At 69.1% G+C, this 113,163-nt stretch carries 107 protein-coding genes and 2 tRNA genes (2 of these 109 cut by a window edge); 33 read left to right on the forward strand and 76 right to left on the reverse strand.

Annotation, left to right across the window (positions count from 1 at the left end; genetic code table 11):
• From DY023_RS14085 to DY023_RS14095, 3 genes are all read right to left on the reverse strand, one after another.
• Positions 1-38, reverse strand: the 5' end (the start) of a protein-coding gene (locus DY023_RS14085) for a tetratricopeptide repeat protein (protein WP_116243107.1). 451 nt of this gene lie to the left of the window's left edge; 38 of the gene's 489 nt are visible here — the first part of the coding sequence; the start codon lies at positions 36-38; its stop codon lies beyond the left edge, outside the window.
• Between the two features lie 66 nt (positions 39-104).
• Entirely contained in the window at positions 105-1,634 is a 1,530-nt protein-coding gene (tig, locus tag DY023_RS14090; protein WP_116242967.1) for a trigger factor, read from the reverse strand.
• 60 nt (positions 1,635-1,694) lie between these two features.
• Positions 1,695-1,771, reverse strand: a tRNA-Pro gene (locus DY023_RS14095).
• Positions 1,772-1,857: 86 nt separating this feature from the next.
• Between DY023_RS14095 and DY023_RS14100 the strand changes: the two genes are divergently transcribed.
• Positions 1,858-1,931 (forward strand) — tRNA-Gly (locus DY023_RS14100).
• A 60-nt stretch (positions 1,932-1,991) separates the two neighbouring features.
• Entirely contained in the window at positions 1,992-3,176 is a 1,185-nt protein-coding gene (locus DY023_RS14105; protein ID WP_116242968.1) for a hypothetical protein, read from the forward strand.
• A 51-nt stretch (positions 3,177-3,227) separates the two neighbouring features.
• On the opposite strand, the gene DY023_RS14110 is transcribed toward DY023_RS14105, so the two are convergent.
• The 10 genes from DY023_RS14110 to uvrA all read right to left on the reverse strand — a co-directional run bounded on the left by DY023_RS14110 (position 3,228) and on the right by uvrA (position 14,740).
• Complete coding sequence (locus DY023_RS14110; protein WP_116242969.1) at positions 3,228-3,581, reverse strand: RNA polymerase-binding protein RbpA; 354 nt, start codon at positions 3,579-3,581, stop codon at positions 3,228-3,230.
• Positions 3,581-3,829: a preprotein translocase subunit SecG gene (gene secG, locus DY023_RS14115; protein ID WP_116242970.1), complete on the reverse strand. Its 249-nt coding sequence runs from the start codon at positions 3,827-3,829 to the stop codon at positions 3,581-3,583. Before secG ends, DY023_RS14110 begins: the two co-directional genes overlap by 1 nt.
• 82 nt (positions 3,830-3,911) lie before the next feature.
• The gene (gene tpiA, locus DY023_RS14120) at positions 3,912-4,703 is read right to left on the reverse strand and encodes a triose-phosphate isomerase (protein WP_116242971.1); all 792 of its coding nucleotides are present in this window, start codon (positions 4,701-4,703) and stop codon (positions 3,912-3,914) included.
• Complete coding sequence (locus tag DY023_RS14125; protein WP_116242972.1) at positions 4,694-5,920, reverse strand: phosphoglycerate kinase; 1,227 nt, start codon at positions 5,918-5,920, stop codon at positions 4,694-4,696. Before DY023_RS14125 ends, tpiA begins: the two co-directional genes overlap by 10 nt.
• A gap of 10 nt (positions 5,921-5,930) precedes the next feature.
• Complete coding sequence (gene gap / locus DY023_RS14130; RefSeq protein ID WP_116242973.1) at positions 5,931-6,941, reverse strand: type I glyceraldehyde-3-phosphate dehydrogenase; 1,011 nt, start codon at positions 6,939-6,941, stop codon at positions 5,931-5,933.
• Positions 6,942-7,042: 101 nt separating this feature from the next.
• Positions 7,043-7,669 (reverse strand): superoxide dismutase, encoded by a 627-nt coding sequence (locus tag DY023_RS14135; RefSeq protein WP_116242974.1) that lies wholly within the window; start codon positions 7,667-7,669, stop codon positions 7,043-7,045.
• A 198-nt stretch (positions 7,670-7,867) separates the two neighbouring features.
• Positions 7,868-8,860: a DNA-binding protein WhiA gene (whiA, locus tag DY023_RS14140; RefSeq protein ID WP_116242975.1), complete on the reverse strand. Its 993-nt coding sequence runs from the start codon at positions 8,858-8,860 to the stop codon at positions 7,868-7,870.
• Positions 8,861-8,944: 84 nt separating this feature from the next.
• Positions 8,945-9,850 (reverse strand): RNase adapter RapZ, encoded by a 906-nt coding sequence (rapZ, locus tag DY023_RS14145; RefSeq protein ID WP_116242976.1) that lies wholly within the window; start codon positions 9,848-9,850, stop codon positions 8,945-8,947.
• Between the two features lie 25 nt (positions 9,851-9,875).
• A complete protein-coding gene (gene uvrC / locus DY023_RS14150; RefSeq protein WP_116242977.1) occupies positions 9,876-11,816 on the reverse strand; it encodes an excinuclease ABC subunit UvrC in 1,941 nt (646 codons plus the stop codon).
• A complete protein-coding gene (gene uvrA, locus DY023_RS14155) occupies positions 11,816-14,740 on the reverse strand; it encodes an excinuclease ABC subunit UvrA (protein ID WP_116242978.1) in 2,925 nt (974 codons plus the stop codon). The genes uvrC and uvrA overlap by 1 nt, the downstream gene beginning before the upstream one ends.
• Positions 14,741-14,932: 192 nt before the next feature.
• Here uvrA and DY023_RS14160 point away from each other — a divergent pair, with 192 nt between their 5' ends.
• Genes DY023_RS14160 through DY023_RS14170 form a run of 3 tightly spaced genes read left to right on the forward strand, consistent with a single transcriptional unit; the run spans position 14,933 to position 19,997 of the window.
• Positions 14,933-16,339 (forward strand): MFS transporter, encoded by a 1,407-nt coding sequence (locus DY023_RS14160; protein ID WP_116242979.1) that lies wholly within the window; start codon positions 14,933-14,935, stop codon positions 16,337-16,339.
• Positions 16,336-18,408, forward strand: a complete 2,073-nt coding sequence (locus DY023_RS14165; protein ID WP_281271943.1) for a molybdopterin oxidoreductase family protein — start codon at positions 16,336-16,338, stop codon at positions 18,406-18,408. Before DY023_RS14160 ends, DY023_RS14165 begins: the two co-directional genes overlap by 4 nt.
• On the forward strand, positions 18,405-19,997 hold the full coding sequence (locus tag DY023_RS14170) for an FAD-dependent oxidoreductase (RefSeq protein ID WP_116242981.1): 1,593 nt from the start codon (positions 18,405-18,407) through the stop codon (positions 19,995-19,997). Before DY023_RS14165 ends, DY023_RS14170 begins: the two co-directional genes overlap by 4 nt.
• Here the strand turns inward: DY023_RS14170 and DY023_RS14175 are convergent.
• From DY023_RS14175 to DY023_RS14200, 6 genes are read right to left on the reverse strand one after another with little or no spacing between them, the layout of a single operon-like run.
• Positions 19,994-20,563, reverse strand: coding sequence for a hypothetical protein (locus tag DY023_RS14175; RefSeq protein ID WP_116242982.1), 570 nt, complete (start codon positions 20,561-20,563; stop codon positions 19,994-19,996). The genes DY023_RS14170 and DY023_RS14175 overlap by 4 nt on opposite strands.
• Positions 20,560-21,900: a DUF58 domain-containing protein gene (locus DY023_RS14180; RefSeq protein WP_116242983.1), complete on the reverse strand. Its 1,341-nt coding sequence runs from the start codon at positions 21,898-21,900 to the stop codon at positions 20,560-20,562. The genes DY023_RS14175 and DY023_RS14180 overlap by 4 nt, the downstream gene beginning before the upstream one ends.
• Before the next feature lie 10 nt (positions 21,901-21,910).
• Entirely contained in the window at positions 21,911-22,900 is a 990-nt protein-coding gene (locus DY023_RS14185) for an AAA family ATPase (protein ID WP_116242984.1), read from the reverse strand.
• Complete coding sequence (locus DY023_RS14190) at positions 22,901-23,386, reverse strand: hypothetical protein (RefSeq protein WP_245958717.1); 486 nt, start codon at positions 23,384-23,386, stop codon at positions 22,901-22,903.
• A complete protein-coding gene (locus DY023_RS14195; RefSeq protein ID WP_147303309.1) occupies positions 23,383-24,117 on the reverse strand; it encodes a DUF4129 domain-containing protein in 735 nt (244 codons plus the stop codon). Before DY023_RS14195 ends, DY023_RS14190 begins: the two co-directional genes overlap by 4 nt.
• A 50-nt stretch (positions 24,118-24,167) precedes the next feature.
• Positions 24,168-24,611 (reverse strand): MarR family winged helix-turn-helix transcriptional regulator, encoded by a 444-nt coding sequence (locus DY023_RS14200; protein WP_116242987.1) that lies wholly within the window; start codon positions 24,609-24,611, stop codon positions 24,168-24,170.
• A 46-nt stretch (positions 24,612-24,657) separates the two neighbouring features.
• Here DY023_RS14200 and DY023_RS14205 point away from each other — a divergent pair, with 46 nt between their 5' ends.
• Complete coding sequence (locus DY023_RS14205) at positions 24,658-24,900, forward strand: hypothetical protein (protein WP_116242988.1); 243 nt, start codon at positions 24,658-24,660, stop codon at positions 24,898-24,900.
• A gap of 17 nt (positions 24,901-24,917) precedes the next feature.
• Here DY023_RS14205 and DY023_RS14210 read toward each other — a convergent pair whose 3' ends face one another.
• The 5 genes from DY023_RS14210 to rpsA form a co-directional block, all read right to left on the reverse strand.
• A complete protein-coding gene (locus tag DY023_RS14210; protein ID WP_245958718.1) occupies positions 24,918-25,244 on the reverse strand; it encodes a TfoX/Sxy family protein in 327 nt (108 codons plus the stop codon).
• A complete protein-coding gene (uvrB, locus tag DY023_RS14215; protein WP_116242989.1) occupies positions 25,244-27,322 on the reverse strand; it encodes an excinuclease ABC subunit UvrB in 2,079 nt (692 codons plus the stop codon). The genes DY023_RS14210 and uvrB overlap by 1 nt, the downstream gene beginning before the upstream one ends.
• 64 nt (positions 27,323-27,386) lie before the next feature.
• Positions 27,387-28,055: a hypothetical protein gene (locus DY023_RS14220; protein ID WP_116242990.1), complete on the reverse strand. Its 669-nt coding sequence runs from the start codon at positions 28,053-28,055 to the stop codon at positions 27,387-27,389.
• 504 nt (positions 28,056-28,559) lie between these two features.
• On the reverse strand, positions 28,560-29,162 hold the full coding sequence (coaE, locus tag DY023_RS14225) for a dephospho-CoA kinase (RefSeq protein WP_116242991.1): 603 nt from the start codon (positions 29,160-29,162) through the stop codon (positions 28,560-28,562).
• A 201-nt stretch (positions 29,163-29,363) separates the two neighbouring features.
• A complete protein-coding gene (rpsA, locus tag DY023_RS14230) occupies positions 29,364-30,818 on the reverse strand; it encodes a 30S ribosomal protein S1 (protein WP_116242992.1) in 1,455 nt (484 codons plus the stop codon).
• Positions 30,819-31,018: 200 nt separating this feature from the next.
• On the opposite strand from rpsA, the gene DY023_RS14235 reads away from it, so the two are divergent.
• Positions 31,019-31,945, forward strand: coding sequence for a 5'-3' exonuclease (locus tag DY023_RS14235; protein WP_116242993.1), 927 nt, complete (start codon positions 31,019-31,021; stop codon positions 31,943-31,945).
• A 1-nt stretch (position 31,946) separates the two neighbouring features.
• Here DY023_RS14235 and DY023_RS14240 read toward each other — a convergent pair whose 3' ends face one another.
• Together DY023_RS14240 and trpD are read right to left on the reverse strand one after the other, a co-directional pair.
• Positions 31,947-32,933, reverse strand: coding sequence for a PHP domain-containing protein (locus tag DY023_RS14240; RefSeq protein WP_116242994.1), 987 nt, complete (start codon positions 32,931-32,933; stop codon positions 31,947-31,949).
• A 12-nt stretch (positions 32,934-32,945) separates the two neighbouring features.
• Positions 32,946-34,010: an anthranilate phosphoribosyltransferase gene (gene trpD, locus DY023_RS14245; protein ID WP_116242995.1), complete on the reverse strand. Its 1,065-nt coding sequence runs from the start codon at positions 34,008-34,010 to the stop codon at positions 32,946-32,948.
• 204 nt (positions 34,011-34,214) lie between these two features.
• Here trpD and ctaE point away from each other — a divergent pair, with 204 nt between their 5' ends.
• The 6 genes from ctaE to DY023_RS14275 all read left to right on the forward strand — a co-directional run bounded on the left by ctaE (position 34,215) and on the right by DY023_RS14275 (position 40,496).
• The gene (ctaE, locus tag DY023_RS14250) at positions 34,215-34,868 is read left to right on the forward strand and encodes an aa3-type cytochrome oxidase subunit III (protein WP_181905857.1); all 654 of its coding nucleotides are present in this window, start codon (positions 34,215-34,217) and stop codon (positions 34,866-34,868) included.
• Between the two features lie 20 nt (positions 34,869-34,888).
• Entirely contained in the window at positions 34,889-35,692 is an 804-nt protein-coding gene (qcrC, locus tag DY023_RS14255; RefSeq protein ID WP_116242996.1) for a cytochrome bc1 complex diheme cytochrome c subunit, read from the forward strand.
• 36 nt (positions 35,693-35,728) lie between these two features.
• Complete coding sequence (gene qcrA / locus DY023_RS14260; protein WP_116242997.1) at positions 35,729-36,805, forward strand: cytochrome bc1 complex Rieske iron-sulfur subunit; 1,077 nt, start codon at positions 35,729-35,731, stop codon at positions 36,803-36,805.
• Positions 36,802-38,625: a cytochrome bc1 complex cytochrome b subunit gene (qcrB, locus tag DY023_RS14265; RefSeq protein ID WP_116242998.1), complete on the forward strand. Its 1,824-nt coding sequence runs from the start codon at positions 36,802-36,804 to the stop codon at positions 38,623-38,625. The genes qcrA and qcrB overlap by 4 nt, the downstream gene beginning before the upstream one ends.
• A 224-nt stretch (positions 38,626-38,849) precedes the next feature.
• Entirely contained in the window at positions 38,850-40,070 is a 1,221-nt protein-coding gene (thrS, locus tag DY023_RS14270; RefSeq protein ID WP_116242999.1) for a threonine--tRNA ligase, read from the forward strand.
• 9 nt (positions 40,071-40,079) lie between these two features.
• Positions 40,080-40,496 (forward strand): rhodanese-like domain-containing protein, encoded by a 417-nt coding sequence (locus DY023_RS14275; protein WP_116243000.1) that lies wholly within the window; start codon positions 40,080-40,082, stop codon positions 40,494-40,496.
• A gap of 70 nt (positions 40,497-40,566) precedes the next feature.
• Here DY023_RS14275 and DY023_RS14280 read toward each other — a convergent pair whose 3' ends face one another.
• From DY023_RS14280 to DY023_RS14300, 5 genes are all read right to left on the reverse strand, one after another.
• The gene (locus tag DY023_RS14280; RefSeq protein ID WP_116243001.1) at positions 40,567-40,983 is read right to left on the reverse strand and encodes a cytochrome c oxidase subunit 4; all 417 of its coding nucleotides are present in this window, start codon (positions 40,981-40,983) and stop codon (positions 40,567-40,569) included.
• Between the two features lie 3 nt (positions 40,984-40,986).
• Positions 40,987-42,714: an aa3-type cytochrome oxidase subunit I gene (ctaD, locus tag DY023_RS14285; RefSeq protein WP_116243002.1), complete on the reverse strand. Its 1,728-nt coding sequence runs from the start codon at positions 42,712-42,714 to the stop codon at positions 40,987-40,989.
• A 3-nt stretch (positions 42,715-42,717) separates the two neighbouring features.
• Positions 42,718-43,617 (reverse strand): aa3-type cytochrome oxidase subunit II, encoded by a 900-nt coding sequence (gene ctaC / locus DY023_RS14290; protein WP_116243003.1) that lies wholly within the window; start codon positions 43,615-43,617, stop codon positions 42,718-42,720.
• Positions 43,618-43,706: 89 nt separating this feature from the next.
• Positions 43,707-44,069, reverse strand: coding sequence for an iron-sulfur cluster insertion protein ErpA (gene erpA / locus DY023_RS14295; protein ID WP_116243004.1), 363 nt, complete (start codon positions 44,067-44,069; stop codon positions 43,707-43,709).
• Between the two features lie 81 nt (positions 44,070-44,150).
• Positions 44,151-45,563 carry a dipeptidase gene (locus DY023_RS14300; protein ID WP_116243005.1) on the reverse strand — a complete coding sequence of 471 codons (1,413 nt, stop codon included), beginning with the start codon at positions 45,561-45,563 and terminating at the stop codon, positions 44,151-44,153.
• A 36-nt stretch (positions 45,564-45,599) separates the two neighbouring features.
• On the opposite strand from DY023_RS14300, the gene DY023_RS14305 reads away from it, so the two are divergent.
• Entirely contained in the window at positions 45,600-46,175 is a 576-nt protein-coding gene (locus DY023_RS14305; RefSeq protein WP_116243006.1) for a DUF3043 domain-containing protein, read from the forward strand.
• Positions 46,176-46,211: 36 nt separating this feature from the next.
• On the opposite strand, the gene DY023_RS14310 is transcribed toward DY023_RS14305, so the two are convergent.
• The 8 genes from DY023_RS14310 to DY023_RS14345 form a co-directional block, all read right to left on the reverse strand.
• Positions 46,212-47,240, reverse strand: a complete 1,029-nt coding sequence (locus DY023_RS14310; protein WP_116243007.1) for a quinone-dependent dihydroorotate dehydrogenase — start codon at positions 47,238-47,240, stop codon at positions 46,212-46,214.
• Between the two features lie 10 nt (positions 47,241-47,250).
• Complete coding sequence (gene nrdR, locus DY023_RS14315; RefSeq protein WP_116243008.1) at positions 47,251-47,721, reverse strand: transcriptional regulator NrdR; 471 nt, start codon at positions 47,719-47,721, stop codon at positions 47,251-47,253.
• A gap of 23 nt (positions 47,722-47,744) precedes the next feature.
• A complete protein-coding gene (gene hisD / locus DY023_RS14320; protein ID WP_181905864.1) occupies positions 47,745-49,058 on the reverse strand; it encodes a histidinol dehydrogenase in 1,314 nt (437 codons plus the stop codon).
• Positions 49,059-49,060: 2 nt separating this feature from the next.
• A complete protein-coding gene (locus DY023_RS14325) occupies positions 49,061-50,017 on the reverse strand; it encodes a hypothetical protein (RefSeq protein ID WP_116243010.1) in 957 nt (318 codons plus the stop codon).
• 115 nt (positions 50,018-50,132) lie between these two features.
• Positions 50,133-53,648: a DNA polymerase III subunit alpha gene (gene dnaE, locus DY023_RS14330; protein ID WP_116243011.1), complete on the reverse strand. Its 3,516-nt coding sequence runs from the start codon at positions 53,646-53,648 to the stop codon at positions 50,133-50,135.
• Between the two features lie 43 nt (positions 53,649-53,691).
• Entirely contained in the window at positions 53,692-54,411 is a 720-nt protein-coding gene (locus tag DY023_RS14335) for a hypothetical protein (RefSeq protein WP_116243012.1), read from the reverse strand.
• The gene (locus DY023_RS14340) at positions 54,408-54,965 is read right to left on the reverse strand and encodes a DUF6114 domain-containing protein (protein WP_245958719.1); all 558 of its coding nucleotides are present in this window, start codon (positions 54,963-54,965) and stop codon (positions 54,408-54,410) included. Before DY023_RS14340 ends, DY023_RS14335 begins: the two co-directional genes overlap by 4 nt.
• 14 nt (positions 54,966-54,979) lie before the next feature.
• Positions 54,980-55,576, reverse strand: a complete 597-nt coding sequence (locus DY023_RS14345; RefSeq protein ID WP_116243110.1) for a DUF6230 family protein — start codon at positions 55,574-55,576, stop codon at positions 54,980-54,982.
• Positions 55,577-55,684: 108 nt separating this feature from the next.
• Between DY023_RS14345 and DY023_RS14350 the strand changes: the two genes are divergently transcribed.
• Positions 55,685-56,284: a TetR/AcrR family transcriptional regulator gene (locus DY023_RS14350; protein ID WP_116243013.1), complete on the forward strand. Its 600-nt coding sequence runs from the start codon at positions 55,685-55,687 to the stop codon at positions 56,282-56,284.
• A gap of 3 nt (positions 56,285-56,287) precedes the next feature.
• On the opposite strand, the gene DY023_RS14355 is transcribed toward DY023_RS14350, so the two are convergent.
• From DY023_RS14355 to DY023_RS14445, 19 genes are all read right to left on the reverse strand, one after another.
• The gene (locus DY023_RS14355; protein WP_116243014.1) at positions 56,288-56,860 is read right to left on the reverse strand and encodes a GNAT family N-acetyltransferase; all 573 of its coding nucleotides are present in this window, start codon (positions 56,858-56,860) and stop codon (positions 56,288-56,290) included.
• An 86-nt stretch (positions 56,861-56,946) separates the two neighbouring features.
• Complete coding sequence (locus DY023_RS14360; RefSeq protein WP_116243015.1) at positions 56,947-57,873, reverse strand: RluA family pseudouridine synthase; 927 nt, start codon at positions 57,871-57,873, stop codon at positions 56,947-56,949.
• A 2-nt stretch (positions 57,874-57,875) separates the two neighbouring features.
• Positions 57,876-58,484, reverse strand: coding sequence for a signal peptidase II (gene lspA / locus DY023_RS14365; RefSeq protein WP_181905858.1), 609 nt, complete (start codon positions 58,482-58,484; stop codon positions 57,876-57,878).
• Between the two features lie 4 nt (positions 58,485-58,488).
• On the reverse strand, positions 58,489-59,061 hold the full coding sequence (locus tag DY023_RS14370; RefSeq protein ID WP_116243016.1) for a DivIVA domain-containing protein: 573 nt from the start codon (positions 59,059-59,061) through the stop codon (positions 58,489-58,491).
• A 131-nt stretch (positions 59,062-59,192) separates the two neighbouring features.
• Positions 59,193-59,492 carry a YggT family protein gene (locus DY023_RS14375; RefSeq protein ID WP_116243017.1) on the reverse strand — a complete coding sequence of 100 codons (300 nt, stop codon included), beginning with the start codon at positions 59,490-59,492 and terminating at the stop codon, positions 59,193-59,195.
• Positions 59,493-59,504: 12 nt separating this feature from the next.
• Positions 59,505-59,972 carry a cell division protein SepF gene (locus DY023_RS14380; protein ID WP_116243018.1) on the reverse strand — a complete coding sequence of 156 codons (468 nt, stop codon included), beginning with the start codon at positions 59,970-59,972 and terminating at the stop codon, positions 59,505-59,507.
• Between the two features lie 137 nt (positions 59,973-60,109).
• Positions 60,110-61,240, reverse strand: coding sequence for a cell division protein FtsZ (gene ftsZ / locus DY023_RS14385; RefSeq protein ID WP_116243019.1), 1,131 nt, complete (start codon positions 61,238-61,240; stop codon positions 60,110-60,112).
• A gap of 185 nt (positions 61,241-61,425) precedes the next feature.
• Complete coding sequence (locus tag DY023_RS14390) at positions 61,426-62,346, reverse strand: cell division protein FtsQ/DivIB (RefSeq protein WP_116243020.1); 921 nt, start codon at positions 62,344-62,346, stop codon at positions 61,426-61,428.
• Position 62,347: 1 nt separating this feature from the next.
• Entirely contained in the window at positions 62,348-63,748 is a 1,401-nt protein-coding gene (gene murC / locus DY023_RS14395) for a UDP-N-acetylmuramate--L-alanine ligase (protein ID WP_116243021.1), read from the reverse strand.
• Between the two features lie 57 nt (positions 63,749-63,805).
• Positions 63,806-64,891: a UDP-N-acetylglucosamine--N-acetylmuramyl-(pentapeptide) pyrophosphoryl-undecaprenol N-acetylglucosamine transferase gene (locus DY023_RS14400; RefSeq protein ID WP_116243022.1), complete on the reverse strand. Its 1,086-nt coding sequence runs from the start codon at positions 64,889-64,891 to the stop codon at positions 63,806-63,808.
• 100 nt (positions 64,892-64,991) lie between these two features.
• Positions 64,992-66,248 (reverse strand): FtsW/RodA/SpoVE family cell cycle protein, encoded by a 1,257-nt coding sequence (locus DY023_RS14405; RefSeq protein WP_116243023.1) that lies wholly within the window; start codon positions 66,246-66,248, stop codon positions 64,992-64,994.
• Positions 66,217-67,749 (reverse strand): UDP-N-acetylmuramoyl-L-alanine--D-glutamate ligase, encoded by a 1,533-nt coding sequence (gene murD / locus DY023_RS14410; protein WP_116243024.1) that lies wholly within the window; start codon positions 67,747-67,749, stop codon positions 66,217-66,219. The genes DY023_RS14405 and murD overlap by 32 nt, the downstream gene beginning before the upstream one ends.
• Complete coding sequence (mraY, locus tag DY023_RS14415; RefSeq protein ID WP_116243025.1) at positions 67,746-68,846, reverse strand: phospho-N-acetylmuramoyl-pentapeptide-transferase; 1,101 nt, start codon at positions 68,844-68,846, stop codon at positions 67,746-67,748. Before mraY ends, murD begins: the two co-directional genes overlap by 4 nt.
• Entirely contained in the window at positions 68,843-70,255 is a 1,413-nt protein-coding gene (locus tag DY023_RS14420) for a UDP-N-acetylmuramoyl-tripeptide--D-alanyl-D-alanine ligase (protein WP_116243026.1), read from the reverse strand. Before DY023_RS14420 ends, mraY begins: the two co-directional genes overlap by 4 nt.
• A 34-nt stretch (positions 70,256-70,289) precedes the next feature.
• Positions 70,290-72,074, reverse strand: coding sequence for a peptidoglycan D,D-transpeptidase FtsI family protein (locus tag DY023_RS14425; RefSeq protein ID WP_116243027.1), 1,785 nt, complete (start codon positions 72,072-72,074; stop codon positions 70,290-70,292).
• A 25-nt stretch (positions 72,075-72,099) separates the two neighbouring features.
• On the reverse strand, positions 72,100-72,684 hold the full coding sequence (gene ftsL / locus DY023_RS14430) for a cell division protein FtsL (protein WP_116243028.1): 585 nt from the start codon (positions 72,682-72,684) through the stop codon (positions 72,100-72,102).
• Positions 72,681-73,619, reverse strand: a complete 939-nt coding sequence (gene rsmH / locus DY023_RS14435; RefSeq protein ID WP_116243029.1) for a 16S rRNA (cytosine(1402)-N(4))-methyltransferase RsmH — start codon at positions 73,617-73,619, stop codon at positions 72,681-72,683. The genes ftsL and rsmH overlap by 4 nt, the downstream gene beginning before the upstream one ends.
• 110 nt (positions 73,620-73,729) lie before the next feature.
• The gene (gene mraZ, locus DY023_RS14440) at positions 73,730-74,161 is read right to left on the reverse strand and encodes a division/cell wall cluster transcriptional repressor MraZ (protein WP_116243030.1); all 432 of its coding nucleotides are present in this window, start codon (positions 74,159-74,161) and stop codon (positions 73,730-73,732) included.
• A 201-nt stretch (positions 74,162-74,362) separates the two neighbouring features.
• Positions 74,363-74,746, reverse strand: a complete 384-nt coding sequence (locus DY023_RS14445; protein ID WP_116243031.1) for a DUF3040 domain-containing protein — start codon at positions 74,744-74,746, stop codon at positions 74,363-74,365.
• 116 nt (positions 74,747-74,862) lie between these two features.
• On the opposite strand from DY023_RS14445, the gene DY023_RS14450 reads away from it, so the two are divergent.
• Positions 74,863-75,951, forward strand: coding sequence for a polyprenyl synthetase family protein (locus DY023_RS14450; protein WP_116243032.1), 1,089 nt, complete (start codon positions 74,863-74,865; stop codon positions 75,949-75,951).
• 30 nt (positions 75,952-75,981) lie between these two features.
• Here the strand turns inward: DY023_RS14450 and DY023_RS14455 are convergent, their stop codons facing one another.
• The gene (locus tag DY023_RS14455) at positions 75,982-76,326 is read right to left on the reverse strand and encodes an Rv2175c family DNA-binding protein (RefSeq protein WP_116243112.1); all 345 of its coding nucleotides are present in this window, start codon (positions 76,324-76,326) and stop codon (positions 75,982-75,984) included.
• A gap of 147 nt (positions 76,327-76,473) precedes the next feature.
• On the opposite strand from DY023_RS14455, the gene DY023_RS14460 reads away from it, so the two are divergent.
• A complete protein-coding gene (locus DY023_RS14460; protein ID WP_245958728.1) occupies positions 76,474-77,844 on the forward strand; it encodes a LysM peptidoglycan-binding domain-containing protein in 1,371 nt (456 codons plus the stop codon).
• 63 nt (positions 77,845-77,907) lie between these two features.
• Complete coding sequence (gene pknB / locus DY023_RS14465; RefSeq protein ID WP_245958720.1) at positions 77,908-79,845, forward strand: Stk1 family PASTA domain-containing Ser/Thr kinase; 1,938 nt, start codon at positions 77,908-77,910, stop codon at positions 79,843-79,845.
• Between the two features lie 65 nt (positions 79,846-79,910).
• Here pknB and DY023_RS14470 read toward each other — a convergent pair whose 3' ends face one another.
• Both DY023_RS14470 and DY023_RS14475 read right to left on the reverse strand, forming a co-directional pair.
• Positions 79,911-81,278, reverse strand: a complete 1,368-nt coding sequence (locus DY023_RS14470) for a class II 3-deoxy-7-phosphoheptulonate synthase (protein ID WP_116243034.1) — start codon at positions 81,276-81,278, stop codon at positions 79,911-79,913.
• Between the two features lie 53 nt (positions 81,279-81,331).
• A complete protein-coding gene (locus tag DY023_RS14475; RefSeq protein ID WP_116243035.1) occupies positions 81,332-82,021 on the reverse strand; it encodes a lysophospholipid acyltransferase family protein in 690 nt (229 codons plus the stop codon).
• 137 nt (positions 82,022-82,158) lie between these two features.
• Between DY023_RS14475 and DY023_RS14480 the strand changes: the two genes are divergently transcribed.
• A complete protein-coding gene (locus DY023_RS14480; RefSeq protein WP_116243036.1) occupies positions 82,159-83,988 on the forward strand; it encodes an AMP-dependent synthetase/ligase in 1,830 nt (609 codons plus the stop codon).
• 57 nt (positions 83,989-84,045) lie between these two features.
• Here the strand turns inward: DY023_RS14480 and DY023_RS14485 are convergent, their stop codons facing one another.
• The 3 genes from DY023_RS14485 to DY023_RS14495 are packed head-to-tail and all read right to left on the reverse strand — an operon-like array spanning position 84,046 to position 90,348.
• Positions 84,046-84,537, reverse strand: coding sequence for a peptide deformylase (locus tag DY023_RS14485; protein WP_116243037.1), 492 nt, complete (start codon positions 84,535-84,537; stop codon positions 84,046-84,048).
• On the reverse strand, positions 84,534-86,897 hold the full coding sequence (locus tag DY023_RS14490; RefSeq protein WP_245958721.1) for a nucleotide-binding protein: 2,364 nt from the start codon (positions 86,895-86,897) through the stop codon (positions 84,534-84,536). The genes DY023_RS14485 and DY023_RS14490 overlap by 4 nt, the downstream gene beginning before the upstream one ends.
• 43 nt (positions 86,898-86,940) lie before the next feature.
• Positions 86,941-90,348, reverse strand: a complete 3,408-nt coding sequence (locus DY023_RS14495; RefSeq protein WP_116243038.1) for a pyruvate carboxylase — start codon at positions 90,346-90,348, stop codon at positions 86,941-86,943.
• Positions 90,349-90,492: 144 nt separating this feature from the next.
• Here DY023_RS14495 and DY023_RS14500 point away from each other — a divergent pair, with 144 nt between their 5' ends.
• Positions 90,493-91,305 (forward strand): ParA family protein, encoded by an 813-nt coding sequence (locus tag DY023_RS14500; RefSeq protein WP_116243039.1) that lies wholly within the window; start codon positions 90,493-90,495, stop codon positions 91,303-91,305.
• 69 nt (positions 91,306-91,374) lie between these two features.
• On the opposite strand, the gene DY023_RS14505 is transcribed toward DY023_RS14500, so the two are convergent.
• The 3 genes from DY023_RS14505 to DY023_RS14515 all read right to left on the reverse strand — a co-directional run bounded on the left by DY023_RS14505 (position 91,375) and on the right by DY023_RS14515 (position 93,203).
• Positions 91,375-91,920: a MerR family transcriptional regulator gene (locus DY023_RS14505; protein WP_116243114.1), complete on the reverse strand. Its 546-nt coding sequence runs from the start codon at positions 91,918-91,920 to the stop codon at positions 91,375-91,377.
• Between the two features lie 120 nt (positions 91,921-92,040).
• A complete protein-coding gene (gene ftsR / locus DY023_RS14510) occupies positions 92,041-92,721 on the reverse strand; it encodes a transcriptional regulator FtsR (RefSeq protein ID WP_116243040.1) in 681 nt (226 codons plus the stop codon).
• Positions 92,721-93,203, reverse strand: coding sequence for an FHA domain-containing protein (locus DY023_RS14515; RefSeq protein ID WP_116243041.1), 483 nt, complete (start codon positions 93,201-93,203; stop codon positions 92,721-92,723). The genes ftsR and DY023_RS14515 overlap by 1 nt, the downstream gene beginning before the upstream one ends.
• An 86-nt stretch (positions 93,204-93,289) precedes the next feature.
• On the opposite strand from DY023_RS14515, the gene DY023_RS14520 reads away from it, so the two are divergent.
• A complete protein-coding gene (locus tag DY023_RS14520; protein ID WP_116243042.1) occupies positions 93,290-93,958 on the forward strand; it encodes a copper resistance CopC family protein in 669 nt (222 codons plus the stop codon).
• A 9-nt stretch (positions 93,959-93,967) separates the two neighbouring features.
• On the forward strand, positions 93,968-95,365 hold the full coding sequence (gene lpdA, locus DY023_RS14525; protein WP_116243043.1) for a dihydrolipoyl dehydrogenase: 1,398 nt from the start codon (positions 93,968-93,970) through the stop codon (positions 95,363-95,365).
• 60 nt (positions 95,366-95,425) lie between these two features.
• On the opposite strand, the gene DY023_RS14530 is transcribed toward lpdA, so the two are convergent.
• From DY023_RS14530 to DY023_RS14545, 4 genes are read right to left on the reverse strand one after another with little or no spacing between them, the layout of a single operon-like run.
• Entirely contained in the window at positions 95,426-96,046 is a 621-nt protein-coding gene (locus DY023_RS14530; RefSeq protein WP_116243044.1) for a CYTH domain-containing protein, read from the reverse strand.
• Positions 96,039-96,254 carry a response regulator gene (locus DY023_RS14535; protein WP_116243045.1) on the reverse strand — a complete coding sequence of 72 codons (216 nt, stop codon included), beginning with the start codon at positions 96,252-96,254 and terminating at the stop codon, positions 96,039-96,041. The genes DY023_RS14530 and DY023_RS14535 overlap by 8 nt, the downstream gene beginning before the upstream one ends.
• A gap of 25 nt (positions 96,255-96,279) precedes the next feature.
• The gene (locus tag DY023_RS14540; RefSeq protein WP_116243046.1) at positions 96,280-96,750 is read right to left on the reverse strand and encodes a prepilin peptidase; all 471 of its coding nucleotides are present in this window, start codon (positions 96,748-96,750) and stop codon (positions 96,280-96,282) included.
• Between the two features lie 54 nt (positions 96,751-96,804).
• Complete coding sequence (locus DY023_RS14545; protein WP_116243047.1) at positions 96,805-97,095, reverse strand: DUF1905 domain-containing protein; 291 nt, start codon at positions 97,093-97,095, stop codon at positions 96,805-96,807.
• Between the two features lie 102 nt (positions 97,096-97,197).
• Here DY023_RS14545 and DY023_RS14550 point away from each other — a divergent pair, with 102 nt between their 5' ends.
• From DY023_RS14550 to DY023_RS14560, 3 genes are read left to right on the forward strand one after another with little or no spacing between them, the layout of a single operon-like run.
• A complete protein-coding gene (locus tag DY023_RS14550) occupies positions 97,198-97,917 on the forward strand; it encodes a hypothetical protein (protein ID WP_116243048.1) in 720 nt (239 codons plus the stop codon).
• 14 nt (positions 97,918-97,931) lie between these two features.
• The gene (locus DY023_RS14555; protein ID WP_245958729.1) at positions 97,932-99,464 is read left to right on the forward strand and encodes a DNA polymerase Y family protein; all 1,533 of its coding nucleotides are present in this window, start codon (positions 97,932-97,934) and stop codon (positions 99,462-99,464) included.
• Positions 99,464-102,850: an error-prone DNA polymerase gene (locus DY023_RS14560; RefSeq protein WP_116243049.1), complete on the forward strand. Its 3,387-nt coding sequence runs from the start codon at positions 99,464-99,466 to the stop codon at positions 102,848-102,850. Before DY023_RS14555 ends, DY023_RS14560 begins: the two co-directional genes overlap by 1 nt.
• Positions 102,851-102,869: 19 nt before the next feature.
• Here DY023_RS14560 and DY023_RS14565 read toward each other — a convergent pair whose 3' ends face one another.
• A complete protein-coding gene (locus DY023_RS14565; protein WP_116243050.1) occupies positions 102,870-103,265 on the reverse strand; it encodes a RidA family protein in 396 nt (131 codons plus the stop codon).
• A 132-nt stretch (positions 103,266-103,397) separates the two neighbouring features.
• On the opposite strand from DY023_RS14565, the gene DY023_RS14570 reads away from it, so the two are divergent.
• A complete protein-coding gene (locus DY023_RS14570) occupies positions 103,398-104,384 on the forward strand; it encodes a helix-turn-helix transcriptional regulator (protein WP_116243051.1) in 987 nt (328 codons plus the stop codon).
• 9 nt (positions 104,385-104,393) lie between these two features.
• Here the strand turns inward: DY023_RS14570 and DY023_RS14575 are convergent, their stop codons facing one another.
• Positions 104,394-105,296, reverse strand: coding sequence for an ABC transporter ATP-binding protein (locus DY023_RS14575; protein ID WP_116243052.1), 903 nt, complete (start codon positions 105,294-105,296; stop codon positions 104,394-104,396).
• Positions 105,293-105,988 carry a FadR/GntR family transcriptional regulator gene (locus DY023_RS14580; protein WP_116243053.1) on the reverse strand — a complete coding sequence of 232 codons (696 nt, stop codon included), beginning with the start codon at positions 105,986-105,988 and terminating at the stop codon, positions 105,293-105,295. Before DY023_RS14580 ends, DY023_RS14575 begins: the two co-directional genes overlap by 4 nt.
• Positions 105,989-106,154: 166 nt before the next feature.
• Between DY023_RS14580 and DY023_RS14585 the strand changes: the two genes are divergently transcribed.
• A complete protein-coding gene (locus DY023_RS14585; RefSeq protein WP_116243054.1) occupies positions 106,155-107,573 on the forward strand; it encodes a 2-isopropylmalate synthase in 1,419 nt (472 codons plus the stop codon).
• 9 nt (positions 107,574-107,582) lie between these two features.
• Here DY023_RS14585 and DY023_RS14590 read toward each other — a convergent pair whose 3' ends face one another.
• The gene (locus DY023_RS14590) at positions 107,583-108,839 is read right to left on the reverse strand and encodes an ankyrin repeat domain-containing protein (protein ID WP_245958722.1); all 1,257 of its coding nucleotides are present in this window, start codon (positions 108,837-108,839) and stop codon (positions 107,583-107,585) included.
• A gap of 99 nt (positions 108,840-108,938) precedes the next feature.
• Entirely contained in the window at positions 108,939-109,097 is a 159-nt protein-coding gene (locus tag DY023_RS18075) for a hypothetical protein (protein WP_181905860.1), read from the reverse strand.
• A gap of 124 nt (positions 109,098-109,221) precedes the next feature.
• On the opposite strand from DY023_RS18075, the gene DY023_RS14595 reads away from it, so the two are divergent.
• The 6 genes from DY023_RS14595 to DY023_RS14620 form a co-directional block, all read left to right on the forward strand.
• The gene (locus DY023_RS14595) at positions 109,222-110,874 is read left to right on the forward strand and encodes a SulP family inorganic anion transporter (RefSeq protein WP_116243056.1); all 1,653 of its coding nucleotides are present in this window, start codon (positions 109,222-109,224) and stop codon (positions 110,872-110,874) included.
• Between the two features lie 11 nt (positions 110,875-110,885).
• On the forward strand, positions 110,886-111,557 hold the full coding sequence (locus DY023_RS14600) for a GAP family protein (RefSeq protein WP_116243057.1): 672 nt from the start codon (positions 110,886-110,888) through the stop codon (positions 111,555-111,557).
• Between the two features lie 42 nt (positions 111,558-111,599).
• Positions 111,600-111,974 carry an SHOCT domain-containing protein gene (locus tag DY023_RS14605; protein ID WP_116243058.1) on the forward strand — a complete coding sequence of 125 codons (375 nt, stop codon included), beginning with the start codon at positions 111,600-111,602 and terminating at the stop codon, positions 111,972-111,974.
• Positions 111,975-112,052: 78 nt separating this feature from the next.
• A complete protein-coding gene (locus tag DY023_RS14610) occupies positions 112,053-112,409 on the forward strand; it encodes a hypothetical protein (RefSeq protein ID WP_116243059.1) in 357 nt (118 codons plus the stop codon).
• A 33-nt stretch (positions 112,410-112,442) separates the two neighbouring features.
• A complete protein-coding gene (locus DY023_RS14615) occupies positions 112,443-112,877 on the forward strand; it encodes a DUF6325 family protein (protein WP_116243060.1) in 435 nt (144 codons plus the stop codon).
• A 1-nt stretch (position 112,878) separates the two neighbouring features.
• Positions 112,879-113,163 carry the 5' portion of an SHOCT domain-containing protein gene (locus DY023_RS14620; protein WP_116243061.1) on the forward strand. Its footprint extends 87 nt past the window's final position, so 285 of the gene's 372 nt are visible here — the first part of the coding sequence; it begins with the start codon at positions 112,879-112,881; its stop codon lies beyond the right edge, outside the window.

Raw genomic sequence — 113,163 nt, forward strand, 5'->3', positions numbered from 1 at the left:
GCGTCCACGCGGTCCTGCCAGTCGTCCCGCTCATCCATGTCGTCCTCCGGATACGCGAGAGGCGGATGCCGCAGCATCCGCCTCTCGTCACGATCTGTGTGAGATCACTCGGCCTTCTCGGCCTCGTCCTTCTTCTCCGCGGCCTTCTTGGCAGCGCGGGTCTTCGGGGCGGGCTTCTCGTCAGCCTCGGCGTCGTCGGCCTTCTTCGCTGCGGCCTTCTTCGCCGGCGCCTTCTTGGCGGGGGCCTCGGCGTCGTCCGACTTCTCGGCGGCCTTCTTGGCAGCGGGCTTCTTGGCAGGAGCCTTCTTGGCCGGCTTCTCCTCGACGGGCGCCTCCTCAGCGGCATCCTCGTCGGAGTCGTCGCCGATGACCGGGGTCAGGTCCACGGCCTTGCCGTTGCTGTCCACGACCGAGACCTTGCCGAGTGCGATCGCCAGGGCCTTGTTGCGGGCGACCTCGCCGACCAGTGCGGGCAGCTGGTTGCCGGCCTGCAGAGCCTCGACGAACTCCTGCGGAGCCATGCCGTACTGCGCGGCGGACTGGATGAGGTACTGGCTGAGCTCCTCCTGCGAGACCTGCACGTCCGAGCCCTCGGCGATGGTGTCCAGCAGCACCTGCGTGCGGAACTGCTTCTCGCTGGCCTCGGCGACCTCGGCACGGTGCTCGTCGTCCTCGAGACGACCCTCGGACTCGAGGTGGTTGTGCACCTCGTCCTCGATGAGCTGAGCCGGGACCGGGATCTCGATCTGCTCGAGCAGGGTCTCGATGAGCTGGTCGCGAGCGGCGGAGCCCTGCGTGAACAGGCCCTGCTCGGAGACGCGCTCGACGAGGCTGGCGCGCAGCTCGGCGATGGTGTCGAACTCGCTGGCCATCTGCGCGAAGTCGTCGTCGGCCTCGGGCAGCTCGCGCTCCTTCACGGCCTTGACGCTCACGGAGACCTCGGCCTCTTCGCCGGCGCGGTCGCCGCCGACGAGCTTCGAGCGGAACGTGGTGTCCTCACCGGCGGTGAGCGAGTCGATCGCCTCGTCGATGCCCTCGAGCAGCTCGCCGGAGCCGATCTCGTAGGACACGCCGTCGGCGCGGTCGATCTCGGTGCCGTCGATCGTCGCAACCAGGTCGAGGTCGACGAAGTCGCCCTTGGCGGCCGGGCGGTCGACGGGGATCAGCGTGCCGAAGCGGCTGCGCAGACGGTCGAGCTCGGCGTCGACGGCGGCGTCGTCGGTCTCGACGGCGTCGACGGTCACGGTGATGCCGGACAGGTCGGGCAGCTCGATCTCGGGGCGCACGTCGACCTCGACGTCGACGAGCAGGTCGCCGGAGAAGTCCTTCTCGTTCGGCCACTGGGTGATGTCTGCCGAGGGACGGCCGACGATGCGGACGGAGTGCTCGGCGGCGGCCTCACGGAAGAAGCGGTCGAGGGCCTCGTTCACGGCGTGCTCGATGACCGCGCCGCGGCCGATGCGCTGGTCGATGATCGGCGCGGGGACCTTGCCCTTGCGGAAGCCGGGGATCTGCACGTCCTGAGCGATGTGCTCGTACGCGTGCTCGATGCTGGGCTTGAGGTCCTCGGGGGTGACCGTGATCGTGAGCTTGACCCGGGTCGGGGACAGCTTCTCGACGGTGCTGTTGGCCATGCTGGTTCGTTCTCCTTGTGATTTCCGCGCCGAGGCGCGGCCGTGAGGTATCGGGGGCCGTGGTCGGGGCGACAGGATTTGAACCTGCGACCTCCCGCTCCCAAAGCGGGCGCTCTACCAAGCTGAGCTACGCCCCGGTAACACCCGCACACGCGGGAACGGCCTCAACGAGTCTAACGGACAGGAGCACTCGATCCGTCCGCTATGCTTGTGGAGCCGGTCCGGGGATGTAGCTCAATGGTAGAGCCTCAGTCTTCCAAACTGATTACGCGGGTTCGATTCCCGTCATCCCCTCCAGAACGCAAAGGCCCCCGCAATATGCGGGGGCCTTTCGCATATGCATGGGATGATCTCGCCATGGACGAGTTCGCGCCGGAGCGCCTGGCAACGGATGCCGCAGAGCCGCCGACCGTTCGGGAACCCGATTCCCCGCGTCGGCACACCTGGCTGTGGGTCACCGGCGCGATCGTGTTCGCCGGGCTGGTGATCACCGGTGTGCAGCTGTGGGCGAATCTGTCCTATGACGACGCCGAGGAGGCCTTCCTGCACTCGCGCACCGCCGCCCAGCCGGCGACGGCCACGCTCGTCGCGACGATGGAGCACGCCGACAAGGCCACCACGGCCGCGAAGGCCGTGGACGGTGTGACGGCCCCCGAGCTGCTCAGCGACGAGGACCGCGCGGCCCTCGCAGCCGGCGCCGCAGAGCTGGCCGAGGAGAACGCGGATGCGGGGAGGATCGGTCTCGATCTGCCGGCTGCGCCGCGCGAGAAGCCCGTGATGCCCTGGGACCTGTTCCTCCGGGCATCCGACCTGCAGGAGCGGACCTCGGCCCTCGAGGACCGCACCGAGACGCAGGACGCGACGGCTCGTTCGCTGAGCCGGAGCATCCGCGGCGTCGATGAACTGGGCGGACGCATTCTCGACAGCGCCCACGCAGCCGTACCGGCGATCGAGAAGGCATCCGTCGACGCCCGGTTCGCGCCGATCATCGAGCTGCGCAAAGCCGCTGACGAGGTGGGCTCCGCACGTCCGGACATGGATTCGAGCACCTCCGCCGGCCTGCTCCGGCTCGACAAAGCCGTCGCCGCGGTGCGAGCATCCGCTGAGTCCGAGCTGGCCGCGAAGGCCGGCCCGCTCTTCGAGGCCAGGCGCAAGGCCGAGGCGTACGCGCGTTCGATCTCCGGCGGTGTGCTGCTCGAGTTCGTCTGGACCGACAGGCTGCTGGGTCAGGGCTCCGGAGAATCCGGCGCAGGCACGGCGACCTGGGACGGCAACGACGGCGGAACCTCCCACATCACCCTCACGAACTCCATCGCGAGGTACTGGCCCGCCGAATGGACCAGGGCGCTCGTCACGCATGAGATCGGACACGCCATCTCGGCCAAGTGCTACGACAAGTTCGACTGGGAGGACCAGGACGCGAACGAGCAGTGGGCGACCGCCTGGGCGATGAGCTGGGGCTTCTCCGCCTACGACTCCGGCGCGAACATCTACGGCACGCCGTCGAAGACGATGCAGGACGCCGCGAAGACCTGCCGCTGAACGCGCAGAACCCCGGGACCTCGGGTCCCGGGGTTCTGCGCTGAGCGGTTGTTACTGGCCGCGGCGCTCCCGCAACTGGGTGAGCGCGTCGTCGAGAAGCTGCTCGGCCTCTTCGTCGGTGCGGCGCTCCTTCACGTAGGCGAGGTGCGTCTTGTACGGCTCGGCCTTCGCCAGCTCCGGCGGGTTCTGCTTGTCGCGCCCGGCCGGGAGCCCGGTGTGCGGGTGATCGATGATGTCCGGGATCTCCTCCTCGGGCAGACCAGCCGCGAAGTACCGCACGGTCTCGTTGCCGAGCCCGTCCCAGTACGAGACCGCGATGCGGTCGGCGTGGTAGCCGTGGTCCTGCTCCCCCATCGGGCCGGATCCGACCCGCGTCCCGCGGATCGCGTTGCCGCCGGTGGCCATCAGACCACCCCGACCTTCGTGATCAGGCCCAGCGCCACGATGGAGATGAACCACACCAGGGCGAGGATGATCGTGAAGCGGTTGAGGTTGCGCTCCGCGAGCCCGGACGAGCCGACGGCCGCGGTCATGCCGCCTCCGAACATGTCGGACAGGCCGCCACCGCGGCCCTTGTGGAGAAGGATGAGAAGAGTCAGCAGAACACTGCTGATGCCCAGCAGCACTTGCAGCACGAACTCGAGAACCTGCACGGGTAGAAGCCTTTCACCGGGGCCGAACGGCCCGCATGACTGTCGATTATACGGGGTCGCCCATTTCGGCCCGCCCCGACGCTCAGACGCCGACGTGCTTCTCGAAGCGGATGATCGCCGCGAACTCGTCCACGACGAGGCTCGCGCCGCCCACCAGGGCGCCGTCGACGTCGGGCTCGCGCATGAAGCTGGCGATGTTGCCCGACTTCACGCTGCCGCCGTAGAGCACGCGCGTGCGCGCCGCGGCATCCTCATCGAGAACACGGGCGATCACCTGGCGCAGCGCCTGGCAGACCTCCTGCGCCTGCGCCGGCGTGGCCGCCTGGCCTGAGCCGATCGCCCAGACGGGCTCGTAGGCCACGACGATGTCGGCGGACGCCGGAACACCGGCCAGGGCCGCCTCGAGCTGCCCCGCGGGCACGGCACTGGCGCCGTGCTTCTCCAGGTCTTCCGCGGTCTCACCCACGCAGATCACCGGCACCAGGCCATGCTTCAGCGCCGCGCGCACCTTGGCGTTGACGATCTCGTCCGACTCCGCGTGGTACTCGCGGCGCTCGGAGTGCCCGATGATCACGTAGCCGACACCGAGCTTCGCCAGGAACGCACCGGACACCTCGCCGGTGTACGCACCCGAGTCGTGCGCCGACACGTCCTGCGCGCCGAGCCCGAAGGCGATCTTGTCGGCGTCGATCAGCGTCTGCACACTGCGGATGTCGGTGAACGGCGGGAACACCGCCACCTCGACGGAGCCGTTCTCGTGCCCCGCATCCTTCAGCGTCCAGTGCAGCTTCTGCACCGTGGCGACCGCCTGCAGGTGGTCGAGATTCATCTTCCAGTTCCCCGCGATCAGCGGGGTCCTCTTCGTCACAGCCATCCGAGTACCTCCAAGCCGGGGAGCTTCTTGCCCTCGAGGAACTCGAGGCTGGCGCCTCCGCCCGTCGAGATGTGTCCGAACTGGTCGTCCGCGAACCCGAGCTGGCGCACGGCTGCGGCCGAGTCACCGCCGCCGACCACGCCGAGACCGTCGATCTCGGTGAGGGCCTGTGCGACGGCCTTGGTGCCCGCTGCGAACGCGGGGAACTCGAACACGCCCATAGGGCCGTTCCAGAACACCGTCTTCGAGTCGCGGATGGCCGCGGCGAATGCCGCGGCGGTGTCGGGACCGATGTCGAGGCCGATGCCGGATGCACCGAACGAGCTCTGCTCGATCGCGTCGGCCGCGACGACCTCGTGCGCCGCGTCGGCCGCGAAGCCGGATGCCACGACGACGTCGGTGGGGAGCACGAGCTCCACCCCGCGCTCCTTCGCCTCGGTGATGTAGCCGCGCACGGTGTCGAGCTGATCTTTCTCGAGCAGGCTGGAGGCCACGGCGTGGCCCTCGGCAGCGAGGAAGGTGAACAGCATTCCACCGCCCACGAGCAGACGATCGACGCGCGGCAGCAGGTGCGAGATGACGCCGAGCTTGTCACTGACCTTCGAGCCGCCGAGCACGACCGTGTACGGACGCTCGGGCTTCTCGGTGAGGCGGTCCAGTACGTCCAGTTCCGTCGCGATCAGCAGGCCGGCCGCGGACGGCAGCTGCTGGGCGAGTTCGTAGACGCTGGCCTGCTTGCGGTGCACGACGCCGAACCCGTCGGACACCATGGCATCGCCGAGAGCTGCGAGGCGGGCGGCGAAGGCGGCGCGCTCGGCGTCGTCCTTCGAGGTCTCGCCCGGGTTGAACCGCAGGTTCTCCAGCACCACGACGCCGCCGTCCTCGAGCGACGCGACGGCCTGCTGGGCCGACTCGTCCACTGTGTCGCGGGCGAAGGCGACCGGCTTGCCGAGCAGCTCGGAGAGGCGCTGCGCCACCGGGGCGAGGCTGTACTTCGGGTCGGGCGCGCCGTCGGGGCGGCCCAGGTGCGAGCAGACGACGACGCGGGCGCCGGCGTTGATCAGTGCGTTGAGGGTCGGCAGGGAGGCCCGAACACGGCCATCGTCCGTGATGACCCCGTCCCGCAGGGGGACGTTGAGGTCACAACGGACGATGACGCGCTTGCCTTCCAGCGAACCTACGGTGTCCCGGAGGGAGTCGAGGGTGCGCAGAGTCATGGAAGAGAGTTTAGAGACGCTCGGCCACGTACTCGGTCAGGTCGACGAGACGGTTGGAGTAGCCCCACTCGTTGTCGTACCAGCTCGAGACCTTGACGAGGTTGCCGTCGACGTTGGTCAGGCCGGCGTCGAAGATCGAGGAGTGCGGGTCGAGCTGGATGTCGCTCGAGACGATCGGGTCCTCGTTGTACTTCAGGATGCCCTCGAGGCGTCCGTCAGCGGCGGCCGCGCGGTACGCGGCGTTGATCTCCTCGATGGTGAGGTCGTCGCGGGTGGTCACCAGCGTGAGGTCCACGATCGAGCCGGTGGGCACCGGAACGCGGTACGACGAGCCGCTGAGCTTGCCGTTCAGCTCGGGCAGCACCAGGCCGATGGCCTTCGCCGCACCGGTCGAAGCCGGGACGATGTTGATCGCCGCAGCACGGGCACGGTGCAGGTCGCCGTGCGGGCCGTCCTGCAGGTTCTGGTCGGCGGTGTAGGCGTGCGCGGTCATCATGAATCCGCGCTCGATGCCGAACGTGTCGTTGAACACCTTGGCCAGCGGCGCGAGGCAGTTGGTGGTGCACGACGCGTTGGAGATGATGTTGTGGTTCGCCGGGTCGTAGGTGTCCTCGTTCACGCCCACGACGAACGTGCCGTCCGCGCCGGTGGCGGGAGCGGAGATGATGACCTTCTTGGCGCCGCCCGCGATGTGCTTGGCGGCGTCCTCGGCCTTGGTGAAGCGACCGGTCGACTCGATGACGATGTCGACGCCCAGCTCACCCCAGGGGAGGTTGGCGGGGTCACGCTCTTCGAAGACCTTGATGTCCTTGCCGCCGACAGTGATCACGTCACCCTCGTAGGAGACATCGACACCGAGGCGTCCGCCGACCGAGTCGTACTTCAGCAGGTGCGCGAGGGCCTTGTTGTCGGTGAGGTCGTTGACAGCGACGATCTCCAGGTCAGCGTTCTGCGCGAGTGCCGCGCGGAGGAAATTACGCCCGATACGACCGAAGCCGTTGATACCGATCTTGACAGACACGAAAGTCTCCTGGTTCTTACTCTAGGAATTGCGTGATTCTTGCGGATTGCACGGACAACGGCGTCCTGATGGGCTGTAGCGCCCATCAGGACGCCCATCTTTTACGACAGTACCAGCAGACCCGCAGTGTTCTCGCGCGCCGTTACGAACCGCTGTGACACGTTCTCCCAGTTCGCGATGTTCCAGGCCGCCTTGACGTAGTCGGCCTTGACGTTGAGGTAGTCCAGGTAGAAGGCGTGCTCCCACATGTCCAGCTGGAACAGCGGGATCGTGCCCTGGGCGGTGTTGCCCTGCTGGTCGAACAGCTGCTGGATGATCAGTCGCTTGCCGATCGGGTCCCAGCTCAGCACGGCCCAGCCGGAGCCCTGGATGCCCATGGCCGCGGCGGTGAAGTGCGCCTGGAACTTCTCGAAGGAGCCGAAGAACTCCTCGATGGCGGCCTTGAGCTCGCCCTCGGGCTGGCCGCCGCCGTTCGGCGACAGGTTGGTCCAGAAGATCGAGTGGTTGACGTGACCGCCGAGGTGGAACGCCAGGTCCTTCTCGAGACGGTTGACGTTGGCGAAGTTGCCGGTCTCCCGGGCCTCGGCCAGCTGCTCCAGCGCAGCGTTCGCGCCCGCGACGTACGCCGCGTGGTGCTTGTCGTGGTGCAGCTCCATGATCTTGGCGCTGATGTGCGGCTCGAGCGCCGCGTAGTCGTAGGGAAGGTCGGGGAGCGTGTAAGTCGCCATGTCGAATTCATCCAATCCGCGCCGCGCCGCGGCGCTTGTCGTTCCCCTGCGCCGCCGTGTGCGGGGCAGAGCGGACGAGTCTCATCCTACTGACGACAACGCGCCTGCGGACGGGATGCTTCCGCAGATGACCGCCGGAAACGCAGACGTGGGCGCCTCCTGTGCGGAAGCGCCCACGATGCGGAAAAAATGCCGGTGTCAGCCGTCGAGCCCGGCCGGTACGGCGGCCTCGGTGCCCGGGATGCCCTCCTGCTGCGCGCGCTTGTCGGCCATCGCGAGCAGACGGCGGATGCGGCCGGCGACGGCATCCTTGGTCAACGGAGGCTCGGCGTGGTGGCCGAGCTCGTCGAGGCTGGCCTCACGGTGCTCCAGACGCAGGCGTCCCGCGAGACGGAGGTGGTCGGGAACCTCGTCGCCGAGGATCTCGAGCGCGCGCTCGACGCGCGCGCAGGCGGCGACCGCGGCCTGCGCCGAACGACGCAGGTTCGCGTCGTCGAAGTTCACCAGCCGGTTCACACCGGCGCGCACCTCGCGACGCTGACGCATCTCCTCCCACGCGGCGGCGGTGCGCTGCGCACCCATCACGGCGAGGATGCCGCGGATCGCTTCCCCCTCGCGGACGACGACGCGCGGCATGCCGCGCACCTCGCGGGCCTTGGACGCGATACCGAGTCGGTGCGCGGCGCCCACGAGGGCCATCGCGGCCTCGGACGACGGGCAGGCGACCTCGAGCACGGCCGAACGGCCGGGCTCACTCAGCGATCCCGCAGCCAGGAATGCGCCGCGCCAGATGCCGGCGAGCTCCTCACGGGAGCCGGTGGTCAGGCGGTTCGGCAGTCCGCGCACCGGACGACGACGGGGGTCGAGCAGACCGGTCTGGCGGGCGAGGGTCTCACCGGCGGCGATCACGCGCACGGCCCAGCGCGGGCTCTCCGCCGCGCCACCGGTCTGTGCCGTGCTGGACTTCACCTGCGCGATCTCAGGCCGCACACCGTAGATCTCCGCGAGATCACGGGCGACTCGACGCGCCAGCGTCTCGGCGTCCACCTCGGCTTCGACCGCGACGCGCCCCGCGATGGAGTGCAGTCCGCCGGCGAACCGGAGGATGGTGGTCACCTCCGCGACACGCACCGAAGGGGGTGCGTTCCGAATGCTGACCAGTTCCGCCTTGACGTCGGTGGTTAGTGCCACGGGACTCCTCTTGCTCCGCGCGCCGGATCGCGGCGCAAGGGACAAGCTTACAAGGAAGAGCCTGCCCTCGACGATTCAGAGAGCCTACTCCCGGCCGAGGTCGCGGTGGCGGATGTTGACCGCGACTCCCGGGATCTGGCCGAGCCTGCGGCCCAGTTCCTCGGCCATCGCGACCGAGCGGTGCTTGCCTCCGGTGCATCCGATCGCGACCGTGGAGTGGCTCTTGTTCTCGCGCTGGTATCCCTCGAGCACCGGCACCAGCGCGGCGGCGTAGGCGTCCAGGAACTCCTGGGCGCCGTCGCGCGAGAGCACGTAATCGCGCACCTGGTCGTCCTGGCCGGTGAGGCCGCGCAGCTCGTCGTTCCAGAACGGGTTCGGCAGGAAGCGCATGTCGGCCACGAGGTCCACGTCGGTGGGCAGACCGTACTTGAACCCGAAGCTCAGCAGGGTCAGCCTGTGGCGCGCGGCCCCCTCCTCGGAGAACATCTCGGTCACCTGCGTGGCCAGCTGGTGGATGTTCAGGCTCGAGGTGTCGATCACCAGGTCCGCGGCCTCGCGGACCATCGCCAGACGCGACCGCTCCGTGCGGATGCCGTCCAGCAGAGTCCCGTCGCCCTGCAGCGGATGCGGTCGCCGCACGGACTCGAAGCGGCGCACCAGCACGTCATCCGAGGCGTCCAGGAACAGCACCTTCACGCCGGAGCCACGGGAGCGCAGCGCACGCGCGACACCCGGGAAGTCGTCGAACAGGTTGCGTCCGCGGACGTCGACGACGGCGGCGACCTTTGGCAGGTTCGCGCCACCCATGCCGGTGAGGTCGAGCAGCGGACGCAGGATCTGCGGGGGCAGGTTGTCGACCACGTACCAGCCGAGGTCCTCCAGGGCGTTCGCCGCCGTGGTTCGGCCGGCCCCTGACATCCCGGTGACGATGAGGAACTCACCCTGCTCCTCGACAGTGGTCGCTTCGTCCGCCGTCTCCGCCGCAGTCATGTGGTCCCTTCCCCTCGCATCCAGCTTAGGGCTTTTCCACGGCGCCCTTCGAGAGCCTCGCCTGGATGGTGCGCGCGAGCGACGGACCGATGCCGGGGACCTCCTGGATCTGCTCCGCGTCGGCGGCTCGCAGCTTGGCGACCGACCCGAAGTGCTTCAGCAGCGCCTTGATCCTCGCGTCACCGAGTCCCGGCACCTCGGACAGCACCGTGGTGATGTCGCGCCGGCGCCTGCGGCGCTGATGCGTGATCGCGAACCGGTGCGCCTCGTCGCGCAGCCGCTGCACGAGATACAGCGCCTCGCTGGTGCGGGGCAGGATGACCGGGAAGTCATCGCCCGGCAGCCAGATCTCCTCGAGGCGCTTGGCGATGCCGCACAGCGCGATGCCGGTCACGCCGCTGTCGTGCAGCGCCCGCGCGGCCGCGGCGACCTGCGGCTGCCCGCCGTCCACGATCAGCAGCTGCGGCCGGTAGGCGAAGCGGGGGCGCTTGGATCCGTTCCCTGCGCCCGTCGAAGGATCGCCCACCTCAGCGGTCGGATCCGGCGTTTCGTCTCGCTCCGCTCGCTCAACGACCGGCGAACCCTCACTGTCGATGTGCGCGAGGCGGCGCATGAGCACCTGGTACATCGAGTCGGTGTCGTCCGTGGTCTCGGTGATGTTGAACGAGCGGTACTGATCCTTGCGCGGGAGCCCGTCCTCGAAGACCACCATCGAGGCCACGACGTTCGTACCGCTCAGGTGCGAGATGTCGAAGCACTCGATGCGCAGCGGCGCCTCGGCCATGCCGAGCGCCTCCTGCAGGTCGGTGAGCGCCTGTGTGCGCGCGACGTAGTCGCTCGTGCGCTTGGTCTTGTGCCGGATCAGCGCCTGCGTCGCGTTCAGCGTCGCGGTGCGCATGAGCTCGGCCCGCTGCCCGCGTTGCGCGACGGCGATCTCGACCTTTCTGCCGCGCTTCTCGCGGAGCCACTGCTCGAGCTCGGCGGCGTCATCGGGCAGAGACGGCACCAGGATGCGGCGCGGGATGTCGCCGGACTCTCCGTAGGCGCGCTGCAGCACCTGGTCGACCAGCTCGGGCCCCGCGATGTCGATCTCCTTGTCGATGGCCGTGGCGCGCACGCCGCGCACGCGGCCGCCCCGGATCACGAAGTGCTGCACGGCCGCGGACAGCTCGTCCTCCGCGATGCCGAACAGGTCGGCGTCCTCGTCGGCGGCGAGCACCAGCGCGCTCTTGCCGAGGACGGCATCGATGGAGGCGAGCTTGTCGCGATACTTCGCCGCCGCCTCGTAGTCCATGGCGGCGGACGCCTCCCGCATCCGCTTGGTTAGCTCACGCGTGAAGCGCTCGTCGCCCCCCTCCATGAACGCGATGAAGTCGTCGACCATCGCGCGATGCTCCTCGATGGTGCAGGTCATCGAGCACGGTCCGCCGCAGCGACCGATCTGACCCGGGAAGCACGGCCGGCCGGTCTGCATCGCCTTGCGGTAGCTGGCGTCGCTGCAGGTGCGGATCGGGAAGGCCCTGACCATCAGTTCGATGGTGTCGTGCACCGCCCAGACCTTCGGGTACGGTCCGAAGTACTTCGCGCCCGGGATCCGGCGATTGCGTGTGACGATCACGCGCGGTGCCTCGTCGGCGAGCGTGATCGCCATGAACGGGTAAGACTTGTCATCCTTGTAGCGCACGTTGAACGGCGGATCGAACTCCTTGATCCACATGTACTCCAGCTGGAGCGAGTCGACGTCGGTCGCGACGACTGTCCACTCCACGGATGCCGCGGTCGTGACCATCCGGCGGGTGCGCTCGTGCAGCGTCCGCAGCGGCGCGAAGTAGTTCGACAGCCGCTGACGCAGGTTCTTCGCCTTGCCGACGTAGAGCACCCGGCCGTCGGAGTCGCGGAACCGGTACACCCCGGGATCGGTCGGAATCTCCCCTGTGCGCGGCTTGTACGGGAGGACGTCCGCCATCAGCCGGCCTTGCGCTCCCTGACGAGCTGGGTCACTGAGCCTGTCGAAGTGCCGAGGACCTCGGCGAGGAACTGCCCGGTGTGGCTGCCCTCGACGCGCGCGATCTGCTCCGGCGTGCCGGTCGCGATGATCTCGCCGCCACCGGCGCCGCCCTCCGGTCCGAGGTCGATCACCCAGTCGGCGGACTTGATCACGTCGAGGTTGTGCTCGATGACGATCACGGTGTTGCCCTTGTCGACCAGGCCGTTCAGCACCTCGAGGAGCTTGCGCACGTCTTCGAAGTGCAGACCCGTGGTCGGCTCGTCGAGCACGTAGATGCTGCGGCCGTTCGAGCGGCGCTGCAACTCCGTCGCGAGCTTGACGCGCTGCGCCTCTCCGCCGGAGAGCGTCGTCGCCGACTGGCCGAGCCGCACGTACCCCAGCCCCACGTCGACCAGCGTCTTCATGTACCGATAGATGGCAGGGATCGCCTCGAAGAAGACGGCGGCCTCCTCGATCGGCATCTCGAGCACCTCGGCGATGTTCTTGCCCTTGTAGTGCACGGCGAGCGTGTCGCGGTTGTACCGCTTGCCGTGGCACACCTCGCAGTCCACGTACACGTCGGGCAGGAAGTTCATCTCGATCTTGATCGTGCCGTCTCCGGAGCACGCGTCGCAGCGCCCGCCCTTGACGTTGAAGCTGAACCGGCCGGGAAGGTAGCCGCGCACCTTCGCCTCCGGTGTCTCGCTGAACAGCGTGCGGATGCGGTCGAAGACGCCGGTGTAGGTCGCCGGGTTCGACCGCGGCGTGCGGCCGATCGGCGCCTGATCGACGTGCACGACCTTGTCGAGGTTGTCGAGTCCGGTGACCCTGGTGTGCTTGCCCGGCACGGTCCTGGCGCCGTTCAGCTTCGAGGCGAGCACCTGGTACAGGATGTCGTTGACCAGCGAGGACTTTCCCGATCCGCTGACGCCGGTGACCGCGGTGAGAACGCCGAGAGGGAAGTCGGCCGAGACGTTCTTCAGGTTGTTCTCGCGCGCGCCGACAACGCCGAGCATCCGCTTGCGATCGATGCGGCGGCGCTTCGCCGGCGTGGTGATCTCGCGACGACCGGAGAGGTAGTCACCGGTGATCGAGGATTCGTCAGCCAGCAGCGAGGTGTAGGGGCCGGAGTGCACGACCTCTCCCCCGCCGACGCCGGCGCCGGGGCCGATGTCGACGACCCAGTCAGCGGCCTGGATGGTCTCCTCGTCGTGCTCCACCACGATCAGGGTGTTGCCCAGGTCGCGCAGCGTCTCGAGCGTCTCGATCAGACGGCGGTTGTCGCGCTGGTGCAGACCGATCGACGGCTCGTCGAGCACGTACAGCACGCCGGTCAGTCCCGAGCCGATCTGGGTCGCCAGACGGATGCGCTGCGCCTCACCGCCGGACAGCGAGCCGGCCGAGCGGCTGAGGTTGAGGTAGGCCAGGCCGACCTGCAGCAGGAAGTCGAGTCGCAGCCGGATCTCACGCAGCACCTGCGCGGCGATCTTGGCCTCGCGGTCGGACAGCACCAGGTGCTCCATGAACTCGCGGGCGTCGGCGAGGCTGAGGTGCGAGACCTCCGAGATGGAGTGGCCGTGCACCAGCACCGACAGCACCTCGGGGCGCAGCCGGTCGCCCTTGCAGACCGGACACGGCACCTCGCGGAGGTACTCGGCCCAGCGCTGGCGCTGTGTGTCGGACTCGGCCTGCATGTACTGCCGCTCGATGTAGGGCACGACGCCCTCGAATCCGGACGTGTACCGCATCTCGCGGCCGTACCGGTTCTTCCACTTGACCGTGACCTTGTAGTTGTCGCCGCGCAGCACGGCCTCGCGCACATCGGAGTGCAACTCGCGCCAGGGCGTGTCGAGCGAGAAGTCCAGGTCGTTCGACAGCCCTTCGAGCAGCCGCTCGTAGTACTGGAACAGCCCCTTGCCCTGCGTGGTCCACGGGATGATGACGCCCTCGCGGATCGACAGCTCCTCGTCGCCGAGCATGAGGTCGACGTCGACCGACATCCGGGTGCCGAGACCCGAGCAGGCCGGGCACGCACCGAACGGCGCGTTGAACGAGAACGTGCGCGGCTCGATCTCGGTGAGGGTGATCGGGTGGCCGTTCGGGCACGCGAGCTTCTCGGAGAACGACTGCCAGGCGGCATCCCCCTGCTCGTCGACGAAGTTGACCTGCATGACGCCACCGGCGAGGCCGAGCGCCGTCTCGACCGAATCGGTCACGCGGCCGAGGATGTCGTCGGATGCCACCAGGCGGTCGACGACCACGGCGATGTCGTGCTTGTAGCTCTTCTTCAGGGTGGGCGGCTCGGCCAGCTGGATGAGCTCGCCGTCGACGATCGCGCGCGAGTAGCCCTTCGCGCCCAGCTCGCGGAACAGGTCGACGAACTCGCCCTTCTTCTGCGAGACGACCGGCGCGACGATCTGGTAGCGGGTGCGCTCCGGCAGCTCCATGAGCTGATCGGCGATCTGCTGCACGGTCTGCCGCTGGATGCGCTCCCCGCACTCGGGGCAGTGCGGCACGCCGATGCGCGCCCAGAGCAGGCGCATGTAGTCGTAGATCTCGGTGATCGTGCCGACCGTCGAGCGGGGGTTGCGGTTGGTCGACTTCTGGTCGATCGACACCGCGGGGCTGAGCCCCTCGATGAAGTCGACGTCCGGCCGGTCGACCTGGCCGAGGAACTGCCGCGCATAGGCGCTCAGCGACTCGACGTAGCGGCGCTGCCCCTCCGCGAAGATCGTGTCGAACGCGAGGCTGGACTTGCCGGAGCCGGACAGGCCGGTGAAGACCACCAGCGAATCGCGAGGGATCTCGATGTCGACATCCTTGAGATTGTGCACGCGGGCACCGCGGACACTGAGCACTCCTGAGCTGGTTCTGGCTGAGCTGGCGACGGGAACAATGGGCACCAGACAAGTCTAGGAGTGGCCACCGACATCGGGCTCGGAGAGCACTCAGGCGCGGCATCCGTGGGTCCTCACAACCGGACGCGACTCGTGTGAGTCCGGCGTTACACCGCCGACACCGAACGGCGACGGCACCGAAACAGCACCCCCGTAGCCTCCTGGTCATCAGGCCGGCATCCGAGCATCGGAGACACCATGACCGCGATCGACTCCGCACCAGCCCCGCGCACGGGCCCCGTCCTCGCCCCCGGCGCCCTGACCGTCAGGGCAGGCCGCTGGATCGACGGCTGGGATGCCGAGGACCGCGATCAATGGGAGCACGAGGGACGACGCATCGCGGCGCGCAACCTGCGCTGGTCGATCTTCGCCGAGTTCCTCGGGTTCGTGGTGTGGCAGCTCTGGTCGATCGTCGTGATCTCGCTGCCGGCGGCAGGTTTCAGCTTCGGTGTGACGCAGACGTTCTGGTTGATCTCGATGCCGAGTCTCGTCGGCGCCACCCTGCGCTTCCCCTACACGTTCATGGTCCCCCGATTCGGCGGGCGGAACTGGACGATCATCTCGGCCGCACTGCTGCTGCTCCCGGTGACGGGTCTCGCGCTGTGCGTCAGCAACCCGGACACGCCGTTCCCGGTGATGCTCGGCGTCGCCGCCCTCGCCGGACTCGGCGGCGGCAACTTCGCCTCCTCAATGTCGAACATCACCTCGTTCTATCCGCAGCGCGAGAAGGGCTGGGCGCTGGGAGTGAACGCGGCCGGCGGCAACCTGGGCGCAGCCGTGGCGCAGTTCGTCGTGCCGATCGTCATCACGGTGGGAGCGGCGACGACCCTGAACCTCCCCGCCGCCGGCTGGATCTGGGTGCCGCTCATCATCGTCGCCGTCGTGGGCGCCGCGCTGCGCATGGACAATCTGTCCAGCGCCCGCGCCGACTTCGCCGCCTCCGTCGCCGCGTTCAGAGAGCCGCACCTGTGGATCCTCGCGTTCCTCTATCTCGGCACCTTCGGCTCCTTCATCGGGTTCGCGGGCGTGTTCCCGAAGCTCCTCGCCGACCAGTTCCCGGAGTACTCCCAGCTGCACGTCGGCACCGCCTCACTGTCGCTCGCGTTCCTCGGCGCTCTGTGCGGATCTCTCGCACGGCCCTACGGCGGCAGGCTCGCCGACCGCTTCGGCGGCTCATCGATCACCCTGGTCGCGTTCGGCGCCATGGCCGCGCTCACCACCGTCGTCATCCTCACGCTGCCGACGATCGGGTTCTGGGGATTCCTGGGGCTGTTCCTGCTGCTCTTCACGGCGAGCGGAATCGGCAACGGGGCGACCTACCGGATGATCCCGACGGTGTTCGCCTGGCGTGCGGGAGCGGAGGACGCCCACCTTACCGCGGGCGACGTCGGATCTCAGCGCAAGGCGGCCGCCGCCCTCGGCATCATCTCGGCGATCGGCGCCTACGGCGGATTCGTCATTCCGCAGGCGCTCGGCTGGTCGAAGGCAGGCACGGGCGGCTACTCGACCGGACTGAGCTGGTTCGTCGGCGCCTACCTGATCATGATCACCGTGACGGCCGTGGTCTACGTGCGGGCCGGCCGGCGCGCGGGGACGCGGCTGTGACGTCCGCGTCGGTCGCCTCGACGCACTGCCCGTACTGCGCTCTGCAGTGTGCGATGACACTGACGCCGCATGAGGCCGGTGCCTCGGTCGCGCCCCGCGACTTCCCGACCAATCGCGGCGGACTGTGCAAGAAGGGCTGGACCTCGGCCGAACTGCTCCGGCATCCGGACCGTGTGACCGCGCCCCTGCGGCGGACGGATGCCGGTTTCGAGGAGGTCTCCTGGGATGACGCGCTCGACGACATCGCAGCGCGACTCGTGGCGTTGCGCGAGGAGCGCGGCGCCGACTGCATCGGCGTGTTCGGCGGCGGCGGGCTCACGAACGAGAAGGCGTATCAGCTCGGCAAGTTCGCCCGGATCGCGCTGGGCACCAGCCGGATCGACTACAACGGCCGGTTCTGCATGTCCAGCGCTGCGGCGGCGGGCAACCGCGCCTTCGGCATCGATCGCGGGCTGCCGTTCCCGGTCACCGATCTCGACGGCGCGGAGACGATCCTGCTCCTCGGGTCGAACGTCGCCGCGACGATGCCGCCTCTGCTCGGCCACCTCACCGGGGCGCGCGCGGCCGGCGGCCTGATCGTCGTCGACCCGCGGCGCTCCGAGACCGCCAGGCTGCTCGAGGACGGCGGCGGGATCCACGTGCAGCCGGCCCCGGGCACCGACCTGCTGGTGCTGCTCGGCCTGACCCACATCGTGCTCGCCGAGGGCCTCGCGGATCTCCCCTACCTGCGAAGGCGCACCACCGGCCTCGAGGAACTGCAGCGCAGTGTCGCCGCATGGTGGCCGGAGCGGGTGCAGTCGCTGACGGGAGTGCCGGCGGCGCAGCTGCGCACGATCGCCCGTCGTCTCGCCGAGCACCGGCGCACCTTCATCATCACCGGTCGCGGTGTCGAGCAGCACGCCGACGGCACCGACACCGCGACCGCCGCGATCAACCTCGCCCTCGTGCTCGGCCTGCCGGGACGGCCCGGCGCGGGGTACGGCACGCTGACCGGCCAGGGCAACGGCCAGGGCGGTCGGGAGCACGGGCAGAAGTGCGACCAGCTCCCCGGGTACCGCCGGATCTCGGATCCCGCTGCGCGGAAGCACGTCGCGGCGGTGTGGGGCGTCGAGGAGAGGACTCTTCCCGGCCCCGGCGTCCCGGCGATGGAACTGCTCGGAATGCTCGGCGACGAGGTCGCCGCCCTCCTGGTGCACGGTTCGAACGTCGTGGTCTCCGCACCGGACGCGGCAACCGTCACACGGGATCTGGCGAGACTCGACCTGCTGGTCGTGTGCGACTTCTTCCTCTCCGAGACCGCGAAGCTGGCGCACTACGTGCTGCCCGTGACGCAATGGGCCGAGGAGGAGGGCACGATGACCTCGCTCGAGGGCCGCGTGATCCGGCGGCGGAAGTCGATCGATGCACCGGGCGAGACGCGGAGCGAGCTGTGGATCCTCCAGCAGCTGGCCCGTCGTCTGCGGGCTCCGGGCAGCTGGCCGACCGATGCCGCGGAGGTCTTCGACGAACTCGCCAGAGCCTCTGCGGGAGGTCCCGCCGACTACTCCGGCCTCAGCCATGCGCTCCTCGACAGCGGCGAGGCGGCGTACTGGCCGTATCCCGCCGGCACCACTGGCACGGCGCGCCTCTTCGCAGAGTCGTTCGCCCACCCCGACGGTCGGGCGCGCATCGTGGCGGTCTCCCCCGGCGCCGCGACCCCGAACCCGGGTATGACCCTCATCACCGGGCGCCTGCTCGAGCACTACCAGTCCGGGGCGCAGACCCGCCGGGTCGACGAGCTGGTCCAGGCACGTCCGCGGGCGACGGTCCAGCTGCACCCGGCGGCCGCCGCCGATCTCGGGATCGCCGCCGACGACATGGTCGAGATCTCCCACGACGGCGGTACCGTCCGCGTGCGGGCGGAGATCACCTCGGGCATCCGGCACGACACGGTCTTCCTCCCGTTCCACTTCCCCGGCGACGACCGCGCGAATCTGCTCACCAGAGCGGTCGTCGACCCGGTCTCGGCGATGCCCGAGTTCAAGAGGACCCCGGTCACAGTGGCACGGGCGGAGGGGGACGTCTCATGAGGATCGTCGTGATCGGGTTCGGGCCCGTCGGCGCGCGCTTCGTGGAGGGGATGCTTCCCGCGGTGCGCGCGGGAGCCGTCACGCTGACCGTCCTCGGTGCAGAGCAGGATGACGCGTACAACCGCGTCCTGATCGCGGAACTCGCCGTCGGCAGGGCGACGCGGGAGCGGCTCGACCTGCCAGGAGCCGCGGCGGCGGCCGCAGCCGGGGCATCCGTCCGTCTCGGCGAGGCGGCCGTCTCGATCGACAGGAGCCGGCGCGTCGTGCACACCAGCGGAGGCGATCGCATCGCCTACGACCGGCTCGTGCTCGCCACCGGCGCACGCGCCAACGTACCCACGCTGTTCGGCATGGAGAAGGCGCGCCGGCACCGTCTGTCCAGAGCGCTGCATCCGGAGCTGCTCGATCGCGGTGAGCACGACCTCCCCCGCGGGGTCACCGCGCTGCGCGACCTCGCGGATGCGGAGCAGGTCGCCGCCGCTGTTCGCGCCGGACTGCGGATCGTCGTGCTGGGCGCAGGCGTGCTCGGGCTGGAGGTCGCGCTCGCCGCCAGGGAACAGGGCGCGGAGGTCGTCGTCGTGCACACCGGCGGCGTACCGATGAGTCGCAACCTCGACGACGACGGCGGCCGCATGCTCGCCCGCGCGGCACGGGGCGCCGGCGTGCAGATGCTGGCGCATGCCGTCGCCGAGAGCATCGTCACCCGCACGGACGACAGCGGCGGCATCCGCTTCGACGCCCTGCTCTGCGCAGACGGCACACTCGTGCGCGGCGATCTTCTGCTGCTGTCCGTCGGCGCATCCGCCCGCGTGGAGCTCGCCGCCGCGTCCGACCTCGCCGTGGCCACCGGCATCCTCGTCGACGAGCGGCTCGCCTCATGGACGGATCCGTCGATCTTCGCGATCGGTGACTGCGCGCAGGTGGCAGCGCGCGACTCGGCCAGGGCCGACGGGCACGTCGCGGGAGCCCCATCGGGACTCATCGGCCCCGGATGGCGCCAGGCGGACGCTCTCTCGGCGTGGCTCTGCGGCGCGGGCGACGAGATGCATCCGCTTGCTGATCGTCCCGCGGTCGTGGCGCTCAAAGCCGAGGGCGTGGACGTCATCTCCGGCGGCGCCGTGGACGCCGATCCCTGGGACGACGACCCGCATGCGGATGCCTGCGCGCACCGGCGGCAGGTGAGTCAGTGGCTGGATCCGGCCCGAGGCTGCTACGTCAAGATGGTCACCCGCGCCGGGGTGCTGGAGGGGTTCGTGGCGGTCGGCATGCCCAGAGCGGGCGCGGAGCTCGCCCTGCTCTTCGAGCGGGGCGGAGAGCTGCCCGCCGATCGCGGCGCGCTGCTGCGGCTCGACGGCGTCGACTCCGGCGAGGCGCTCGGCACCGATCCGTTCGCTCCGGATGCGACGGTGTGCTGGTGCAACGGCGTCACGGTGCAGCGCATCAGCGATGCCCTCGCCGACGGCGCCGACACGGTGGAGTGCGTCGGCTCGACGACCAGGGCGGGCACCGGCTGCGGCGGATGCCGCGGGAGGATCGCCGAGCTCATCGCGCGTGACGTCCCGCTCACCGGCGGAGCGCGCGTCGGCTAGGTCGTATCACCGGATCGGTTCCCCGCGCCCGGTCCAGGAGCGGCATCCGCCATACGCAGCCCACGCAGGGCGAACACGATGCCGGCCAGCAGCAGTACGGCGCCCAGCGGCGCCAGCCACGCGATCGCGACGCCCGTCGATCCGCCGACCAGCAGCGCTCCCCCGAAGGCGATCGGCTGCGCGATCAGCTCGATGACGGCGAACCTGCGGGCGCTCGGCAGCAGTGCACGCAGCGCGAGCTGAGACCGCAGCGGCACGGTGAGGCCGATCCCCGCGAGCACGTGGATCGCGTGCACCAGGAGCACGGCGAGCGCCGTCCGGGCCGGGGAGGGATCGGTCAGCAGCATCCCGACCGGCAGGCAGCCTGCAGCGACCCAGGCGACCATGGAGCGCGGCGCGATCACACTGGCCAGTGCTGCCACGATCGCGATCCAGCGCCACAGCGGCACCGGGATCAGGGCGAATGCGCCCGCCGTCACGATCGCCACGAGGACGATGCGCACGACGACGCCGGGGACGGATGCGGGCGCGCGGAAGGTGTGCGCTCTGCGCAGGATGCCTGTCATCGCCGCACCGCCGGCTTCCGTGCGTGCCGCCCGCGGAGCAGCATCCGCAGCACGGCGTCCGCGTCGCCGTCCCGCCACGCGAGCACCTCGACGCCGGTTCTGCGCAGTTCGAGGAGGATGTCGCTGCGCTCGGCGAGCAGGGTCCTGGTCGCGAGTCGCTGCTCACTGCTCAGGCGCGTGTCGTCCGGCTGCGGAAGGACGTCGACGGCGACGACGGCGTGTCCGGATGCCCGCCACCGGGTCGCGAGCTCGGCGGCTGCGCCGTCGAAGAAGGTCGAGAGCACGAAGACGATCGATCCCTGAGCGATCGGCGGGGTGCGCCGGAACCGCGAGCCGTCGCCGCTGACGCCGGTCGCGGAGATCACGTCCCGCAGCCGCGCCAGATATCGTGCGCCGGCGCCGCTGCGCAGCGTGCGCCCGCCGGGTGCCAGCTCGTGGAACGCCACCCGATCGCCCGTCTCGATCGCCGCGGTCGCGAGCGACAGCGCCGCCTCGCGAGCGAGGTCGAGCGAGGTGGTGCCGCTCTGCTCGAGATCGCCCGATCCCCACGTCGCGACGACCTCGCCGAGGTCGTCGGCCGTGTCGACGGCGATCACCACCGAACTGTCGCTGAGCGTGTTCACCCGCCGCACGTACAGTTCGCCCGGCGTCCGGGCCAGGCGCGCCGTCGCGCGCCAGTCCACACGGCGCAGTTCGTCGCCGGGCGCGAACGGATGGATGTCCCGGAAGTCGCCGCCCTGCCCCGGTCTTGCTCCCTCGTGGCTGCCGTGCAGCCCGGTCAACCGCGGGGCGACAGGAAGCTCTCGAAGCCGTCGCAGCGCCGGCACGGCGCTCCAGCGCAGAGACGCCCTCGGTGTGGCGTCGGACGCCCACGCGCCGTCCAGCGCGACACCCCTCGCCGTGACGGCGAGCAGTTCGATCGGGCCGGAGTGCCGCAGTCTGCTGCGCGAGCGCAGGGCCTTCTCCCCCGGCGCCACATCCGCCATGCCGGTGCGATGTCCGGCCTGATCGACGGCGAGCTGCACCCAGTCGGCGTCCGCAGCCTCGATGTCGACGTTCCCTGTGACGACGCCCTCTCCCGTGCCCGGCGCAGCACTCAGCTCGACCTCGAGCGAGCCGCCTTCCGGGCGGTGCCGCAGCGCCCAGACGAAGCACAGTGCGAGCGGGATGCCGACGGCGACGAGGTCGGGGCGGGACAGCGCGAGCCCGGTCGCTGCGAGCACCACCGCTCCGGCGAGGGCGACCGCGACGACGGGGGTCCGATGCCAGGTCAGCGCGCCCGAGGTCCTCGCACCGGCGTTCGGCGTCGAGGTCGCGGCGGACCGGAACCCGCTCATGCGACCCTCGTCATCGTGCGTACGCCGAGTTCGGAGCTCCGGCGATGGTCGGCGGAACAGGGGTCTGTGCCACGACGGCCGACACGATCGACGCGGGGTCGATCCCCTGCGCCCATGCCTGCGGTGTGAGCGTCAACCGGTGCGCGAGCACGGGCTCTGCGATGCGCTTGATGTCGTCCGGACGCACATAGCCGCGCCCGTCGAGGGCGGCCAGTGCCCGGCCGACCAGTACCAGCGCCTGCGAACCGCGGGGCGACGCCCCCACGGCGACGTTGTTCGCCGTCCGTGTGGCGCGCACGAGATCCACGCAGTACCGCGCGACATCCGGATCCACGTGGATGCGCTCGACGGCCGCCTGCAGGCTGCGCAGCCCCGTCGCGTCGATGACCGTGTCGACGGCGGCGTCGGGCGTCTGCCGGCGGACGCGATCCAGAATGATCTGCGTCTCTCCTTCGGAGATCGGGTATCCGACGGAGAGACGCACCATGAAGCGGTCCAGCTGCGCCTCGGGCAGCGCGTACGTGCCCTCGTACTCGATCGGGTTCGACGTGGCGATGACATGGAAGGGAGCGGGCAGCGGGAACCTGTTGCCCTCGACGGTGACCTGGCCCTCCGCCATCGCCTCGAGCATCGCGGACTGCGTCTTGGGCGTAGTCCGGTTGATCTCGTCGGCGAGCAGCAGTCCCGTGAAGATCGGACCGGGACGGAACTGGAACTCGCCCGTCGCCGGCGCATAGACGTACGAGCCGGTGACGTCACCGGGGAGCATGTCGGGCGTGCACTGCAGACGGCGGAAGTCGAGGCCGAGCGCGGTGGCGATGCTGCGCGCCGCGAGGGTCTTGCCCAGGCCGGGGACGTCTTCGAACAGCACATGGCCGCCCGCCAGGATCGCGGCAAGCGCGACGGTCAGCGGGCCGTCCATCCCGACCACCGCCCCGCGGACGCTGTCCAGCACCCGGCGGCCGATGCCCTCGATCTCGGTGATCTCGTCGATGTCCATCTATCTCTCCTGCCCTGCCATGCGGTTGTCGTCCTGCGGGATGCGCTCGATGGCGGCGAGGACACGTTCGAGGTCACGGCGCCGCACCTCACGGCCGCCGAGGACTTCGCGGATGTCCGGTCCGATCAGCGCGTCTATGTGCGCGTGCTGTGCCGGATCGTCGAGGTCCAGCCCCTGATGCGCGAGGCGGCGTCGCAGCATCCGCTCGACGCGCGCGACGATGACGTGCCCCACGACGCCGGTGCGCGGGTTGATCGACCATGCCAGCCGTGACACGTCGGATCCCCGCAGCAGCACCGTCGGCGGCTCCGGCGGCCAGGCTCCGCCCTCTTCGATGAACGACTGACGCGTCGCCAGAAGGATGACGCCCAGGATGAGCAGCCAGGCGATCGCGAACTCCACGGGGACGCCGAGGCCGGTCATGACCAGCACGAGGGCACCGGCGACCAGCAGGCCGATCACGCCGAGGACGATCCGGCCCTTCATCGCCACTCCTCCTCGAGACGTTCGAGCAATGCGCGCGCGGTGCGCCGGTCGCCGTCATCGGCGACATGGCCGCCGAATCGCACGCGCTCGTAGAGGTCCACGAGGGCGATGACGTCCTTCTCGGTGGCGGCACGACGGGCGATGATCCGCAGTGTGAACTCTCGCGGCGTCTCGCTCTCCCCGCGAGTGACGCCGGAGTCCGCCGCCGTCTGTTCCAGTCCGACCCAGGCGGCGATGATCGCATCACCCGGGTAACGGGACTCGCCGATGACGCGGATCGCGGCTGCGATGCCGCGCCGGATCACCTGGGCATCCGCTTGCGCAGGCTCGGCCGCCCCGGCCACACGAGCGTCGAGTTCCGCCCCGTCGCGGCTTCGGAGCGGACGCTCGCCCCAGATCTCCTTGAGTCGGCGCAGCAGCACGATGACGAGCAGGATGATCAGCGACAGGACGCCGAGGCACACGATCACGGCCAGGACCGCAGCGATGATCGTCGCGAGCAGGTCGTCGCGCTGCGGCACCGGCAGTGGCGCGGGCGTGCCACTCGACATCGGTTCGGTGGGTTCAGGGAGCGGACGGGAGTCGCTCTGATCGATCGGGCGGAAGACCGGAAGGCCCTGCAGGGCGGCGACCAGCATGATGACGACGAAGATCCCCGCGACTGCGATCCCGGCCACGAGCGTTCGGGATGCCCCGGTCCGCCCTTCGGGGAGACGGGGACCACGGCGCATGATCCCACCCTAGGGGCGGAGTGGACGCGCCGCCGACCGCCTGTGGAGAATCAGAACTCCTCGGGGCGACGGCCCGCGAAGGGCGCGAGCCCGTCGCGCAGCGCCGCGACCTGCCCGCCGTCCATCCCGACCCTGGCCATCACCTGACGGGGCACGTCGAGCGCGCGCTCCCGCAGCTGCGCACCGGCATCTGTGAGCGCGATGTCGAGCCGGCGCTCGTCCTCGGCGCTGCGCTCGCGGCGCACCAGTCCGTCCTTCTCGAGCCTCTTGACCAGCGGCGAGGCCGTGGCCGGATCCAGCGCCAGGTCGGCGGCGAGATCGTGCAGCGAGCGCGGCGAGCGCTCCCAGAGGGCGAGCATGGCCAGGTACTGGGGATGTGTGAGACCGAGCGGTTCGAGGATCGGCCGGTACACGGCGACCACGTTACGTGCCGCGGTGACGAGGGCGAAGCACAGCTGGTTCTCGAGACGCAGCAGATCGTCGGACTCTGTCATGAGATCGACTCTACCCATGACACTAATAGTTAGTACACTAAGGTTTATGCCGAAGCACTCAGACCGCGTCCCGCTCCGCACCCGGATCCGCGAGGCCGGCGGCCTCTACGCGTGGTTCAACAGCAGGCTGATCCGCCTCGCGGGGCCCGCATCTGTCGGACCGTACGAGGCGACTCCGCCGCCCAGCGCCGCACAGCGCGCCGAGCGCGGCTGTCCGCTCTGTGGCGCACCGATGAATCAGCATGAGATCGATCGCAGCGGGCCGAAGCCGCTGATGCACTGCCCCTGAGCAGGTGCCGCGGGGCTTCAGGCAGCAGGCAGGTCCTCGCGGGCGATGTCCAGCCAGGCGACCAGCTCGTCGTCGCTTCGGAGTGCTTCCGGCGACACGTCGAGCCAGTTCGCACTCATCCCGCTCCCGCCCATCCGCGCGCGTGAGACGCCGGGTCGCAGAAGCAGTTCCGCTCCGTGCTCGGCGTCCACGCGCAGCAGAAGGACGCCGCCCTTGCGGGCTCCGACGAGGATCTTCCCGTCCTGCAGGAACACCCTGCTGCCGAACATCCGACGCTCCTCGATGCCGTCGGCGGCGAGCAGCGCGCGGATGCGATCGGCGAGCTCATCGCCTGCGACATCCATCAGGCGTGCCCGGCCCGTTCCATCGCGCGCAGCTCCTTCTTGAGATCCTGGACCTCGTCGCGCAGCCGCGCGGCAAGCTCGAACTTGAGCTCTTCGGCGGCGGCGAGCATCTGCCCGGAGAGGTCTTCGATCGTGGCCTCGAGCTGCTCGGCGCCTTCGGCGGCGATGCCCTCGCGACGCAGGTTCGGCGTCGGCGCCTTGCCCTTTCCGCTCTTGCCGGCCTTGCCGCGGCCGCCCTTCATGGCGGCGGTGTCCGCTGCCTCGCGGGCGAGCACCTCGGTGATGTCGGCGATGCGCTTGCGCAGCGGCTGCGGGTCGATGCCGTTGGCCTTGTTGTAGGCGACCTGCTTCTCGCGACGCCGCTCGGTCTCCTCGATGGCGTTGCGCATCGAATCGGTCATGTTGTCGGCGTACATGTGCACCTCGCCGGACACGTTTCGCGCGGCGCGGCCGATCGTCTGGATGAGCGACGTGCCCGAGCGCAGGAAGCCCTCCTTGTCGGCGTCGAGGATGGCGACGAGCGAGACTTCCGGCAGGTCGAGACCCTCCCGCAACAGGTTGATGCCGACCAGCACGTCGTACACGCCGGCGCGCAGCTCGGTGAGCAGTTCGACGCGGCGCAGCGTGTCGACGTCGGAGTGCAGGTAGCGCACCTTGACGCCGTGCTCGCCGAGGAAGTCCGTGAGTTCCTCCGCCATCTTCTTGGTCAGGGTCGTGACGAGAACACGCTCGTCGCGCTCGACCCGGATGCGGATCTCCTCGAGCAGGTCGTCGATCTGCCCCTTCGACGGCTTGACCACGATCTCGGGGTCGACGAGGCCGGTCGGGCGGATGATCTGCTCCACGACCCCGTCGGCGATGCCCATCTCGTACTTGCCGGGCGTGGCAGACAGGTACACGGTCTGCCCGATGCGGTTCTTGAACTCGTCGAAGCGCAGCGGCCGGTTGTCCATGGCGCTCGGCAGCCGGAAGCCGTGCTCGACGAGAGTGCGCTTGCGCGAGGCATCCCCCTCGTACATGGCGCCGATCTGCGGGACGGTGACGTGCGACTCGTCGATGACGAGCAGGAAGTCGTCGGGGAAGAAGTCGAGCAGGGTGTGCGGCGGCTCGCCGGCCTCGCGGCCGTCGAGGTGCCGGGAGTAGTTCTCGATGCCGCTGCAGAAGCCGAGCTGCTGCAGCATCTCGAGGTCGAAGGTGGTACGCATGCGCAGGCGCTGCGCCTCGAGCAGCTTGCCTTGGCGCTCGAGCTCGGCGAGGCGCTCGGCGAGCTCCGCCTCGATGGTGCCGATGGCGCGCTGCACCACATCCATTCCCGCGACGTAGTGGGATGCCGGGAAGATCGGCACCGCGTCGAGCTTGGCGACCACCTCTCCGGTCAGCGGATGCAGCGAGTAGAGGGCCTCGATCTCGTCGCCGAACAGCTCGATGCGGATCGCGTGCTCCTCGTAGACCGGGATGATCTCGATCGTGTCGCCGCGCACGCGGAAGTTGCCGCGCGAGAAGTCGACGTCGTTGCGGTTGTACTGCATCGAGATGAACTGCCTGATGAGGGCGTCGCGGTCGTAGCGCTCGCCCACCTGCAGCGCGACCATCGCACGCAGGTACTCCTCGGGCGCGCCCAGGCCGTAGATGCAGGACACCGTGGAGACCACCACCACGTCGCGCCGGCTGAGCAGCGAGTTCGTCGTGGAGTGCCGCAGCCTCTCGACCTCCGCGTTGATCGAGGAGTCCTTCTCGATGAAGGTGTCGGTCTGCGGGACGTACGCCTCGGGCTGGTAGTAGTCGTAGTAGCTGACGAAGTACTCGATCGCGTTGTTCGGCATGAGCTCGCGGAACTCGTTGGCCAGCTGCGCGGCGAGCGTCTTGTTGTGCGCCATCACCAGCGTCGGGCGCTGCACCTGCTCGATGAGCCAGGCGGTCGTCGCCGACTTGCCGGTACCGGTCGCACCGAGCAGCACGACGTCGGTCTCGCCGGCGTTGATGCGTGCGGCGAGCTCGGCGATCGCCTGCGGCTGATCACCGGCCGGCGCGTACTCGCTGACGACCTCGAACGGGCGGACCGAGCGCGTGGGTTGCATACGTCAAGACTACGAGGGGCCGCCGACACTGGCGTCGGCGGCCCTGAAGAGCGGATGCTGCCGCTCAGGCCTCGGCGTCAGCGGGCTGACCGTTCGGGCAGGTGCCGTCCGTGTTCTTCGTCGGGACGTCGTGCGGTCCGCGCGGCGTCTGCCCCCAGAGCGGCGAACACGGCGTGACATCGATGATGTCGTTCACGACGTAGTCACCCGCGCGAGCACTCGCCGTGATGACGAGCGAGTCCTGCTCGATCGTGGCCAGCTCCACGGTGCCGCCGACGCTCACCGAGTTGAAGTACAGATTGAAGCCGGTGAAGCCGGTGCTGCACGCCGTCCCGTTAAGATCCGTGTGTGTGAGAGTGATCGATTTCTTCTGAACGTCCGTGATCTTGTAGTGGCTGGTGGTGGAAGCGCCGATGAACGTGAAGGCCTCGTTCGCTCCGGTGTATGTGATCGTCACGGTCTTCTCGAAGGGCTGGTTGTTCCACAGCGCCTCGTCGTAGATGGGCTTGCCGTCGGCACCGCGTGCGCAAAAGACGAACGGACTCGATGCGTTGATCGAGGTCTGCGTGATCGCAAGGGACGATTCACGCCAGGTGCCGAGCACAGGCTCGGTCGTCGGATCGGTGCTCGTCGCGCGGGCCGGTGCCGCCGTCGCCACGGCGATCACGGGAACCGACCAGGCGGCTCCCTTCAGGACGGTACGGCGCGAAAGGGCAGACTTCTGCTCCGGCATTGTGTCTCCTGCGTTTCGAGTGAGGCGCAGGACCGGGCGATCCCGCGCAGCTGGCGCAGGGCACGCCGAATAACGACCGGTGGTTGCCGATCGCGAAGATCCCCAGATCACTTCCCCAAGGTCCCCAAGACGCGCGCTCCCCAGAGCATGGGCGTCTCCCCTCCCTCGACGCTAACAAGGCGGGAGGGAATTATGCAAATCGTCCGAACTAATCCGTTTCAGCACGCGGATGCAGCAGAGCGGGCCGCCACCCGAAGGTGACGGCCCGCTCTGGATCGCGCACAGACGCGAGTCGGAGTGCGTCAGCTCGTCAACACTGCCCCGGCACTGTGCGAGGCCCAACAGGCGCCTCCTCGAAAGTCGGCGAGCACGGCGTCATATCGATGAGCGGCGAGGCTTCGTATGGCTGGTCGTTGTCGACAGCTGTTCCCGTGATCGTCATCGAACCGTCGGGGCAGAGCCAGCCCTCAAATCTAGCAAACAGCCCTAGCGCCGACTGAGTCCTCACCCCACGAGGGCGACCCGCTCCCAGGCCAGATCGACCTGCTGCTTCGTCTGCTCCAGGGTGCCGGAGGTGTCGATCACGATGTCCGCGATCGCCCGGCGCGCAGCATCCGACACCTGCGACGCGATGCGCGCACGCGCGGCCTCCTCGGTCAGGCCGCGCAGTTCGACCAGCCGTCGCACCCGCAGCTCGGCGGGAGCATCGGCGACGATGATGAAGTCCCACGGGTCGTCCACACGTGCCTCGACCAGCAGCGGCACGTCGTAGACGACGACCGCGTCGGGATCGGCCGCGAACGCGGCCGCGAAGCGGCGCGCCGACTCCGCCTTCACGGCGGGATGCACGATGCCGTTCAGCCGCGCGAGCGCAGCGTCATCGCCGAACACCCGCGTTCCGAGGGCCGCCCTGTCGAGCGAGCCGTCCGTCAGCAGCATCCCGTCGCCGAACTCCGCCGCGATCGCGGCCAGCACCGGAGAGCCGGCCGTCTGCACGTCGCGCACGATCTGATCGGCGTCGACCACGACGGCGCCGTGCTCAGCGAGGCGTGCGGCAATGGTCGACTTGCCCGAGGCGATGCCTCCGGTCAATGCGATGAGCGGCATGGATCCATCCTGTCATGCGTCCTTCGTCTCGTCGCTGGCGCTCCTCGCTCAGGATCCGCTCGGTGCCGGAGAGGCGCGAAAAAGCGGAACGGGCCGCCACCCGAAGGTGACGACCCGTTCCGACAGATCAGACCCGAAACGCGGAACGGGCCGCCACACTCCCTTGCGAGAGGTGACGACCCGTTCCGTTGCGATCAGTGATCAGCTGTTGCCGCCGGAGAGCTTCTCGCGCAGAGCGGCGAGAGCCTCGTCGTCGGCGAGCGTGCCGGCGCCGGCCGACTCGCTCGAGAAGGTCGAACCACCGAAGTCGTCGCCTGCTGCGGCCTCGGCCTCTGCGGCCTTGAGGACCTGGGCCTTGTGCGCCTCCCAGCGAGCCTGGGCAGCGGCGTACTCCTGCTCCCATGCCTCGCGCTGGGCGTCGAAGCCTTCCTTCCACGCACCGGTCTCGGCGTCGAAGCCCTCGGGGTACTTGTACTCGCCGTTCTCGTCGTACTCGGCGAGCATGCCGTACAGCGCCGGGTCGAACTCGGTGCCGTAGGGGTCGACCGACTCGTTGGCCTGCTTCAGCGACAGCGAGATGCGACGACGCTCGAGGTCGATGTCGATGACCTTGACGAAGACCTCTTCGCCCACCGAGACGACCTGCTCGGCCAGCTCGACGTGCTTGCTGGAGAGCTCCGAGATGTGCACGAGGCCCTCGATGCCGTCGGCGACGCGAACGAACGCACCGAACGGAACCAGCTTCGTGACCTTGCCCGGGGTGACCTGGCCGATGGCGTGGGTACGCGCGAAGACCTGCCACGGGTCCTCCTGGGTCGCCTTCAGCGACAGCGAGACGCGCTCGCGGTCCAGGTCGACCTCGAGGATCTCGACGGTGACCTCCTGGCCGACCTCGACGACCTCGGAGGCGTGCTCGATGTGCTTCCACGACAGCTCGGAGACGTGCACGAGGCCGTCCACACCGCCGAGGTCGACGAACGCACCGAAGTTGACGATCGACGACACGACACCCTTGCGGACCTGACCCTTGTGCAGGTTGTTGAGGAACGTGGTGCGCGACTCGGACTGCGTCTGCTCGAGCAGAGCGCGGCGCGAGAGCACGACGTTGTTGCGGTTCTTGTCCAGCTCGAGGATCTTGGCCTCGAGCTCCTGACCCAGGTACGGGGTCAGGTCGCGGACGCGACGCAGCTCGATGAGCGACGCCGGCAGGAAGCCACGCAGGCCGATGTCGACGATGAGGCCGCCCTTGACGACCTCGATGACGGTGCCGGTGACGACGCCGTCGTTCTCCTTGATCTTCTCGACGTCGCCCCAGGCGCGCTCGTACTGCGCACGCTTCTTGGAGAGGATCAGACGGCCTTCCTTGTCCTCCTTCTGGAGAACGAGGGCCTCGACCTTGTCGCCGACGGAGACGACCTCGTTGGGGTCGACGTCGTGCTTGATGGAGAGCTCGCGGGAGGGGATGACGCCCTCGGTCTTGTAGCCGACGTCGAGCAGAACCTCATCGCGGTCGATCTTGACGATCGTGCCCTCGATGATGTCGCCGTCGTTGAAGAACTTCAGAGTCTTCTCGACCGCGGCCAGGAAGTCCTCGGCAGATCCGATGTCGTTGATCGCGACCTGCTTGGTGGCCGGGGCGGTCGTTGCGCTAGTCATGTAGTGGGTTGTCCTTGTTGATGGATGATCGGGCCTCGCAGCACGGCCGTGCACGGCCTGGATTCCGCCGCGAGGCGAATGGAAGGTGATTTCTGCCACGCAGGCACACGAACGCGTGCCACGAGTGACGCTTCAGGCTACCAGATCTCCCGGGCGGTCTCCATCCGAAATCCGCACCCCTCTTATGGGATGCTGATCCGATGACCGACCGCCTCATGCTGCTCGACACCGCTTCGCTGTACTTCCGGGCGTTCTACGGCGTGCCCGACACCGCCAAGGCCCCGGACGGCCGGTCGGTCAACGCCGCGCGCGGACTGCTCGACATGATCGCGAAGCTGGTGTCCACGTACCATCCGACGCAGCTCGTCGCCTGCTGGGACGACGACTGGCGCCCGCAGTGGCGCGTCGATCTCATCCCCAGCTACAAGACGCATCGCGTGGTCGAGGTCGTCACCGGCGGCCCCGACGTCGAAGAGGTCCCCGATCCGCTCGAGCAGCAGATCCCCGTGATCCGTGAGACGCTCGCCGCGCTCGGCATCCCGATCGTCGGTGCGGCCGAGCATGAGGCGGATGACGTCATCGGCACGCTCGCCACACGCACCGACGTGCCGGTCGACATCGTCACCGGCGACCGGGATCTCTTCCAGCTCATCGACGACTCGGCAGGAGTGCGCATCATCTACACGGCACGGGGCATGAGCAACCTCGAGATCCTCACCGACGAGTCCGTGGTCGCCAAGTACGGGGTGCTCCCCTCGCAGTACGCGGACTTCGCGACGATGCGCGGAGACGCCTCGGACGGTCTCCCCGGAGTGAAGGGTGTCGGCGAGAAGACCGCCGCGACCCTGCTGCAGAAGCACGGCGACCTGGCAGGCATCCGCGCCGCTGCGGATGCCGGTGAAGGCATGAGCGCGTCGGTCGCCGCGAAGGTCCGCGACGCCTCGGGCTACCTCGACGTGGCCCCCACGGTCGTCGAGGTCGCCAAGACCCTCGATCTCGAGGTGCCCGCGGCTCGGCTCCATCCGCTCGATCCTGCCGAGCAGGATGCCGCGAACGATCTCGCCGAACGCTGGAACCTCGGCTCGTCGATGACGCGCGCACTGGCGGCGCTCGCCGGCACCGCCTGACTCAGGACGCCCAGGCGCGCAGCCGATCCAGACCCCAGGTCGTGACGATCCGGGATGCGGGTACGCCGGCGCGTTCGGCGCGCTCCGCGCCGTGATCGAGCAGCGACAGCTGGCCCGGCGCATGCGCATCGGAGTCGATGGTGAACAGGCATCCTTCCTCCAGCGCGATCGCGATCAGCTCGTCGGGCGGATCCTGCCGCTCCGGACGCGAGTTGATCTCGACGGCGACGCCGTGCTCGGCGCACGCCGCGAACACGGCTCGTGCGTCGAAGTCCGACGGAGGACGCGTGCCGCGCTCCCCCTGCACCAGCCGGCCGGTGCAGTGCCCCAGCACGTTCACGTGCGGATTCGAGACCGCGGCGATCATCCGCCTGGTCATCGGCGCGGCATCCATGCGCAGACCGGAATGCACGGACGCGACAACGACGTCGAGCTCCTCCAGCAGCGCCGGCTCCTGGTCGAGGGTGCCGTCGTCGAGGATGTCGACCTCGATGCCGGCGAGCACCGTGAGCCCTGAGCCGGACTGCGCCCGCACCAGCGGGATCTGCTCCCTCAGCCGCTCCGCGGACAGCCCGCGTGCCACGCGGAGCCGCGGGGAATGATCGGTGATCGCGTAATACTCGTGCCCCAGCGCTCTGGCGGCTTCGACCATGGACTCGATCGGCGTGGTGCCGTCGGACCAGTCGGTATGCGAGTGCAGGTCTCCCCGCAGCAGCGCCCGCAGCGCGGAACGGCGCTCGGGCTCGACCACGCCGCGCAGCTCGACCAGGTAGTCCGGCACCTGTCCGGCATCCGCCTGCCGGATGACGGCGAACGTCGATTCGCCGATCCCCTTCACCGCCCGCAGCCGCGACGGATCGCGGCGCACGTCCTCAGGAAGGTCCTGCAGTGTCGCCGCCGCCTGGCGGAACGCCTTCGCGCGATACCGCGAGGCCCGCTCCCGCTCGAGCAGGGCGGCTATCTCGAGCAGGGCGGCGACGGCATCCACAGCTGCATCCGATCAGGAGCCGGCGAGCTCGCGTGTCGCGCGAACCCATTCGTCGAGCTTGGCCGCGGCGCTGCCGTCGTCGATCGCGGCCTCGGCGCGGGCGTAGGCGGAGCGCAGTCGCTCGAGGATCGGCACCTGCGTGAGGCTCGCGTCACGCGAGAGCTCGAACGCGACGATGCCGGCGGCTGCGTTCAGCAGCACGATGTCGCGCACTGCGCCCTTCTCACCGTCCAGCGTCCGGCGCAGCACACCGGCGTTGTGCTCGGGCGAGCCGCCGATCAGATCCGACAGGTCGGCGAGCGGGATGCCGAGGTCACGCGGGTCGAGGTCGTGCTCGTGGATGTCTCCGCGGGCGACCTCCCAGATGCGGCTGTGGCCGGTGGTGGTGAGCTCGTCCAGCCCGTCATCACCGCGGAACACCAGCGCGGTGGCACCGCGGGTGCGGAAGACGCCGGTGATCAGCGGGACGCGATCGAGCTGCGCGACGCCGACGGCGTTCGCCTCGGCTCGGGCGGGGTTGCAGAGCGGGCCGAGCATGTTGAAGACGGTGGGCACGCCGAGCTGGGCGCGTGTCGGGCCGGCGTTCTTGAATCCGGGGTGGAAGGCGCCGGCCCACGCGAACGTGATGCCCGTGCGGTCGAGCACGGCCGCCACGTGGTCCGGGGACAGCGTCAGGTCGAGGCCGAGCGAGGCCAGCACGTCGGAGGAGCCGGATGCGGAGCTCGCCGCCTTGTTGCCGTGCTTGACGACCGGCACGCCGAGCGCCCCGATGATGATCGCCGCCGTCGTGGAGACGTTCACCGTGCCGATCCTGTCGCCGCCGGTCCCGACGATGTCGAGCACGTCGGAGGAGACCGGCAGCGGCACGGCGGCCTCGAGGATGGCATCACGGAATCCGACCACCTCATCGATGGTCTCGCCCTTGGCTCGCAGCGCGATCAGGAAACCGGCCAGCTGGGCCTCGGAGACCTTGCCCTGCATCACCTGACGCATCGCCCACGTGGACTCCCAGACGCTGAGATCGCGCCGTTCCAGCAGCGCGGTGAGCAGGTCGGACCAGGTGAGGGAGTCAGCCATAGGAAGGATCTTATAGAGCGGGCTCCCGCAGCACGGTCGAGATGACGGATGATGCCTGATCGATGCATCCTCGGCAGTCGCCCCGCGATTGCGCGGATTCCGGGCTGATTCGCAGGTGGTTCTTAGGTTCCCCTAAGTGCGATTCCGGCAAAACGGGCGACGCTGGTGCAAGAATCGGCGGCGCGTATCGGCCATAATGGAACCGTGACCACCTCAGCGACGTATGCCCCGGCGGCAAGAACCATCAAGCGGCCAAACCCGGTCGCTGTCGGCACCATCGTGTGGCTCGGCAGTGAAGTCATGTTCTTCGCGGGACTCTTCGCGATCTACTTCACGCTCCGCAGCACCTCCCCCGAGCTGTGGGGTGAGCGCACCGAGCTGCTGAACGTGCCCTACGCGTTCGTCAACACCCTGATCCTGGTGTTCTCGTCGTTCACCTGCCAGATGGGCGTGTTCGCGGCAGAGGACCTGCAGCCGTACAAGATCGGCAAGGGCCAGCTCAACGCGGCCGGCCGCCGCCGTCTGTTCGGCTGGGGCATGGTCGAGTGGTTCTGGGTCACCTTCATCCTCGGCGCGATCTTCGTCTCGGGTCAGGTCTGGGAGTACGCCCAGCTCACGATGGAGGGCATGCCGATCTCGGCCGACTCCTACGCCTCGGCCTTCTACCTCACCACCGGTTTCCACGCCCTGCACGTCACCGGCGGCCTCATCGCGTTCCTGCTCGTCATCGGACGTGCGTACGCGGTCAAGAACTTCGGGCACAAGGAGGCGACCTCCTCGATCGTCGTGTCGTACTACTGGCACTTCGTCGACGTCGTCTGGATCGTGCTGTTCATCGTCATCTACTTCCTGAAGTGAGAGCGGAGCGAATCCCCGACATGGTACGAGAGAAGAAGCGCCGCTCAGGCGGCCGTCGCAGCCCGTTCGCAGCGATCGCGCTGATCGGCGCCGGTCTCCTGATCACCGGTGGCGTCTACGCCGGTGCGACCGCTGCCATGGCAGCGACCGACACCAAGACGCAGGCCACCGCCGAGCTCACGGTCGACGACGGTCAGAAGCTGTTCCAGGCCAACTGCGCCACCTGCCACGGCATGAACCTCGAGGGCACCGGCGACGGTCCGACGCTGATCGGCGTCGGCGAGTTGGCCGTCGAGTTCCAGATGGCGACCGGTCGCATGCCGCTGCAGATGCAGGGCCCGCAGGCACCGCAGAAGCACCCGCAGTTCACAGACGAGCAGATCCGCGCGATCGCCGCCTACGTGCAGTCCGTCGCCCCCGGACCGACCTTCCCGAAGGACGAGGTCCTCGACGGCAAGGGAGACGTGGCGCACGGTGCCGAGCTCTTCCGCATCAACTGCGCGATGTGCCACAACGTCGCTGCGGCCGGTGGTGCGCTCACCGAGGGCAAGTACGCCCCCGCGCTGACCTCCACGAGCGCGCTGCACATGTACGCGGCCATGGTCACCGGCCCGCAGAACATGCCGGTCTTCGGCGACATGAACCTCTCTGACGAGGACAAGCGCGACATCATCTCGGCTCTGCTGTTCCAGCAGGACGCCGTGCAGATCGGCGGCTTCACGCTCGGATCGCTCGGCCCCGTGTCCGAGGGCCTGTTCATCTGGATCTTCGGAATCGGCGCCCTCGTCGCGCTGACCGTGTGGATCACGGCGAAGTCCAACTGACGCATTTCTTCTGAAGAGGAACGTACGAGGAGCACCATGGCACACGACGACGACACGCAGGCTCTCGACAGGGCCTACCAGCCCTCGCCGGGGCTGGGCGTCGCAGTCAGCGATCCCGCGCAGAACCCCGGGCTTCCGCATCACCGCGAGCGGATGACGGACAAGGACCCCAAGGCCGAGAAGGCTGCGGTCCGCACGGTCTACACCCTCTTCTACCTCTCGCTCGCGGGCAGCATCTGGGCGGTCGCCGCCTACATGCTGTTCCCGATCGAGAGCGGCGCGCTGATCGACATCAGGTACAACAACCTGTTCATCGGTCTCGGCATCGCGCTGGCCCTGCTCGCCATCGGTCTCGGCGCCATCCACTGGTCCAAGGCGCTGATGAGCGACAAGGAGTTCATCGAGTACCGCCACCCCACCCGTGGCCGCGACTCGACCCGCGCCGCCTCGCTGAAGGCGTTCGCGGACGCGAACGAGGAGTCCGGTTTCGGCCGCCGCGTGATGATCCGCAACTCGATGATCGCCGCCGTGGTGGCGTCGATCGTCCCGGGTGTCACGCTGTTCCGCGGCCTTGCGCCCTTCAGCACCGAGGAGGACCCCGAGGCGGGTGACCCGGTGGCGCTGCTGAAGCAGACGATGTGGGACAAGGGCGTCAAGCTGGTCCGCGACCCGGACGGCACCCCGATCCGCGCAGCGGATGTCACTCTCGGCTCCGCCGTGCACGTCATCCCCGAGGGGCTGAACGAACTGGGCCACGAGGGCGGACTGCTCGAGGAGAAGGCCAAGGCGATCGTGCTGCTGATGCGTCTGCGTCCCGAGCAGCTCATCGAGTCGGACGACCGCAAGGACTGGTCCTATGACGGCATCGTCGCCTACTCCAAGGTGTGCACGCACGTCGGCTGCCCCGTGGCGCTGTACGAGCAGCAGACCCACCACCTGCTCTGCCCGTGCCACCAGTCGCAGTTCGACGTGACCGAGCACGCCAAGGTCATCTTCGGACCCGCTGCCCGGCCGCTGCCGCAGCTGCCGATCATGGTCGACGACGAGGGCTACCTCGTCGCGCAGAGTGATTTCCACGAACCCGTCGGTCCGAGCTTCTGGGAGCGCCATTGAGCACCTCAACCGTCACCGAAAAGCCTTCGACAGAGAAGGCCGAGAAGCCCCTCGGCGGCCGCTTCCTCAACGCCAGCGCGAACTACATCGATGAGCGCACCAGCCTCTCGGGCTTCGTCAAGGAGCTCGGTCGCAAGATCTTCCCCGACCACTGGTCGTTCATGCTGGGTGAGATCGCGCTCTGGAGCTTCGTCGTCGTGTTCCTCTCGGGCACGTTCCTGACGTTCTTCTTCCAGGCCTCGATGGTTCCCACGCACTACACCGGCGCCTACGCGCCGATGCGCGGTATCGAGATGTCGGCGGCTCTCGAGTCCACCCTGCGCATCTCGTTCGACCTGCGCGGTGGTCTGCTGGTCCGGCAGATCCACCACTGGGCGGCACTGGTGTTCGTGGCCGGCATCGGCGTGCACATGCTCCGCGTGTTCTTCACCGGCGCGTTCCGCAAGCCGCGCGAGCTCAACTGGGTGATCGGCTTCGTGCTGTTCGTCCTGGCGATGGCCGAGGGTTTCACCGGCTACTCGCTTCCCGACGACCTGCTCTCGGGCAACGGTCTCCGCATCATCGACGGCATGGTCAAGGGACTCCCCCTGATCGGCACGTGGACCTCGTTCCTGCTGTTCGGTGGCGAGTTCCCCGGCGACCAGATCGTCGGCCGCCTGTACACGCTGCACATCCTGCTGCTGCCGCTGCTGGTGATCGGCCTGATCGTCGTGCACCTGATGCTGATGGTCATCAACAAGCACACCCAGTTCGCCGGCCCCGCCCGCACCAACGACAACGTCGTGGGTTACCCGATGATGCCGGTCTACATGTCGAAGATGGGCGGCTTCCTGTTCATCGTCTTCGGCACGATCGTGCTGATCGGCGCGCTCTTCCAGATCAACCCGATCTGGAACTACGGCCCGTACGACCCGTCGCCCGTGTCCGCGGGTACCCAGCCGGACTGGTACATCGGCTTCGCCGACGGCGCACTGCGTCTGGCACCGTCCAACCTCGACGTGGTCTTCCTCGGCCACACCTGGTCGTTCGGCATCCTGATCCCGGTCGCCGTGCTCGGTCTGTTCATCGTGCTCGTCGCGATCTACCCCTTCATCGAGGCGTGGATCACCGGTGACAAGCGCGAGCACCACATCGCAGAGCGCCCGCGCAATGCGGCCACCCGCACCGCCATCGGCGTCGCCGGCGTGATCTTCTACGCCGTGCTGTGGGCCGCGGCTTCCTCCGACCTCATCGCGACGCACTTCATGCTCACGATGGAGGGTGTCATCCACACCCTTCAGGCGCTGCTCTTCCTCGGCCCGATCATCGGATACTTCGTCACGAAGCGCATCTGCATCGCGCTGCAGAAGAAGGACCGCGAGATCGTGCTGCACGGTTACGAGTCGGGTCGCATCGTCCGCCTCCCCGGCGGCGAGTTCATCGAGGTGCACGAGCCGGTCGACGTGTACGACCGCTGGAAGCTCATCGACTACGAGACCTACGAGCCGCTTGTGGTCCGCCCGAACGCCAAGGGCCGCATCCCGTGGACGCAGAACCTGCGTTCCGCGATGTCGCGCTGGTTCTTCGAGGACCGCCTGCAGCCCCTCACGCAGGCCGAGATCGACGCGGCCGACGCGCATCAGCACCACGCGCTCGCTGAGATGGACGCCACCGAGGCGGCCGAGATCGCGGGAGCGCACGAGCGCGCCGGCATCACCGACGAGAGCCAGATCGCTCCCGCCACGGATGCCCCGATCGGTGAGACCCCGAACACGCCGAGCTCGGTCATCGCGACCGACCCGGTCAAGAAGCCCCGCAAGAAGGCAGAGGACGGCGAGTAAGACCGCCACTCCCCTGCGGCGAAGGAGGGCCCCGTCTTCGGACGGGGCCCTCCTTCGCTGCCGCGTGCTATCTTCTTCTCATGCGAATGCCTCAGGTCACCACGACGCCGGACACTCTCCGGCGCTGCCTGTAGCGGATCACGCACACACCAGAGCTCGGGGAACACCCCGGGCTCTCGTCGTCTTCCGGTGTCTCCTCGACTCGACCTCGAAGGAGAAGAATCATGGAGAACGAAGACCACCGCTCACTCGGCCGACGCCTGCGCCTGTTCGACACCGTCCCGGTAATCGGCGCCGGGCTGCCGATCTGGCTGCCGGACGGCGCCGTCATCCGCGGTGAACTGGAGAGACTGGCCGCGGAGATCGCCGAGCGCACCGGCTGCGTGCGCATCCACACCCCTGTGCTCGCGAAGCGGGCCCTTTTCGAGCAGAGCGGGCACTGGGACAAGTTCGCGGCCGACATGTTCCCCGTCATGAAGGTCGGCGACGACGAACTGGTGCTGCGCCCCGCGAACTGCCCCAGTCACGTGCAGGTGTACGCCGCCGAGGCCCGCAGCTGGCGCGACCTGCCGGTGCGCCTCGTCGAGTCCGCGTCCATGTTCCGCAGCGAGCTCTCCGGCGTGCTCGGCGGGCTCAGCCGGGTCCGCCAGATCAACCTGGACGATGCCCACGTGTTCTGCACCGCGGACCAGGTGGTCGACGAGGTGGTACAGGCCCTCGACGCGATCGCCGATGCCTACGAGGTGCTGGGCGTGAAGGTCGACCATTACCGGCTTTCGGGCCGGGGCGCGGACAGCGCCGGAACCGACCACGACTGGGATGCCTCGGAGGCGGATCTCCGCGCGGCACTCCGCCTCCGCGGCCTCGCCTACATCCATGTGGCGGGTGAGGGCGCGTTCTACGGCCCGAAGATCGACGTCCAGGTGCGCGACGCCGCAGGGCGCGAAGAGACCTTGTCCACCGTGCAGGTCGATCGAGTGCTCCCCCAGCGTTTCGGCCTCTCGTACGTGGGCCCGGACGGCGCGAAGCACCGACCCGTCATGATCCACCGAGGACTGCTCAGCTCGATGGAGCGCCTCGTCGCGCTGCTCATCGAGCAGCACCAGGGACGCTTTCCGACCTGGCTCTCCCCCGTGCAGGTGGCTCTGGCACCCGTGGATCCGCGGCGGCATGCCGATGCTGCGGAGCAGGCGCATGCGCGGCTGGCAGCGGCGGGCATCCGCGCCCGGGTCCTCGACCGGGGCAGCCTCGGATCCCGGATCGCACGCGCGCATGCTCTTCCGGCGCCGTTCGTCGCCGTGCTCGGCGATCGCGAAGCGGCCTCAGGCGACCTGACCGTGAACGGCCGGAGCGTCGAGCTCGATCAGTTCATCGCGGAGATCCGCGCTGAGATCGACAGCCGTGCCGCTTGCAACATCGGCGGCGACGACCACGACACCGCGTAGCCTGAGCGTATGGATCGCACCGACTACTTCACCGCCAAGCTCACTTTCGAGACCGATGCCAGCGACGTGTACGCAGCGCAGAAGGCCGGCGCGACCGCCGTGATCGTCGATGTGCGCTCCGATGAGGCCTGGGCGCAGGGACGGGTCGCGGGGGCCGTGCACATGCACTACAGCGAGATCGCGGAGCGCGCGCCCAAGGAGATCCCGGCCGGAAGTGCCGTGGTCGTGTACTGCTGGAGTCCCGGATGCAACGCGGGCGCGAAGGGCGCACTCGAGTTCGCCAAGCTCGGATACGAAGTGCGCGAGATGATCGGCGGATTCGAGTACTGGGTGCGCGAGGGCTACCCGGTGGAGAACGCCGACGGCGTGCACCGACGTCCGATCGACCCGAACACCGGCGTCCCCCGCATCCGCACGCACGCCTGAGCGCGCGGCCTCAGCCATCGGACACAGAGAAAGCCCCCGGCCGGAGCCGGGGGCTTTCTCTGTGGAATCGTCAGCGGGCGAAGTGCCCGCGGTAGTACTCGTAGACCCATCCGACGATGGCGACGACGAAGATCGCAAGGCCGATCGGGAGCAGGAACTGGCCGACCGCCATGCCGATCAGGAAGATCGCGGCGGAGCCGGCGAGCACCAGCGGCCACCAGGACCACGGGCTGAACTCGCCGAGCTCGGGGTCACCGTCATCGATGTCCGCCGTGAGGATGTCCTCGGGCAGTTCACCGCCCTGCGCCTTGTAGGTGCGGTGCAGGTAGAGCGCGATCATCGCGCCCATGAAGGCGACGAAGAGCAGTGCGACGGCCCCGACCCACTCGACGTGGTTCTCGGAGATGAGGTTCCATCCCACGTACACACCGGTCGTGATCAGGAAGAAGACGGTGAGGACCCACCACAGGACGACGTTGGAGCGCATGGGTTACTTCGCCTCTCCTGCCGCGGCGGCAACCGGGTGCTCCGCAGCCTCGGGGTGGTTCAGGTCGAACGCGGGACGCTCGCTGCGGATGCGCGGGATCGACGTGAAGTTGTGACGGGGCGGCGGGCAGCTGGTCGCCCACTCGAGCGATGCGCCGTAGCCCCACGGGTCGTTGACGGTCACCTTCGGCGCCTTGCGAGCCGTGATCCACACGTTCAGGAAGAACGGCAGCATCGAGGCACCGAGGATGATCGCACCGATGGTCGAGACCTGGTTCTGCCACTCCCAGTTGTCGTACGCCGAGTAGTCGGCGTAACGACGCGGCATGCCGTCGACGCCCAGCCAGTGCTGCACGAGGAAGGTCATGTGGAAGCCGATGAACAGCATCCAGAAGTGGATGTAGCCGAGGCGCTCGTTGAGCATGCGTCCCGTCCACTTCGGCCACCAGAAGTAGAAGCCGGCGAACATCGCGAAGACGACGGTGCCGAACACCACGTAGTGGAAGTGCGCCACGACGAAGTAGGAGTCGCTGAGGTGGAAGTCCAGCGGCGGGGCGGCCAGGATGACGCCGGTCAGACCACCGAACACGAACGACACCAGGAAGCCCAGCGCGAACACCATCGGCGTCTCGAACGTGATAGATCCTCGCCACATCGTGCCGATCCAGTTGAAGATCTTCACACCCGTCGGGACGGCGATGAGCATGGTCATCAGCGCGAAGAACGGCAGCAGGACTCCACCGGTGACGTACATGTGGTGCGCCCACACCGCCACCGACAGCGCGGCGATCGAGATGGTCGCGTACACCAGCGTCTTGTATCCGAAGATCGGCTTGCGGCTGAACACCGGGAAGATCTCGGAGACGATGCCGAAGAACGGCAGCGCGATGATGTAGACCTCGGGGTGACCGAAGAACCAGAACAGGTGCTGCCACAGCAGGACACCGCCGTTGGCCGGGTCGTAGATGTGCGCGCCGAGGATGCGGTCCGCGGCCGCGGCGAACATGGCCGCGGCGAGCACCGGGAACGCCATCAGGATCAGCAGGCTGGTGATGAGCGTGTTCCACGAGAAGATCGGCATGCGCCACATCGTCATGCCAGGAGCGCGCATGGTGATGACGGTGGTGATGAAGTTCACCGCGCCGAGGATGGTGCCGAAACCGGACATACCGAGGCCGACCATCCAGAGGTTTCCTCCGGCACCCGGCGAGAACGATGCGCTCGCCAGCGGCTGATAGGCGAACCAGCCGAACGAGGCGGCACCCTGCGGGGTGAGGAAGCCGGCGACGGCGATGATCGAGCCGAACAGGAACAGCCAGAACGCGAAGGCGTTCAGACGCGGGAACGCGACGTCGGGAGCACCGATCTGCAGCGGCAGGATCGCGTTTGCGAAGCCCGCGAACAGCGGCGTCGCGAACATGAGCAGCATGATCGTGCCGTGCATCGTGAACAGCTGGTTGTACTGCTCCTTGGTCGGCACGATCTGCATGCCGGGAGCGAACAGCTCTGCGCGGATGACCAGGGCCATCACACCGCCGAGCAGGAAGAACAGCACCGATGCGATGAGGTACATGTACCCGATCGTCTTGTGGTCGGTGGAGGTCAGCCACTTGACGACGATGTTGCCCTTCTGCTCCACGCGGGAGGAGGACAGCAGCGCGGCCTGGCGCGCCGGGATCGTCGTGGGGCGGCCCCGCGGCGTCTCGGTCTGTGGTTCTGCGGTCGTCGTCATGGCTTACTCCTCTTCCTTCGCGCCCGAGTTCGATCCGGTACCCGGAAGGTTGGACAGACGATCGTAGGCATCGGTGATGTCACCGGTGTTGCCCTTGTCGCGCAGCGTGTCGAGGTACTCCTCGTAGTCCGCCTGGGACACGACCTTGACGTTGAACAGCATCATCGAGTGGTACTCGCCGCACAGCTCGGCGCACTTTCCGTCGTACTCGCCGATACGGGTCGGGATGAAGGACCAGGAGTTGTCCTTCCCGATGTACATGTCCTTCTTGTAGAGGAAGTCGATGATCCAGAACGAGTGGATGACGTCGCGCGACTGGAGGTCGATCTTGACCTTCTGATCGACGGGCAGCACGAGCGTGGGCAGCGCGTCGCGATCGATGTCGCCCGCCTCGTCGGGCTGCGCCTGCACGCCCATCGTCCACACGGCGTCGGAGTTGTCCTTCTCTTCACCGTCGTACTGGAAGTCCCACGCCCACTGCTTGGCGATCGCGGTGACCTCGACGTCGGGATCGGTCCACTGGGTCTCGATCTCGGTCTGATCACGCGCGGTGAAGAAGAACATGCCCATGATGAAGATGAGCGGGATCACCGTGTAGAGGATCTCGATCGGCATGTTGTAGCGGAGCTGCACGGGGAGGCCGGTCTGGCCCTTGCGCCGGCGGTAGACCGCCAGCGCCCAGCCCATCAGACCCCAGGTGATGATGCCGACGGCAAGCAGCACGATCCAGGAGTTGACCCACAGCGAGGAAACCCGCTCGGTCTGGTTCGTGGCGGCGGTGCCGCCCTCTACGAAGCCCGGAAGGAAGCCATTGCGCTCGGAGACGGAGCATCCCGCCAAGACAATGGCTGTCACGATTCCCAGTGGGATCGCGACCCAACGAAGGCGGCGTTTCGAAGGCACGGTGCACCTTTCAGATCACGGACAGGGGCAACCCAAGTCTAGGGCAACCTCACACCTGATTCATGCCAACCACGCAGGTTGGCGGCGGGTCAGTGGAAGCTGTCGCCGCAGGCGCAGGACCCCTGAGCGTTCGGGTTGTCGATCGTGAACCCCTGCTCCGAGATGGTGTCCTTGAAGTCGATCGAGGCACCGTCGAGGTACGGGATGCTCATGTTGTCGACGATGACCTCGACGCCGTCGAAGTCGACCGTCTCGTCGCCGTCGAGGTATCGCTCGTCGAAGTAGAGCTGGTAGATCAGGCCGGAGCATCCGCCGGGCTGGACGGCCACGCGCAGACGCAGGTCGTCACGGCCCTCCTGCTCGAGCAGGCTCTTCACCTTCTGTGCGGCGGCGTCGGTCAGGCCGACGCCGTGCGCGCGGGTGCTCGTCTCGGTCAGCGTGGTGTCGCTCATGTCACTCCTTGAGTACTCGTGCGGCGCGGGCGCCGCCCCGTTCGCAGTCTACCGCCGCGTGGCTCGGGGCGGCCTGCTCCCTCAGCTCTGCGCCGCGCGGTTCATCCGTGCGAGCAGGAGCGCCTCTGCGCGCACCGCATTGCGGAAGGTCTCCAGGTGCAGGGACTCGTTCGGGCTGTGCGCGCGCGAGTGCGGGTCCTCGACACCCGTGACCAGGATCTGCGCACCGGGGAACTCGCGCACGAGATCGGCGATGAACGGGATGGATCCGCCGACGCCGAGGTCGATCGGCGCCACGCCGTAGCCGTCCGCCATCGCCCCGCGGGTGAGCTCGACAGCCCATCCGGTCGTGTCCACGAGGAATCCGTCGCCGAGGTCCACGTCGCTGAAGGTCAGCTCCGCGCCGAACGGCGCATGCGCCCGCAGGTGCGCTTCCAGGGCCGCGTAGGCGTCCGCCGCCCGCTGGCCGGGGGCGACGCGCGAACTGATCACGACGCTCACCTCCGGCAGCAGCGTGTTGGATGCCGCTTCGACGCTGGTCGCGTCGATGCCCGTGACCGTCACGGAGGGCTTGTTCCAGATGCGGCTCAGAATCTCGTCGCGCCCGATCGGCGACACACCGGGGAGCAGGCCGGTCTCGTCGCGCAGCGTGTCCTCGCCGTAGGCCGGCGTCTCTGCATCCCTGGCCCCCAGCCCCTCGACGGCCACTGCGCCGTCGGCATCCCACAGGGTGGCCAGCAGCGTGACCGCCGCCATCATCGCGTCGGGAACCGCCCCGCCGAACATGCCCGAATGCGAGGCGTGCTCCAGCGTGCGGATCTTCAGCGTGAACCGCGCGTTCCCGCGCAGCGAGACGGTCAGTCCCGGCGTGCTCTGATCCCAGTTGCCCGAGTCGGCGACGACGATCGCGTCGGCGCGCAGCGCGTCGGCGTTGTCGGAGAGGAACTGCGCGAAGGATCGGGAGCCGTACTCCTCCTCTCCCTCGATGAACAGCGAGACGCCGAGGTCGAAATCGTCGCCGAGGACCTCGGACACCGCGCGCAGCGAAGCGATGTGCGACATGATGCCCGCCTTGTCGTCTGCGGCGCCGCGCCCGTAGAGGCGGCCGTCACGGACGGTCGGCTCGAACGGCGGCGTCTCCCAGAGTGCTTCGTCGCCGTGCGGCTGCACGTCGTGGTGGGCGTAGAGCAGGATCGTCGGGCGTCCGTTGCGAGCCTTCCTGGTCGCCAGGACGGCGGGCTGTCCCATCTCGTCGGTCCCGGGGATCGCGGCGCGCAGCACGCGCACCTCGTCGAAGACGCCGGTGCCCCTGGCCAGGTCGGCCACCGCGTCGGCGCTGCGCTCCAGCTGCGTCTGGTCGAATGCGGGCCAGGCGATGCCGGGGATGCGCACGAGCGCACCGAGGTCGGAGAGGGCAGCGGGGATGCCGGTCGCGACCGCTTCCAGGACGGATGCGTCCTGCTCGGCGGACGACGGGGAGGAGATGGTGGTCATGCGAGTAATCTTAAGGAACGATCCCCGATCCACGACATGAGGACTGCTGTGCCCGCTTCCACTCCCCCCGCCAGCGACGACGCCCCCGAGACGCCCGCCGTCGGCAAGGGCCGCGCCACCCCGAAGCGCTCCGAGCAGGAGGCCGCGCGCCGTCGCCCCCTCGTGGCTGACACCAAGGAGGCCCGCGCCGCGGCGAAGGCCGACCTGCAGGCGCGTCGCAACCGCGCCCGCATCGGCATGGAGAACGGCGAGGAGAAGTATCTGCCGCCGCGCGACAAGGGCCCGCAGCGCCGCTGGGTGCGCGACTACGTCGACGCCGGCTGGCATCTCAGCGAGTGGGTGATGGCGATGATGATCGTCGTCATCATCGCGGCACTGATGCCGATCACGACGATCGCGTACGGCGCCATGATCGCGCTCTGGATCTTCATGCTGCTCGCCGTGCTCGACATGGTCCTGCTCGCGTGGCGCGTGAAGCGCAAGGCCGCGGCGAAGTTCGGCAAGGAGCGCCTGGAGCGCGGTCTGGGCTGGTACGCCGCGATGCGCTCCCTGCAGATGCGCTTCATGCGCCTGCCCAAGGCTCAGGTCAAGCGCGGCCAGTACCCCGACTGACCCTTCGACAGGCTCAGGGACCCAGGATTCTGCTGATCAGCGAGCTGCGCTGCGCAGTCCGCGGTTGATCTGGCGCGCCCAGAACGGTCCGCGGTACAGGAATGCCGTGTAGCCCTGCACCAGCGTGGCCCCGGCATCCAGGCGCTTCTGCACGTCTTCCGCAGTCTCCACTCCCCCGACGGCGATCACGCAGAAGTCGGCGGGTACGGCTGCGCGCACGACGGCGAGCACGTCCAGCGAGCGCTGCTTCAGCGGCGCTCCGGAGAGCCCGCCCGCCCCCGCAGCCTCGACGACGGCCGGATCGGTGACCAGGCCCTCACGACCGATCGTGGTGTTGTGCGCGATGATGCCGGCGAGCCCTTCGGACACCGCCATCGCGGCGATCGCGGCAATCTCCTCATCCGGCAGGTCGGGGGCGATCTTCACGAGCAGCGGGGTCTCGCCCGCGGCATCCTTCACCGCGCGCAGCAGCGGTGCGAGCGTCTCGACGGCCTGCAGTCCGCGCAGGCCGGGAGTGTTCGGCGAGGAGACGTTCACGGCCAGGTAATCGGCCAGCGGCGCCAGTCGAGTCGCGGATGCCACGTAGTCGGCCGTCGCGTTCTCGACGTCGACGACCCGGCTCTTGCCGATGTTCACGCCGATCACCGTCTTCGGGGCGCGGCGGCGCAGCCTGCGGAGGCGCTTCGCCGCGGCATCCGCTCCTTCGTTGTTGAAGCCCATCCGGTTGATGACCGCGCGATCGGCGACGAGCCGGAACAGCCGGGGCTTCGGGTTGCCGTCCTGCGGGATCGCGGTGACGGTGCCGACCTCGACGTGACCGAACCCGAGCGCGGCGAGGCCGCGCACACCGACGGCGTTCTTGTCGAATCCGGCGGCCACGCCGAAGGGCGAGGGGAACGACAGGCCCAGCGCCTGCACGCGCTGCTCGGGCCGAGGCCTGGTCAGCCCGCCGGCGACCCACGAGAACGGAGGCACGCCGGCCACCCGGATCACGGCCATACCGGCGTGGTGCGCGAACTCCGGATCGAAGCGCGAGAGGACGAGGCGGAAGAGCAGCGGATACATCCCTGCCAGATTACCGGTCGGCGGCACCGGCCTTCGCACGGTCGGCGCGCAACTCGCCGATGGCGGTCTCGAAGTCCTCGAGCGAGTCGAAGGCCTGGTAGACGCTGGCGAAGCGCAGGAATGCCACTTCGTCGAGCTCGCGCAGCGGTCCGAGGATGGCCAGCCCGATCTCGTTGGTGTCCAGCTGCGAGACGCCTGTCTGCCGGACCGCCTCCTCCACGCGCTGAGCGAGGACTGCGAGATCCGCCTCCGTCACCGGACGCCCCTGGCAGGCCTTGCGCACGCCGGAGATGACCTTGTCACGGCTGAACGGCTCGACGACGCCGGACCGCTTGATCACCGCGAGGCTCGCCGTCTCGGTCGTCGTGAAGCGCCCGCCGCACTCGGGACACTGGCGTCTGCGGCGGATCGACAGTCCGTCGTCGCTGGTGCGCGAATCGATCACGCGGGAGTCCGGATGCCGGCAGAAGGGGCAGTGCATGATGCTCCAGAGTACTCGCCGGATCAGCTCACGGCGGTGAAGCGCGCCTCAACGGCCTCGCCGTGAGCCGGCAGCCCCTCGATCTCGGCGAGTGCGACGACACCCTCGCGCACCAGGGCGAGGGCCTCCCGATCGTAGGAGATCACCTGCTGCGGGCGGAGGAAGGTGTACGCCCCGAGACCCGGCGCGTAGCGGGCCTGCCCGCCGGTCGGCAGCACGTGGTTGCTGCCCGCCATGTAGTCGCCAAGACTCACGGGCGTCTGGTCACCGAGGAACACCGCCCCCGCGCTCGTGAAGTCGCCCGCAGCCTCGTCGGCATCGGCCAGGTGCAGTTCGAGGTGCTCCGGAGCGTAGGCGTTGCTGAAGGCGACGGCCATGGCGCGGTCGTCGACCAGGACGATCGCCGACTGCGGGCCGCTCAGCGAGACCTGGACGCGTGCGCTGTGCCTGGTGCGTGCGGTCAGGGTGCTGACCTGCTCCGCCACACGCTCGGCGAGCTCGGGCGAGTCCGTCACGAGCACGGCCGAGGCCTGCTCGTCGTGCTCGGCCTGGCTGATGAGATCCGCCGCGACGAGCACCGGGTCGGCATCGGCATCCGCAACGATCAGGATCTCGGTGGCCCCCGCTTCGGAGTCGGTGCCGACGATTCCGGCGACGGCGCGCTTGGCCGATGCGACGTAGTTGTTCCCGGGTCCTGCGACCACGTCCACCGGATCGAGACCGAGGCTGTCCACGCCCCAGGCGAGGGCGCCGATCGCGCCGGCACCGCCCATCGCGTACACCTCGTCGATGCCCAGCAGGGCCGCGGCCGCGAGGATGGTCGGATCGATCCGCCCGGCGTGGGCGCTCTGCGCCGGCGATGCGAGCGCGATGCTCCTGACGCCTGCGACCTGGGCCGGGACGACGTTCATCACGACGCTGGATGCCAGTGCCGCCTTGCCCCCGGGGATGTACACGCCCACTCGGTCGACCGGCTGCCAGCGCTGCACGATGCGCGCGCCGGGGCCGATCTCGGTGGTGCGCGAGTCCGGCACCTGCGCCGCGGATCCGCGGCGCACCCTGTCGATGGCGGCCTCGAGCGCCGCGCGGACGCGAGGATCGACCGACGCGAGCGCCTCGGCGAGGTGCTCCGCGGGAACGCGGATCTCGTGCCCGCTCACGCCGTCGAACCGCTCCGCCTGTTCGCGGAGCGACTCCTCGCCGCGACGGTGCACGTCGTCGACGATGCGCGCGGCGGTGTCCAGCGCCTCGGCGCGGGCCTGCACGGCCCGCGGGACGGCGGCGAGCATTGCCGCGGCGGAGAGTTCCTGTCCGCGGAGGTCGATGGTGCGCACCAGGGTCAGCCCTTCGTGATGTTCGTGATGTCGTGCAGGTAGCCGATGCGGCCGTCGTCATGGCGGATGACGTAGGCACCGCCGCGATCGTCGATCACGAGCGCCCAGGCGTGCGGTCCGATGGTGAAGAGCTCCCGGCCGTGCTCGTCGAGCACCTCGCGCGCATCCGGTGTGAGGATCCAGAACGGCTGCCCGGATTCCGCCGGCTGTGCTTCGCCGGTGCGGTGGGTCTCGTCGTCCGCTTCCTCGGCGCCGGCGAGGTCGTCGTCCTCCTCGCCCGCGGTGAGCAGTTCCGTCACGGCATCCGGCCCGGTCGCGAACAGGAAGTCCTCCTCCTGCGCTTCGGCCTCTTCCGCTGCTTCCGGTGCCTCCGCCTCGCGGGCGGGAGCCTCGATCGCGAGGAGCTCGCGGTCGGCGCGCACCGGCACGATCACCGGACGGACCGGGTTCGCGTTGCGATGCGCCAGGGTCTCGAGCCGGCCCTGGAAATCGTCACGGAGTCCGGGTACGAGCGGCGCGAGCACGGTCAGCACGACGAGCGCGAGAGCGACGACGGTCTCGACGATCGGTGCCCAGCCGACCAGGAACGCACCGGCCGAGGCCGATGCGGAACCGAGGTCCCAGAGCAGCTGCACCCAGAGCACGGCCGAGACCGAGAAGGCCACCGACGCGAACTGGTCCACGCCCAGCGAGCCGATCCGCCGGATGCCCTCCGGCGAGAACCGCCGCAGCACGATGAGGAAGACGGCCGCCGTCGGCACCGCGACCGGCAGGATCCAGTGCAGTCCGCTCTGCCACAGCGAGCCGGCGCCGAGGCCGCCGACCGGGAAGAACGAGACGACGAATCCGATGAGCCAGCAGGCCACGATCAGAAGCTCGCGCAATGTCATCCCGAGGGTGCCGGGCTGGGGTTCGACCTGCTCTTCGTACAGCACGCCATCGTCGGGGGCCGCGGTGCTCATCGATGTGTTCCTTTCGTCGCAGCGCGCGTCTGGGGAGTTCGCAGCGCCGGGTACGCGACCCGATCCTACCGGCGGAGACCGTCCGTCCGCCGCCGATGACGGCGTACGGCGGTGTTCAGCCCAGGCAGGACGGGCCCAGCAGCGATTTCAGATCGCCGAACAGGTCGGCGGAGACGGAGACCGGCATGGGCACCTCGAACACCTTCGCGGAGCCGCCGCGATGCACCTTCAGCACGACCTCGGTCTCACCGGAATGCCGTCGGAGCACCTCCGCCAGTTCGATCATCACGCGCTCGGTCGCACGCTGCTCCGCCACGACCAGTGACAGGGGCCCGGCGGCGTCGAAGGAACCGACGTCGGGCGCGAACGCCGACTGCGCGTGCAGGTTGAGTCCGTCGTCGCGGCGCGAAACCCGTCCGCGCACGGCCAGGATCGCATCCTGCTGCAGCACGTGCTGGAACTCGGTGTACGTCTTGCCCATGAACATGACGGTCACCTCGCCGTTGAAGTCCTCGACGGTGATCATGCCGTAGGGATTTCCGCTGGCCTTCGCGACCCGGTGCTGCACGCTGGTGACGAGCCCGGCGACGGTGACCTGGTCGCCGTCCTGCAGGTCCTCGGAGGCGAGCAGGTCGTGGATCGAGATCGAGGCGTGCTTGGCCAGCGGCACCTCGAGTCCGGCGAGCGGGTGGTCGGAGACGTAGAGGCCGAGCATCTCCCGTTCGAAGGCGAGCTTGTCCTTCTTGGTCCACTCGGGCTTCTCCGGCACCTGGACGGGCGGGACCTCATCGGCCTCCCAGAGGCTGTCGAAGTCGAATCCGACCTCGCCGTTCACCTCCCTGCGCTTCGTGCTCACGGCGGCTTCGACGGAGTCCTCATGGATCTCCAGCAGCGCCCGGCGGGTGTTGCCCATCGTGTCGAACGCGCCGGCCTTGATCAGGGACTCGACCGTGCGCTTGTTCGCGACGTGCAGCGGCACCTTGTTCAGGAAGTCGTGGAACGAGGTGAACTTCTCCTCCTTGCGCGCTTCGATGATGCCGTCGACGACGTTGCTGCCGACGTTGCGGACAGCGCCGAGGCCGAATCGGATGTCCTCCCCGACGGCCGCGAAGAAGTTGATCGACTCCGAGACGTCGGGCGGGAGCACCTTGATGCCCATGCGGCGGCACTCGTTGAGGTACAGCGCCATCTTGTCCTTCGAGTCGCCGACGCTGGTCAGCAGCGCCGCCATGTACTCGGCCGGATAGTGCGCCTTCAGGTAGGCGGTCCAGTATGAGACCAGTCCGTACGCCGCCGAGTGGGCTTTGTTGAACGCGTAGTCCGAGAAGGGCAGCAGGATGTCCCACAGGGCCTGGACGGCGCCCTCGCCGTAACCGCGCTCCTTCATACCGCCCGAGAAGCCCTCGTACTGCTTGTCCAGCTCGGACTTCTTCTTCTTGCCCATCGCGCGCCGCAGGATGTCTGCCTGTCCGAGGCTGAAGCCCGCCACCTTCTGAGCGATCGCCATGACCTGTTCCTGATAGATGATCAGGCCGTAGGACTCTTCGAGGATGTCGGCGAGGGGTTCGGCGAGCTCGGCGTGGATCGGCGTGATCTCCTGCTGCCCGTTCTTCCGCAGCGCGTAGTTCGTGTGCGAGTTCGCGCCCATGGGGCCCGGCCGGTACAGCGCGATGAGTGCGGAGATGTCACCGAAGTTGTCGGGCTTCATCAGGCGCATGAGCGAACGCAGCGGCGGGCTGTCGAGCTGGAACACACCCAGCGTGTCGCCGCGGGCCAGGAGGTCGTACACGGCGCGGTCGTCGAGCTGGAGGTGCTCGAGGTCGAGCTCCTCCCCGCGGTTCAGGCGGATGTTGTCGAGGGCGTCCGAGATGATCGTGAGGTTGCGCAGCCCCAGGAAGTCCATCTTGATGAGGCCGAGAGACTCGCACGACGGGTAGTCGAACTGCGTGACGATCTGACCGTCCTGCTCGCGCTTCATGATGGGGATGATGTCGAGCAGCGGGTGCGACGACATGATCACGCCCGCGGCGTGCACGCCCCACTGCCGCTTCAGTCCCTCCAGGCCGAGGGCGCGCTCGAACACCGTCTTGGCCTCGGGGTCCGTATCGATCAGGGCACGGAACTCGCTGGCCTCCTTGTAGCGGGGGTGCCCGCTGTCGAACATGCCGCTGAGCGGCATGTCCTTGCCCATCACCGCGGGCGGCATCGCCTTGGTGAGCCGGTCGCCCATGCTGAAGGGGAAGCCCAGCACGCGTCCCGCGTCTTTCAGCGCCTGCTTGGACTTGATCGTGCCGTAGGTCACGATCTGCGCGACGCGCTCGGAGCCGTACTTCTCGGTGACGTAGTCGATCACCTCGCCACGACGGCGATCGTCGAAGTCGACGTCGAAGTCGGGCATCGAGACGCGGTCCGGGTTGAGGAATCGCTCGAAGATGAGGCCGTGCTCGAGCGGATCGAGGTCGGTGATCTTCATGGCGTACGCCACCATCGAACCGGCACCGGAACCGCGGCCCGGTCCGACGCGGATGCCGTTGTTCTTCGCCCAGTTGATGAAGTCGGCGACCACGAGGAAGTAACCGGGGAAGCCCATCTGCAGGATGACGCCGAGCTCGTACTCCGCCTGCTTGCGCACCTTGTCGGGGATGCCGCCGGGGTAGCGGTAGTGCAGGCCGGCCTCGACCTCCTTGACCAGCCAGCTGTCCTCGGTCTCGCCGTCTGGCACCGGGAACTTCGGCATGTAGTTCGCGGCGGTGTCGAACTCGACCTGGCAGCGTTCGGCGATCAGCAGCGTGTTGTCGCACGCCTCGGGGTGGTCGCGGAACAGCTGCCGCATCTCGGCCGCGGTCTTGATGTAGTAGCCGTCACCGTCGAACTTGAACCGGTTCGGGTCGTCCATGGTCGACCCCGACTGCACGCACAGCAGGGCCTCGTGCGCATCCGCCTCGTGCTGGTGCGTGTAGTGCGAGTCGTTCGTGGCCACCAGCGGGATGCTCAGGTCCTTGGCCAGGCGCAGCAGGTCGGTCATGACCCGCCGCTCGATGGACAGGCCGTGATCCATGATCTCGGCGAAGTAGTTCTCCTTGCCGAAGATGTCCTGGAACTCCGCCGCCGCCGCGCGAGCCGCGTCGTACTGCCCCAGACGCAGGCGGGTCTGCACCTCGCCGGAGGGGCACCCGGTGGTGGCGATCAGACCCTTGCCGTAGGTCTGCAGCAGTTCGCGGTCCATTCGGGGCTTGAAGTAGTAGCCCTCGATGCTGGAGAGGGAGCTGAGCCGGAACAGGTTGTGCATGCCCTGCGTGTTCTGACTCCACATGGTCATGTGGGTGTACGCACCAGCACCGGAGACGTCGTCGCTCTTCTGGTCCGCCGAGCCCCACGCCACTCGCGTCTTGTCGCTGCGGTGCGTGCCGGGGGTGACATACGCCTCGAGGCCGATGATCGGCTTGACCCCTGCGGCGTTGGCCGCGTTGTAGAACTCGAACGCCGCGAAAGTGTTCCCGTGGTCGGTCACCGCGATGGCCGGCATGCCGTACTCGGCCGCCGCCTGGGTCATCGCGCCGATCTTCGCCGCACCGTCCAGCATCGAGTACTCGCTGTGGACATGGAGGTGCACGAAGGAGTCGGATGCCATGCTTCGAGTCTACGAGGCTGCCCCGACACCGCCTGGCCCGGGCTCACTTCTTCGAGACCATCCTCTGGTCGGTGTTGCTGTAGCTGATCGAATCGGCGATCGTGCCCACGAGGCCCATCTTCACGTGCAGCAGGCCCGGTTCGACATCGTCCAGCGACGGTGGCGTGTCCAGCCCGAAGGTGAACAGCGTCTTGCCGTCCTTACCGGTCGCGGTCAGGGACCCGAGGTACACCGTGACGTCGCCCTTCAGCGACATGGTGTCAGCGTCGGTGACCAGGCCGTCGTGATCCGGCGGGCGAACCGACAGGGAGAAGCCGGTGATGGTGATCGTGTCGGCACTGATCTTCAGCACCCGCACGTCCTTGCCGCTCGTGGTGGGAACGGTCACGATGCCGATCGACTTCAGGCCGCTGAACGACAGGCTCTTCGATCCCATCTGCGCGGGCGTGTCCGTGAACACCGGCGCATCGGCGTCCGGCTCGGCGACGACCGGCGTAGGAGTGGGGGCCGGAGCTGGGAGCTTCGCCCCCGGCACCGTCGGAGTGCTCTGGGAGGGATCCTCGGGGCTTCCGGATGCCGGAGCGGTCGGCGACGGCGTCGGAAGCGGGTCCGCCTGCTTCGGGCAGAGCCACGGGAACACATCGCAGAATCCGGTGTGCCGCACCGTCGCGGCAGGTGCAGGGGCAGCGCCGACGGTGAGCGGCATCACCAGCGCGCACACCGCGAGTGCAGCGGCCGCGAATCTCGTCCGGCGAGCCGTCACGAGGCGACCTCTACGCCGTCGGGAACAGCATCGGCCTCGGCGACCGCGGCATGCTTCCGTGGCATCCAGGCCACCACCAGGACACCCCCGACCGAGGCCAGGATCATGCCGATCAGGAACCCGCCGAGGTTCACGCCGATCAGCGAGTACAGCGCGACGACGAGCGCGAGCACCCCGTAGAACACGTGGTGCACAGGCATCGTGATCGCCAGCACACCGAGCAGCAGCAGGGCGATCGGGATGATCGTGGCCTGCAGCCCCTCGATGCCGAGCTGTACATGCAGATGGCCGATGTCGAGCTGGCCGGAGAAGAACATCTCGACGCCGCCGACAGCGACCAGCACGCCGCCGACGAACGGCCGACGCTTCGCCCACGCGCGGAAGCGCTGCCAGGCGCCGCGCGCGCCCGTCACTGCGCGATCCGGCTCCGGGACCTCCTCCTCGGAGCCGGCGAGCAGGGACTCGAGTTCCGCGGCGGTCGCGTCGGCGCGCGCTGAGGCGCGGCGCTCGCGGCGCGACGACATGGTCCGGTCCAGATCCTCGCTGTCAGACATCGGATGCGCTCCGCTCAGAAGCATCCCTTTGATCCGTCCGTCAGCTCCAGGCTCATGCCGGTGAGCGTGAACACCGAGGCCTGCGTGCTCCATGCGGTCTGCTGCAGACCCTTGATGGAGACGGTGTCGGCGTCCTGGGCGAAGTCGCCCGCGGTGCCCTTCTCCTCCGTGCCCACAGTCGACGCGTCCACGCCGATGCGGATGTTCCCGAACGACGCATCGCCCTTCAGCCCGGTCATGCCGATCTGCAGGTCGGAGGCGGATGCCGGGGCGTCGCCACCGCCGGCCTTGATCAGCACACCGACCTTGCCGAGCGGGGTCTCGGTGACCACCGACTGGCAGAGATCGGCCAGGGTCGCGCTCTTGATGTTCGCGATCGCGACGGTGTGCTGGCCACCCTCGGAGTCGGTCGCGACGCCGGCGTACTGCGAGAACCCGGTGCCCTCCAGCTGACTCGCGCTGATCTGGAACTGGCTGCCCGACACGGCGAACGAGACCGGGACCTGCCCCTGGGCCACTCCCCCCATGAGGACGGCGGCGGCGATCCCGACGGGGACCGCGGCCAGGGCGATGCGCCCGCCGTGCGTGGTGGTCAGCTTCGAGAACTTCATGGTGGGCTTCTTCATCGATCCTCCTGGGGTGAGCATCCTCGTTGACGCGACTTCGAGCATAACTCTCATTGACTCATAGTCAATAACGTCCGCCGATAGGATTTCGGCATGTCCGTCGAGCGCCGCATCCGTCTCACTCCGGATGAGCGCCGCGCTCAGCTCGTCGCCGCCGGCGTGAACTTCCTGAGCGACCATCCGCTGGACGAGCTGACCATCGACGAGCTCGCCGAACGCGCCGGCGTCTCGCGCGCGCTGATCTTCCACTACTTCGAGACCCGCCAGGGCATGCACCGCGCCGTCGTCACGACCGCACGCGACGCACTGCTCACCGCCACCGCTCCCCGACCCGAGCTGCCGGCGCGCGAGCGCGTGCACGACACCTTGGAGCGCATCGCGACGTTCGTGCGGGAGCACCGCGGCACGTTCTTCTCACTGGTCCGAGGCGTGGCCAGTGGAGACCCCGCCGTGCGGGCGGTCGTGGACGAATCCCGCGAGAAGAACGCCGCGCACCTGCTGGAGGCGCTCCTCGAGGTCGGCGAACCCGATTCGCGCGCCCTGCGGATCACGCTGCGGGCGTGGGTGTCCTTCGCGGAGGAGATCTTCGTCACCCTCGCCGTCGACGACGACGCGGACCGCGACGCCGTGGTCGCGTTCCTGGAGCGCTCGCTCGAGGCAGCCGTCGCCGCAGCACGCGGCGCGGAGCTCTGAGGGTCAGCCCAGTTCGAGCCGCATCAGCACACGAGGAAACCCGTCGAGCACGGATCCGGTGTCCGCTGCTTTGGTGAACCCGGCACTCTCGAACAGTGACCTCGTACCGACGTAGGCCATCGTCTGGTTCACTTTCGCACCGGCGTTGTCGACGGGGTACCCCTCGATGACCGGCGCCCCGCGCTCCCGCGCGTAGGCGACCGCACCGTCGACAAGCGCGTGCATGACGCCCTGCTTGCGGAAGCCCGGCCGCACCCGGAAGCACCACAGCGACCACACGTCGAGGTCGTCCACGTGCGGGATGAGCCGGTTCCGCGCGAAGCTCGTGTCGCGTCTCGGATGCAGCGCCGCCCACCCGACCGGAACGCCGTCTCCATAGGCGATGACCCCTGGCGGCGGATCCTGATGGCACAGCTCGCGCACCTTCTCGGAGCGCTGCGGTTCACGCAGCTTCCGCGCCTCGGTGCTGCCCAGGCGGTAGTTCAGGCAGAAGCACACGTTCGACGTCGGTTTCTGCGGTCCGATGACCGCCGCGACGTCGTCGAATTCGATCGCGGGACGCACCTCGATGTCCATGCGGCCAGTGTGCCAGCGGCATCCGACATCAGGGGCCCTGCACCGCGGGTCCTGAGCGAGGAGCGCAGCGACGAGACGAAGGGCGCTCAGTATCCGGATGAGCGGAGGACGTCCAGAGCGTGCTGGAAGTCCGCGGGGTACGCAGACTCGAACTCGACCCACTCCCCCGTCGCGGGATGCGTGAACGCCAGCTGATGCGCGTGCAGCCACTGCCGGGTCAGGCCGAGCCGCTCGGCCATCTTCGGGTCGGCGCCGTAGAGCGGGTCGCCGACGCATGGATGCCGGTGCGCGGCCATGTGCACGCGGATCTGATGCGTGCGACCGGTCTCGAGGTGGATCTCCAGCAGAGAGGCGCCGGGGAAGGCCTCCAGCGTCTCGTAGTGCGTCACCGAAGGCTTGCCGTCGGGCACGACGGCGAACTTCCACTGGTGGTGCGGGTGACGCCCGATCGGCGCGTCGATGGTTCCGACCAGCGGGTCGGGGTGCCCCTGCACCACGGCGTGGTAGATCTTCTCGACCGTGCGCTCCTTGAAGGCCCGCTTGAGAGCGGTGTACGCGGTCTCGGTCTTCGCGACCACCATCAGGCCGCTGGTGCCCACGTCCAGGCGGTGCACCACGCCCTGGCGCTCGGCGGCGCCGCTCGTGGCGACGCGGAACCCGGCCGCGGCGAGGGCACCGACCACGGTCGGGCCCTCCCAGCCCAGCGACGGGTGCGCAGCGACACCCGTGGGCTTGTCGACCACGACGATGTCGTCGTCGTCGTACACGATGCCCAGTTCGGGGACGGCGATCGGCACGATGCGCGGCTCCTCCTTGGGCTGCCAGCTGACTTCGAGCCAGCCGCCGCCGCGCAGGCGGTCGGACTTGCCGAGGGACACGCCGTCGAGGGAGACGCCGCCGGCCTCGGCCACCTCAGCCGCGAACGTGCGTGAGAAGCCCAGCATCTTCGCCAGAGCGGCGTCGACACGAGCGCCGTCGAGGCCGTCCGGGACCGGCAGGGTACGCGACTCCACGCTCAGCTCTCCGACGACGGGGATGCCTCGGGCGCAGCGCCCTCGGTCGCGCCCTTCTCGGCGTCGCGGTTCTCCGCAGCGGCCTTCTCCGCGGCCTCGTGGTCCCGTTCGCGCGTGCCGTCGAACCGCAGCCCGAACAGCACGAGCAGCGCGACGGAGATCATGCCCGTGACGATGAAGATGTCGGCCACGTTGAAGATCGCCGGCATCATCCAGGGCATCGAGATCATGTCGACGACCTCGCCGACGGGGAACCCTGGGTCACGGAACACGCGATCGGTCAGGTTGCCGAGCACGCCGCCCAGCAGGCATCCGAGGACGACGGCCCAGAGCCGAGAGCGCAGACCGAAGGCCTTCCACACGATCACGACAGCCACGATCGCCAGGGCGGTCGTGAAGATCCACGTGGCGCCGCTGCCAATCGAGAACGCCGCTCCGGGGTTGCGCACATAGAACAGCTGCAGGAAATCACCGAGGACCGGCACCGCCTTGCCATAGGGCAGGTACGTGATGGTGAGGTGCTTCACAAACTGATCGGCGGCCAGCACGACCGCCGCGAGTACCGCGACGATCGCACCGGCCGCCGACCGACGAAGAGGGCGACGGGTCAACGACTTACAGTCCGATGGCCGAGACCGGAGTCGAATCCGTCGACGCGGCACGCTGGTCGAGGTCGCGGAGCTGACCTTCGATCAGGCTGCGCAGCTTGGAGCGGTAGTCGCGCTCGAACTCGCGGAGCTCGGTGATGCGTCCCTCGAGCGTGTTGCGCTCGCGCTCGAGACGCGCGGACTGCTCACGCTGCTTCGCCTCTGCGTCGCGGCGGATGCGCTCGACCTCGTTCTGAGCGTCGGCGATGAGCTGCTGGCGCTTGGCCTCGCCCTCGGCGACGTGCTCGTCGTGCAGGCGCTGGGCCAGCTCGATGATGCCGGCGGTCGCGGTCGCGGAGCCGGTGACCTCGTGCGAGATCGGAGCTGCGGCGGCGGGAGCCGACGCCACCGGGGCAGCTGCCTTCTCACCGGATTCGTAAGCCGCCAGCTTGGCCTTCAGCTCGGCGTTCTCCTCGAGCGCCTTGCGCCACTCGATGACGATCTCGTCGAGGAAGTCATCGACCTCGTCCGGGTCGAATCCGTCCTTGAACCGAACGTGCTGGAACTCCTTGTGGACGACGTCATCCGGGGTCAGTGCCATGGGTGGCTCCTCTTTCGATGAGTGCGATGCGCCAGATGTCGAGCACTGGCGATGAATATCGGTGGCGGTACCCGGGGGCGCGCCTGGGTGCCAGCATAGTCCCCCCGCCTGTGACCTGTGACGGCGGTCTCTCAGGGGAAGATCGCGCGTACGACGGACATCAGGATGAGCACGCACAGCATGGTGAGCGCGAATCCGAAGTCGAGCGAGAGCGAGCCGACGCGCAGCGGAGGGATCCACTTCCGGAACATCCGGATCGGCGGATCGGTGACCGTGTAGACCACTTCCGCCATCACCAGACCGGCGCCCTTCGGGCGCCACTCACGATTGAACAGCGGAATGTAGTCGAGGATCAGCCGCGCGAACAGCACCAGCAGGTACAGCAGCAGCAGCAGGTTGAGGATGCTGCCGATGAGGCCCAAGATGTTCAAGGCCGGGCGCGGTCAGGACTGATCGAACCCGGCGGAGTCCGCCTGGGCGATGCCGCCGTGCCCGGAGACCGCGATGTTCTCGGGCGACAGCAGGAACACCTTGCTGGTGACCCGCTCGATGCGTCCGTACAGTCCGAGCGACAGTCCGCTCGCGAAGTCGATGAGTCGACGCGCGTCGGCGTCACTCATCTGCGAGAGGTTGATGATCACCGGGATGCCGTCGCGGAAGTTCTCCGCGATCAGCTGGGCGTCACGGTACTGCTTCGGGTGCACGGTGAGGATCTCGTTCACGGCGCCTCCTGCCGGCTGACGGACGGCCGTGGGCCGACGCAGAGGGGTGACCGGGGCCGGTGCCTGCTCCTCGCGCTCGCGCTGCGGACGCGCTGCGGGCGTCGACTGCTGCGGCGCCTCGTCCTCGTAGACCTCTTCCTCATCGGCGAGGCCGAGATACACCATGGTCTTCTTCAGCGGGTTTCCCATCGTGTCCTCCGGTTGGTCGTCTGGGCCTGGTTCGAGGTTAACCCCGGTCGGGGTGCGGATCGGTGATTCACCCGCCGATCCTCCGGGTGTGTCGCGCGGCCGTTCCATCGTGACGGCGCCGGCCGCGCGACGGGTCGTCACTTCAGGAACTCGGGAATGTCGATGTCACTGTCGTCGTCGACGGCGGGCTCGAAGCTCATCGCCGGGACGACGACCTTCTTCTCCTCCGCGGGCGCGACGACCTCGGGCTTGTCGACCTGAACCTCGGGCAGCTGCGCCGCCGGGCGCTCGATGACCATCGGCTCGAGGCGCGCAGTGGGCTCGCCACCGTCGAAGCCGGCGGCGATCACCGTGACGCGCACCTCGTCGCCGAGGGTGTCGTCGATGACGGTTCCGAAGATGATGTTCGCCTCGGGGTGCGCGGCCTCCTTGACGAGGTCGGCAGCATCGTGGATCTCGAAGATGCCGAGGTTCGATCCACCCTGGATCGACAGCAGCACGCCGTGAGCACCCTCGATGGACGCCTCCAGCAGCGGCGACTCGACGGCGAGCTCCGCGGCCTTGATGGCGCGGTCGGCGCCGCGCGCCGAACCGATTCCCATCAGCGCCGATCCCGCGCCCTGCATCACCGACTTGACGTCGGCGAAGTCGAGGTTGATGAGACCCGGGGTGGTGATCAGGTCGGTGATGCCCTGCACACCGGCGAGGAGCACCTGGTCGGCCGTGGCGAAGGCCTCGATCATGGAGATGCCGCGGTCGCTGATCTCCAGGAGGCGGTCGTTCGGCACCACGATGAGGGTGTCGACCTCCTCCTTCAGCTTCGCGACGCCGGCCTCGGCCTGGCTCTGGCGGCGACGGCCTTCGAAGGAGAACGGCTTGGTGACGACGCCGATGGTCAGGGCGCCGATCGACTTGGCGATCCGCGCGACGACAGGGGCGCCTCCGGTTCCGGTCCCGCCGCCCTCACCCGCGGTGACGAAGACCATGTCGGCGCCGGTCAGCGCCTGCTCGATCTCCTCCGCGTGGTCCTCTGCGGCGCGACGACCCACCTCGGGGTCGGCGCCGGCGCCGAGACCACGGGTGAGCTCGCGACCGACGTCGAGCTTGACGTCGGCGTCGCTCATCAGCAGCGCCTGCGCGTCGGTGTTCACGGCGATGAACTCGACGCCGCGAAGGCCGAGTTCGATCATGCGGTTGACGGCGTTGACACCGCCACCGCCGACGCCGACGACCTTGATCACGGCGAGGTAGTTCTGGTTCTGGCTCATGGCCGGCCTCCGTTGTTTCGAGCCTGAAGAATGTGAACCTTAAACCTCAAGTAGAGGTGTAAAGTATTTCCCGGTATTGCGTTCTCACGACTGAACGTAAGCGGCGACGGGCGCTGCGCCCTCAAGCGACACGGCGTTTCGCCGCGATCGACGGCGCAGAACGTCCGCTGCCGCGTGGGCAGCGCTCAGCCGACCACCGGGACGGTGGGCGAGGAAACGTCGAAAGTCCTGGACTTCGGGTTGTTGACCATCAGCTTCGACAGGATCACGGACTTCGCGGCGGAATCCTCGGAGCTCCCCCACAGCACCGTCCTGCCGTCGCCGAGGACCAGGGTCACACTGTCGGGTGTCGACGCGCGGACGTCTGTGAGCGCCGATCGCACCTCAGCGGGGAGCGAGCGGACCACGAGTCCGGCGCTCTCGAATGCCGGGGTGCCCGCACCGCCGGTGATGCTGAGCAGCGGCTGCCCCTCGGGCCGGGCGTCCGTCGTGGCGAGGGCGACGCCCGCCGCATCCACGAGCGTGTATCCGGCGCCCGAACGCAGCACGCCGATCGGAGTGCGCTCGACGATCCGCACAGTCAGCCCGTGCGGCGGACGCACCTCGAGCGCGTAGGTCTCGATCAGCGGGAACGCCATCAGAGCGGACTTCACCGCGCTGTCGTCGACGAGGGCGATCGGCGTCCCGATCTGCCCGGACAGCGCCTGCTCGACCTGCTGCGCATCGAGCGACTTCGCCCCGACCACGGAGATGTCCTCGACGGCGAACAGCGGGCTGTACGCCGCGGCCGCCGTGCCGAGCACGACCAGCAGCACGGCACCGATCGAGGTGAGCCAGACGAATCGCCGGCGGCGGGAGCGCGATGTGAAGCGCCGGATCTCCGCGCGCAGCGCCTTTCGCCGCGCCCGCGCCGCCCGCCAGACATCCGCGCCGCTGACCTCTGCCACCGGATCCACCACCGGACCGATCGGGTCGATCGGCGCCGTCTCGTCATCGGGCACCGCGGATGCCTCGCCGCGCAGCGGCACCGGATCCCGGGCGGACTCGGTGCGAACCGACTGACGCGCCTGTTCCTCCGAAGCCGGGATCGGTGCCGGGCGTCGCATGTCAGGCCTCCGGGGTCCGCCGGAGGGACTCGAGCACCTGCGGGATGATCTGGTACACGTTGCCGCAGCCGAGCGTCACCACGACATCGCCGTCGCGGGCGAAACCGGCGGTGTAGTCCGCCGCATCCTGCCAGTCGGCGACGTAGTGCACGTGAGCCGGATCGGCGAACGCCCCCGAGACGAGCTCGCCGGTCACACCGGGCACCGGATCCTCGCGTGCGCCGTAGACGTCGAGCATCACCGTGTGGTCTGCGAACTGCTCGAGCACCTCGGCGAACTCGCGGTACATGTGCTGGGTGCGCGAGTACGTGTGCGGCTGCTGGATGGCGATCAGCCGGCCGCCGCCGGTGAGCGTGCGCATCGCCTGCAGAGCGGCGCGCACCTCCGTCGGGTGGTGCGAGTAGTCGTCGTAGACGCGCACACCGCGCTCACTGCCGTGCAGCTCGAGCCGGCGGACGGTGCCGGCGAATCCCTCCACGGCCCGCACCGCGTCGGCGAGGACGTACCCGAGGGTCAGCAGCACCGCGACCGCACCCGCGGCGTTGATCGCGTTGTGCGCACCGGGAACAGTCAGCTGCATCCGCGCGCGGTCCGCGCCGTGCACGATCGTGGCGGCGACAGGGCCGTCCGTGGCGACCTCCGCGACGCGCACGTCGGCGTCCTCCGCCTCACCGAACGTGATCACGTTCGGGTGGGTGAGACCGGCGTGCACGCGGAGCGCACCGGCGTCGTCGCTGGAGATCACGACCGCCTCCAACGCCTCGTTCGCGAAGCGCACGAAGGCGTCGTAGAACGCGTCCTCGTCGCCGAAGAAGTCCAGGTGATCGGGGTCGACGTTCGTGATCAGCGCGATCGCGGTGTCGTAGAGCAGGAACGTGCCGTCGGACTCGTCCGCCTCGATCACGAACAGGTCGTCCGCGCCGGAGGAGCTGGAGAGCCCGAGCTGCTCGATCACGCCGCCGTTGACGAAGTTCGGGTCGGCGCCCAGCGCCTGCAGCGCGGTGACGATCATGCCGGTCGAGCTGGTCTTGCCGTGCGCACCCGCCACCGAGACCAGACGGCGCGAACCGATCAGCCAGTGCAGCGCCTGCGAGCGGTGGATGACGTGCAGTCCGCGCTCCTTCGCCAACACGAACTCCGGGTTCTCCGGCCAGATGGCGCCGGTGTGCACCACCGTGTCAGCGTCGCCGAGATGGGCGGCGTCATGGCCGACGTGCACGGTCGCGCCGGCGGCGGCGAGAGCACGCAGGTTGGCACTGTCGGCGCGGTCCGAGCCGGACACGCGGATGCCGGCGTCGAGGAACATGCGGGCCAGCCCGCTCATACCGGAACCGCCGATGCCGATGAAGTGCGCGGATTCGATGGTCTCGGGAATCGGGAGGGAGAGGTCGGGTCTGATCATGTCCTGCTCAGTCTACTTTTGCGGTCGCGCCGACGGGCTCAGCGACCCACGTGATGGTCAGCGCCCCGCGCGGTCATCGCCGAGCGCGCGGTCGATCATCGCCACGACGTTCTCGGTCCCGCTCCGCGTGCCCACCTTCTCGGCGGCGACCGTCATCGCCGCGATCCGGTCCGGGTCTCGCAGCAGCGGGATCACCCGATCGCGCACGGTGTCGGCGCTGAACGTCGCGTCGTCCAGCAACAGCGCGGCCCCGGCTTCGACGGCGGATGCCGCATTGAGGCGCTGCTCGCCGTTGCCCACGGCGTAGGGCACGTACACGGCGGGAATGCCGAGTGCGGAGATCTCACTGACGGTCGCAGACCCCGCCCGCGAGACGATCACGTCGGCGAGGGCGAAGGCGAGATCCATCCGGTCGAGGTAGCGACGCATGGCGTAGCCGGGCATGCCGGGATCGACCCATTCGCCGCGCTCCCCCGTCGCATGCAGAAGCTGCCAGTCCGCAGCGAGGACATCGGCCCAAGAGCCCGCGAGCGCCTCGTTCAGGCGCTGCGCGCCGAGCGATCCCCCGAACACGAGCAGCACCGGCTTCGCGGGGTCGAGGCCGAACAGCTCCGCGGCCTCGTCACGCGCCGCAGCACGGTCGAGTTCCACGACCTCACGGCGCAGCGGCATCCCGACGACCTCGCCGTGCTTGAGCGGCGTGCCGTCGAACACCACGCCGACGCCGGCTGCCCGGCGGGCCCCGAGCACGTTCGCGAGCCCGGGCTTGGCGTTCGCCTCGTGCACGACGAACGGTATCCCCTCACGGCGGGCGGCGACGTAGGCCGGGGCGGAGGCATACCCGCCGAAGCCGACGACCACGTCGACGCCGTGCTCGCGGATGTGCGCGCGCACCTGCGCGATCGCCCTGCGGAAGCGTCCGGGGAAGGCGGCGGCCTGCTTGTTCGGACGGCGAGGGAACGGCACCTTGTCGACGATCAGCAGCTCGTAGCCCCGCTCGGGGACCAGCCGGGACTCCAGACCCTCCTTGGTGCCGAGCACCAGGACCGTCGCGTCGTCGCGCTCACGGAGCAGATCGGCGACGGCGAGCAGCGGATTGACATGGCCGGCGGTGCCCCCGCCGGCGAGAAGGTACGTGGTCACCCCGTGATCTTACGGGAAGCGCCGGGGTGCGACCCGGTGGGGCGGCGGGCACGAGAGCGCGCACGGACCGGCCGCCGCACGCGCACGAACGAGTGCCCGGCTAGCTCTGCCCTGCTCGCGCGGGGGCGCGCCGTGCAGCGCGCTGTGAGGTCTTCGGCTGCGCCTCCGGCACGGGTGCGGATGCCGGGATGGTGCGCGCGAACGCCAGCAGTACACCGCAGGCGAGCAGCACCGACAGCAGCGCGGTGCCGCCCTGGGACATGAACGGCAGAGGGACGCCCATCACCGGGAAGATGCGGATCACCACGCCGATGTTGAACAGGGCCTGTCCGACGATCCACAGCGTGATGCCTCCTGCGGCGACGCGGATGAACGGATCGTTCGTCTTCCGGATGATGTGGAACGCCCCGACCGCGAAGGCGGTGAACAGGCCCAGCACGAGCACGCAGCCGATCAGGCCGAGCTCCTCGCCCACGATCGCGAAGATGTAGTCGTTCGCCGCAGCCGGCAGCCAGCCGTACTTCTCCTGCGAGTTGCCGAGACCGACGCCGAAGACGCCGCCCGATGCCATGCCCCACATGCCGTGGGTGGCCTGGTAGCACGCGTTGGAGATGTCGCAGTCCTCGGGGTTGAACGCGGCCAGGATGCGGTTCATCCGGTTCTTGCTGGTCAGCGCGTAGCCGAGGACCGCGACGATGCCGAGCAGCAGCGGAAGGATGAACAGCCTCAGCCGGACTCCGGAGAAGAACAGGCAGCCCAGCACGATCAGCACCATGACCATGGCAGTACCGAGGTCGTTGCCCGCGACGACGGTCCCGATCGCCAGAGCGGAGACCGGGACCACGGGGATGAACACCTGGTGCCAGGTGTTCAGGCGCGTCTGCTTGCGCAGCAGCACGAAGGCGACCCAGATCGCGAGTGCGAGCTTGAGGAACTCCGAGGGCTGCATCGTGTAGCCGGCGACCTTGATCCAGTTGCGGTTTCCCATGTCCGAGATGCCCAGTGGCGTGAACACGAGCAGCTGGAGGCAGAGTCCGAGCACCAGGCCCACCCAGGCGAGCCTCTTGATCACGTTCACGGGCAGGCGACTCACGAGGAACATGAGCGGGATGCCGATCACGGCGAACACGCCCTGCTTCATGACCTCGTCGAGCGGGCCCTTCGTGGTCGCACTGGTGGCGGAGAGCACCATGACCAGCCCGAACACGGTGACCAGCAGCGCGGAGAAGGAGATCAGGAGGAACTCCATCGACACCGGCTGGAACAGTCTTCCGAGCGAGACCCGCGCGGCGAGACCGCTGCGAGCGGGCGCGGAGGCGGCGGAGTCAGCGCGCTTCGGGTGAGGCGTCTGCGTCATCAACGCTCCCCCGATCGATCCAGTCCCGCACCGCCTCGGCGAAGCGATGGCCGCGATCCGCGTAGCTGCTGAACTGATCGAAGGATGCTGCTGCGGGAGCCAGCAGAACCGTGCCCCCGTCGCCCGCGATCCCCGTCGCCAGTTCGACGACGCGGGTCATGACCTCTCCAGTGTCGGCGGGGAGGACCTCGTAGAGCGGCACGCTCGGCGCGTGTCGCCGGAATGCCGTCAGCACGGGGTCGCGGTCCAAGCCGATCACGATCGCCGCCCCTGCCGTGCCACCGACCTCGGCGACCAGCTCGGAGATGTCGACGCCCTTGAGGTCGCCTCCGACGACCCACACCGCACCGGGGTAGGCCCGGAGTGAGGATGCTGCCGCATGCGGGTTCGTGGCCTTGGAGTCGTCGACCCAGGTGATGCCCGCGTGCTCGGCCACCACCTGGATGCGGTGCGCGTCGAGCCGGAACGCCTGCAGTGCACGGTGGATCGTCTCGGGCTCGGTGCCCAGGGAGCGTGCCAGCGCTGCGGCGGCGAGGATGTTCTGGACGATGTGCGGCGCGGACAGGCCGACGCGACGGAGGTCGTCGAGCGTCGTCAGCTCGAGAGCGCTGTTGCGCCGGTCGTCGAGGAACGCCCGGTCGACGACGATGCCGTCCACGACCCCCAGATCGCTGGGTCCGGGGGTGCCGAGGTCGAACCCGATCGCGCGAGCGCCGTCGACGACATCCGCCTCCTCGACCATGAGCCTGGTCGCCTCGTCCGCCTTGTTGTACACGCAGGCGACACGGGCGTTGCGGTATACCAGCGCCTTCGCGTCACGGTACGCCTGGGCACTGCCGTGCCAGACGAGGTGGTCGTCGGCGAGGTTCAGGCAGACGGCGGAGTGCGGGTAGAGCTGCGCCTCGGGCGCGGCGAGACCCAGGTACCAGAGCTGGTGGCTGGACAGTTCGACGACGAGCACGTCGAAACCGCCCGGGTCGCGCACCGCGTCGAGCACGGGCACGCCGATGTTCCCGCACGGCGCCGTACGCAGCCCGCCCTCGGCGAGCAGCGAGGCGGTCAGCTGCGTCGTGGTGGTCTTGCCGTTCGTGCCGGTGATGAGCACCCAGTCGGCGGGCGTGCCGTCCGGGCGCACGACCTTGTCGCGCACCCGCCAGGCGAGCTCGACGTCGCCCCACAGGGCGATCCCGGCATCCTGCGTCCAGCGGATCACCGGATGCGCGGGCGGGAATCCCGGCGAGGCGATCACAACGTCGGGTGCGAAGTCGATCAGCGACGCCGGCGGCTCGGCGAGCGAGCCGAGCTCGAGGCGCGCACCGATCACCGGAAGCAGCCGCTGGTAGTCCTCGGAGGCCGATTCGGAGAGCACGAGCACCTCGGCGCCCAGCTCCGTGAGCGTGTCGGCGACCGAGAATCCCGTCGTCGACAGTCCGAGAACGGCCACTCGGAGCCCCGCCCAGTCAGCGTCCCAGCTGGTCAGGCCCTTCAGTCGCGCGTTCATACGTGCGTCAGCCAGTCGACGTAGAAGAGGCCGACGGCGGATGCCGCGAGCAGGCCCGCGATGATCCAGAGGCGCACGACGATGGTGACCTCCTGCCATCCGCGCATCTCGAGGTGATGGTGGAAAGGACTCATGAGGAAGAGCCGCTTGCCGCGCGTGATCTTGAAGTACAGGCGCTGCAGGATCACCGAACCGCTGGAGAGCACGAAGACACCGGCGATGAGCAGCAGCAGCAGCTCGGTGCGGGTGAGGATCGCCATCGCGGCGACCACGCCGCCGATGGCCATCGAGCCGACGTCGCCCATGAAGACCTTCGCCTTGGGGGCGTTCCACCACAGGAAGCCGATAAGACCGCCGGTGAACGCCGCGGCGACCGTGGCCAGGTTGAGCGGCTCGCGCACCTCGTAGCAGCCGGCGACGGCCAGACCGATGCAGGACTGCTTGAACTGCCAGAACGCGATCAGGCCGTAGGAGCCGACCACGAAGATGCCGGCGCCCGCGGCGAGGCCGTCGAGCCCGTCGGTGAGGTTCACGCTGTTCGACGTCGCGACGCCGATCAGCGAGATCCAGGCCAGATAGAGGATCCACCCGAGCACGGTGCCGAACGCCATGAGGTTCAGCCACGGGATGTCACGGAACAGCGAGACGTAGCTGCTCGCCGGCGTCTGCCCGAAGCTGTTCTGGAACGCCGGGGCGAGGGCGACCACGCCGAAGGGGATCAGCACGATGAGCTGTCCGACGATCTTGCGCCAGCCCGACAGCCCGAGGCTGCGCTGACTGCGCACCTTCATGTAGTCGTCGATGAAGCCCACGGCGCCGAAGCCGACCATGAGCCACAGAACGAGGATCGCCGAGAGTGCGGGCTCGCTCCCGCCGATGTAGACCCCGGCGAAGTACCCCACGATCGTTCCCGAGATGAAGATCAGGCCGCCCATGCTGGGGGTGCCGCGCTTGTGGGCGTGACTCGGGTTGCTGATGTCCTCGGGGGTGCGGATGACCTGCCCCCAGCCGAGCCTGCGGAACAGGCGAAGGAAGACGGGGGTCAGGAAGAGCGAGAAGGCGAGCGACACCGCCGCCGCCATTAGCAGAGACCTCACGAGAACGATTCTCCCAGACGATCGCCGAGAAACCTCAGTCCCGCGGAGTTGGATGATTTCACGAGCACCAGATCGCCGTCGCGCAGCTCACCGCTGAGGTAGTCGAACGCGGCGTCCTGATCGGGCAGGTGCACGGCCTCGCCGTCCCAGGATCCCTCCCCGACGGCGGCGAGGAACAGGCGGCGCGCCTCCGCGCCGACGACGACGATGCGCTGGATGTTCAGCCGCACGGCGAGCAGGCCGATCCGGTCATGCTCCTCGCCGTCGGCCTCGCCCAGTTCGCTCATCGCGCCGAGCACGGCGACCGTGCGCTGCCCTGGCGCGGCGATCTGCGCCAGGGTCCGCAGAGCGGCCGCCATGGCGTCAGGGCTGGCGTTGTAGGCGTCGTTGATGATCCGCACGCGGTCGCCGCCCATCGGCTGCATGCGCCACCGCTCCGCGATCTCGACGGTCTCGAGCCGGGCGATCGCGGTGGCGGCGGGGATGCCGAGGGCGCCCGCTGCGGCGATCGCGGCGAGGGCGTTCGACACGTGATGCTCGCCGAGCACCTGCATCCGCAGCGGCAGCGCCTCGGCGCCGGCGTGCACGACGCACGTCGTCCCCGTGGCCGAGACCTCCACGTCCGAGGCACGCAGATCTGCGGCATCCGTACGGCCGAATCCGACGACGCGCATCTCGCGCGACTCGGCGAGAGGACGCATCGCGGCCACCCGCGGGTCGTCGATGTTGAGCACCGCCGTGCCGCCGCGGCGTGCGGCCTCGATCAGTTCGGCCTTCGCCTGGGCGGTCTTCTCGATGCCGCCGAAGCCCCCGGCGTGCGCCAGGCCGACCATCAGCACGACCACGACATCGGGCTCCACGAGTCCCGCGAGTCGGGCGATGCTGCCCGCACCGGAGGCTCCGAACTCGCTCACCAGGTACTTGGTCGTCTCGGTGACCCGCAGCATGGTGACGGGCGCGCCGACCTCGTTGTTGTAGGAGTTGATGGGAGCCACGGTCTCGCCCTCGTCCTGCAGGATGCGGGCGATGAAGTTCTTGGTGGTCGTCTTGCCGTTGGAGCCGGTGATGCCGACGACGCGCAGGTCGCCCTTCGCGCGCACACGGGCGACGACCTCCTTCGCGAGCGCGGCGAGTGCCTCGATCACGTCTGCGACGACGATCTGGCTGACCGTGTCGTCCACGGGGTGCTCGACGATCGCGAGCACCGCACCGGACGCGACGGCGGAGCCGACGAAGCGGTGCCCGTCGGTGACCTCACCCGGCTTGGCGACGAAGACGGCGCCCGGCACCATCTTGCGCGAGTCTGTGTCGACCACGCCCGAGACGATGGTCTCGGCCGTGTCGGATCCGTGCAGCCGCAGCTCACCCCCCAGGACGGAGGCGATCTCGGCGAGGGACAGGGCGATCATGACGAACTCCAGTACCGGCTGGGCGTGCGGCGGTTCATTCGCCGAACTTGGGGAGGGGCGCCTCCATCGGCGTGGACGACGGAGCGACGCGGTAGGTCTTCAGCACCTGGGTCAGCGCCTTCTGCAGAGCGGGCGCGGTTGCTGCCGACGAGGTAATCCTAGTCGGCTCCTCCATCGTGATCATCACCACGTACTGCGGATCCTCGATCGGAGCGACGCCGAGGATCGAGGTGTAGTACGCCCCGGACTTGTAGTGCCCCTTGCCGTCCGAGACCTGTGCGGTACCCGTCTTGGTGCCGATCCGGTACCCGGGGACCTCCACCGTGTCCGCGAGTCCGCCCTGCACCGCGACGTTCTCGAGCATGCGGCGCACCTGAGCGGCCGTATCCTCGGAGACCACGCGCTTCTTCGTCACCTCGGTGGTGTGCTCGACGCCCTCGCGGTCGGTGCACGACTCGACCAGGCTCAGATCGATGTGCTCACCGCCGTTGGCGATGGTCTGATAGGCGCTGGCCACCTGGATCGGCGTCACGGTGAACGCCTGGCCGAAGGTGGTGGTGTAATACGTCTGGTTGTCCCACGGCTTCTTGCGGGGATCGCGCACGCCGCCGGACTCCTCGTCCGGGAAGCCGACCGCGGTCGGCGTGCCGACGCCGAACTTCTTCAGGTAGTCGTAGCGGACCTCCGGTGCGACCTTCGAGCCGAACTTCGACAGCGCCACGTTCGACGAGTCGATCAGCGCCCCGGCGAGGGTGTAGTCGTACTCCGGGTGACCGAAGGAGTCGCCGATGTTCGCGCCGTTCGGGAAGCGCTCGCGGCCCTTCGCGGAGACCACGCTCAGCGGTGTCGCCGCGCCCTCCTCGAGCAGCGTCGCGGCGGTGATCGGCTTGAAGGTCGAGCCGGGCTCATAGGTGTGCGAGAAGATCTGCGAGCGCCAGTAGTCGGGGTGGGTGCCGTCGATGTCGTTCGGGTCCAGTGCCGGGTACTGCGCCGCGGCACGGATCTTGCCCGTCTTCACCTCGACCACGGTGGCCGTGGCGGACTTGGCGCCCTTGATCTTCGCCTCCTCGGCGATCATCTGCGACAGGTACCACTCCAGGTCGCTGTCGATCGTGAGCTTCACGGTGCCGCCGTCGACGGCGGGGGTCTCCCGGTCGCTGCCGGGGACGATCACGCCGTTCTTGCCGCGCAGATAGGTGCGCTCGCCGTTCCTGGGAGCGAGGCACTGCGCCTGCAGCTTCTCGATGCCGTAACCGTCACCGTTGCTGTTCACGAAGCCGACCAGGTTGCCCCCGACCGCGCCGTTGGGATACACCCGAACGGCACGCGACTTCAGCGCGAGATACGGCAGTTCGAGCTCCTTCAGATCGAGATACTGATCGGTCGAGAGCCCCTTCTTCTTCAGCTGGTAGTACCGCGAGTCGGAGTTGTCCGCGAGGTTGGCGGCGACCTCGGAGCGCAGCTCGTCGGCATCCAGCCCCGTGATGTCGGCGATCCTCGTGCTCGCCTTCGCCCACGGCATCGGCGCCTTGTCCTTCTTCTCGAGCTCGGTGATCAGCCACGGATCGAGTTGCGCGTCGTAGACGAGCTTGCTGGAGGCGAGCACCGTGCCGTTCTCATCGACGATGTCGCCACGGTTGCCCGCGACCGGCTGCGTGCTGCCGAGGTTTCCGGTCTTGCGGGACTCCTCGACGTGCTCGTCGGCCCGCACCACCTGGATGTCCACAAGACGCACCACGAAGGCGCCGAGCACGGCGAGCACGACGGCGAGAGCGACCACCGTTCGGCGACGCGGGCTGCGGGTTGCGCGGGTGGTCATCTGCGGCTCCGTCCGGTTCGGGTTCTCAGTGCGTCTGCGGGATGGGCAGGCCGTCGTCCAGGGACGGCGGCAGTGCGGGATCGGTCTTCTTCTCCGCGGCATCCGTCTCCGCGGCTTCCGACGCCGCCCCGCCCCTCGCCGCGGGCTTCTCGGGCTTCGGCGCGTCGAGCAGGGCGTTGCCGACCTTGGTCGGCCCGTTGGGGTTGACCGTCGACGTCCAGCCCGGCTCGTCCGCCACTCCCAGGATCGCCCCGTCGCTCAGCCGCAGGTACGACGCGCTGCCCGCGACGACGAGGCCGAGGGATGCCGCCTTGCTGGCGAGCGACTGCGGCGAACTGAGTCCGACGAGCTCGTCCTGCATGGCCTGCTTCTCGAGGCTGAGGGCGCGCTGCTTGGCGTTCAGGTCTGCGAGGACGAAGGAGTCCTGCGTCGAGGCCAGCGAGAGTCCCATCTGCACGATGCCGATCACGGCGACGCCGGTGACGGCGAGCAGGGCGTAGGCGAGACGGGGGCGACGCCGACGACCGGGGGCGCTCAGGGCGTGCAGTCGTCGTTCGGATGCGGATCCCGGCTTCTCGCGAGGTTCGGCGCGGAGCGCGTTCAGGCTCATGTCGCCTCCCTGATCTTCTCGGCCGCACGCAGGCGCACGGGGATCGCCCGCGGGTTGCGCGCGCGCTCTTCTTCGGTCGCCTGCTCCGCTCCCTTGGTGAGGATGCGGAAGCGCGGCGCGTGCTCGGGCAGCTCGACCGGCAGGCCGGCGGGGGCTGTGGAGGAGGCGGCGGCGGCGAAGGCCTGCTTCACCAGGCGGTCCTCCAGGGACTGGTACGACATGACGGCGATCCGTCCGCCGACGGCCAGCGCGCCCATCGCGGCGGGGATGGCGTCGGCGAGCACGTTCAGCTCGGCGTTGACCTCGATGCGCAGCGCCTGGAAGACTCGCTTGGCCGGGTGCCCCGCCCGCTGGGCTGCGGCCGGCGTCGCCTCGATGAGCAGGTCGACGAGGTCGCCGGAGCGGGTCAGTGGATGCTCGTCCCGTGCGGCCACGATGAACCGTGCGTAGCGCGCGGCGAGCTTCTCCTCGCCGTAGCGCTCGAAGATCCGCCGGAGGTTCCGCTCGCTGTAGGTCGCGAGCACTTCTGCCGCCGTGACGCCCTTCGTCTGGTCCATCCGCATGTCCAGCGGGGCGTCCTTCGAGTACGCGAAACCGCGACCGGCCTCGTCCAGCTGAAGGGACGAGACGCCCAGGTCGAAGAGCATCGCCGAGGCGCCCTGCGCGTGCAGGCCGATCTCGTCGTAGACGGTGTGCACCAGCGTGACGCGATCTCCGAAGGGTGCGAGCCGCTCCCCCGCGATGCGCAGCGCGTCGGTGTCACGATCCAGGCCGATCAGGCGGATGTTCGGGAACCGCTCGAGGAACGCCTCGGAGTGCCCGCCCATGCCGAGGGTGGCGTCGACGAGCACGGCGCCATCGCGTTCGAGCGCGGGGGCGAGGAGCTCGACGCAGCGGTCGAGCATGACGGGGATGTGGATGTCGCGGAGGTTCATGGTCTCTGGGGTCCTGTCGTGTGAGGTGACCTCCGGCTCTGATTCCCCTCCGCTCGACCCGGCACCGGGGAAGTGTGTCGGGGCGGAGCGGCGGGGCATCACAGCCGTGGTCAGAACAGGCCCGGAATCACCTCCTGTTCGAGGTCTGCGTAGCTCTCCTCGTTGGAGGCGAGGTAGTCGTTCCATGCGGCGGCGTCCCAGATCTCGGCGTGGGCGCCGACACCGGTGACGACGAGCTCCTTCTCGAGCCCGGCGTACTGCCGCAGGTGTGCAGGGAGGGTGATCCTGTTCTGGCTGTCCGGCATCTCGGCGCTGGCGCCGGAGAGGAACATCCGCAGGAAGTCGCGGGCCTGCTTGTTGCTGAGCGGCGCCTGGCGGATCCGCTCGTGCAACTCCTCGAACTCGGCCGTGCTGAAGACGTAGAGACAGCGCTCCTGTCCGCGGGTCACCACGATGCCGCCGGCGAGATCCTCGCGGAACTTCGCAGGAAGGATGACCCTTCCCTTGTCGTCCAGTTTCGGCGTGTGGGTACCCAGCAGCATCGGCCATCACCCCCTCTGTGTCCGGCCAACCCGAGGTGCGCCCCACTTTACTCCACTTAGCTCCACTTTCCTACGACATTCGCCACCTCATCGCGTGCCCGCCGCCCGAGCGCCGATCTCCGGGCATGAAAAAACCCCGGAATCTCAAGGATTCCGGGGCCGTGGAGTGGAGTGGAGGAAAAGTGGAGGATCTGGCGCGGATCAGCGCCCTTCCTGGCGACGATCCCAGCGGTCGTTCATGCGGTCCATGAACGAAGAGGAGTCCGGGCCGCGCGAGGATCGCTCTTCCTGCTGCGTGGGACCGGTGCGGCGCACGGGCGTGAACGCGAGCATGACACCGGCGAGCATCGCCAGGAAGGCAATGACCCCGACGACGATGCTGAACACGCTGCCCAGCTGGGGGCCGAGCGCGACCGCGGCGATGAGACCGCCGACGCCGGCGAGCAGCAGCAGCGCGCCGTAGACGAGGTTGCGATAGCTGAGCGATCGGTCACCCGAAGGCGCAGTGACGACATCGGCGTCGTTCTGGAGGAGATGGCGTTCCATCTCGTCGAGCAGACGCTGCTCCTGTTCGGAAAGAGGCATTTCCATCCCCCTCGGGTTCGTCTTCTCATCTTACTCTCGCGCAGCGGGCTCGGGCCAGCGTTCGCCCACAACCACCTGCGTATCGACTGTGTCTGTATGCACCTTAGGCTGTGAACGTGCCCGCCTCCCACTCCGTTCCCGACGCCGTCGCCGCTCGCCTGGAGCTGTTCCTCGCGGAGCGAAGGGCGGATGCCGCCGAGTACGGCCCCGATGGCGCGGCGTTCATCGCTGCGGCTTCGGCGACGCTCGTGGGCGGCAAGCGACTCCGGGCGAGCTTCTGTCGCACCGGCTGGGCTGCCGTCGCGCGTCGGGCCGACGCCCGCACCACGGAGAGCGATGCGCTGTGGGATCTGTGCGCGGCACTCGAGATCTTCCAGTCCGCCGCGCTCGTGCACGACGACCTCATCGACAACTCCGATGTCAGACGCGGGATGCCCGCCGCGCATCGTGCTCTCGAAGGCGCGCACCGCGCGGCCGGGTGGAGCGGCGACGCCGAAGCGTACGGACGGTCGGCCGCGATCCTGCTCGGCGACCTGCTCGTCGCCTGGAGCGACGATCTCGCCGAGCAGGCCATCGACGGGCATCCGCACGCGAGGACGGTCCGCGCCGAGTACGCACGGATGCGTCGCGACGTGACGGTCGGTCAGCTGCTGGACATCGCCGAGGAGTCGGCGTGGAGCGTGCACCCCGCGGACGAGCATGCCGAACGCGCCCTCCGCGTGGCCTCGCTGAAGTCCGCCAGGTACAGCGTCGAGCAGCCACTCGTGCTCGGGGCCGCCTTCGCGGGGGCGAGCGCCGAGCAGATCGCCGCCCTGCGCGCCTTCGGACATCCCGTCGGCATCGCGTTCCAGCTCCGGGATGACGTGCTCGGAGTGTTCGGAGACGCCGCCGTCACGGGTAAACCCGCCGGCGACGACCTCCGCGAGGGCAAGCGCACCGTGCTGGTCGCGCGCGCTCGCGCCGCACTCGCGCCGTCTGCACGGACCGTGTTCGACGAGATGCTCGGGGATCCAGGCCTGGACGATGCACAGGTCGCCTCTCTGCAGGCGACGATCACCGGCACCGGCGCACTGGCGGCCGTCGAGGAGATGATCGCCGATCACGCCGCGCGCGCTGACCGCGCACTGGCCGGGGCGCCGCTGGACAACGCCGCGGTAGGCGAGCTGCGGGATCTGGCCAGAGCGGCGACGACCCGCACGCGTTAGCGCGCCGGAGCGCTCCGCCCGTCGTCCGCCTCAGGCGAGCGTGCGCGCAATTCGCCGCACCTCGCTCTTGTGTCCGGCCAGCAGAGCCGCGATCGGAGTGCGCCCGAGCGTGTCCTCCTCCGCGAGCAGCCAGTCGATCGCCTCGTCATCGCTGAAGCCGGCATCCTGCAGAGCGATGACCGTGCCGCGCAGCGAGGGCAGCGGGTGTCCGTCGACGATGAAGAGTGCCGGCACCTGGACCGGCCCATTGCGCCGCGAGCCGATCAGGTAATGCTCGTCGAGCAGTCGCCGAACTCGGCTCGGAGTCTCATCGAGCGCCTCGGCGAGGTCGGGAATGGTCAGCCAGGCAGTGTTCTCAGGGGAAGTCTCGGACACCTGCCCACTATCTCACGCCCACGACCACGCCGCCTCGCAGGGTGCACGGTCACAGTTTTCACATCTGCCACATTCATCACTCCTGTTGACAACCGTTTACAACCGTGTCAGCGTTTCAGAAGCCGAGAACAAGGGGGGTCCTTGACAATGCGCACCTTCACCGCACGCGAACGCGGACTGACAGCCGGCGTCTCCGCCGCCGTCGTCGGAGCACTCGCCGCGACGCTCACCGTCGCGCCGGCATCCGCCGAGACCGCCGCCGCAAGGGCCCCGCAGGGACTCCTCCCCCAGCACGCGAACGCTCACCTGCTGGCGCTGCCCGCGACGACGCGCGTCGCGCCGACCGCTGCGCAGGCCGCGTCGTACACGGTGCGCCCCGGAGACACGATCTGGTCGATCGCGAAGCGGCACGGGCTGCGCACCGCCGACGTCCTCGCCTGGAACGGCCTCACCGCGCGCTCGGTCATCCACCCCGGGCAGAAACTCGTCCTCTCCGGCGCGGCGAAGGCCACCGCCGCGCGCCCCGCAGCCGCACCTGTTCGCGCGGCAGCCGCCAAGACGCACACCGTGGTGGCCGGCGACACCGTGTACGGCATCGCCCGAAAGTACGGCACCTCGGTCTCCGCGATCATCGCCGCCAACCGCCTCGGCTCCTCCGCCGTCATCCACCCCGGGCAGAAACTCGTCGTCTCAGGCGCGGCTCCCGTCGCCGTATCCTCGACCAAACCGGCAGCCAAGCCCGCCGCAGGCAAGACGCACACGGTCGCCGCGGGCGACACCGTCTACGGCATCGCCCGAAAGTACGGCACCTCGGTCTCCGCGATCATCGCCGCCAACCGCCTCGGCTCCTCGGCGATCATCTATCCGGGTCAGAAACTCGCGGTCTCGGGCGCGGCTCCCGTCGCGGCATCCTCGACCAAGCCGGCCGCGGGGCCCGCCACGGCGAAGACGCACACCGTCGCGGCCGGCGACACCCTCACCGCGATCGCGAAGAAGTACGGCACCACCGTCGCCGTGATCCTCGAGGCCAACGATCTGGGCGCGTCGTCGATCATCTACCCGGGCCAGAGGCTGAAGCTCACCCTGCCTGCGAACACCCAGCGCTCCGCACGGCTGGACGCCGAGCAGACCGCGAACGCCCGGCTCATCATCCGGATCGGCCGCCAGCTGGGCGTGCCGGATCGGGGCATCCAGATCGCTCTCGCGACGGCCATGGTCGAATCGTCGCTGCGCAATCTGCGCGGCGGCGACCGCGACTCACTCGGCCTCTTCCAGCAGCGCCCCAGCCAGGGCTGGGGCACCGAGGCGCAGATCCTGAACGCCGAGCGCAGCACACGCGTGTTCTACGGCGGCTCCTCGGATCCGAACGGCAAGCAGTCACGCGGCCTGCTCGACGTCAGCGGCTGGCAGAGCCGGGGCTTCGGCGCCGCAGCGCAGACGGTGCAGATCTCGGACTACGCGCACCGCTACGGCCAGTGGGAGCAGCAGGCCCGTCAGTGGCTGTCCGCCCTGGGGTAACAGGACGGCCTCAGAGGTGAGCCGTTGCCGGGTCACACAGGCAGCCTTCCCTAGACTTTCCCTGTGACCACTCAGCAGGCCGACCCTCTCATCGGGCGGCTTGTCGACGGCAGATACCGGGTCCGCGCGCGCATCGCGCGCGGCGGCATGGCCACCGTGTACGTCGCCACCGACCTGCGGCTCGAGCGACGCATCGCGCTGAAGGTGATGCATGCGCACCTCAGCGACGACTCGGCGTTCCAGAGCCGCTTCATCCAGGAGGCCAGGGCGGCAGCGCGTCTCGCCGATCCTCACGTGGTCAACGTGTTCGACCAGGGACAGGACGGCGAACTCGCCTACCTCGTCATGGAGTACCTGCCGGGCATCACGCTGCGTGAACTGCTCAAGGAGCAGAAGCGCCTCAGCATCCCCCAGACCATCACGATCATGGATGCGGTGCTCTCCGGACTCGCCGCTGCGCACCGCGCCGGCATCGTGCACCGCGACGTCAAGCCCGAGAACGTGCTGCTGGCCGAGGACGGCCGCATCAAGATCGGCGACTTCGGCCTCGCGCGCGCCACCACGGCGAACACGGCGACCGGCGCTCAGCTTCTCGGCACCATCGCGTACCTGGCCCCCGAACTCGTCACGCGAGGCACGGCCGACGCCCGCAGCGACATCTACGCCCTGGGCATCATGTTCTACGAGATGCTCGTCGGCGAGCAGCCGTACAAGGGCGAGCAGCCCATGCAGATCGCGTTCCAGCATGCGACGGAGCAGGTGCCGCGCCCGAGCGCGCGCAATTCGGCGGTTCCGGAGCAGCTCGATGAGCTGGTGCTGTGGGCCACCGAGAAGTCACCCGACGAGCGTCCGGTCGATGCGCAGGAGATGCTCGATCGGCTGCGCGACATCGAACGCGAGCTCGACGTCAAGCCGATGGTGACCGCTGCGCTGGTCGCACCGCGCGGCAGCACGGTCGACACCGGATCGGTGACCCGCATCCTGACCGGGCCGACCGCCGCCGCCGAACCGATCTCTTCGCCGACCGCGCCGCTGGACAACGCGACGGTGCTGCGGCGCCGCGTGTCGCATCGCCGGGCGCGCGGCGCGTTCCTGATGACCCTCGTGCTGCTGCTGGCGGTGCTCGCCGGCGGTGTCGGCTGGTGGTTCGGCTCCGGCCCCGGATCGCTCGTCGCGGTTCCCCCGGTCGCGGGAATGACATACGACGCCGCGGCGGCCGCGCTGAAGGAGGACGGGTTCATCGCGATCCAGCGCGACGAGAACTCCGTCGACGTCGAGGCGGGAACCGTGATCGAGACCAAGCCCGGCACGGGCGAGCGCCTCGAGCAGGGCGCCAAGGTGCGCGTGATCGTCTCGAGCGGCCCGGCCGCTCATGATCTGCCCGCACTCGCGGGACAGAGCGAATCCGATGTGCGGACGACCCTGACCAACGCCAATCTCGCGGTCGACGACAAGGCCGAGGAGTACTTCACCCCGGAGGCGGCCCGCGACAAGGTCATCAATGTGCGGATCACTCCGCGCGGGGGCGGCGAGCCTTTCGGCTGCGCCGGCGGCTGCACGGTCCACGAGGCCGACACGGCGACCGTGCAGGTGTCGCTCGGCGCGCTGCCCGACGTCATCGGCGAGCCGCTCGACAAGGCGACGAAGACCCTCACCGACGCGGGCCTGGAGGTCTCGGGAGACCACCCCAGCGAGTGGAGCGACGAGGTGAAGAAGGGCAGCGTCATCCGGCACTCCGAGCGCTCGGGCGGTGGCCTGTGGCGGCCCGGCGACGCCATCACCCTCACCGTCTCGAAGGGTCCTCAGCCGGTCGAGGTGCCCGAGGTCGAGGGCGAGAACCTCGCCGACGCCATGGAGCTGCTGACCGAAGCCGGCCTGAAGCCGACCACCGCCGTCCCGAAGGGGCTGTGGGGCCTGTTCACCGCGACCGAGACCGACCCCAAGGCCGGGAAGACCGTGGACCGCGGCTCCGAGGTGCGGGTCGGCGCGTCCGTCAGCTGACACTCCGAGCGGAGACGACGGGAGGGCTCGGCGGCGCCACGCCACCGAGCCCTCTCCCTCTCGCGTCAGCGCTTCTCGAGCTCCTCGGCCACGAGGAAGGCCAGCTCGAGCGACTGCATGTGGTTCAGGCGCGGGTCGCACAGCGACTCGTACCGGGTCGCCAGCGCCGCCTCGTCGATGTGCTCGGAACCGCCGAGGCACTCCGTGACGTCATCGCCGGTGAGTTCGACGTGGATGCCGCCGGGGAAGGTGCCCACCGCGCGGTGAGCCTCGAAGAAGCCCCGCACCTCGTCGACGACATCGTCGAAGCGACGCGTCTTGTACCCGGTCGGCGTGGTGATGCCGTTGCCGTGCATCGGGTCGGTGACCCAGAGCGGCGTCGCACCGGAGTCCTTCACCGCCTCGAGCAGCGGAGGAAGCGCATCGCGGATCTTGCCTGCGCCCATTCGCGTGATGAACGTCAGACGTCCCGGCTCGCGGTTCGGGTCGAGCTTGTCGATCAGCTCCAGAGCCGTCTCAGGCGAGGTGGTCGGGCCGAGCTTGACCCCGATGGGGTTCCGGATCTTCGAGAAGTAGTCGACGTGCGCACCGTCGAGGTCGCGGGTGCGCTCCCCGATCCAGAGGAAGTGCGCCGAGGTGTTGTAGGGCGTGTCCGTGCGCGAGTCGATACGCGTCATCGGGCGCTCGTAGTCCATCAGCAGGCCCTCGTGACCGGTGAAGAACTCCACGCGCTTGAGCTCGTCGAAGTCGGCGCCGGCCGCCTCCATGAACTTGATCGCACGATCGATCTCGGAGGCCATGCGCTCGTACCGCTGGTTCGCCGGGTTCTTGGCGAACCCGGTGTTCCAGGAGTGCACCTCGCGCAGGTCGGCGAAACCGCCCTGCGTGAAGGCGCGGATGAGGTTCAGCGTGGATGCCGCCATGTGGTAGCCCTGCAGCAGGCGCGACGGATCGGCCGTGCGAGACCCCTCGGTGAAGTCGTATCCGTTCACGATGTCGCCGCGGTAAGCGGGCAGCGTGACGTCGCCGCGCGTCTCCGTGTCGCTGGAGCGCGGCTTGGCGAACTGCCCGGCCATGCGCCCCATCTTCACGACCGGCATGGAGGCGCCGTAGGTGAGCACGACCGCCATCTGCAGCACCGTCTTGATGCGGTTGCGGATCTGGTCGGCCGTCGCACCGGCGAACGTCTCCGCGCAGTCGCCGCCCTGCAGCAGGAACGCCCGACCGGATGCCGCACGGGCGAGCCGCTCACGCAGGTTGTCCACCTCGCCGGCGAACACCAGCGGAGGAAGCGTCGCGAGCTGCGCCGAGACCTCGGCGACACGGCTCGCATCGGGCCACTGCGGCTGCTGCTTGATCGGCAGGGTGCGCCACTCGTCGAGGGCGCGGGTGTCGAACGCGGCGGACGGGGCGGCAGACAGCGGCTGTGGCATCCCCTCAGCCTAGTCGTGGTGGCGGGCCCACCGGACGACGATGACGTCTGCCGTCAGCGTACGGGCGCCGGCATCCGGTCCTTGACGGACGAGGCGTACACGTCGTCGTAGCGCTGGGCGCCGAGCCGCTGCAGCGCGACCATGATCTCGTCGGTCACGGAGCGCAGGATGTAGCGGTCGTTCTCCATGCCCGCGTAACGGGAGAAGTCCAGCGGCTCGCCGATCACCATGCCCACGCGCACGACGCGGGGCACACGCCGGCCGATGGGCATCGCGGTGTCGGTGTCGATCATCACGACGGGGATGACGGGCACCTTCGCCTCGAGCGCCATGCGGGCGATGCCCGTGCGCCCGCGATAGAGCCGCCCGTCGGGGCTGCGGGTGCCCTCGGGGTAGATGCCGAGCAGGTCTCCCCCGCCGAGCACCTGCAGGCCGGTGTTCAGGGACGCCTCGGAGGCCTTCCCGCCCGAGCGATCGATCGGCAGCTGCCCGGTCGCGCTCATGAAGAACTTGGTCGCCCATCCCTTGATGCCGCGGCCGGTGAAGTAGTCGCTCTTCGCGAGGAACGACATCCGGCGGTCCAGCATGAGCGGAAGGAAGATCGAGTCCGCGAAGGAGAGATGGTTGCTGGCCAGGATGGCGGCGCCGGAGGTGGGGATGTTGTCGCGCCCCACGATCCAGGGTCGGAAGATCGCTTTGACCAGCGGCCCGATCACGACGTACTTCATCAGCCAGTAGAACATCGCCTCGCAGTCTACTGCGTGCCGGGCCGCGTCACGGGAGCCCGGGACGCGGCGCGACCGAGTACCGCGATCGACGCGACTGAATCTCATGACGTAGACTCTGAGGAACCCGCCCGCCTGGTACCGAAGGAGCTGCCGTGGTTCAGTTCGAAGTCCCCGCGATCGTCCCCGCCGACCCCGAGGCGAACGTCACGGATCTGCTTGAGAAGCGCGTGGAGGCCACCCCCGGTCTCGCGCTGTTCTCCGTCCCGGAAGGCGAGGGGTGGCGCGACATCACCGCCGCCGACTTCCGCACCGCCGTCGTCGCCCTCGCCAAGGGCTTCGTCGCCGCCGGCATCCAGCCCGGAGAGAAGGTCGGGTTCATCGCCCGCACCACCTACGAGTGGACGCTTGTCGACTTCGCGCTGTTCTACGCCGGCGCGGTGATGGTGCCGATCTACGAGACCAGTTCGCCGGCGCAGATCCAGTGGATCATGGAGGACTCCGGCGCGATCGCCGTCGTGGCCGAGTCGTCGGACCACTTCACCCGCATCGACGAGGTCCGCGGTGATCTCCCCCTCGTCCGGGACGTGTGGCAGCTGCATCTCGGCGCCATCGACACGCTGACGGCTCAGGGCGCGGGCGTCGAGGACGCCGAGATCGAGCGCCGACGCGCGATCGCGAACGGCGCCGACATCGCGACGCTCATCTACACATCCGGCTCGACCGGGCGCCCCAAGGGCTGTGTGCTCACGCACAGCAACTTCGTCGAGCTCTCGCGCAACGCCGCGGAGTCGCTCAAGGACGTCGTCAACACCCCCGGCGCGTCGACGGTGCTGTTCATCACCCTCGCGCACGTGTTCGCCCGCTTCATCTCGGTGCTGAACATCCACGCGGGAGTGCGAACCGGTCACCAACCCGACACGAAGCAGCTGCTGCCGGCGCTGGGATCGTTCCAGCCGACCTTCCTCCTCGCGGTGCCTCGCGTGTTCGAGAAGGTCTACAACTCCGCCGAGCAGAAGGCCGAAGCCGGCGGCAAGGGCAAGATCTTCCGCGCGGCGGCGTCCGCCGCCGTGGAGTACTCGAAGCTGCAGGAGCGCGGCGAGAAGATCCCGTTCGGGCTGCGCATGCGCTTCGCCCTGTTCGACAAGCTGGTGTTCTCGAAGCTGCGCGCGGCCATGGGCGGCAAGGTCGTCTACGCGATCTCCGGCTCCGCTCCGCTCGGTGAGCGCCTCGGCCACTTCTTCCACAGCCTCGGCGTCGTGATCCTGGAGGGTTACGGCCTGACCGAGACGACGGCCCCCGCCACGGTGAACCGTGCCGACAAGTCCAAGATCGGCACGGTCGGCCCCGCCCTCCCCGGCGTCGGCATCCGTCTCGCCGAGGACGGCGAGATCGAGGTGCGCGGCATCTGCGTGTTCAAGGAGTACTGGAACAATCCGGAGGCCACCGAGGCCGCGTTCCATGACGGATGGTTCCGCACCGGCGATCTCGGTTCGTTCGATGGCGACGGCTTCCTCACGATCACCGGCCGCAAGAAGGAGATCATCGTCACCGCGGGCGGCAAGAACGTCGCCCCGGCGGCGCTGGAGGACCCGATCCGCGCGAACCCGATCGTCGGCCAGGTGGTCGTCGTCGGCGACCAGAAGCCGTTCATCTCTGCGCTGGTCACCCTCGATCCCGAGATGCTGCCGACCTGGCTCACGAACAACGGACTCCCCTCCGACATGTCGCTCGCGGATGCTGCGAAGAGCGACGCCGTCCGCGCCGAGGTGCAGCGAGCGATCGACCACGCGAACACCTCGGTGTCGCGCGCCGAGTCGATCCGCAAGTTCACGATCCTGCCGATCGAGTGGACCGAGGCCAGCGGCCACCTCACCCCGAAGATGTCGATCAAGCGCAACGTCATCCTGAAGGACTTCGCCGGAGAGATCGAGCACATCTACACGACGCAGCCGGTGCAGACCACCAACGTCTCGCTGGGCTGACGCTCACACGAAGAACGGCCCGCGCACTGCGCGGGCCGTTCTTCGTGTGTCAGCGGATCAGAACCAGGTGCTCTCGCGCACCTGGCGCATGGCGAGCTTACGGGTCTCGGGATCGAGGCGCCCCAGATAGACCATGCCGTCGAGGTGATCGGTCTCGTGCTGCAGCGCCTGCGCCAGCAGGCCCTCGCCCTCCAGCACGACCGGTGCACCGTCGAGATCGATGCCCTCCACGCGCGCCCACGGGTAGCGCGGCGTATCGTGCCACAGCCCGGGAACGGACAGGCATCCCTCGCCCGTCGGCTGCGGCTCGCCACGGACCTCGGTGAGGACGGGATTGAGCACGTAGCCGATGTCGCCGTCGATGTTGTAGCTGAACGCGCGCACCGCGACGCCGATCTGCGGCGCGGCCACGCCCGCACGGCCCGGCACCTCGACGGTGTCCACGAGGTCGTCGACGAGAGCGCGCACTCCCTCGTCGATCCTCTCGATCGGGGAACAGACGGTGCGCAGCACCGGGTCGCCGTACAGCCGGATCTCGCGGACGCTCATCGGATGGGAACCCGGGTGCGCAGACCCTCGACGAGCTGCGCGGCGAGTTCACGTGCCGCCAGGCGCGTCTCCGGGGCGAGGCTGGCCCAGACGATCGCCCCGCCTCCGGCGATCTGCGCGTCGTAGGGGATGCGCACGACGTGTCCGACACGCGTGGAGAAGTGCGCCTGCAGCTCGTTCAGCCGCACCAGGGGCGTGCCCGAAGTGGACTGGTTCAGGACGACGATGGCGTCGCGCGCCTTGTCGGCGTAGCCGTTGGTCTCGAGCCAGGTGAGGGTCTCGGACGCCAGTCGCGCCTCGTCGACGCTGAGACCGGAGACGATTACGATCTGATCGGCCAGGTCGAGGGTCGCGCCCATGACGTCGTGCACGATGCCGGTTCCGGTGTCGGTGAGCACCAGCGAGTAGTAGTGCGCGGCGACTCCTGCGACGTCACGGTAGTCGGAGTCGCTGAACGCCTCGGCGACCCGGGGGTCGCTGTCCGAAGCCAGCACGTCCAGACGGGTGTGGTCGCGGGCGACGAGAGCCGACACGTCGTGGAATCCCTGCACCTCGTCCTTCGCACGCACCAGATCGCGGACCGACCGGGTCGTGTCGCCCACGATGCGGTCCGCGAGCGTGCCGCGATCGGGGTTCGCGTCGACGGCGATGACACGGTCGTCACGGGCATCCGCCAGCGCCATTCCGAGCAGTGCGGTGACCGTCGTCTTGCCGACGCCGCCCTTGCGGGAGAGCACCGGCACAAAACGCGCGTTGCCCTGCAGAGGGCCCGCGATGCGCCCGGAGAGCTCCTTGCGAGCGCGCGCCTTCTTGCTGTCGCCGAGGTTGATGCGGCGTCCGGACATCGTGTAGACGAGGTGGCTCCAGGTGCCCTCCGGCTCCGGCTTGACCATGCGGCTCGGGTCGAGCAGCCGCTCAGCGGTCAGCAGATCGGCACTCTCACGGGACGCCTCGCGGGAGGCGTCTCCGAGGCGCTTGGATGCCAGCGCGATCTCGGCGGTGCGGTGCGCCTCGGCACGGGTGCGCGGTGCGGCGGCTGCGGGGCGGGGCGCGAGGTCGCGCTGGTCGTCAGTGTCCACGATCGTCTTCTCCTCCGGAGCGGTGAGAGTGCCGGTCGCCGCAGCGAGGACGGATGCCCCGGCGGTCGCCTCGTCCTCACGATCCTGCCCGTCGGCCGCTTCGGCGTCCAGGGAGTCGTCTTCGAGGATCGGGGCAGCGGGTTCGCCGGCGGGCTGATCCTCGGCGAGGTCCTGCTCCTCGGCGGAGCTCGCCTCGACCGGATCGGTACTGGTCGCCGACGCGAGTTCGGCGCCGGCCTCGAAAGACGGCTCCTCCGCAGGCTCGGGCGCGGCGTGCCGACCCGCGACAGTCTGCTCCTCGGCAGGCTCAGCCTCGTCGGCAGGCGCAGCCTCGTCTGCAGGCGAAGCGTCCACGGCAGAATCCTCGACAACCGGCTCGGCTTCGCCTGCCGGTGCCTCGTCGGTCGGAGCGGACGCGTCGGCCGGCTCGGCGTCGTCGGCCGACGCCTCGTCGGACTCCGCCTCATCGGCCGGCTCGGCCTCATCGGCCGGCTCTGCTTCGCCGGCGGGGTCCTCCGCAGCGTCGGTGACGTCGGCCGGTTCGGGGTGGATCATCAGCTCCGGCTTGATGCCTGCCCCGATATCCTCGACGTCGTGCTCCCCCGCAGGGTCGGCGGAGTCGTCATCGTCGAGACCGTCGGCATCCTCGAGATCTTCCGCCTCGAGGTCGCGCGCGTCGTCGTGGGAATTCTCGGCGCCGACAGCGTCGTCCTCCGCGTCGGAGCCCTCATCGAGCCGGTCCTCCACCTGCGAGGTGCCCTCGGCTTCGTCGGGTCGTTCGTCCGCGTCCTCATCGTCAGCGGCCGTCCCGGTATTCGAGGCCTCAGAATCATCCACGTCAGCGGCTTCGCCGCCTTCCGCCGCGACGACTTCCTCGACGACCACTTCCGCGGTCACCGCGTCCGGCTCGTCCACGACGAGTGCCTGCTCGTCATCGGCATCCGATTCGACGATGTCGGCGATCACGGGCGGCTCGGTGTCGGCCGGCAGCTCGATGATGATCTCGGTGGTGTCGCGCTCGAGCCGCTCGATCGTCTCCTGATCGGCGACACCGGAACGGTCGATGATCAGGTCGGAGGCGATCGGCTCCACGGCGATCTCGTCACCGAGGACCTCGTCGTCGCCCTCGAGATCGTCCTCGTCGCCGCCGGTCGGCATGATGACGCTCACCTGCGCGGTGGCCCCGAGGAACCCGATCCCGGAGTCATCGAGCGATGCGGAGTCGTCGAGGACGCCCAGGTCGTCGTCGCCGTCCTGGTCGTCGGTCTTCTTCGGCGTCACGGTTCTCCCTGAAAGCTTGTGCGAGCAAGTCGCCCGCCCAAGGTTACTGTCCTGGGCTGATCACGACCAAAAGATCTCCCGCATCCACCTGCTGCGTGGGACCGATCGCCACACGCGCCACCACGCCCGAGACCGTCGCCGTGATGGCGGCCTCCATCTTCATCGCCTCGATCGACGCGACCGGGTCGCCTGCGCGAATCGCATCTCCCACGGCGACCTGAAGGGTGACCACTCCGGAGAACGGCGCGGCCACCTGCCCCGGCCGCGACGGGTCGGCCTTCTCGGTCTCGTGCGCATCGACGACGACCGACCGATCGCGCACCGGCACCGGTCGCAGCTGCCCGTTCAAGGTGGTCATCACCGTGCGCATGCCGCGCTCATCCGCTTCACCGACCGCCTCCAGACCGACGTAGAGCTGCACGCCGCGATCGATCTCGATGAGATGCTCCTGCCCCGGTACCAGCCCGTACAGGTAGTCGCCGGTCTCGAGCACCGAGAGGTCGCCGTACTGCTCACGCATCCGCGCCAGCTCACGGGTCGGTGCGGGGAAGAGCAGTTCGTTCAGCCGAGCACGCCGCCCTGCGCTGTCGCCCGCGAGCGCCCGCTCGTCGTCCGCCGTGATCTCGCCGACCGCCGGGCGCACCGCGCGACCGGCGAGCACCTTGGTGCGGAACGGCTCGGGCCATCCACCCGGCAGATCCCCCAGCTCGCCCGCCATGAACCCGACCACGGAGTCCGGCACGTCGTAGTTCTGCGGGTTCTGCTCGAAATCGGCGGGGTCAGCCTTGACGGCCGCCAGGTGCAGCGCGAGGTCGCCGACGACCTTCGACGACGGCGTGACCTTCGGCACCCGGCCGAGGATCGCGTTCGCGGCGGCGTACATGTCCTCGATGAGTTCGAAGTCCTCGGCCAGCCCCAGCGCCTTCGCCTGCTGACGCAGGTTGGAGAGCTGTCCGCCCGGGATCTCGTGGTGGTACACCCGACCGGTGGGGCCTGGCAGTCCAGATTCGAACGGCGCGTACTGGCCGCGCACCGCCTCCCAGTAGGGCTCCAGATCCGAGACGCCGGCCAGGTCGATGCCGCTGTCCCGCTCAGTGTGCGCGAGCGCGGCGACCAGCGCCGACAGCGAGGGCTGACTCGTGGTGCCGGACAGCGGCGCGGATGCGGCATCCACCGCGTCCACGCCGGCGGCCGATGCCGCGAGCAGCGTCGCGAGCTGACCGCCGGCCGTGTCGTGCGTGTGCAGGTGCACGGGCAGATCGAACCGCTCGCGCAGCGCCGTGACGAGCTTCGCCGCGGCGGCCGGCCGCAGCAGTCCCGCCATGTCCTTGATCGCCAGCACGTGCGCACCCGCATCCGCGATCTGCTCCGCGAGCCGAAGGTAGTAGTCCAGCGTGTACAGGTCTTCCGCCGGGTTCAGCAGATCACCGGTGTAGCAGAGCGCCACCTCCGCCACCGAAGTGCCCGTGGCCCGCACCGCGTCGATCGCCGGACGCATCTGGGCGACGTCGTTCAGCGCATCGAAGATGCGGAAGATGTCGATTCCGGATGCCGCGGCCTCCTGCACGAATGCATCCGTGACCGCGGTCGGGTAAGGCGTGTACCCGACCGTGTTGCGGCCGCGCAGCAGCATCTGGATGGCCACGTTCGGCAGCGCCGTGCGCAGCTTGTCGAGTCGCTCCCACGGATCCTCGCCGAGGAAGCGGAGGGCGACGTCGTAGGTCGCGCCGCCCCAGGCCTCGACGGAGAGCAGCCCAGGCGTCAGGCGTGCCAGGTGCGGCGCGGCCGCGACCAGGTCGCGGGTGCGCACCCGCGTCGCCAGCAGCGACTGGTGCGCGTCGCGGAACGTGGTGTCGGTGATGGCGAGCGCAGTCTGCTCGCGCAGCGCCCTGGCGAAGCCGTCCGGTCCGAGTTCGAGCAGCCGCTGCCTCGTTCCGGCGGGCGGTTCGGTGCTCAGGTCGATCGCCGGCAGCTTGGTGCTCGGGTCGGCGGTACCGGGATGCGAGCCGTTCGGGCGGTTGACGGTGACGTCCACCAGCCAGTTCAGGATCTTCGAACCGCGATCCTTCGACACGCGGCCCTGCAGCAGTTCAGGGCGCTCGTCGATGAACGCGGTGCTGATGTCGCCGGCGACGAAGGCCGGGTCGTCGAGCAGGGCCTGCAGGAACGGGATGTTCGTGGACACCCCGCGGATGCGGAACTCGGCCAGGGCCCGACGTGCCCGGGACACCGCGGCGGGGAAGTCCCGTCCACGGCAGGTGAGCTTGGACAGCATCGAGTCGAAGTGCGGGCTGATCTGCGCGCCCTGATGCACGGTGCCGCCGTCGAGGCGGATGCCTGCGCCGCCGGGAGAGCGGTAGGTGGTGATCTTGCCGGTGTCAGGGCGGAAGCCCTGCGCGGGATCCTCGGTGGTGATCCGGCACTGCAGCGCGGCGCCGCGAAGCCGGATGTCACCCTGGTCGAGACCCAGCTCGGCCAGAGTCGTTCCGGAGGCGATGCGGATCTGCGCCTGGACCAGGTCGACGTCGGTGATCTCCTCGGTGACCGTGTGCTCCACCTGGATGCGCGGGTTCATCTCGATGAAGACGACCTCGCCGGCCCGCTCCCCCGCCGTCTCCAGCAGGAACTCGACGGTTCCCGCGTTCACGTAGCCGATCGAACGCGCGAACGCGACGGCATGCCGGTGCAGCTCCTGCCGGACGGCGTCGTCCAGGTTCGGCGCCGGCGCGATCTCGACGACCTTCTGATGCCGGCGCTGCACCGAGCAGTCCCGCTCGAACAGGTGCACGGTCTCGCCCGTGGCATCCGCCAGCACCTGCACCTCGATGTGTCGCGGGCGCAGGACGGCCTGCTCCAGGAACATCCGCGGGTCGCCGAAGGCGCTCTGCGCCTCGCGCATCGCCTCGGCGAGGGCGGGGGCGAGTTCGGCCTTCGTCTCGACTCGCCGCATCCCCCGCCCGCCGCCACCGGCGACGGCTTTCGCGAACAGCGGGAATCCGATCTCGTCCGACTGACCGACGAGATCGTCCACATCGTCGGATGCCGCGGTGGACCGGAGCACCGGCACGCCCGCCTCGATCGCATGGCGCTTGGCCTCGACCTTGTTCCCCGCCATCTCCAGCACGTGCGCCGGCGGGCCGATGAAGGCGATGCCGGCCGCAGCCGCCTTCTCCGCCAGCTCCGGGTTCTCGGCGAGGAATCCGTAGCCCGGGTAGATAGCGTCAGCCCCCGACTCCACGGCGACGCGGACGATCTCGTCCACGTCGAGGTAGGCGCGCACCGGATGCCCGCGCTCGCCGATCTCGTACGCCTCATCGGCCTTGAGCCGGTGCATCGAGCCGCGATCCTCATAGGGGAAGACCGCAACGGTGCGCGCACCCACTTCGTACGCCGCCCGGAACGCGCGGATCGCGATCTCTCCGCGATTGGCCACAAGGATCTTCTGGAACATGCACACCTCTGGATCAGTGCGCACCGAGGCGCACAGGAGCGGGGCTGAGTGTGCCCCCAGACTAGCCCGTGCGCATCGGGCGGAATCGCCGCATCACAGCAGGGTGAAGGAGAGTCACAGGGTCGGCACTGTAAGTTGGAGGATGTGCACGTACTCAGCGTCAGCTCCCTCAAGGGAGGCGTAGGCAAGACGACCGTCACGCTCGGTCTCGCCAGCGCCGCCTTCGCCCGTGGCATCCGCACCCTCGTGGTCGACCTCGACCCGCAGTCGGACGTCTCCACCGGAATGGACATCCAGATCGCCGGCAGGCTGAACATCGCCGACGTGCTCGCCAACCCCAAGGAGAAGGTGGTCCGTCAGGCCATCACCACCAGCGGGTGGGCGAAGGTGCATCCCGGCACCATCGACGTGCTGATCGGCAGCCCGTCCGCCATCAACTTCGACGGCCCGCACCCCAGCGTGCGCGACGTGTGGAAGCTCGAAGAGGCACTTGCCACCGTCGAGAGCGAGTACGACCTCGTCCTCATCGACTGCGCGCCCTCGCTGAACGCCCTCACCCGCACCGCCTGGGCGGCGAGCGACCGCGTCATGGTCGTCACCGAGCCCGGTCTGTTCTCCGTCGCCGCCGCCGACCGCGCGCTGCGCGCCATCGAGGAGATCCGCCGCGGACTCTCCCCGCGACTGCAGCCGCTCGGCATCGTCGTGAACCGCGTGCGCCCGCAGTCGATCGAGCACCAGTTCCGCATCAAGGAGCTGCGCGACATGTTCGGCCCGCTGGTGCTGTCGCCCCAGCTGCCGGAGCGCACCTCGCTGCAGCAGGCGCAGGGCGCCGCGAAGCCGCTGCACATCTGGCCCGGCGACTCCGCGCAGGAGCTCGCCGCAGACTTCGACCAATTGCTGGACCGCATCGTCCGCGCCGGCCGGGTCCCCGTGCCGGAGACCGGCGCCCAGGCCTGACGCGCACCTCGCACACCAAGAAACGCCCGGCTCCGGCCGGGCGTTCTCGTATGTACAGGGCGGTCCGCGTCAGGCGGTGCGCTTGGCGCGCCGCTGCGCGAGCTCGTCGACAGGATCCGGTGCAGTGGGGTCGAGCTCGACGAGCGTCGACTCGACCTCGCGGAGCACCTTGCCGACGGCGATGCCGAACACGCCCTGACCACGGCTGACCAGGTCGATGACCTCGTCGTTCGAGGTGCACAGGTAGACGGAGGCACCGTCGCTCATCAGCGTGGTGCCGGCCAGATCACGGATGCCGGCGGCGCGGAGCTGCTCGACCGCGATCCGGATCTGCTGCAGCGAGATGCCGGTGTCCAGAAGTCGCTTGACCAGCTTGAGCACGAGGATGTCGCGGAAGCCGTAGAGGCGCTGCGAACCGGATCCGCTCGCACCCCGAACTGTGGGGACGACCAGCTCAGTGCGTGCCCAGTAGTCCAGCTGGCGGTAGGTGATGCCCGCCGCACGAGCGGCGACCGCGCCACGGTAGCCGACTTCGTCGTCCATCGCGGGCAGACCGTCCGTGAAGAGGAGTTCGGTCACGAAGCGCGGGTCTCCGGAGAGCTCATCCGCATTCATCATGTGTCCTCCTCAAGACCGGTGCCGCTCCCCCCGGAGCAGCTATCTCCACGGTAGAGCAGGGGTGGTGGTCGGGCAACGACATCCGGTGCGCACCAGAGGTGTGTCGCAACCTGTTCGTTATGAGAGCATCCGTGACAGCGCCACGGACACCAGGATGCTGCGCACCTCATCGATGCGGGCGGCGAGTTCAGGAGCGAGCTCTGCGGCGCGGCCGCGGGAAGCGGCATCCGTGCGACGCAGCATCGTCTGCAGCGCCGACTCGATCAGGGCGACCTCCCGCTCAGCGCCCTGGCGGAGCGAGCGCAGATGGCGTGGTTCGATGCCGTGGCGGTCCAGGGCGACCAGGCTGCGCAGCAGCGACACGGTCTGGTCGTTGTACGAATCGGCGGCCGCGATCAGCCCGGTGCTGACCGCGTCGTTCAGCAGCTGCGGGGCGGCGCCCGCGGCCTGCAGCAGCTCCTCGCGCCGATACCGGCGCGCGGGCGGCGTGATCGAGGGCGGCGGCGAGACCGGCTGGCCCTCCACCGCTTCGTCCAGCTGCTCGCGGATCACGTCGAGCGGCATGTAGTGGTCGCGCTGCAGCGTGAGCGCCGTGCGCAGACGCTCGACGTCGGCCGCCGAGAACTTCCGGTAGCCGGAGTCGGTGCGCGACGGCGTCACGATGCCTCGCCCCTCGAGGAAGCGCAGCTTGCTGGCGGTGATCTCCGGGAAGTCCGGGGTCAGCCGCGACAGCACCTGGCCGATGCTCAGCAGGCCCGCGGGCGCTGCGCGCTCACGGGCCGGGGACGAGGCCGCCATCAGGCGTTCGCAGCCGCGATGTCGACCGGGGACGCGAAGAAGTTCAGGCGGAACTTGCCGACGCGCACCTCGTAGCCGTTCTGCAGAAGACTGCGGTCGGCTCGCTCACCGTTGACGTAGGTGCCGTTCAGCGAGCGCTGATCGATGATCTCGAACGACGTGCCGGTGCGGGTGATCTCTGCATGACGACGCGACACGGTCACATCGTCGAAGAAGATGTCCGCTTCGGGGTGGCGGCCGACCGTCGTGACGTCGGCGTCCAGGAGGTATCGGGCGCCGGCCAGCGCGCCTGAGCGCACCAGCAGCAGCGCCGACCCCGAGGGCAGCGCGGAGATCGCCGTCTGTTCGGCTTCGGTCAGTTCGGCTCCGAACGGGACGAACGACAGATCGGAGTCGTGTCCGAAAGTCTGCGTCACGTCGTGGCGCTGCTCTCCGCTGCGGTGGATCGCGTCGTCGCCGTATCGGCTCTGGCTGTCAGTCACGGGTGGCCCTCCTTCTCACCAGACTAACGGATCGGAGCACTGCATCGGGAGGGGATGGGCACACGGGGCGCACCTAGGCTGGGGACGTGCAGACAACCTGGTCCTATCGAAGAATCCCTCTCGCCGCCCTGTTCGCCGCGCTGCTGACCGCCGCGTTCCTGCTGGTGGCCCCGCTGTCGGCCTCCGCACACGACGAGCTCGTCTCCGCGGACCCGGCCGCCGACACGACTGTCGAGACCCTTCCCGCGCAGCTCGCGCTCACCTTCAGCGGGGACGTGCTCGACGCCGAGGGCGCCACGATGATCCAGGTGACCGACCCCGCAGGCAGCCCCGTCACCGATGGTGCACCGACCGTCGACGGAACGACAGTCACCCAGCCGCTCGCCGCGGGTGGCCCTGCCGGCCTCTACCACGTGGCGTGGAAGGTCGTCTCGGCCGACGGACATCCGATCGCCGGGGAGTACGCCTTCACCGTGACCACGGGCTCGGCCGTCACCCCCACGCCGACCACTGCACCGGCTCCGGAGCAGACCACCCCCGAGACGAGTCCTGCTCCCACCGTGACGGTCACCGCGACTCCGACCCCCGCCGCGACCTCCGGGTCGCCGGTCTGGCTGTGGGTGCTGCTGATCGTGGCCGTCCTCGTCGTCGCCGGCATCGCCGTCTGGCTGGGCATGCGCCGCAGGCCGGCCGACGGCGGGCCTGCGGCGTCATCCGACGATGCCGCCGCCTCCGCCGACCCCTCGGAACGATAGGCTGAGAGCATGCCACACTACGATGTCGTCATCCTCGGCGCGGGCCCTGGCGGCTACGTCGCCGCCGTCCGCAGCGCACAGCTCGGACTGTCCACCGCCATCATCGAGGAGAAGTACTGGGGTGGTGTGTGTCTCAACGTGGGCTGCATCCCCTCGAAGTCGCTCCTGAAGAACGCGGAGATCGCGCACACCTTCACCCACAAGGCCGACTTCTTCGGAATCTCGGGCGATGTGAGCTTCGACTTCGGCGCGGCGTTCGACCGCAGCCGCAAGGTCGCGGAGACCCACGTCAAGGGCATCCACTTCCTGATGAAGAAGAACAAGGTCACCGAGTACGACGGCCGCGGCACCTTCACCGGCCCCAAGGCGATCTCGGTGGCGAAGTCGGACGGCACGACCGAAGAGGTCACCTTCGACAACGTCATCATCGCGACCGGCTCGACCGTGCGCCTGCTGCCCGGTGTGCAGCTCAGCGACAATGTCGTCACCTTCGAGGAGCAGATCCTCACCCGCGACCTGCCCGAGTCGATCGTCATCGTCGGTGCCGGTGCCATCGGCATGGAGTTCGCCTACGTGCTGACGAACTACGGCGTGAAGGTCACCATCATCGAGTTCCTCGACCGCGCCCTCCCCAACGAGGACGTCGAGGTCTCGAAGGAGATCCAGAAGCAGTACAAGAAGCTCGGCGTCGACATCCTCACCTCCACCGCGGTGAAGACCGTCACCGACAACGGCTCCTCCGTGCACGTCACCTACGAGACCCGCGACGGCCAGCCCGGTGAGATCACCGCAGGCAAGGTGCTCATGTCGGTCGGCTTCGCACCGAACGTGAACGGCTACGGCCTGGAGAACACCGGCGTCGCCCTCACCGAGCGCGGCGCGATCGAGATCGACGACCACATGCGCACCAACGTCGAGGGCATCTACGCGATCGGCGACGTCACCGCCAAGCTGCAGCTCGCGCACGTCGCCGAGGCGCAGGCCGTCGTGGCCGCCGAGACCATCGGCAAGGCCGAGACCATGACGCTGGGCGACTACCGGATGATGCCGCGCGCGACGTTCTGCCAGCCGCAGGTCGCCAGCTTCGGTCTCACCGAGGAGCAGGCGCGCGCCGAGGGTCGCGAGATCAAGGTCGCGAAGTTCCCGTTCAGCGCGAACGGCAAGGCCAACGGCCTCGGCGAGCCGGTCGGCTTCGTCAAGCTGATCGCCGACGCCGAGCACCTCGAGCTCATCGGCGGCCACCTCATCGGCCCCGACGTGTCCGAGCTTCTGCCCGAGCTGACGCTCGCTCAGAAGTGGGACCTCACCGCTCTCGAGGCCGCCCGCAACGTGCACACCCACCCGACCCTGTCGGAGGCGCTGCAGGAGGCCTTCCACGGCCTCGCGGGCCACATGATCAACCTCTGATCTGCAGACGCAGAGAGGGCCGAGCGGAATTCCGCTCGGCCCTCTCTGCGTCTGGTCCGTTCAGCGACCGAGAGCGCGGGCGAGCTTCGATCCCGAAGAGGCGTCGCGGGCGCCGGCGGCGAAGATCGCCTTCTCGGCTGCGGCGAAGAACGCCTGCCGTCCTGCCTCGTCAGCGGGAGCGGCGGGGCCCAGCTCGAGCTCCCATTCCCGCCATTCGCGGCGCGATCCGTCACGCAGATCGGTCGCGTGCACGTGATCGTCCACGAACTCGGCGAGCACGCCGTCCGGCCCGATCAGGTGAACGGCGGTGCGGGAGTTCTCGATCCGTGCGATCGGCCGCAGCGCGGATGCCTGTACCGGCGCGATCGCCTGGGCGACCGCATCCGGGATCACGCCCTCCTCGCCCAGCGGCCAGCCGAGCTCCACCCGGCCGTCGCCGGTGCGCGGACCCTTCAGATGCCAACCGGCATCGGGGCCGCCGGTGCGGCGACGCAGGGCATGGCCGGAGGCCGCGAGGGCGAACTCGGCGGTGTCGAGGTACTGCGCGTCGAGTTCTCGCAGCTCGCCGGGCGACGCCGAGAGCACGCCGTCGACCGATGCCCAGTCCGGAAGCGGGGTGTCCGCATCGACGTCGTACTTGCGCTCGACCTCGACCGACCGGGACGGCGCGGAGTCAGACATCGGCAGGATTGATGTCCTCGAGGGACTCGTCGTACCAGTAGCCGATCTCGGTGGGCCCGTCGGTCGCACCGGTGTTCTGCGGTTCGCCGCCGCGGTTGTAGACGATCTGCGTCTCGCTGTAGGGAACGATCAGCTTGTCGTCCGCATCGTCGCCGATGGGGATGATCTGCCCGTCCAGCGGGCCGCCGTGAAGTCGCGCGAGTGCCATGAGCACACCATAGTCCCTGGCGACGTCATCCGATCGCGATGCCGAGCACCGCTCCGACGATCATCCACGGACCGAAGGCGATGCGGGTGCTGCGATCGGCTCTGCGCAGCGCCATGAGCGCGAGCGCGTACAGCGCGCCGAGCACGAAGGCCGACGCGGCACCGATGACGAGAGCCTGCCAGCCGTGCCAGCCCAGCACGAGCCCGATCACCGCCGCGAGCTTCACGTCGCCGCCGCCGACCCCCTGCCTGCTCGCCAGCCGCATCACCGCGTAGAAGCCCGCCAGCAGCAGCATCCCGAGCAGCGATCGCACCAGTCGTGCGATGTCGCCGGTCGCCGGCGCCTCCACGATCACCAGCACCAGCAGCACGCCGAGCGTGGGCAGCACGATGCGGTTCGGCAGCCGGTGCGTGCGGGCGTCGATGACGAGGAGCCACGCCCCGACACCGACCAGGGCGATGTGCACCAGGCCGGCGATGATCGCGTGGAGTGTCACCTTCGCAGGCTATGCGACTCCGCCGACCGGCGGGGACACCCTGTGGACAACAGGTCAGAGATCGAGGATCTCGAGCTCGACGACCACGGTGCCGCCCTCCTCGATCGCCTCGGCGCTGCGAACCTGTTTCTTCAACGGCAGCACGTAGCCGTCGCGGCCAGGGAAGATGGAGGTCGCCCATTCGGTGTCGCCGATCCGTGCGCGTACCCGCAGCGACCCGAACCCGCGTGGTGGCGAGGGCAGCTCCCTGATCTCCTGCGAGAGATCCTCCGGCATGACCGCGAAGAACCAGGCCTCGGTCCGGGCATCCCATCGGACCACGTCGCTCTCATACTCGATCCGCATGCCCTCAGAGTAGCCCTGTGCCTTCGAGACGCGATGTCGGATGTCCTATTTACGATCTGAGATGAACTTGAATTGTTCGAATATCTCTTCGAGGATGGATGCATGGGGATCGGCACTCTGCGAGCACTCTCCCCCGCCGACGAGCGGGCGGGCGAGATCCTGCGCCTGCGCCGCGAGATCGGGCGGATGCAGCGGGTGCGCAGCGATGAGAAGGTGCTGCCGGTGCCGTCCGCACTGGAGCAGATCCTGCCCGGCGGAGGCCTCGCAGCGGGAACGGTGTACTCGGTCTCACCCTCGCTGAGCCTGATCTTCGCGCTGCTCAGCACTTCTTCCCAGCGCGGCTCGTGGTGCGCGGCGGTCGGCATGCCGGACCTCGGCGTCGAGGCCGCGGCCGCCGCGGGGATCGACCTCGAGCGCCTGGTGCTCGTGCCCGACCCCGGCCCGCGCTGGCTGGCCGTGGTGTCGGCACTGGCCGAGATCGTCCCGCTCATCGCGGTGCGTCCGGGGGCGCCGCCGCAGGAGGCCGAGTCGGCCCGCCTCGCCGCCCGGTTGCGCGACCGCGGCTGCACGGTGCTGGCCACCTCGCCCTGGCCGCAGAGCGAGGGTCTGATCAGCCTGCACGACCCGCAGTGGGAGGGGCTCGGCGAGGGGTGGGGGCTGCTCGAGGACCGCACGGTGACCGTCACGGCGCAGACCCGCACCCGCCCGCGGCCGCAGAGCGTGCGGGTGCGCCTGCCCGGGCGGCTCGGCGCCGTGGAGCAGGTCGAGCAGGCAGCCCCTGCACCGATCCCCCTCGACACGAGATGGGCGGCGGCAGGATGATCCCCTCGAGCAGGATGCACGTGCTGCGGTTCCCGGACTGGCCGCTGCGGGCGGTGCTGGGCGAGCCGCCGCCGCATCCGCCGGTCGCCCTGGTGCGGCAGAACACCGTCGTCGCGAGCACCGCCTCTGCCCGCGCGCTGGGTGTGCGCGTCGGCCAGCGCCGGCGGCTCGCGCAGGGGCGCGCGCCGTCACTGCGGATGCTGCCGCACGATCCCGCTCAGGAGGAGCGGGCGTTCGTCCCGGTGCTGCGCCTCATCGAGCAGCACGCACCCGGGGTGCTGCTGCTGCGCCCGGGGATGGCCGCGCTGCGCTCGCGGGGCGTTTCCCGATTCCACGGCGGAGAGGCCGAGGCCGCCGATGCGCTGCTCGCCGTGCTCGCGGAGGAGGGATATCCCGAGGCGCTGATCGGCGTCGCCGACGGCGCATTCACCGCCGAGCTGGCGGCTCTGCGCGCCGAGGGCGAGTCCGCCCGCCGGGCGATCGTGCCCGTCGGCGGATCGCGTGTCTTCCTCGCCCCTGTTCCGGTGGCCGCCCTCGGCGATGAGGAGCTGGCGAGCCTGCTCGCCCGCCTCGGGGTGCACACCCTGGGTGAGTTCGCCGCGCTGGGCGAAGGTGCGGTGCGCGACCGGTTCGGCGAGCACGGCGCACGGCTGCACGCCCTCGCACAGGGATCGGACTCCCGTCCGGTGCAGCCCCGTCCGCCCGACCCTGAGCTGGCCGGGGAGGTCGGGTTCGACGCCCCGCTCGGGCAGGCCGATCAGATCGCGTTCGCCGTGCGGCAGACGGCGGATGCCGTGATGCTGGCTCTGGCCGACGCCTCCGTGGTGTGCACCGAGGTGCGCATCGATCTGACCGATGACGACGGCAGGGTGAACTCGCGCACCTGGCTGCATCCGACCTGTTTCGAGGCCGCCGACCTCGTCGACCGGGTGCGCTGGCAGCTCGAGGCCCTCGCCGCAGACGCCCGCGACGACGACCATGACGCCGCTCATGCGTTCCGCGGGATCGTCGGGGTGCGCATCGCCCCGACTGCGGTCGACGACGCCGCGCACCATCAACCCGCGCTGTTCGGCCAGGCGAGCGACGAGCGCCTGCACCACGCCCTCTCACGGGTGCAGACGATCGTGGGGCACCGCGGCGTGGTCACCGCCGCCGTGGCCGGCGGTCGCTGGCTGTCCGACCGGCAGGTGCTCACCCCCTGGGGTGAGCGTTCCGTCGCCCCGCGCGACCCTGCCCGCCCCTGGCCGGGAAGCCTGCCCGGCCCGCATCCGGCAGAGGTCTTCGACCCGCCCCGGCCGATCCGGGTGCGTGCGGCCGGAGACGCCGTCATCGAGGTCGACGAGCGGGGCGCGCTCTCGGCCGCGCCCGCCTTCGTCGAGGATGCGGCGGTGGCCTCCTGGGCCGGGCCGTGGCCGATGCGGGAGCACCGCTGGGACGCCGCCCGGTCCCGCAGCGGGCACCGCTTCCAGTTGGTCGACGAGCGTCAGCGCGCCTGGCTGGTCGTGCTCTCCGATGAGGGATGGCTGGCGGAAGGACGGTACCGCTGATGGGCTGGCACAACCCCGAGTTCACCTGGGCCGAGCTGGAGCGAACGCTCAGCGACCCCACCGCACCGCCGTCCGCCGAGCCCCTCGGCACCCGCATCGACCCCGGTCCGCTCAGCCGGCACCGTGCACCCATCACCCGGCCGCCGGTGGAGCGCCCCGACGACGCCGTCCCCTACGCCGAGCTGCACGCCCACTCGTCGTTCTCCTTCCTCGACGGGGCCTCCTCCCCCGACGATCTGCTCGCCGAGGCAGAGCGTCTGGGGCTCACTGCCCTTGCGATCACCGACCACGACGGGTTCTACGGCGCGGCACGGTTCGCCGAGGTCGCCGAGCTGACCGGTGTGCAGACGGTGTTCGGCGCCGAGCTCTCCCTCGATCTGCCCACGCCGCAGAACGGCATCCCCGATCCGGTCGGCGACCACCTGCTCGTGCTCGCCCGTGGGCTGGAGGGATACCGGCGGCTGTCCTGGGCGATCACGCAGGCGCAGCTGCGCGGCGGCGAGAAGGGCCGCCCCGTCTACGACCTGGACGAGCTCGCGGCGAGCGCGGAGGGGCACTGGACGATCCTCACCGGATGCCGCAAGGGCGGCGTCCGCCGGGGACTCGCCCGCGGCGATGCGCGGACCCCGCTGCGGCGCCTGGTGGATCTGTTCGGCAGGGATCAGGTCGTCGTCGAGCTGATCGACCACGGCGATCCGGGCGACACCGGCCGCAACGACTCCCTGGCCTCCCTGGCAAGCGAGCTGCGTCTGCCGGTCGTGGCCACCAACAACGTGCACTACGCCGCCCCCGCGCAGGCCGGCCTCGCCGAGGCCGTGGCATCCGTGCGGGCCACACGCAGCATGGACGACCTGGACGGCTGGCTGCCGGTGCACGGCTCGGCGCATCTGCGCAGCGGGGCGGAGATGACCGAGCGCTTCCGCCGGTACCCCGGCGCGATCACGCAGAGCCTGCGGATCGCGGAGGACTGCGCCTTCCCGTTGCGCAAGGCGAAGCCCGACCTGCCCCGCCTGGACATCCCCGGCGGCATCCCTCCGATGCAGCATCTGCGCGAGCTCGTGTGGGCGGCGGTGCCGGAGCGGTATCCGCGGCTCGACGCCGACGGCCGCTCGCGCATCGAACGGGAGCTGAACGTCATCGAGGAGAAGGACTTCCCCGGGTACTTCCTCATCGTGCACGGCATCGTCGAAGAGGCGCGGCGCCGGGGCATCCTCTGTCAGGGCCGTGGGTCGGCCGCGGCGAGCGCGGTCTGCTATCTGCTGGGCATCACCGCGGTCGATCCGGTCCTGTACCGGCTCCCCTTCGAGCGCTTCCTCGCCACCACGCGCACCGAGGAGCCCGACATCGACGTGGACTTCGACTCCGGCCGGCGCGAGGAGATCATCCAGTGGGTGTTCCAGACCTACGGCCGCGATCGCGCCGCGCAGGTGGCCAACGTCATCCAGTACCGTCCGAAGAACGCGGTGCGCGACATGGCCAGGGCTCTCGGTCACTCCCCCGGTCAGCAGGACGCCTGGTCGAAGCAGGTCGACGGCTGGAGCGCGGGCATCGAGGTGCCCGCGGGCACCGACATCCCGGGTGACGTGCTCGCCTACGCCGGCGAGCTGCTGAAGGCACCCCGGCACCTCGGAATCCACTCCGGCGGGATGGTGCTGACCGCCCAACCCGTCGGCGAGGTGGTGCCCGTCGAGCATGCCCGGATGGAGGACCGCACCGTCATCCAGTGGGACAAGGACGACGCCGCCTCGATGGGACTGGTGAAGTTCGACCTGCTGGGACTGGGGATGCTGGCCGCGCTGCGGCACTGCTTCGACCTGGTCGAGCAGGCCACCGGTGAGGTCTGGACGCTCGCCTCGCTCCCCAAGGAGGAGCCGGCGGTGTACGACATGCTCTGCAGGGCCGACTCGATCGGGGTGTTCCAGGTGGAGTCCCGCGCGCAGATGGGGCTGCTCCCCCGGCTGCAGCCCCGGGAGTTCTACGAGCTGGCCGTGCAGATCGCGCTCATCCGGCCCGGCCCCATCCAGGGCGGGGCCGTGCATCCGTTCGTGCGGCGGAAGATGGGGCAGGACGAGGTGACCTACGCGCATCCCGACCTCGAACCCGTCCTGAAGCGCACCCTGGGCATCCCGGTGTTCCAGGAGCAGCTCATCCAGATGGCCACGACCCTCGGCGACTGCACGGCCGACGAGGCCGACCTGCTGCGCCGGGCGATGGGATCCAAGCGCGGAATGGAGAAGATCGAGCGGATCAGTGAGTCGCTGTATGCGGGGATGGCGCGGCGGGGCCTCAGCAAGGAGGCCTCCGATCGCATCTACGCGCAGATCCAGGCGTTCTCGAACTTCGGCTTCGCCGAGTCGCACTCCCTCTCCTTCGCCCTGCTCGTGTACGCCAGCTCGTGGCTGAAGCTGCACTATCCAGCGGCGTTCCTCGCCGGCCTGCTGCGGTCGCAGCCGATGGGGTTCTACTCCGCCTCGACGCTGACAGCCGACGCACGCCGCCACGGCGTGAAGGTGCTGCGGCCCGACCTGCATCTGTCGGGCGCGACCGAGACGCTGGAGCGGATCGAGGACGGCACCGCCCCCACCGGCCTCGACGCCTGTCTCGCAGCACCTCAGCCTCCGATCGCCCCCTTCGACCGCACCGCCCCCGACGAGTCCGCCGCGCATCGGCGAGACGGCCGATTCGCGGTGCGCCTCGGCCTTTCCGGGGTACGCGGCATCGGCACGCCCCTGGCCGAGCGGATCGTCGCCTCCCGTGAGCAGGACGGCCCCTACCGCGACCTGCACGACCTCGTGCGGCGCACGGATGCCACCGCCGCCCAGCTCGAGGCGCTCGCCACCGCCGGGGCTTTCGAGTGCCTGGGGCTGAGCCGGCGCGAGGCGATCTGGACGGCGGGCGCAGCCGCCGAGGACCGTGCACGCTACCTGCCCGGCACGACGATCGCCGTACAGCCGCCGCTGTTCCCCGACCAGACCGGGTACGAGCGGCTGTCCGCCGACCTCTGGGCCACAGGAGTGTCCACCGACGACCATCCGATGGCGCACTTCCGCACCGCGCTGAACGAGCGCGGGGTGCTGACCTCCGAGCGACTGCGCACCCACGAGCAGGGCCGCCGCATCGAGGTGGCGGGCATCGTCACGCACCGGCAGCGGCCGGCGACGGCGAGCGGCATCACGTTCCTGAACCTCGAGGACGAGCACGGCATGGTGAACGTGATCTGCTCGGCGGGCGTCTGGGGGCGCTATCGCCGGATCGCCCGCGACTCCCCTGCGCTCATCGTCCGCGGCATCCTGGAGCGCTCCCCCGAAGGCGTGGCCAACGTGCTGGCCGACGCCTTCGAGGATCTGCGCACCGGGCTGGAGCACCGGTCACGGGACTTCCGCTGACCGCCGCCCCGGGCGACGTTCAGGCGACCGCCGTGCCCTCCAGCTCGACCAGCTGCCCGGGGACCGCGAGCCGGCTCACACCGAGCATCGTCGTCGTGGGGGCGACCCCAGCCGCTCCCAGCCGAGCGGCGAGCAGCCCGTAGTGTGGGAACAGCGCATCGACGTCGGTCGTGTACACATTCAGCCGGATGAGGTGCGCCACAGTCATACCGGCCTCGGCGAGCACCGCCTCGAGGTTCTCCAGGCTGAGGGCGAGCTGGGCCGCCATGTCGCCGTCGTGCAGCGGCCTGCCCTCGGGGCTCATCGAGGTCTGCCCCGAGATGTACAGGGTCCTGGTATGTCCCGTGACCGTCTCTCCCTGGTTGAAACCCAGTTCCGTCGACCACGTCACCGGGTTGATAGCCGTGCGTTTCATCGTCTTCTCCGCTTCCTGTCGTGCTGGTTCGGATGCCGGCAGCCGCGCGTTTCGCGGCTCGTCTCGGCATCCTCCGATGACTCTTCCGAAGAAACACGACATCCTCTGTCAGGTATCGGCTAGATTCTCCGCATGCGCGCCGACCGGCTGGTCTCCCTCGTCCTGCTGCTGCGGCAGCGCGGACGGATGACCGCTCCGGCGCTGGCCCGCGAGCTGGAGGTCTCGACGCGCACGATCCTGCGTGACATCGAGGCGCTGTCCTTCGCCGGAGTCCCGGTGTATGCGGAAAGGGGCCGGCACGGCGGCTTCGCGCTGCTGCCCGGCTTCCGCACGGAACTCACGGGCCTGAACCAGAACGAGGCACTCGCCCTGCTCGCTGCTGTGTCGCACCGCGGTGAGCACGCCTTCGGACTCGGCGCGGCCGCGAGCGCAGCGACCCGGAAGGTGCGCGATGCGATCCCTGAGAGCCACCGGCCACAGCTGGATGCCGCTGCCGGGCGCCTTCTCATCGATCCCGAGACCGATCTGCTCGCACGCCGACCGCCCCGCGAGGCTGTCCCTGCCGAGGTCCTCTCCGCGGTGCGGAGCGCCGTCCTCGCCGGGCGACGACTACGGATCCACTACGCCACCGCAGACCGGGCACCCGCCTGGCGGGTCGTCGATCCGATCGGGCTGGTCGCCGTCCGCGAGAAGGGCTATCTGCTGGCCACCGTCTCCGGCTCCGACCGCACGTATCGGCTGTCGCGGATCCTCGCCGCGGAGGAGCTCGATGAGCCGGCTGTGCGCCCGGCCTCCGTCGACCTCGAGCAACTCTGGAACGAGCGCAGCGCGCGCTTCCGCGCCGGGGATGATCAGGTCACCGTGACGGTTCTGCTGGTCCCGGCGCGCCGCGAGGATCTCGCCGGAACCGCGATCTCCTTCCGGTCGGAGCGCCCCGGGCGCGACGGACGGATCGTGGTGGAGGCGGTGTTCCAGGACCTACGCCACGCGGAGTGGAGCATCTGGACCCTCGGCACCGATGCCGAGGCGCTGGCCCCGATCGCGTTGAGGGAGCTTCTGCATCAGCGGGCGTGTCGACTGGCGCAGCGGTACGAGGGGCCGGCGTCGGCACTGCCGTGATCCGGAAGCTCAGCCCGCCCGTCCCGCCCGCGCCGACCAGCGCCCGCGATCCTTCGCCACCTCGATCGGATGCCGGAACGCCCGGGAGATCGTCTCGGTGGTGAGCGCCTCGTCGACGGCGCCGGCTGCGACCACCGCCCCGTCGGAGATGACCAGGGCGTGCGTGGTCGTCTCCGGCAGCTCCTCGAGGTGATGCGTCACCAGGATGCTGGTCATCTCCGGGTCATGCCGGACGAGTCCGTCCACGGTCTCGAGGAACTGCTCCCTGGCCGCGACGTCGAGTCCTGTGGTCGGCTCGTCCAGAAGCAGCAGGTCGGGTCGGATCACCAGAGCTCGGGCGATCAGCGCCCGGCCGCGCTCACCCTGGGACATCGTGAACCAGTTCGCCTCCCGGCGATCGCCGAGCCCCACGACGTCGAGCATCTCCCACGCGCGCTCCACCTCGTCGGCCTGCGGCGCCCAGCGCATCGGCGTCTCCACCGTTCCGGTGAGGCCGGTGAGCACCACCTCGGTCGCCGACAGCGGCGAGTCCAGCGGATGCCGCGGATTCACGTGCCCGATCCGCCGGCGCAGCGTCTGCAGGTCGACCCGGCCGATCCTGCTGCCCAGCACGTCGACGGTTCCCTCACTCGGATGCGACACGGCCCCGCAGAAGCTCAGGATCGTGCTCTTGCCCGCACCGTTCGGCCCGAGCAGCGCCCACCTCTCGCCCGCCCGCACGGTGACCGTGATGCCACGGAGGATGGGGCGGCCGCCTCGCCGGAAGTGCACGTCGCGCAGCTCGAGGACGGCAGACGCCGCAGATGCGGGCTCGCACCTCGCCGTCGTCGCGGACGAAGGCCCACGCTCAGCCTCCGTCAAGGATGCCGGTCGCGCCGCCGTCGCCACCGGCGGCGGCTCGGGCGCCGTCATGCCAGCGCCTGGGCAAGACCAGCGAGGTGCGCGCGGCTGAGAGCCGCTGCGGCATCCGCCTGACCGCCGGCGACGGCTTCCACGAGCTGCGCGTGCGCGTCATGGTCCGGTGCATCTCCGAAGGAGGGGCGCATCCGCAGCATGTCGATCATCGCGAGGCGGAGGCGCGGGGTGAGCGCGTCGAAGAGCTCCGCGAGCACCGGGTTGTGCGCCGCCGCGACGATGGCCCGGTGCAGTGCGAGATCCGCGTCGACGTGTCCCTCGATCAGCACCCGCGGGTTCCCGTCGCCCTCCTGCGGGCGGGACACGTCCCGGGCCGACAGCGCGCGGCGCAGCACGCGCACGTCCGCCGGGGTGCGCCGGCGCGCGGCGAGCGCGGCCGCCTCGCTCTCGATCGCCGTGCGCGTCTCGATGACCGCGAGGATGTCTGCGCGGCGGAGCACCTGATCCCAGTCGTCGCGCGGCTCGAGCGCCGAGACGAACACGCCTGCGCCCTGCCGGGTCACGAGCACGCCCCGCCCCGCGAGCTGCCGGATCGCCTCGCGCACCGTGGAGCGTCCGACGCCGAGCTGCGGGGCCAGGGTCGTCTCGCCTGGCAGTCGCTCGCCGAGTGCCCATTCCCCGGACCCGATCCGTTCGAGCAGCAGCTGCGCCGCCCGATCGGCCAACGTCTCACGCACTACCTGCGCCATGCCCCCACCTCTCTGCTTGTCTGAGGAGTTGTGTTACAGTCTAGCCATGCTTCCCCAGGGTTCCCTTCTTCTTCTTCACCGCCACGGCGGGGCCTGACACGACCGGCTCCCCCGCCGTGGGGGTTCGGCGTCGCCGGTCGACACCATCGACCGAAGGAAGAGATCCATGAACACGTTCCCCACCCTGTCCACCCCGTCCGGTCCCATCCCCGAGGATGCCCCGCGCTGGAATCCCCAGCGCCTCTCGCAGATGCCCTCCCACCGCTATCGCGACGTGTTCTCCCGAGTCGACGTCCCGCTGCAGGACCGGATGTGGCCGTCGCGCCGCCTCACCGCCGCACCGCTGTGGGTGCCGGTCGATCTGCGCGACGGCAACCAAGCCCTCGCCGAGCCGATGGATCCGGCGCGCAAGCGCCGCTTCTTCCAGCTCCTCGTCGCGATGGGGTACAAGGAGATCGAGGTCGGCTACCCGTCGGCGTCGCAGACCGATTTCGACTTCGTCCGCCTGATCGCGGCGACGGACATCGCGCCGGACGACGTGACGATCGTCGTCTTCACCCCGGCGCGCCGCGATCTCATCGAGCGCACGGTCGAATCGATCCGCGGCATCCGCAATCCTGTCGTCATCCACCTCTACACCGCGACGGCGCCGGTCTGGCGCGACGTCGTGCTCGGCCGCGATCGGGACGAACTGCGCGACCTGATCCTGGCCGGTGGCCGCGACGTGCTGCGGACGGCGGGCGATCTGCCGAACGTGCGGTTCGAGTTCTCCCCCGAGGTGTTCAACCAGACCGAACCGGACTTCGCACTCGAGATCTGCGATGCCATGACCGCGCTCTGGGACGCCTCTCCCGACCGCCCGGTCATCCTCAACCTGCCGGCGACCGTCGAGATCGCGACTCCGAACGTGTACGCCGACCAGATCGAGTACATGCACCGGCATCTGGCCCGACGCGACGCCGTCATCCTCTCCGTCCATCCGCACAACGACCGGGGCACCGGCGTCGCCTGCGCCGAACTCGCGGTCCTGGCCGGCGCGCAGCGCGTGGAGGGATGCGTCTTCGGCAACGGCGAGCGCACGGGGAACGTCGACCTCGCCACCCTCGCACTGAACCTGCACGCGCAGGGCGTCGACCCGATGATCGACTTCTCGGACATCGACGAGATCCGCCGCACCGTCGAGCACTGCAACCGCATCGAGGTGCACCCCCGGCATCCCTACGTCGGAGCCCTCGTGCACACGGCGTTCAGCGGCACCCATCAGGATGCGATCCGGAAGGGGCTCGCCGAGCACCGCGCTCGCGCCGCCGAAGAGGGGCGCACGGAGAGCGACATCTCCTGGCGGGTTCCGTACCTGCCCATCGACCCCGCCGACATCGGACGCGGTTATGAGGAGGTCATCCGAGTCAACTCGCAGTCCGGGAAGGGCGGGATCGCGCACCTGCTCGAGAGCGCCTACGGCATCGTGCTGACCAGGGACGAGCAGGTCGAGCTCGCACGACGGGTGCAGCGCCACACCGACGAGACCGGCCGGGAGGTGACTGCCGAGGAGGTACTCCGGATGCTGCGCGCGTCAGCCGCCTGAGCGGCGCGATCACCCGCCGAGGATCGCCGCGATGTCGCCGAAGCCGAGACGACGGGCGTTGTCGAGGGCGGTGCGGCCCTGGGCGTCTCGGATGCCGGGGTCGGCGCCCGCCGCGAGCAGGGTCTTCACGATGCGCTGCGCGTTCTCGTCGCCACCGCCGAACACGACCGCCTCCTGGATCGCCGTCCAGCCGTTGGTGTTCACGTGGTTCAGGTCGATGTCGAGCTGCACCACGCGGTCGATGTAGTCGGCGTGGCCGCGCTCGGCTGCGGGATTCGCCGGCGTACCTCCGCGGCGATTGCGGATCGTGAGATCGGGCTGACCGGGCAGCAGCGCCTCCAGCATCCGCACGCTGCCGGTCACGCCGGTCATCACCCACGGGGTGTCCTTGCGGTGGTCGAACGCATCGGGGTCGGCGCCCAGCGCCACGAGCAACCGGGCGACCTCGACCCGGTCGGTCATCACCGCGTGCATCAGCGGCGTGCGCTGCAGCTCGGCGTCGCGCGTCTCGAGGTCGGCCCCGGCCCGGATGGCGAGCATCGCGGCATCCGCGTCGCCGGCGTCGGCGGCTGCCAGCAGTGCCTCATCCGGATCGCTGGGCGCCCGGCCGTCGCGAGCGGCGAGAAGGATCGCCTCGGAACCCCCGAACCCCCGCTGCTGGGCCATCTGCAGCGGGGTGGCTCCCTCACTGCCGGAAGGCCGCTCGAACTCCGCGCCGCCGGCGACGAGCGTGCGGATCGTCAGATGATACGTCTCGGTGTCCTCGCCGAAGATGACCGCCTCGTGGATGGCCTGGTAGCCGATCCGGTTCACATGGTCGCGGTCGATCCCCGCCTGCAGCAGCTGCCCGACGACATAGCCGTGGCCGCGCTCGGCAGCTCGGATCAGACCCGTGCCGTTCCAGCGGTCCTTGTCGTCGATCTCCGCCCCGTTCGCGAGCGTGAGCCGCAGCAGCTCGAGGTGGCCCTCGCTGGTGGCGACCAGGTACGCCGACTGCGCGGTGTCATCCTTGGCGTTCACGTCGGCACCCTGCCCCGCGAGCTCGGCCGCGGCCGCCACGTCGTTCCGCCAGGCGGCATCGCGCAGCGCAGCATCCAGCCGGTCCTGCGCACTCGGTGTCGGCGCAGCGGCCGAGGGCGACGGTGTCGGCGCCGTGGCCGGCGCGCATGCGGCCACCGCGGATGCTGCAGCGACAGCAAGACCGGTGACGACGAGGACTCTACGTGGAAAGCGGCGCATGACGGACTCCAGACGGGAACGGGACAACCAGTCTTCTCGTACGCCGCCGGTCCGGCATCGCCCGGCAGGGTGGACCGGGCCTAGCCGATCGGATGATGCGGCGGCGGCCGTATCAGTCCGGGCTGCTCACCAGTGCCGGTCCGCGGGTTCGGCAGGACGCTTGTCCGTGCCGCCCCAGCGCACCGCCTCGGCCTTCGCCGCGGCGACGGCGGCGTCGGCCTCGCGCAGCGCCTCCTCGGCGTCCGCCGCGCGATCCGCGTCGCTGCGCTCGTCCTTCATCTCCATGTATCCAGAGTAGAACGCCGCGCGGAGCCGCGGCGCATTCACCCGATAGGGACGAAATCACGCACGCCCGCGAGCGACGCACGATACTCTCGGCTACGTCAGAACGACGAACCAGGAGGTCCCCGTGCAGCGTCCCCTTGCCGGACTCACCCGCAAGAACTTCGGACGTGAACTCCTCGCAGGAGTCACGCTGATCGCCATCGCGATCCCGCTGAACATCGGATACGCGCAGATCGCGGGGCTCCCGCCCACGGCCGGACTGTACGCCCTCGTCGTCCCGACGATCATCTGGGCTCTCGTGGTCTCGAGCCGGCAGCTCGTCGCATCGCCCGATGCCGCGGCAGCCGCCCTGGTCGCGTCGTCGATCGGCGGGCTCGCCGCCGCGGGTTCGGCGGACTACGCCACCATGGCGCTCGCGCAGGCCATCATCTGCGGTGTCATGCTGCTGCTGATGTCGGTGTTCAAGCTGGGGTTCCTGGCGAACTTCCTGTCCAAGCCGATCCTCGTCGGCTTCGTCGGCGGACTCGCCCTCGACATCCTCATCTCGCAGATCGCGAAGATGCTGGGCGTCAAGATCGAGTCCGGAGGCGAGTTCGTCGAGAAGCTCACCGGGCTGGTCACCGGGCTGCCCACGCTCAACATCTGGTCGCTGCTGATCTCGGTGTGCGCGGTGCTCATCCTGGTTCTCGGACGCCGCATCGCCCCCGTCGTGCCCTGGGCACTGGTGGTCATGGTCGTCGCGACCGTCGTCGTGCTGCTCACGCACGCCGATGACGCCGGCGTGTCGGTGCTCGGCGAGGTGCCGGCCGGACCTCCGGCGATCACCTGGCCGATGCTCGACTGGAGCACCTGGGCGATGCTCATCCCGTCGGCCCTCGCCCTGACCATGGTCACCGCCGCGGAGGGCCTGCTGGTATCACGCTCCTATGGCGAGAAACGCGGCTACCGGACCAGCCCGAACCGCGACCTCTTCGCCTTCGGCGTCGCGAACGTCGCCTCCGGTGCCAGCGGTTCTTTCGTGATGGGATCGTCCACCAGCCGCACCGCGGCGATGGATCAGGCCGGAGCCCGCACCCAACTGCCGTCGATCGTCCTCGCCGTCGGCACGCTGCTGCTCCTGCTGTTCGGCACCGCGCTGCTGGCCGACATCCCCAACCCCGCGATCGGCGCGATCGTCGGCATCGCCGTGCTCCCGCTTCTCGGCATCAAGGAGTTCCGTCAGCTCTGGAAGACCGACCGTTTCGAGTTCACCATTGGCGCGGCCTGCTTCCTCGTCACGCTGTTCGTCGGCTCGATCCCCGGCATCCTGGTCTCCTTCGTCCTCGCGCTGATCAACATGGCCAAGCGGGCGGCGACTCCCGCGATCGACGTGCTCAAGGTCGACGACCAGGTCTCCCGGTCGCTGCTCGACGAGGCGCCCGAGGGCACGGTCACCGCGCCCGGCGTGGTCGTGGTGCGGATGGCCGCGCCGCTGTTCTTCGCCAACGGCTCCGTGTTCACGGACGCGGTGAAGAAGGCGGTCACGTCGGCGGATGACGCGGGCAACGGGCCCGTGAAGCACGTGGTGCTCGACATGGAGGCCGTCACCGACATCGACGTCACGGGCGCCGAGGCGTTCGAGTCGATGCAGAGCTGGCTCGAGCAGCACGAGGTGTCACTGGCGTTCAGCCGGATGCGGCCACAGACCCACGACCGGCTCGTGAAGCTCGATCTGCTCGGCGACCATGACTCGTATCCGACCAATCGTGAGGCCGTCACGGCCCTCACACGCAACTGAAAGGTCACGCCATGGGTCCCGTCATCGGCGACATCCTCCCCCTTGCGATCGGCGTGGCGGTCAGCCCGATCCCGATCATCGCCGCGATCCTGATGCTGCTCTCGCCGAAGGCGCGCACGACCAGTGTCGGGTTCCTGCTCGGCTGGGTCGTGGGCATCGCACTGGCCGTCACGATCTTCACCCTGCTGTCGGCCGTGCTCCCGGACGACGATCCGGACGCATCCAAGCCGATCCAGGGCGTCATCCAGATCGTCCTGGGCGCGGGGCTGCTGCTGCTCGCCGTCCGCCAGTGGCGCGGGCGCCCCAAGGCCGGCGAAGAGCCGGCCATGCCTGCGTGGATGAAGGCGATCGACACCATGAACTTCGGCAAGGCGGCGGGCCTGGCGCTGCTGCTCTCCGCCGTCAACCCGAAGAACCTGCTGCTCGCCGTGAGCGCGGGCGTGACGATCGGCTCAGCAGGACTCGCAGGCGGAGAGCAGACCGTCGTGATCGTCATCTTCGTGCTCCTCGGCGCATCCACCGTGCTGATCCCCGTCGTCGGCTACCTGCTCGCCGCCGACCGCTTGCGCGACACGCTCGATAAAGTCCGGGAGTGGCTGGTGCAGGAGAATGCCGTGATCATGGCAGTATTGCTCCTTGTCATCGGCGTGAACCTCATCGGCAAGGGCATCGGCAGCTTCTGATTCGCAACACCCGAAAAACAACCTCACATAGGGAGACAAATAATGGGATTCTGGGACTTCTTCTGGTACATGATCTGGGCGTTCTTCTTCATCGCCTACCTCATGGTGCTGTTCTCGATCATCGGGGACATCTTCCGCGACCGTAAGCTCAACGGCTGGCTGAAGGCGGTCTGGATCATCTTCTTGATCTTCGTGCCGTTCCTCACCGCGCTGGTGTACCTGATCGCTCGCGGTCAGGGCATGGCCGAGCGCAGCGCCGAGCAGGCGCAGCAGGCGAAGGACGCCACCGACGCCTACATCCGCCAGGCGGCCGGCAAGAGCGCCTCGGACGAGATCGCCGACGCAGCCAAGCTGCTCGCGGCCGGCACCATCACCACCGAGGAGTACGAGAAGCTGAAGGCCAAGGCCCTCGCCTGATCGGCATCCTCCGATAGCAGTGCATCCGAAGGGGGTGTCGGACAGCGTCCGGCACCCCCTTCTGTGGAAAGGCAGATCATGAACATCTGGGAATTCCTCGGCTACCTGCTCTGGGGGACGGTCGTCGTCTCCTACCTGTTCGCCCTGGTGCTGGTGCTGCGCACGATCCTCATGACGCACGAGCTCAGCGGCTGGGCGAAGGCGGTCTGGGTCGTGCTGCTGTTCGTCCTGCCCGTGGTCTCGCTCGCGATCTGGCTGATCGTGCGCGGCAACGGTGCGGAGACGGCAGAGGACGCGCGCGATGCGGGTGCTCCGGCCCCTGATGGGACCACGGGCAGCCCCGCCGACGAGATCGCGCGAGCGCAGGCGCTGCTGGACAAGGGCCAGATCTCCGGTGAGGAGTTTCTGCGCCTCAAGGGTCTCGCGCTGAAGTGACGACTCTCGCTCTTCAAAGGAAAGGAAGAAAGCGTGACTGAATTCCGTTACGGCCCGCTCGAGTACACGCTCGTGGGGTTCGAAGGAGACAAGCCGGACGCGTCGGTGATCGACGCCCTCACGGAGATGCTCGGCACGGGCCTGGTGCGTCTGGTCGATTTCCTGCTCATCTCGAAGTCGGATGCCGGTGAGGTGACCGTCGTCGAGGTGGAGGACGACCCCGACGGACTCGATCTCGGTGACATCGCGCTGGCCGCGTCCGGCATCACCGGCGAGGAGGACATCGCCGAGTTCGCCGAACTGGTGCCGCCGGGCGGCTCCGCCGCGCTGGTGGCTCTGGAGATGACCTATCAGCGCGAACTCGCTCGCCGCTTCGCGGCATCCGGTGGCGTCGTGCTGCGGCACGAGCGCATCCCCGCGCCCGTCGTCAACGCGCTCATCGATCACATCGAGAACGAAGGAGTCTGACATGCCCATGATCCGCAGATTCGGACGCCCGGGCCTCGTCGGCCTCGCCGCCCGCACCGCTGTCGTCGCCGGTACCGCAGGTGCTGTCTCGGGCGCGATGGAGAACCGCCAGCAGCGCAAGGCGCAGGAGCAGTACGAGCAGCAGCAGTACGAGGCTGCCCAGCAGCAGGCGCAGATCGACGCGGCCGCGCAGGCCGCCGCCGCCCAGTACGCGGCACCGGTGCCCGCGGCGCCCGCCGCACCGGCCGCGCCTGCGGCCCCCGACGGCGGCACCGACGTCGTCGCC

It is taken from the genome of Microbacterium bovistercoris, assembly GCF_003387575.1.
Lineage (GTDB): Bacteria > Actinomycetota > Actinomycetes > Actinomycetales > Microbacteriaceae > Microbacterium > Microbacterium bovistercoris.

Excerpts from the sequence above, each read along its gene's own strand:
- DY023_RS14370 (WP_116243016.1), bottom strand. The coding sequence starts at position 59,061 with ATGGCACTGACCCCGGATGACGTCGTCCACAAGGAGTTCCAGCACGTT.
- DY023_RS14405 (WP_116243023.1), bottom strand. The coding sequence starts at position 66,248 with ATGACGCAGACGCCTCACCCGAAGCGCGCTGACTCCGCCGCCTCCGCG.
- DY023_RS14485 (WP_116243037.1), bottom strand. The coding sequence starts at position 84,537 with ATGAGCGTCCGCGAGATCCGGCTGTACGGCGACCCGGTGCTGCGCACC.
- DY023_RS14125 (WP_116242972.1), bottom strand. The coding sequence starts at position 5,920 with ATGACTCTGCGCACCCTCGACTCCCTCCGGGACACCGTAGGTTCGCTG.
- DY023_RS14610 (WP_116243059.1), top strand. The coding sequence starts at position 112,053 with ATGAACATCTGGGAATTCCTCGGCTACCTGCTCTGGGGGACGGTCGTC.
- DY023_RS18075 (WP_181905860.1), bottom strand. The coding sequence starts at position 109,097 with ATGGAGATGAAGGACGAGCGCAGCGACGCGGATCGCGCGGCGGACGCC.
- ftsR (WP_116243040.1), bottom strand. The coding sequence starts at position 92,721 with ATGGCGGCCTCGTCCCCGGCCCGTGAGCGCGCAGCGCCCGCGGGCCTG.
- DY023_RS14180 (WP_116242983.1), bottom strand. The coding sequence starts at position 21,900 with ATGAGCGGGTTCCGGTCCGCCGCGACCTCGACGCCGAACGCCGGTGCG.
- DY023_RS14350 (WP_116243013.1), top strand. The coding sequence starts at position 55,685 with ATGTCCGTCGAGCGCCGCATCCGTCTCACTCCGGATGAGCGCCGCGCT.
- qcrA (WP_116242997.1), top strand. The coding sequence starts at position 35,729 with ATGGCACACGACGACGACACGCAGGCTCTCGACAGGGCCTACCAGCCC.
- DY023_RS14355 (WP_116243014.1), bottom strand. The coding sequence starts at position 56,860 with ATGGACATCGAGGTGCGTCCCGCGATCGAATTCGACGACGTCGCGGCG.
- coaE (WP_116242991.1), bottom strand. The coding sequence starts at position 29,162 with ATGCCGCTCATCGCATTGACCGGAGGCATCGCCTCGGGCAAGTCGACC.
- DY023_RS14495 (WP_116243038.1), bottom strand. The coding sequence starts at position 90,348 with ATGTTCCAGAAGATCCTTGTGGCCAATCGCGGAGAGATCGCGATCCGC.
- DY023_RS14380 (WP_116243018.1), bottom strand. The coding sequence starts at position 59,972 with ATGGGAAACCCGCTGAAGAAGACCATGGTGTATCTCGGCCTCGCCGAT.
- DY023_RS14560 (WP_116243049.1), top strand. The coding sequence starts at position 99,464 with ATGGGCTGGCACAACCCCGAGTTCACCTGGGCCGAGCTGGAGCGAACG.
- DY023_RS14110 (WP_116242969.1), bottom strand. The coding sequence starts at position 3,581 with ATGGCCACCGGCGGCAACGCGATCCGCGGGACGCGGGTCGGATCCGGC.
- DY023_RS14200 (WP_116242987.1), bottom strand. The coding sequence starts at position 24,611 with ATGACAGAGTCCGACGATCTGCTGCGTCTCGAGAACCAGCTGTGCTTC.
- DY023_RS14175 (WP_116242982.1), bottom strand. The coding sequence starts at position 20,563 with ATGACAGGCATCCTGCGCAGAGCGCACACCTTCCGCGCGCCCGCATCC.
- ftsL (WP_116243028.1), bottom strand. The coding sequence starts at position 72,684 with ATGAGCCTGAACGCGCTCCGCGCCGAACCTCGCGAGAAGCCGGGATCC.
- DY023_RS14565 (WP_116243050.1), bottom strand. The coding sequence starts at position 103,265 with ATGAAACGCACGGCTATCAACCCGGTGACGTGGTCGACGGAACTGGGT.
- DY023_RS14220 (WP_116242990.1), bottom strand. The coding sequence starts at position 28,055 with ATGCCGGAGCAGAAGTCTGCCCTTTCGCGCCGTACCGTCCTGAAGGGA.
- DY023_RS14475 (WP_116243035.1), bottom strand. The coding sequence starts at position 82,021 with ATGTTCTACTGGCTGATGAAGTACGTCGTGATCGGGCCGCTGGTCAAA.
- rpsA (WP_116242992.1), bottom strand. The coding sequence starts at position 30,818 with ATGACTAGCGCAACGACCGCCCCGGCCACCAAGCAGGTCGCGATCAAC.
- DY023_RS14305 (WP_116243006.1), top strand. The coding sequence starts at position 45,600 with ATGAGGACTGCTGTGCCCGCTTCCACTCCCCCCGCCAGCGACGACGCC.
- DY023_RS14470 (WP_116243034.1), bottom strand. The coding sequence starts at position 81,278 with ATGCCACAGCCGCTGTCTGCCGCCCCGTCCGCCGCGTTCGACACCCGC.
- DY023_RS14460 (WP_245958728.1), top strand. The coding sequence starts at position 76,474 with ATGCGCACCTTCACCGCACGCGAACGCGGACTGACAGCCGGCGTCTCC.
- DY023_RS14585 (WP_116243054.1), top strand. The coding sequence starts at position 106,155 with ATGAACACGTTCCCCACCCTGTCCACCCCGTCCGGTCCCATCCCCGAG.
- DY023_RS14505 (WP_116243114.1), bottom strand. The coding sequence starts at position 91,920 with ATGAATGCGGATGAGCTCTCCGGAGACCCGCGCTTCGTGACCGAACTC.
- murD (WP_116243024.1), bottom strand. The coding sequence starts at position 67,749 with ATGAACGCGCGACTGAAGGGCCTGACCAGCTGGGACGCTGACTGGGCG.
- DY023_RS14390 (WP_116243020.1), bottom strand. The coding sequence starts at position 62,346 with ATGCGACGCCCGGCACCGATCCCGGCTTCGGAGGAACAGGCGCGTCAG.
- DY023_RS14535 (WP_116243045.1), bottom strand. The coding sequence starts at position 96,254 with ATGGCACTCGCGCGACTTCACGGCGGCCCGCTGGACGGGCAGATCATC.
- thrS (WP_116242999.1), top strand. The coding sequence starts at position 38,850 with ATGGAGAACGAAGACCACCGCTCACTCGGCCGACGCCTGCGCCTGTTC.
- DY023_RS14580 (WP_116243053.1), bottom strand. The coding sequence starts at position 105,988 with ATGGCGCAGGTAGTGCGTGAGACGTTGGCCGATCGGGCGGCGCAGCTG.
- dnaE (WP_116243011.1), bottom strand. The coding sequence starts at position 53,648 with ATGGCATCCGACTCCTTCGTGCACCTCCATGTCCACAGCGAGTACTCG.
- erpA (WP_116243004.1), bottom strand. The coding sequence starts at position 44,069 with ATGAGCGACACCACGCTGACCGAGACGAGCACCCGCGCGCACGGCGTC.
- DY023_RS14545 (WP_116243047.1), bottom strand. The coding sequence starts at position 97,095 with ATGCGGATCGAGTATGAGAGCGACGTGGTCCGATGGGATGCCCGGACC.
- murC (WP_116243021.1), bottom strand. The coding sequence starts at position 63,748 with ATGATCAGACCCGACCTCTCCCTCCCGATTCCCGAGACCATCGAATCC.
- tig (WP_116242967.1), bottom strand. The coding sequence starts at position 1,634 with ATGGCCAACAGCACCGTCGAGAAGCTGTCCCCGACCCGGGTCAAGCTC.
- DY023_RS14275 (WP_116243000.1), top strand. The coding sequence starts at position 40,080 with ATGGATCGCACCGACTACTTCACCGCCAAGCTCACTTTCGAGACCGAT.
- DY023_RS14235 (WP_116242993.1), top strand. The coding sequence starts at position 31,019 with ATGACCGACCGCCTCATGCTGCTCGACACCGCTTCGCTGTACTTCCGG.
- DY023_RS14325 (WP_116243010.1), bottom strand. The coding sequence starts at position 50,017 with ATGAGCACCGCGGCCCCCGACGATGGCGTGCTGTACGAAGAGCAGGTC.
- nrdR (WP_116243008.1), bottom strand. The coding sequence starts at position 47,721 with ATGCACTGCCCCTTCTGCCGGCATCCGGACTCCCGCGTGATCGATTCG.
- ftsZ (WP_116243019.1), bottom strand. The coding sequence starts at position 61,240 with ATGAGCCAGAACCAGAACTACCTCGCCGTGATCAAGGTCGTCGGCGTC.
- DY023_RS14300 (WP_116243005.1), bottom strand. The coding sequence starts at position 45,563 with ATGACCACCATCTCCTCCCCGTCGTCCGCCGAGCAGGACGCATCCGTC.
- qcrC (WP_116242996.1), top strand. The coding sequence starts at position 34,889 with ATGGTACGAGAGAAGAAGCGCCGCTCAGGCGGCCGTCGCAGCCCGTTC.
- DY023_RS14135 (WP_116242974.1), bottom strand. The coding sequence starts at position 7,669 with ATGGCGACTTACACGCTCCCCGACCTTCCCTACGACTACGCGGCGCTC.
- rsmH (WP_116243029.1), bottom strand. The coding sequence starts at position 73,619 with ATGAACCTCCGCGACATCCACATCCCCGTCATGCTCGACCGCTGCGTC.
- DY023_RS14190 (WP_245958717.1), bottom strand. The coding sequence starts at position 23,386 with ATGAAGGGCCGGATCGTCCTCGGCGTGATCGGCCTGCTGGTCGCCGGT.
- DY023_RS14170 (WP_116242981.1), top strand. The coding sequence starts at position 18,405 with ATGAGGATCGTCGTGATCGGGTTCGGGCCCGTCGGCGCGCGCTTCGTG.
- DY023_RS14570 (WP_116243051.1), top strand. The coding sequence starts at position 103,398 with ATGCGCGCCGACCGGCTGGTCTCCCTCGTCCTGCTGCTGCGGCAGCGC.
- ctaD (WP_116243002.1), bottom strand. The coding sequence starts at position 42,714 with ATGACGACGACCGCAGAACCACAGACCGAGACGCCGCGGGGCCGCCCC.
- DY023_RS14575 (WP_116243052.1), bottom strand. The coding sequence starts at position 105,296 with ATGACGGCGCCCGAGCCGCCGCCGGTGGCGACGGCGGCGCGACCGGCA.
- DY023_RS14310 (WP_116243007.1), bottom strand. The coding sequence starts at position 47,240 with ATGTATCCGCTGCTCTTCCGCCTCGTCCTCTCGCGCTTCGATCCGGAG.
- trpD (WP_116242995.1), bottom strand. The coding sequence starts at position 34,010 with ATGGCTGACTCCCTCACCTGGTCCGACCTGCTCACCGCGCTGCTGGAA.
- DY023_RS14185 (WP_116242984.1), bottom strand. The coding sequence starts at position 22,900 with ATGGACATCGACGAGATCACCGAGATCGAGGGCATCGGCCGCCGGGTG.
- DY023_RS14445 (WP_116243031.1), bottom strand. The coding sequence starts at position 74,746 with ATGCCTCTTTCCGAACAGGAGCAGCGTCTGCTCGACGAGATGGAACGC.
- DY023_RS14600 (WP_116243057.1), top strand. The coding sequence starts at position 110,886 with ATGGGTCCCGTCATCGGCGACATCCTCCCCCTTGCGATCGGCGTGGCG.
- lpdA (WP_116243043.1), top strand. The coding sequence starts at position 93,968 with ATGCCACACTACGATGTCGTCATCCTCGGCGCGGGCCCTGGCGGCTAC.
- DY023_RS14280 (WP_116243001.1), bottom strand. The coding sequence starts at position 40,983 with ATGCGCTCCAACGTCGTCCTGTGGTGGGTCCTCACCGTCTTCTTCCTG.
- DY023_RS14605 (WP_116243058.1), top strand. The coding sequence starts at position 111,600 with ATGGGATTCTGGGACTTCTTCTGGTACATGATCTGGGCGTTCTTCTTC.
- DY023_RS14345 (WP_116243110.1), bottom strand. The coding sequence starts at position 55,576 with ATGAAGTTCTCGAAGCTGACCACCACGCACGGCGGGCGCATCGCCCTG.
- rapZ (WP_116242976.1), bottom strand. The coding sequence starts at position 9,850 with ATGACTGCGGCGGAGACGGCGGACGAAGCGACCACTGTCGAGGAGCAG.
- DY023_RS14550 (WP_116243048.1), top strand. The coding sequence starts at position 97,198 with ATGGGGATCGGCACTCTGCGAGCACTCTCCCCCGCCGACGAGCGGGCG.
- DY023_RS14340 (WP_245958719.1), bottom strand. The coding sequence starts at position 54,965 with ATGTCTGACAGCGAGGATCTGGACCGGACCATGTCGTCGCGCCGCGAG.
- DY023_RS14420 (WP_116243026.1), bottom strand. The coding sequence starts at position 70,255 with ATGATCGCCCTGTCCCTCGCCGAGATCGCCTCCGTCCTGGGGGGTGAG.
- DY023_RS14105 (WP_116242968.1), top strand. The coding sequence starts at position 1,992 with ATGGACGAGTTCGCGCCGGAGCGCCTGGCAACGGATGCCGCAGAGCCG.
- uvrC (WP_116242977.1), bottom strand. The coding sequence starts at position 11,816 with ATGGCGGACGTCCTCCCGTACAAGCCGCGCACAGGGGAGATTCCGACC.
- DY023_RS14195 (WP_147303309.1), bottom strand. The coding sequence starts at position 24,117 with ATGCGCCGTGGTCCCCGTCTCCCCGAAGGGCGGACCGGGGCATCCCGA.
- DY023_RS14160 (WP_116242979.1), top strand. The coding sequence starts at position 14,933 with ATGACCGCGATCGACTCCGCACCAGCCCCGCGCACGGGCCCCGTCCTC.
- DY023_RS14205 (WP_116242988.1), top strand. The coding sequence starts at position 24,658 with ATGCCGAAGCACTCAGACCGCGTCCCGCTCCGCACCCGGATCCGCGAG.
- DY023_RS14555 (WP_245958729.1), top strand. The coding sequence starts at position 97,932 with ATGCACGTGCTGCGGTTCCCGGACTGGCCGCTGCGGGCGGTGCTGGGC.
- DY023_RS14210 (WP_245958718.1), bottom strand. The coding sequence starts at position 25,244 with ATGGATGTCGCAGGCGATGAGCTCGCCGATCGCATCCGCGCGCTGCTC.
- tpiA (WP_116242971.1), bottom strand. The coding sequence starts at position 4,703 with ATGGCTGTGACGAAGAGGACCCCGCTGATCGCGGGGAACTGGAAGATG.
- mraZ (WP_116243030.1), bottom strand. The coding sequence starts at position 74,161 with ATGCTGCTGGGTACCCACACGCCGAAACTGGACGACAAGGGAAGGGTC.
- DY023_RS14425 (WP_116243027.1), bottom strand. The coding sequence starts at position 72,074 with ATGACCACCCGCGCAACCCGCAGCCCGCGTCGCCGAACGGTGGTCGCT.
- DY023_RS14530 (WP_116243044.1), bottom strand. The coding sequence starts at position 96,046 with ATGTCTGACTCCGCGCCGTCCCGGTCGGTCGAGGTCGAGCGCAAGTAC.
- uvrB (WP_116242989.1), bottom strand. The coding sequence starts at position 27,322 with ATGCAACCCACGCGCTCGGTCCGCCCGTTCGAGGTCGTCAGCGAGTAC.